The 112,338-nt window shown below is 72.9% G+C and carries 109 protein-coding genes, 1 rRNA gene, 1 pseudogene and 1 riboswitch (1 of these 112 only partly in view); of the genes and pseudogenes, 28 read left to right on the forward strand and 83 right to left on the reverse strand.

The window, feature by feature from the left end:
• Together CLV70_RS20990 and tyrS are read right to left on the reverse strand one after the other, a co-directional pair.
• Window positions 1–91 (reverse strand): 16S ribosomal RNA (locus CLV70_RS20990); the annotation flags it as partial.
• Window positions 92–650: 559 nt separating this feature from the next.
• On the reverse strand, window positions 651–1,925 hold the full coding sequence (tyrS, locus tag CLV70_RS20995; protein ID WP_106128255.1) for a tyrosine--tRNA ligase: 1,275 nt from the start codon (window positions 1,923–1,925) through the stop codon (window positions 651–653).
• Between the two features lie 54 nt (window positions 1,926–1,979).
• Between tyrS and CLV70_RS21000 the strand changes: the two genes are divergently transcribed.
• Window positions 1,980–2,741 carry a polyphosphate kinase 2 family protein gene (locus CLV70_RS21000; RefSeq protein ID WP_106128256.1) on the forward strand — a complete coding sequence of 254 codons (762 nt, stop codon included), beginning with the start codon at window positions 1,980–1,982 and terminating at the stop codon, window positions 2,739–2,741.
• 15 nt (window positions 2,742–2,756) lie between these two features.
• On the opposite strand, the gene CLV70_RS21005 is transcribed toward CLV70_RS21000, so the two are convergent.
• The 6 genes from CLV70_RS21005 to CLV70_RS21030 all read right to left on the reverse strand — a co-directional run bounded on the left by CLV70_RS21005 (window position 2,757) and on the right by CLV70_RS21030 (window position 6,810).
• The gene (locus CLV70_RS21005) at window positions 2,757–3,425 is read right to left on the reverse strand and encodes an adenylate kinase family protein (protein ID WP_106128257.1); all 669 of its coding nucleotides are present in this window, start codon (window positions 3,423–3,425) and stop codon (window positions 2,757–2,759) included.
• A gap of 14 nt (window positions 3,426–3,439) precedes the next feature.
• Window positions 3,440–4,021: a hypothetical protein gene (locus CLV70_RS21010; RefSeq protein WP_245908368.1), complete on the reverse strand. Its 582-nt coding sequence runs from the start codon at window positions 4,019–4,021 to the stop codon at window positions 3,440–3,442.
• A gap of 38 nt (window positions 4,022–4,059) precedes the next feature.
• Entirely contained in the window at window positions 4,060–4,509 is a 450-nt protein-coding gene (locus CLV70_RS21015; RefSeq protein ID WP_245908394.1) for a type II toxin-antitoxin system PemK/MazF family toxin, read from the reverse strand.
• An 80-nt stretch (window positions 4,510–4,589) separates the two neighbouring features.
• Window positions 4,590–5,789, reverse strand: coding sequence for a hypothetical protein (locus CLV70_RS21020; protein WP_106128259.1), 1,200 nt, complete (start codon window positions 5,787–5,789; stop codon window positions 4,590–4,592).
• Between the two features lie 9 nt (window positions 5,790–5,798).
• Window positions 5,799–5,990 (reverse strand): DUF397 domain-containing protein, encoded by a 192-nt coding sequence (locus CLV70_RS21025; protein WP_106128260.1) that lies wholly within the window; start codon window positions 5,988–5,990, stop codon window positions 5,799–5,801.
• Entirely contained in the window at window positions 5,983–6,810 is an 828-nt protein-coding gene (locus CLV70_RS21030; RefSeq protein WP_106128261.1) for a helix-turn-helix domain-containing protein, read from the reverse strand. Before CLV70_RS21030 ends, CLV70_RS21025 begins: the two co-directional genes overlap by 8 nt.
• A gap of 243 nt (window positions 6,811–7,053) precedes the next feature.
• On the opposite strand from CLV70_RS21030, the gene CLV70_RS39750 reads away from it, so the two are divergent.
• From CLV70_RS39750 to CLV70_RS21050, 5 genes are all read left to right on the forward strand, one after another.
• Window positions 7,054–7,230 carry a hypothetical protein gene (locus tag CLV70_RS39750; RefSeq protein ID WP_158277793.1) on the forward strand — a complete coding sequence of 59 codons (177 nt, stop codon included), beginning with the start codon at window positions 7,054–7,056 and terminating at the stop codon, window positions 7,228–7,230.
• Window positions 7,231–7,414: 184 nt separating this feature from the next.
• On the forward strand, window positions 7,415–8,224 hold the full coding sequence (locus CLV70_RS21035; protein ID WP_245908369.1) for a CAP domain-containing protein: 810 nt from the start codon (window positions 7,415–7,417) through the stop codon (window positions 8,222–8,224).
• Window positions 8,225–8,399: 175 nt separating this feature from the next.
• A complete protein-coding gene (locus tag CLV70_RS21040) occupies window positions 8,400–9,032 on the forward strand; it encodes a DNA-3-methyladenine glycosylase (protein WP_106128262.1) in 633 nt (210 codons plus the stop codon).
• 11 nt (window positions 9,033–9,043) lie between these two features.
• The gene (locus CLV70_RS39755; RefSeq protein ID WP_158277794.1) at window positions 9,044–9,526 is read left to right on the forward strand and encodes a hypothetical protein; all 483 of its coding nucleotides are present in this window, start codon (window positions 9,044–9,046) and stop codon (window positions 9,524–9,526) included.
• Window positions 9,527–9,608: 82 nt separating this feature from the next.
• On the forward strand, window positions 9,609–12,701 hold the full coding sequence (locus CLV70_RS21050; protein WP_106128263.1) for a GH92 family glycosyl hydrolase: 3,093 nt from the start codon (window positions 9,609–9,611) through the stop codon (window positions 12,699–12,701).
• Window positions 12,702–12,765: 64 nt separating this feature from the next.
• Here the strand turns inward: CLV70_RS21050 and CLV70_RS21055 are convergent, their stop codons facing one another.
• On the reverse strand, window positions 12,766–13,635 hold the full coding sequence (locus CLV70_RS21055) for an NAD(P)H-hydrate dehydratase (RefSeq protein WP_106128264.1): 870 nt from the start codon (window positions 13,633–13,635) through the stop codon (window positions 12,766–12,768).
• The gene (locus tag CLV70_RS21060) at window positions 13,619–14,347 is read right to left on the reverse strand and encodes a histidine phosphatase family protein (RefSeq protein WP_106128265.1); all 729 of its coding nucleotides are present in this window, start codon (window positions 14,345–14,347) and stop codon (window positions 13,619–13,621) included. Before CLV70_RS21060 ends, CLV70_RS21055 begins: the two co-directional genes overlap by 17 nt.
• A 51-nt stretch (window positions 14,348–14,398) precedes the next feature.
• Between CLV70_RS21060 and arfA the strand changes: the two genes are divergently transcribed.
• Window positions 14,399–15,877, forward strand: coding sequence for an arabinosylfuranosidase ArfA (gene arfA, locus CLV70_RS21065; RefSeq protein WP_106128266.1), 1,479 nt, complete (start codon window positions 14,399–14,401; stop codon window positions 15,875–15,877).
• 71 nt (window positions 15,878–15,948) lie between these two features.
• Window positions 15,949–16,863 (forward strand): sulfite exporter TauE/SafE family protein, encoded by a 915-nt coding sequence (locus tag CLV70_RS21070; protein WP_106128267.1) that lies wholly within the window; start codon window positions 15,949–15,951, stop codon window positions 16,861–16,863.
• A gap of 45 nt (window positions 16,864–16,908) precedes the next feature.
• Here the strand turns inward: CLV70_RS21070 and argH are convergent, their stop codons facing one another.
• A complete protein-coding gene (gene argH / locus CLV70_RS21075; RefSeq protein ID WP_106128268.1) occupies window positions 16,909–18,339 on the reverse strand; it encodes an argininosuccinate lyase in 1,431 nt (476 codons plus the stop codon).
• A 50-nt stretch (window positions 18,340–18,389) separates the two neighbouring features.
• Here argH and dapE point away from each other — a divergent pair, with 50 nt between their 5' ends.
• A complete protein-coding gene (gene dapE / locus CLV70_RS21080) occupies window positions 18,390–19,457 on the forward strand; it encodes a succinyl-diaminopimelate desuccinylase (RefSeq protein ID WP_106128269.1) in 1,068 nt (355 codons plus the stop codon).
• A 431-nt stretch (window positions 19,458–19,888) separates the two neighbouring features.
• Here the strand turns inward: dapE and argG are convergent, their stop codons facing one another.
• From argG to argC, 8 genes are read right to left on the reverse strand one after another with little or no spacing between them, the layout of a single operon-like run.
• A complete protein-coding gene (argG, locus tag CLV70_RS21085) occupies window positions 19,889–21,121 on the reverse strand; it encodes an argininosuccinate synthase (protein ID WP_106128270.1) in 1,233 nt (410 codons plus the stop codon).
• A complete protein-coding gene (locus CLV70_RS21090) occupies window positions 21,121–22,023 on the reverse strand; it encodes a hypothetical protein (protein WP_245908370.1) in 903 nt (300 codons plus the stop codon). The genes argG and CLV70_RS21090 overlap by 1 nt, the downstream gene beginning before the upstream one ends.
• Entirely contained in the window at window positions 22,020–22,523 is a 504-nt protein-coding gene (locus CLV70_RS21095) for an arginine repressor (RefSeq protein WP_106128271.1), read from the reverse strand. The genes CLV70_RS21090 and CLV70_RS21095 overlap by 4 nt, the downstream gene beginning before the upstream one ends.
• Entirely contained in the window at window positions 22,520–23,449 is a 930-nt protein-coding gene (gene argF, locus CLV70_RS21100; RefSeq protein ID WP_106128272.1) for an ornithine carbamoyltransferase, read from the reverse strand. The genes CLV70_RS21095 and argF overlap by 4 nt, the downstream gene beginning before the upstream one ends.
• On the reverse strand, window positions 23,446–24,600 hold the full coding sequence (locus CLV70_RS21105) for an acetylornithine transaminase (protein ID WP_106128273.1): 1,155 nt from the start codon (window positions 24,598–24,600) through the stop codon (window positions 23,446–23,448). The genes argF and CLV70_RS21105 overlap by 4 nt, the downstream gene beginning before the upstream one ends.
• Window positions 24,597–25,463 (reverse strand): acetylglutamate kinase, encoded by an 867-nt coding sequence (gene argB, locus CLV70_RS21110; RefSeq protein WP_106128274.1) that lies wholly within the window; start codon window positions 25,461–25,463, stop codon window positions 24,597–24,599. Before argB ends, CLV70_RS21105 begins: the two co-directional genes overlap by 4 nt.
• Window positions 25,460–26,632 carry a bifunctional glutamate N-acetyltransferase/amino-acid acetyltransferase ArgJ gene (gene argJ, locus CLV70_RS21115; protein ID WP_106128275.1) on the reverse strand — a complete coding sequence of 391 codons (1,173 nt, stop codon included), beginning with the start codon at window positions 26,630–26,632 and terminating at the stop codon, window positions 25,460–25,462. Before argJ ends, argB begins: the two co-directional genes overlap by 4 nt.
• Window positions 26,629–27,630: an N-acetyl-gamma-glutamyl-phosphate reductase gene (argC, locus tag CLV70_RS21120; RefSeq protein WP_106128276.1), complete on the reverse strand. Its 1,002-nt coding sequence runs from the start codon at window positions 27,628–27,630 to the stop codon at window positions 26,629–26,631. The genes argJ and argC overlap by 4 nt, the downstream gene beginning before the upstream one ends.
• Window positions 27,631–27,827: 197 nt before the next feature.
• On the opposite strand from argC, the gene CLV70_RS21125 reads away from it, so the two are divergent.
• The 6 genes from CLV70_RS21125 (at window position 27,828) to CLV70_RS21145 (ending at window position 33,606) form a co-directional block, all read left to right on the forward strand.
• Window positions 27,828–28,310: a hypothetical protein gene (locus CLV70_RS21125; protein WP_106128277.1), complete on the forward strand. Its 483-nt coding sequence runs from the start codon at window positions 27,828–27,830 to the stop codon at window positions 28,308–28,310.
• Between the two features lie 158 nt (window positions 28,311–28,468).
• On the forward strand, window positions 28,469–30,712 hold the full coding sequence (locus tag CLV70_RS21130; RefSeq protein WP_106128278.1) for an exo-beta-d-1,3/1,6-glucosidase: 2,244 nt from the start codon (window positions 28,469–28,471) through the stop codon (window positions 30,710–30,712).
• A gap of 12 nt (window positions 30,713–30,724) precedes the next feature.
• Window positions 30,725–31,621 carry a phosphotransferase gene (locus CLV70_RS21135; RefSeq protein ID WP_106128279.1) on the forward strand — a complete coding sequence of 299 codons (897 nt, stop codon included), beginning with the start codon at window positions 30,725–30,727 and terminating at the stop codon, window positions 31,619–31,621.
• Window positions 31,618–32,481 carry an NAD-dependent epimerase/dehydratase family protein gene (locus CLV70_RS21140; RefSeq protein ID WP_106128280.1) on the forward strand — a complete coding sequence of 288 codons (864 nt, stop codon included), beginning with the start codon at window positions 31,618–31,620 and terminating at the stop codon, window positions 32,479–32,481. The genes CLV70_RS21135 and CLV70_RS21140 overlap by 4 nt, the downstream gene beginning before the upstream one ends.
• A 64-nt stretch (window positions 32,482–32,545) precedes the next feature.
• A complete protein-coding gene (locus CLV70_RS39760; RefSeq protein WP_158277795.1) occupies window positions 32,546–32,716 on the forward strand; it encodes a hypothetical protein in 171 nt (56 codons plus the stop codon).
• Window positions 32,713–33,606: a serine hydrolase gene (locus tag CLV70_RS21145; protein WP_106128281.1), complete on the forward strand. Its 894-nt coding sequence runs from the start codon at window positions 32,713–32,715 to the stop codon at window positions 33,604–33,606. The genes CLV70_RS39760 and CLV70_RS21145 overlap by 4 nt, the downstream gene beginning before the upstream one ends.
• Window positions 33,607–33,745: 139 nt before the next feature.
• Here the strand turns inward: CLV70_RS21145 and CLV70_RS21155 are convergent, their stop codons facing one another.
• On the reverse strand, window positions 33,746–34,573 hold the full coding sequence (locus CLV70_RS21155; RefSeq protein WP_106128283.1) for an SDR family NAD(P)-dependent oxidoreductase: 828 nt from the start codon (window positions 34,571–34,573) through the stop codon (window positions 33,746–33,748).
• A 111-nt stretch (window positions 34,574–34,684) separates the two neighbouring features.
• Here CLV70_RS21155 and CLV70_RS21160 point away from each other — a divergent pair, with 111 nt between their 5' ends.
• On the forward strand, window positions 34,685–35,365 hold the full coding sequence (locus CLV70_RS21160) for a TetR family transcriptional regulator (RefSeq protein ID WP_106128284.1): 681 nt from the start codon (window positions 34,685–34,687) through the stop codon (window positions 35,363–35,365).
• A gap of 126 nt (window positions 35,366–35,491) precedes the next feature.
• Here the strand turns inward: CLV70_RS21160 and CLV70_RS21165 are convergent, their stop codons facing one another.
• On the reverse strand, window positions 35,492–36,571 hold the full coding sequence (locus tag CLV70_RS21165) for a malectin domain-containing carbohydrate-binding protein (protein ID WP_106128285.1): 1,080 nt from the start codon (window positions 36,569–36,571) through the stop codon (window positions 35,492–35,494).
• A 185-nt stretch (window positions 36,572–36,756) separates the two neighbouring features.
• Between CLV70_RS21165 and CLV70_RS21170 the strand changes: the two genes are divergently transcribed.
• The 3 genes from CLV70_RS21170 (at window position 36,757) to CLV70_RS21180 (ending at window position 39,643) form a co-directional block, all read left to right on the forward strand.
• On the forward strand, window positions 36,757–38,151 hold the full coding sequence (locus CLV70_RS21170) for a M20/M25/M40 family metallo-hydrolase (protein ID WP_106128286.1): 1,395 nt from the start codon (window positions 36,757–36,759) through the stop codon (window positions 38,149–38,151).
• Window positions 38,152–38,535: 384 nt separating this feature from the next.
• A complete protein-coding gene (locus tag CLV70_RS21175; RefSeq protein ID WP_106128287.1) occupies window positions 38,536–38,838 on the forward strand; it encodes a putative quinol monooxygenase in 303 nt (100 codons plus the stop codon).
• A 58-nt stretch (window positions 38,839–38,896) separates the two neighbouring features.
• Window positions 38,897–39,643, forward strand: a complete 747-nt coding sequence (locus tag CLV70_RS21180; protein ID WP_106128288.1) for an SDR family oxidoreductase — start codon at window positions 38,897–38,899, stop codon at window positions 39,641–39,643.
• Between the two features lie 348 nt (window positions 39,644–39,991).
• Here CLV70_RS21180 and pheT read toward each other — a convergent pair whose 3' ends face one another.
• The 9 genes from pheT to CLV70_RS21225 all read right to left on the reverse strand — a co-directional run bounded on the left by pheT (window position 39,992) and on the right by CLV70_RS21225 (window position 47,816).
• Window positions 39,992–42,466, reverse strand: coding sequence for a phenylalanine--tRNA ligase subunit beta (gene pheT / locus CLV70_RS21185; protein ID WP_106128289.1), 2,475 nt, complete (start codon window positions 42,464–42,466; stop codon window positions 39,992–39,994).
• Window positions 42,467–42,468: 2 nt separating this feature from the next.
• Window positions 42,469–43,530 (reverse strand): phenylalanine--tRNA ligase subunit alpha, encoded by a 1,062-nt coding sequence (gene pheS, locus CLV70_RS21190; RefSeq protein ID WP_106128290.1) that lies wholly within the window; start codon window positions 43,528–43,530, stop codon window positions 42,469–42,471.
• Window positions 43,531–43,671: 141 nt separating this feature from the next.
• The gene (locus tag CLV70_RS21195; RefSeq protein WP_106128291.1) at window positions 43,672–44,466 is read right to left on the reverse strand and encodes a TrmH family RNA methyltransferase; all 795 of its coding nucleotides are present in this window, start codon (window positions 44,464–44,466) and stop codon (window positions 43,672–43,674) included.
• 71 nt (window positions 44,467–44,537) lie between these two features.
• Window positions 44,538–44,930: a 50S ribosomal protein L20 gene (gene rplT, locus CLV70_RS21200; protein WP_015623965.1), complete on the reverse strand. Its 393-nt coding sequence runs from the start codon at window positions 44,928–44,930 to the stop codon at window positions 44,538–44,540.
• A 39-nt stretch (window positions 44,931–44,969) separates the two neighbouring features.
• Complete coding sequence (gene rpmI / locus CLV70_RS21205) at window positions 44,970–45,164, reverse strand: 50S ribosomal protein L35 (protein WP_071807036.1); 195 nt, start codon at window positions 45,162–45,164, stop codon at window positions 44,970–44,972.
• Window positions 45,165–45,206: 42 nt separating this feature from the next.
• On the reverse strand, window positions 45,207–45,833 hold the full coding sequence (gene infC / locus CLV70_RS21210; RefSeq protein ID WP_106128292.1) for a translation initiation factor IF-3: 627 nt from the start codon (window positions 45,831–45,833) through the stop codon (window positions 45,207–45,209).
• A gap of 360 nt (window positions 45,834–46,193) precedes the next feature.
• A complete protein-coding gene (locus CLV70_RS21215; protein WP_425440194.1) occupies window positions 46,194–46,655 on the reverse strand; it encodes a PH domain-containing protein in 462 nt (153 codons plus the stop codon).
• 8 nt (window positions 46,656–46,663) lie between these two features.
• Window positions 46,664–47,509, reverse strand: a complete 846-nt coding sequence (gene hisG, locus CLV70_RS21220; RefSeq protein ID WP_106128545.1) for an ATP phosphoribosyltransferase — start codon at window positions 47,507–47,509, stop codon at window positions 46,664–46,666.
• Window positions 47,510–47,552: 43 nt separating this feature from the next.
• On the reverse strand, window positions 47,553–47,816 hold the full coding sequence (locus CLV70_RS21225) for a phosphoribosyl-ATP diphosphatase (RefSeq protein ID WP_106128293.1): 264 nt from the start codon (window positions 47,814–47,816) through the stop codon (window positions 47,553–47,555).
• Between the two features lie 78 nt (window positions 47,817–47,894).
• Between CLV70_RS21225 and CLV70_RS21230 the strand changes: the two genes are divergently transcribed.
• From CLV70_RS21230 to CLV70_RS21240, 3 genes are read left to right on the forward strand one after another with little or no spacing between them, the layout of a single operon-like run.
• A complete protein-coding gene (locus CLV70_RS21230) occupies window positions 47,895–48,773 on the forward strand; it encodes an ABC transporter substrate-binding protein (RefSeq protein WP_106128294.1) in 879 nt (292 codons plus the stop codon).
• On the forward strand, window positions 48,770–49,618 hold the full coding sequence (locus tag CLV70_RS21235) for an amino acid ABC transporter permease (protein WP_106128295.1): 849 nt from the start codon (window positions 48,770–48,772) through the stop codon (window positions 49,616–49,618). Before CLV70_RS21230 ends, CLV70_RS21235 begins: the two co-directional genes overlap by 4 nt.
• A gap of 1 nt (window position 49,619) precedes the next feature.
• Entirely contained in the window at window positions 49,620–50,360 is a 741-nt protein-coding gene (locus CLV70_RS21240) for an amino acid ABC transporter ATP-binding protein (RefSeq protein WP_106128296.1), read from the forward strand.
• 1 nt (window position 50,361) lies between these two features.
• Here CLV70_RS21240 and ribH read toward each other — a convergent pair whose 3' ends face one another.
• From ribH to rpe, 6 genes are all read right to left on the reverse strand, one after another.
• Window positions 50,362–50,838, reverse strand: coding sequence for a 6,7-dimethyl-8-ribityllumazine synthase (gene ribH, locus CLV70_RS21245; RefSeq protein WP_106128297.1), 477 nt, complete (start codon window positions 50,836–50,838; stop codon window positions 50,362–50,364).
• A 48-nt stretch (window positions 50,839–50,886) separates the two neighbouring features.
• Complete coding sequence (locus tag CLV70_RS21250) at window positions 50,887–52,092, reverse strand: bifunctional 3,4-dihydroxy-2-butanone-4-phosphate synthase/GTP cyclohydrolase II (protein ID WP_106128298.1); 1,206 nt, start codon at window positions 52,090–52,092, stop codon at window positions 50,887–50,889.
• Window positions 52,082–52,684: a riboflavin synthase gene (locus CLV70_RS21255; protein WP_106128299.1), complete on the reverse strand. Its 603-nt coding sequence runs from the start codon at window positions 52,682–52,684 to the stop codon at window positions 52,082–52,084. The genes CLV70_RS21250 and CLV70_RS21255 overlap by 11 nt, the downstream gene beginning before the upstream one ends.
• A 10-nt stretch (window positions 52,685–52,694) precedes the next feature.
• On the reverse strand, window positions 52,695–53,780 hold the full coding sequence (gene ribD, locus CLV70_RS21260) for a bifunctional diaminohydroxyphosphoribosylaminopyrimidine deaminase/5-amino-6-(5-phosphoribosylamino)uracil reductase RibD (RefSeq protein ID WP_106128300.1): 1,086 nt from the start codon (window positions 53,778–53,780) through the stop codon (window positions 52,695–52,697).
• A gap of 135 nt (window positions 53,781–53,915) precedes the next feature.
• Window positions 53,916–54,096, reverse strand: a riboswitch (FMN riboswitch).
• Between the two features lie 61 nt (window positions 54,097–54,157).
• Window positions 54,158–55,159, reverse strand: a complete 1,002-nt coding sequence (locus tag CLV70_RS21265; protein WP_106128546.1) for a GGDEF domain-containing response regulator — start codon at window positions 55,157–55,159, stop codon at window positions 54,158–54,160.
• Window positions 55,160–55,188: 29 nt separating this feature from the next.
• Window positions 55,189–55,866 carry a ribulose-phosphate 3-epimerase gene (gene rpe / locus CLV70_RS21270; RefSeq protein ID WP_106128301.1) on the reverse strand — a complete coding sequence of 226 codons (678 nt, stop codon included), beginning with the start codon at window positions 55,864–55,866 and terminating at the stop codon, window positions 55,189–55,191.
• Window positions 55,867–55,932: 66 nt separating this feature from the next.
• Here rpe and CLV70_RS21275 point away from each other — a divergent pair, with 66 nt between their 5' ends.
• Complete coding sequence (locus CLV70_RS21275) at window positions 55,933–56,793, forward strand: septum formation family protein (RefSeq protein ID WP_106128302.1); 861 nt, start codon at window positions 55,933–55,935, stop codon at window positions 56,791–56,793.
• 3 nt (window positions 56,794–56,796) lie between these two features.
• On the opposite strand, the gene CLV70_RS21280 is transcribed toward CLV70_RS21275, so the two are convergent.
• Window positions 56,797–57,447 (reverse strand): SAM-dependent methyltransferase, encoded by a 651-nt coding sequence (locus tag CLV70_RS21280; protein WP_245908372.1) that lies wholly within the window; start codon window positions 57,445–57,447, stop codon window positions 56,797–56,799.
• Between the two features lie 34 nt (window positions 57,448–57,481).
• Here CLV70_RS21280 and CLV70_RS21285 point away from each other — a divergent pair.
• A pseudogene (locus tag CLV70_RS21285) lies at window positions 57,482–57,823 on the forward strand (aminoglycoside phosphotransferase); the annotation flags it as partial.
• On the opposite strand, the gene CLV70_RS21290 reads toward CLV70_RS21285, so the two are convergent.
• From CLV70_RS21290 to pyrR, 19 genes are all read right to left on the reverse strand, one after another.
• Window positions 57,802–58,362: a snapalysin family zinc-dependent metalloprotease gene (locus CLV70_RS21290; RefSeq protein WP_211303831.1), complete on the reverse strand. Its 561-nt coding sequence runs from the start codon at window positions 58,360–58,362 to the stop codon at window positions 57,802–57,804. The pseudogene CLV70_RS21285 and the gene CLV70_RS21290 overlap by 22 nt on opposite strands.
• Before the next feature lie 69 nt (window positions 58,363–58,431).
• Window positions 58,432–59,919: an RsmB/NOP family class I SAM-dependent RNA methyltransferase gene (locus tag CLV70_RS21295; RefSeq protein ID WP_106128305.1), complete on the reverse strand. Its 1,488-nt coding sequence runs from the start codon at window positions 59,917–59,919 to the stop codon at window positions 58,432–58,434.
• Window positions 59,916–60,842 (reverse strand): methionyl-tRNA formyltransferase, encoded by a 927-nt coding sequence (gene fmt, locus CLV70_RS21300; RefSeq protein WP_106128306.1) that lies wholly within the window; start codon window positions 60,840–60,842, stop codon window positions 59,916–59,918. The genes CLV70_RS21295 and fmt overlap by 4 nt, the downstream gene beginning before the upstream one ends.
• 2 nt (window positions 60,843–60,844) lie before the next feature.
• Complete coding sequence (gene def, locus CLV70_RS21305) at window positions 60,845–61,402, reverse strand: peptide deformylase (RefSeq protein ID WP_106128547.1); 558 nt, start codon at window positions 61,400–61,402, stop codon at window positions 60,845–60,847.
• 100 nt (window positions 61,403–61,502) lie between these two features.
• Window positions 61,503–62,720 carry a cytochrome P450 gene (locus CLV70_RS21310; protein WP_106128548.1) on the reverse strand — a complete coding sequence of 406 codons (1,218 nt, stop codon included), beginning with the start codon at window positions 62,718–62,720 and terminating at the stop codon, window positions 61,503–61,505.
• A 10-nt stretch (window positions 62,721–62,730) separates the two neighbouring features.
• Entirely contained in the window at window positions 62,731–65,160 is a 2,430-nt protein-coding gene (locus CLV70_RS21315) for a primosomal protein N' (RefSeq protein WP_245908373.1), read from the reverse strand.
• 406 nt (window positions 65,161–65,566) lie between these two features.
• A complete protein-coding gene (gene metK / locus CLV70_RS21320) occupies window positions 65,567–66,757 on the reverse strand; it encodes a methionine adenosyltransferase (protein ID WP_106128307.1) in 1,191 nt (396 codons plus the stop codon).
• Window positions 66,758–66,833: 76 nt separating this feature from the next.
• Window positions 66,834–68,057: a bifunctional phosphopantothenoylcysteine decarboxylase/phosphopantothenate--cysteine ligase CoaBC gene (gene coaBC, locus CLV70_RS21325; protein ID WP_106128308.1), complete on the reverse strand. Its 1,224-nt coding sequence runs from the start codon at window positions 68,055–68,057 to the stop codon at window positions 66,834–66,836.
• A gap of 67 nt (window positions 68,058–68,124) precedes the next feature.
• Window positions 68,125–68,388 carry a DNA-directed RNA polymerase subunit omega gene (rpoZ, locus tag CLV70_RS21330; protein ID WP_071807772.1) on the reverse strand — a complete coding sequence of 88 codons (264 nt, stop codon included), beginning with the start codon at window positions 68,386–68,388 and terminating at the stop codon, window positions 68,125–68,127.
• A gap of 46 nt (window positions 68,389–68,434) precedes the next feature.
• Window positions 68,435–69,034, reverse strand: coding sequence for a guanylate kinase (gene gmk, locus CLV70_RS21335; protein ID WP_106128309.1), 600 nt, complete (start codon window positions 69,032–69,034; stop codon window positions 68,435–68,437).
• Between the two features lie 33 nt (window positions 69,035–69,067).
• On the reverse strand, window positions 69,068–69,385 hold the full coding sequence (mihF, locus tag CLV70_RS21340; protein WP_023560715.1) for an integration host factor, actinobacterial type: 318 nt from the start codon (window positions 69,383–69,385) through the stop codon (window positions 69,068–69,070).
• Between the two features lie 184 nt (window positions 69,386–69,569).
• Window positions 69,570–70,400 carry an orotidine-5'-phosphate decarboxylase gene (pyrF, locus tag CLV70_RS21345; RefSeq protein WP_106128310.1) on the reverse strand — a complete coding sequence of 277 codons (831 nt, stop codon included), beginning with the start codon at window positions 70,398–70,400 and terminating at the stop codon, window positions 69,570–69,572.
• Between the two features lie 20 nt (window positions 70,401–70,420).
• The gene (locus tag CLV70_RS21350) at window positions 70,421–71,680 is read right to left on the reverse strand and encodes an adenosylmethionine--8-amino-7-oxononanoate transaminase (protein ID WP_106128311.1); all 1,260 of its coding nucleotides are present in this window, start codon (window positions 71,678–71,680) and stop codon (window positions 70,421–70,423) included.
• Window positions 71,677–72,681, reverse strand: coding sequence for a quinone-dependent dihydroorotate dehydrogenase (locus tag CLV70_RS21355; protein ID WP_106128312.1), 1,005 nt, complete (start codon window positions 72,679–72,681; stop codon window positions 71,677–71,679). The genes CLV70_RS21350 and CLV70_RS21355 overlap by 4 nt, the downstream gene beginning before the upstream one ends.
• The gene (carB, locus tag CLV70_RS21360; RefSeq protein WP_106128313.1) at window positions 72,678–75,986 is read right to left on the reverse strand and encodes a carbamoyl-phosphate synthase large subunit; all 3,309 of its coding nucleotides are present in this window, start codon (window positions 75,984–75,986) and stop codon (window positions 72,678–72,680) included. The genes CLV70_RS21355 and carB overlap by 4 nt, the downstream gene beginning before the upstream one ends.
• Window positions 75,986–77,098 carry a glutamine-hydrolyzing carbamoyl-phosphate synthase small subunit gene (carA, locus tag CLV70_RS21365; RefSeq protein WP_106128314.1) on the reverse strand — a complete coding sequence of 371 codons (1,113 nt, stop codon included), beginning with the start codon at window positions 77,096–77,098 and terminating at the stop codon, window positions 75,986–75,988. Before carA ends, carB begins: the two co-directional genes overlap by 1 nt.
• Window positions 77,095–78,363 (reverse strand): dihydroorotase, encoded by a 1,269-nt coding sequence (locus CLV70_RS21370; protein ID WP_106128315.1) that lies wholly within the window; start codon window positions 78,361–78,363, stop codon window positions 77,095–77,097. Before CLV70_RS21370 ends, carA begins: the two co-directional genes overlap by 4 nt.
• Window positions 78,360–79,322 (reverse strand): aspartate carbamoyltransferase catalytic subunit, encoded by a 963-nt coding sequence (locus tag CLV70_RS21375; RefSeq protein WP_106128316.1) that lies wholly within the window; start codon window positions 79,320–79,322, stop codon window positions 78,360–78,362. Before CLV70_RS21375 ends, CLV70_RS21370 begins: the two co-directional genes overlap by 4 nt.
• Window positions 79,319–79,885, reverse strand: coding sequence for a bifunctional pyr operon transcriptional regulator/uracil phosphoribosyltransferase PyrR (pyrR, locus tag CLV70_RS21380; RefSeq protein ID WP_106128317.1), 567 nt, complete (start codon window positions 79,883–79,885; stop codon window positions 79,319–79,321). The genes CLV70_RS21375 and pyrR overlap by 4 nt, the downstream gene beginning before the upstream one ends.
• Window positions 79,886–80,184: 299 nt before the next feature.
• On the opposite strand from pyrR, the gene bldD reads away from it, so the two are divergent.
• Complete coding sequence (gene bldD, locus CLV70_RS21385; RefSeq protein WP_071807762.1) at window positions 80,185–80,673, forward strand: transcriptional regulator BldD; 489 nt, start codon at window positions 80,185–80,187, stop codon at window positions 80,671–80,673.
• A 309-nt stretch (window positions 80,674–80,982) separates the two neighbouring features.
• Here bldD and nusB read toward each other — a convergent pair whose 3' ends face one another.
• The 4 genes from nusB to aroB form a co-directional block, all read right to left on the reverse strand.
• On the reverse strand, window positions 80,983–81,393 hold the full coding sequence (gene nusB / locus CLV70_RS21390; RefSeq protein WP_211303838.1) for a transcription antitermination factor NusB: 411 nt from the start codon (window positions 81,391–81,393) through the stop codon (window positions 80,983–80,985).
• Between the two features lie 23 nt (window positions 81,394–81,416).
• On the reverse strand, window positions 81,417–81,974 hold the full coding sequence (efp, locus tag CLV70_RS21395) for an elongation factor P (protein ID WP_106128319.1): 558 nt from the start codon (window positions 81,972–81,974) through the stop codon (window positions 81,417–81,419).
• A gap of 74 nt (window positions 81,975–82,048) precedes the next feature.
• Window positions 82,049–82,480 (reverse strand): type II 3-dehydroquinate dehydratase, encoded by a 432-nt coding sequence (gene aroQ, locus CLV70_RS21400; RefSeq protein WP_106128320.1) that lies wholly within the window; start codon window positions 82,478–82,480, stop codon window positions 82,049–82,051.
• Window positions 82,477–83,553: a 3-dehydroquinate synthase gene (aroB, locus tag CLV70_RS21405; RefSeq protein ID WP_106128321.1), complete on the reverse strand. Its 1,077-nt coding sequence runs from the start codon at window positions 83,551–83,553 to the stop codon at window positions 82,477–82,479. Before aroB ends, aroQ begins: the two co-directional genes overlap by 4 nt.
• A 69-nt stretch (window positions 83,554–83,622) precedes the next feature.
• Between aroB and CLV70_RS21410 the strand changes: the two genes are divergently transcribed.
• Window positions 83,623–84,324 carry a Clp protease N-terminal domain-containing protein gene (locus CLV70_RS21410; RefSeq protein ID WP_106128322.1) on the forward strand — a complete coding sequence of 234 codons (702 nt, stop codon included), beginning with the start codon at window positions 83,623–83,625 and terminating at the stop codon, window positions 84,322–84,324.
• Here the strand turns inward: CLV70_RS21410 and CLV70_RS21415 are convergent.
• The 13 genes from CLV70_RS21415 to CLV70_RS21475 all read right to left on the reverse strand — a co-directional run bounded on the left by CLV70_RS21415 (window position 84,311) and on the right by CLV70_RS21475 (window position 100,567).
• Window positions 84,311–84,817 carry a shikimate kinase gene (locus tag CLV70_RS21415; RefSeq protein ID WP_106128323.1) on the reverse strand — a complete coding sequence of 169 codons (507 nt, stop codon included), beginning with the start codon at window positions 84,815–84,817 and terminating at the stop codon, window positions 84,311–84,313. The genes CLV70_RS21410 and CLV70_RS21415 overlap by 14 nt on opposite strands.
• Window positions 84,817–85,995 (reverse strand): chorismate synthase, encoded by a 1,179-nt coding sequence (gene aroC / locus CLV70_RS21420; RefSeq protein ID WP_106128324.1) that lies wholly within the window; start codon window positions 85,993–85,995, stop codon window positions 84,817–84,819. The genes CLV70_RS21415 and aroC overlap by 1 nt, the downstream gene beginning before the upstream one ends.
• Window positions 85,996–86,072: 77 nt before the next feature.
• Window positions 86,073–86,909: a shikimate dehydrogenase gene (locus tag CLV70_RS21425; protein WP_106128325.1), complete on the reverse strand. Its 837-nt coding sequence runs from the start codon at window positions 86,907–86,909 to the stop codon at window positions 86,073–86,075.
• A gap of 10 nt (window positions 86,910–86,919) precedes the next feature.
• Window positions 86,920–88,107 carry an endolytic transglycosylase MltG gene (mltG, locus tag CLV70_RS21430; RefSeq protein ID WP_106128326.1) on the reverse strand — a complete coding sequence of 396 codons (1,188 nt, stop codon included), beginning with the start codon at window positions 88,105–88,107 and terminating at the stop codon, window positions 86,920–86,922.
• The gene (gene ruvX / locus CLV70_RS21435; RefSeq protein WP_106128327.1) at window positions 88,104–88,565 is read right to left on the reverse strand and encodes a Holliday junction resolvase RuvX; all 462 of its coding nucleotides are present in this window, start codon (window positions 88,563–88,565) and stop codon (window positions 88,104–88,106) included. Before ruvX ends, mltG begins: the two co-directional genes overlap by 4 nt.
• 16 nt (window positions 88,566–88,581) lie before the next feature.
• Window positions 88,582–91,266 (reverse strand): alanine--tRNA ligase, encoded by a 2,685-nt coding sequence (alaS, locus tag CLV70_RS21440; RefSeq protein ID WP_106128328.1) that lies wholly within the window; start codon window positions 91,264–91,266, stop codon window positions 88,582–88,584.
• Window positions 91,266–91,565 (reverse strand): hypothetical protein, encoded by a 300-nt coding sequence (locus CLV70_RS21445; RefSeq protein WP_106128329.1) that lies wholly within the window; start codon window positions 91,563–91,565, stop codon window positions 91,266–91,268. Before CLV70_RS21445 ends, alaS begins: the two co-directional genes overlap by 1 nt.
• Before the next feature lie 235 nt (window positions 91,566–91,800).
• Window positions 91,801–92,259, reverse strand: coding sequence for a DUF948 domain-containing protein (locus tag CLV70_RS21450; protein WP_106128330.1), 459 nt, complete (start codon window positions 92,257–92,259; stop codon window positions 91,801–91,803).
• A gap of 76 nt (window positions 92,260–92,335) precedes the next feature.
• Window positions 92,336–93,007, reverse strand: coding sequence for a hypothetical protein (locus CLV70_RS21455; RefSeq protein WP_106128331.1), 672 nt, complete (start codon window positions 93,005–93,007; stop codon window positions 92,336–92,338).
• 3,905 nt (window positions 93,008–96,912) lie between these two features.
• Window positions 96,913–98,346 carry a replication-associated recombination protein A gene (locus tag CLV70_RS21460; protein WP_106128332.1) on the reverse strand — a complete coding sequence of 478 codons (1,434 nt, stop codon included), beginning with the start codon at window positions 98,344–98,346 and terminating at the stop codon, window positions 96,913–96,915.
• A gap of 104 nt (window positions 98,347–98,450) precedes the next feature.
• Window positions 98,451–98,660, reverse strand: coding sequence for a hypothetical protein (locus CLV70_RS21465; RefSeq protein WP_106128333.1), 210 nt, complete (start codon window positions 98,658–98,660; stop codon window positions 98,451–98,453).
• A gap of 72 nt (window positions 98,661–98,732) precedes the next feature.
• On the reverse strand, window positions 98,733–100,007 hold the full coding sequence (locus CLV70_RS21470; protein ID WP_106128334.1) for an MFS transporter: 1,275 nt from the start codon (window positions 100,005–100,007) through the stop codon (window positions 98,733–98,735).
• The gene (locus CLV70_RS21475) at window positions 100,004–100,567 is read right to left on the reverse strand and encodes a helix-turn-helix domain-containing protein (RefSeq protein ID WP_106128335.1); all 564 of its coding nucleotides are present in this window, start codon (window positions 100,565–100,567) and stop codon (window positions 100,004–100,006) included. The genes CLV70_RS21470 and CLV70_RS21475 overlap by 4 nt, the downstream gene beginning before the upstream one ends.
• Before the next feature lie 71 nt (window positions 100,568–100,638).
• On the opposite strand from CLV70_RS21475, the gene CLV70_RS21480 reads away from it, so the two are divergent.
• Window positions 100,639–101,118: a GNAT family N-acetyltransferase gene (locus CLV70_RS21480; RefSeq protein WP_106128336.1), complete on the forward strand. Its 480-nt coding sequence runs from the start codon at window positions 100,639–100,641 to the stop codon at window positions 101,116–101,118.
• On the opposite strand, the gene CLV70_RS21485 is transcribed toward CLV70_RS21480, so the two are convergent.
• The 4 genes from CLV70_RS21485 to aspS form a co-directional block, all read right to left on the reverse strand.
• On the reverse strand, window positions 101,102–101,770 hold the full coding sequence (locus CLV70_RS21485; RefSeq protein ID WP_106128337.1) for a DUF1345 domain-containing protein: 669 nt from the start codon (window positions 101,768–101,770) through the stop codon (window positions 101,102–101,104). The two genes, CLV70_RS21480 and CLV70_RS21485, sit on opposite strands and share 17 nt — an antisense overlap.
• A gap of 44 nt (window positions 101,771–101,814) precedes the next feature.
• On the reverse strand, window positions 101,815–102,306 hold the full coding sequence (locus CLV70_RS21490) for a GyrI-like domain-containing protein (protein WP_106128550.1): 492 nt from the start codon (window positions 102,304–102,306) through the stop codon (window positions 101,815–101,817).
• Window positions 102,307–102,501: 195 nt separating this feature from the next.
• Window positions 102,502–103,332 carry an SDR family oxidoreductase gene (locus CLV70_RS21495; protein WP_106128338.1) on the reverse strand — a complete coding sequence of 277 codons (831 nt, stop codon included), beginning with the start codon at window positions 103,330–103,332 and terminating at the stop codon, window positions 102,502–102,504.
• The gene (gene aspS / locus CLV70_RS21500) at window positions 103,332–105,131 is read right to left on the reverse strand and encodes an aspartate--tRNA ligase (RefSeq protein ID WP_106128339.1); all 1,800 of its coding nucleotides are present in this window, start codon (window positions 105,129–105,131) and stop codon (window positions 103,332–103,334) included. The genes CLV70_RS21495 and aspS overlap by 1 nt, the downstream gene beginning before the upstream one ends.
• A gap of 110 nt (window positions 105,132–105,241) precedes the next feature.
• On the opposite strand from aspS, the gene CLV70_RS41170 reads away from it, so the two are divergent.
• On the forward strand, window positions 105,242–106,441 hold the full coding sequence (locus CLV70_RS41170) for an Lrp/AsnC family transcriptional regulator (RefSeq protein ID WP_106128340.1): 1,200 nt from the start codon (window positions 105,242–105,244) through the stop codon (window positions 106,439–106,441).
• A gap of 25 nt (window positions 106,442–106,466) precedes the next feature.
• Here CLV70_RS41170 and CLV70_RS21510 read toward each other — a convergent pair whose 3' ends face one another.
• The 6 genes from CLV70_RS21510 to CLV70_RS21530 all read right to left on the reverse strand — a co-directional run.
• Window positions 106,467–108,248, reverse strand: a complete 1,782-nt coding sequence (locus CLV70_RS21510; RefSeq protein WP_106128341.1) for a DHA2 family efflux MFS transporter permease subunit — start codon at window positions 108,246–108,248, stop codon at window positions 106,467–106,469.
• Window positions 108,249–108,345: 97 nt separating this feature from the next.
• Entirely contained in the window at window positions 108,346–109,089 is a 744-nt protein-coding gene (locus CLV70_RS21515) for a 2-phosphosulfolactate phosphatase (protein ID WP_106128342.1), read from the reverse strand.
• A gap of 29 nt (window positions 109,090–109,118) precedes the next feature.
• Complete coding sequence (locus CLV70_RS21520) at window positions 109,119–109,745, reverse strand: hemerythrin domain-containing protein (protein WP_106128343.1); 627 nt, start codon at window positions 109,743–109,745, stop codon at window positions 109,119–109,121.
• Entirely contained in the window at window positions 109,738–109,899 is a 162-nt protein-coding gene (locus CLV70_RS39765; RefSeq protein ID WP_158277797.1) for a hypothetical protein, read from the reverse strand. The genes CLV70_RS21520 and CLV70_RS39765 overlap by 8 nt, the downstream gene beginning before the upstream one ends.
• Before the next feature lie 117 nt (window positions 109,900–110,016).
• Window positions 110,017–111,513 carry a beta-N-acetylhexosaminidase gene (locus tag CLV70_RS21525; protein ID WP_106128344.1) on the reverse strand — a complete coding sequence of 499 codons (1,497 nt, stop codon included), beginning with the start codon at window positions 111,511–111,513 and terminating at the stop codon, window positions 110,017–110,019.
• Window positions 111,510–112,338, reverse strand: partial view of a carbohydrate ABC transporter permease gene (locus tag CLV70_RS21530; RefSeq protein ID WP_106128345.1) — the 3' portion only. 11 nt of this gene lie beyond the right edge of the window; the window shows 829 of its 840 coding nt (coding positions 12–840); its start codon lies off the right edge, out of view — the gene reads right to left on this strand; it ends in the stop codon at window positions 111,510–111,512. The genes CLV70_RS21525 and CLV70_RS21530 overlap by 4 nt, the downstream gene beginning before the upstream one ends.

Raw genomic sequence — 112,338 nt, forward strand, 5'->3', positions numbered from 1 at the left:
GAGTACCCCCGAAAGGGCCTTTCCGCTCGACTTGCATGTGTTAAGCACGCCGCCAGCGTTCGTCCTGAGCCAGGATCAAACTCTCCAACAAAAACCTGTTGAACAATCCATCCCGGCAACATCAAATGCTGCCAAAGGAATCCAACCAGACCTCAGCCTGGCCAGGATAAATCATCAATTTGGCACTGGCTTATCAAGCACCCTGTTGAGTTCTCAAAGAACAACCACACACCGTTGAAAGAACCGCATTTCCGCGGCCCGTTCTCCGGGGCACTCGTTCAACCTTACTCCCGCTGTTTTCCCTCGTCAAATCCGGGGTTTTCCCGGTTCCGCCGAAAGGTGCGGACCCCATTCAGCACATCAGAAAAGCCGCGCACGGCTGTATCCGATGCTCTTTCTTGGGGTTTGGCAGGACGGCCGCTTGCGTCGTCCGTTTCCCTGCCGGCTCGAAGAACTTTACCCGGTCGGCTCCGCGGCTCCAAATCGGCCCCCCGAAGGGGTCCGGTCCGCACCACCCGGTCCAGTTGCGTACGGCATAGGTCACCGTGCGTACTGGGTTCTTCCGCCCGGGGAGAGGAACTCCCCCGCGGGCAGAGAGAAAGTTACGTCGAAGGTCTACGGAGCGTCAAATCGGGACGGGTTGACGTGGGTCACACCCGCTCGACCCCCGCGAACGTCCGCTTGCCCTTGCGCAGGACGAGGAACCGCCCGTGCAGCAGCGCCGACTCGGGAACGGTGGCCTCGGCGTCGGTGATCCGCTCGTTGTTCAGGTACGCCCCGCCCTCGGCGATCGTCCGCCGGGCCTCTCCCCCGCTCTTGACCAGCCCCGCCTGCTGCAGCAGCGCGGTGACGCCCGGAAGCTCCCCGCTGACCTCGGTCAGGCCGGCCTCGGACAGGGCGGCCCGCAGGGTGTCCGGGGACAGCTCCGCCAGGGAGCCCCGGCCGAACAGGGCCTGGCTGGCCGCCACGGCCTGCCGTGCCTCCTCCTCGCCGTGCACGAGGGCGGTGATCTCGAACGCCAGCTCGCGCTGGGCGAGGCGGGCCTGGGGACGCTCGGCGGTGGCCTTCTCCAGCTCCTCGATCTCCTCGCGGGACTTGAAGCTGAAGTAGCGCAGGTACTGCGAGACGTCGCGGTCGTCGGCGTTGACCCAGAACTGGTAGAACGCGTACGGCGAGGTCATGGCCGGGTCGAGCCAGACCGCACCGCCCTCGCTCTTGCCGAACTTGGTGCCGTCGGCCTTGAGCACCAGGGGGGTGGTGAACGCCTGGACCGGGCCGGCGCCGCGCCGGCGTACGAAATCGACCCCGGCGGTGATGTTGCCCCACTGGTCCGAGCCGCCGAACTGCAGCAGGCAGCCGTGCCGGGCGTGCAGCTCGTAGAAGTCGTTGGCCTGGAGCAGCTGGTAGCTGAACTCGGTGTAACTGATGCCGCTCTCGAGCCGGTTGCGCACCACGTCGCGGGCCAGCATCTTGTTGATCGGGAAGTGCTTGCCGACGTCCCGGAGGAAGTCGATCACCGACAGCGGGCCGGTCCAGTCGAGGTTGTTCACGATCGCGGCGGCGTTGTCGCCCTCGTACGCGACGAACGGCGCGAGCTGCGCGCGGACCCGCTCCACCCAGCCGGCGGTCACGTCGCTGGAGGTGAGGACCCGCTCGGAGGCCTTGCCGCTCGGGTCGCCGATCTGCCCCGTCGCGCCGCCGACCAGCAGCAGCGGCCGGTGCCCGGCGCGCTGGAGCCGGCGCGCGGTGACCACCTGCATGAGGTTGCCGACGTGCAGCGACGGCGCCGTGGGGTCGAAGCCCACGTAGAACGTGATCGAGCCGCCGTCGAGGTGCTTACGCAGCTCGTCGGGGTCGGTCGAGTCCTGGATCAGTCCGCGCCACTGCATGTCGTCAACGAGAGTCACCCCGCGATTGTCCTGCATCGCGCGGGTCCCCTGACAGCGGGTTTCCTTTCCCGGGCGTGCGAGGCTGGCCTGATGAGTCGTCTCGGTTCCGCCGCACCCCCCGTCGAGATGTCCCGGAAGAAGGCCGCCGACCAGCTGGAGGCGGCCCAGCAGCGGCTGCTCCGGCTCCGCCTGCTGCTGGGCGGCCAGCTGACCGGCCACAAGATAGGGCCGCCGCTGTGCGTGCTCTTCGAGGGCTGGGACGCCTCCGGCAAGGGCGGCGCCATCAAGCGGCTGGTCTCACCGCTCGACCCCCGGCACGTCCGCGTCTCGCAGTTCGCCGCGCCGACGTACGACGAGAAGCGGCACCACTTCCTGCAGCGGTTCTGGGCCGTGCTGCCGGGCTGGGGCGGCATGACCGTGCTCGACCGCTCCTGGTACGGCCGGGTCCTGGTGGAACGCGTCGAGGGCTTCGCGACCCGGGCGCAGTGGTCCCGGGCGTACGACGAGATCGTGGAGTTCGAACGCACCCTGACCGCCGAGGGCATGATCCTCATCAAGTTCTGGATGCACGTCTCCGAGGAGGAGCAGCTGCGCCGCTTCGAGAGCCGGGCGGCCGACCCGTTACGCGCGTGGAAGCTCACCGACGAGGACTGGCGTAACCGGGAGCGCCGCGGCGACTACGAGGCGGCCGTCGAGGAGATGATCGAGAAGACCGACCGGCCCAGCGCCGGGTGGCGGATCGTGCCCGGCGACAGCAAGCACTACGCGCGGGTCGCGGTGGCCGAGCACGTGTGCCACGTCGTGGAGCGCGAGCTGACCGCCCGCGGCTACGACCTCCACGACGCCGACTGAGCGACGGAGGGAGGGTCAGGCCCCGGCGGAGGAGGCCGAGGGCTCGTACGCCGGCAGGCTCAGCACCCGCCGGATCTCCTGCTGGACCTCCTCGGGCGACGGCCGCGCGTCCACGTCGTGCACGACCTCCTTGCGCCGGAACAGCTCGAGCACCGGCCGGGTCTTCTCGTGGTAGTCGCGCAGCCGGGCGGCAAGCGCCTCGGGGGTGTCGTCCTCGCGCTTGACCAGCTGGGTGCCGCAGATGTCGCAGCGGCCCTCGACCTCCGGCCGGTCGGCGATCAGGTTGTAGTCCATGCCGCAGCCGGGGCAGAGCCGGCGGCTGAGCACGCGGCGGCGGACCTCGTCGTCCGGCAGTTCGAGGTGGATGACGCCGTCGATGTCGTAGCTCTCCATGAAGAACTCGGCCTGGCGCCCGTTGCGGGGGAACCCGTCGATGACGAAGCCGAAGTTCCAGTCGTGCTGGTCCAGCCGGTCGCGCACCACGGACTCGACGAGGTCGTCGCCGACCAGCTCGCCGGCGTTCATCGCGCGGCGTACCTGGGCGCCGAGCTTGGTGTGGTTCTGCACGTGCCAGCGGAAGATGTCGCCGACGCTGATGTGCACCAGGTCCAGGCCGGTCTCGAGCAGCTCGCTCTGGGTGCCCTTGCCGCTGCCCTGCACTCCCATGATCACGTACTTGCGCATGGTGTCGTCCCTTCTCAGGCGGTGGCGCCCACGCGCAGCGGGCCCGGTGCCGTGCGTCCGTCGAGTTCGGTGGGATCGATGCTCCACCCTCCGGCGACACGCAGCACGTCGCGCTCCGAGACGAGCACGCCGGAGTCCTCCGGGAATTCGGCGGGCAGGCCTGCGGCGAGTTCGACCGGGCCGGGGTCGCCGTACCAGGAGGTGACGTCGCCGGTCTGTCCCACGTACCCGAAGGCCCGCAGCAGGGAACCGTCGTCGGCGCGCTGCCAGCGGTGGGTCTCGGTGACCCGGTGGGTGGCGAAGAACTGGACCTCGGTGTGCAGCTGTTCGGACAGTGTGGGCAGGTCGAGGACGGTGTCGGGGCGCAGCAGGTGCCGGCCGGCGGCAAGGACCCAGGTGCGGCCGCCGGCGCCGGGCAGCGGCGGGGTGACCGCGACCCGGTCGTCGGTCAGGTGTGCCAGGTCGATGCCGTCGCGCCAGCGCACCTCGCCGAGGTCGCGCAGGCCGAGGACGGCCAGCACCCCGGCCGGGTCGCCGTCGCGGACGGCCAGCCACGCCTGTTTGCCACCGAAACCGACCATGATGTCCTTGTTCACCGAATCCACGGTAGTGCTCAACCGCCCCTCAGCGCCGGTTATGCCCAGCCGTGGTCGCTACGCAGGGCCGCGGCCACCCGGTCGAAGCGCGCGCGGTCGAGGACCGCGCCCTCGCGCCGGATGCCGTCCTCGTCGACCTCCAGCACCCGGTCGAGCCGCACCCAGCTGGGCCGCGACTCGCGGTCCCACGATCCCGGGCCGAGGGCGAGCCAGTGGCGCTGGCCGTCCCGCTCGCTCTGGCTGGAAAGCATCAGGCCGAGCAGGGTACGGCCGTCGCGCCCGACCACCAGCACGGGCCGGTCCTTGCCCTGGCTCGGATCGTCCTCGTACTTCACCCAGGTCCAGACGATCTCGCCCGGGTCGGCGTCGCCGTCGAGGTTCGGCGCGTACTCCAGGCGGCGTCCCCGGCTCGCGGTGGGAACCTGCTGCGGGACCGGCCGCGCCGGCCGGGTGGTGCCCTGCGGGGCGGCGGCACGGCGGCCCACCACCCGGCGCAGCGTGCCGGCGATGCCGTTCAGAAGTCTGCTCACGCCCGGCACTGTAGCGAGCGGCGGGCCGCGCCTCGACGTCACGCCGGGCGGTAGGCCACCTCCGGGTCCAGCAGCGGCGCCCAGGACGGCCGCCAGCGCGCTTCGCGGGAGCCGATCTCGGTGCGCAGGTTGCCGAGCCACGGCCCGGACGGCCCGTTGTCCGCCCACCAGTCCGGCCACCCGTCGTAGCGGCGGTCCACCGTCACCGTGCCGGCCGTCGTCTCGATCCGCAGGAACAGCCAGCGGCCGTGGCTCTCGTCCGCCTCGGCGTCGCGCAGCCGGCGGACGAGGTCGCTCAGCTCCGCGAAGGACGCGGCCCAGCCGTCGCCGGGGCGTTCCTCCGGCGGGTGCTCGCCCTCCTGGGCCGCGGTCGAGGCGCTGTCGGCGTACATCAGAAGGGAGCAGCGGCCGTCGCCGGCCGGCGCGTGGCCGCGCAGCCAGGCCACGAGGTCGTCCAGGGCGGGCACCGGTGCCGGGACCGGCCGGGGGCGCTCCGGCTCGCGGCGCATCGCGTCCCAGACCAGCCGCTCGTGTCCGGACTCGCTGAGCGAGCGGACCCGGCGCCGGGCGGGTGGCGTGCCGGGCGGGACGCGGGGGACGACGGTCCCGGGCAGCAGGCCCGCCGTCGCGGCGACGGCGACTCCGGCGGGCAGATCCACGGGTACGCCGGTCAGCCGGCCGAGCAGGTCTCCGAGCGCCTCGGCGGTGAAGCCGCCGAGGAGGCGGGTGGCGGCCGAGCGGACGGCGTCGCGTTCCTCAGGGGTGTCGACGGTGTGCCGGCCCCACTGGAAGACGAATTCCTCGAGCTCCTGGCGGACGGCACCCTCGCCGAGGACCGGCCCGGCCGTCTGGCGCAGGCCGTCGTCCAGATCGTCCGGGTACGCGACGCGCTGCCAGGGACCGTCGCCCTCGTACCAGAGCACGTAGCCGAGCTGGTCGTCGGCCGCGAGCCGGGCCAGGTCGTCCCAGGGCAGCCAGTCCGGGGCGCCGGCGAGCAGGTCCAGGGCGGGTTCGGCGTACGTGGTGTCGCTGTACTCGTGGTCGTAGCCGTACAGGACAGCCCGGCCGTCCTCGACGAGGGCGAGGTGCGACCAGTTGCCGCCGCCGTCGTCGTGGTGGGCGCCGGTGGCTCCCACGCTCCAGACGTCCTCGTGGCCGAGCGGGGTCAGCGCGGCGGCCAGGGTGGCCCACCGCTGCCAGAGCAGGACGGGTGCGGGCAGGTCTGCGGTGCTGGTCACCGCCGCAGACTACTGAGCCTTCAGCGAGGCGATGAACGCGCGCCACGCCGCCCGGGGGAAGATCAGGGCCGGGCCGCCGGGATCCTTGCTGTCGCGTACGGCGACGATGTCCGGCAGGTTGTCGGCCACCTCGACGCAGTCGCCACCGTTGCTGCCGCTGCGGCTGCTCTTGTGCCATCGGGCACCGGTCAGGTCAGCCATCGCTCTCCTTGATGATCGCGCCGATGAGCTCCTCGGAGGCACGCTGATCGAGGGCCACCTGTTCCAGCTCCCGCCAGATGCCGCAATAAGTCTCCACTTCACGGGGCTTGTCGAGGTAGAGGGCGCCGGTCAGATTCTCGCTGTAGATGGTCGTGGGCTCGGGCGCCGCGGCCCCCACGGTGGGAAAGTCGAGAATGGTGAACGAACCGGCGCTGGACGCGATGTGCGGACCGGCCGAGAACGGCACCACGCGCACGCTGACCCCCGGGCGCTGGCAGATGTTCACCAGGTGGGCGAGCTGTTTCTGCATGCCGAGCGTGTCGGCGATGGTCCGGCGCAGCACCCCCTCGTCGACGATGACCTCGAGGGCCGGCGGGCGGGGGCTGTGCCGGCGCAGCAGCTCCTGGCGCTCGAGGCGTACGGCCACCGCGTTGCGCACGCCGGCCTCGTCGAGGTCGCTGCGTTTGCGGAACACCCATTCGGCGTACTCGCGGTTCTGCAGGAGGCCGGGGATCACGCTGGGCGCGTAGTGGCGCAACCGCTCGGCGGCCGTCTCCATGCCGACGTACAGCTCGAACCAGGCCGGCACGACATCGCCGTACGCGTGCCACCAGCCCTTGGCCTTGGATTCGCGCGCCAGGCCGACGAGCACCTCGGTGATCTGCTCGTTGGCGCCGTAGAACGCGCACATCGCGAGCACGTCGTGCTTGCGCAGGGACACCTCGCCGTTCTCGATGCGGTACATGCGGGCGCGGGAGAACTCGAGCTCCTCGGCCGCGGCCATCAGCGAGATGCCGGCCCGCTCGCGCAGCTGCTTCATCAGCCGGCCGGCCTGGCGTCTCGGGACGGTGGAACCTGTCTCGGCGGTCAAGGCCGGCCTCCTCTGTCGGGAAGTTTGCAGTTGTGCCGAACGAGACGACCGGATCGCCTGCAGCGAGACAGTGAGAATCCGGTTCCGGGAATCTCGCCCTCATCCATTGATGCCTGACACTAGGTCAAGCACGCTCCTCTGTGTAGTCCCCGCGTTGCTATCGGTCACTGCGGGGCGCGACGGGAGGATGCGATGGGGCTGGACACCGGCGGCGAGCGGCGAACGCCGATGACCCCGGCGCACGTACGGGTCCGGCGGGCGTTCCGGCGTACCCGCTGCACCTGCGGGCTGAGCTGGCCCTGCCCGGACCGCGAGCGGGACGAACGCCCCATCCCCGACGGCGAGGCCGCCCGGCCGCCCGGCCCCTGATCAGCGCCCGCGGTGAGCGGGCGGGATCTTATGTCTTCGTGTGTCGATCCTTAAGGGCTCCTGAGGTACGGCCCGGGGCCGCGGCCCGGCGGCGATAGTCGGTGGGCGCCGCCTCCGCGGCCGCCGGGTCGTGCCGTGGCACGGCCCGTCCCGACGAGTGCCCGAGGTGACCGAGTCCGTGGCCATGTCCGCTGCCCGACAGTTCCGGTACACGCTGGCGGCGGGTGCTACCGCCATCGTGATCGGGGTGGGGTTCACGGTGGTCGGGCTCAACCGGCATGCCGCCGAGCCGGCCGCCGAGCGGGCCGGTACGAACGCGCCGCTGGTCACCGAGGCGCCGATCGACCTGAACGGCGCGGGTGCCGGGCCCGACCTGCTGTCGGACGACTCCGCCGGGTCGTTGCCGCCCTCGGCACCGCCGGCGCCGGCGCCGGCCACGAGCAGCGCCGCGCCCGAGCCGACCACGGCGCCGCCGACGAGGAAGGCGACCAGCAAGCCGAAGCCGAAGGTGACCAGGCGGCCGACCACCGCGCCGCCCGCGCCGTCGGCCGGCGGCAGCGCGCCGGCGACCAGCGGCTCGATCCTCGAGCGGGTGCTCGGGCACATCAACGCGGCGCGGCGGGCGGAGGGGCTGCCGGCGTACACGCTGGACGATTCGCTGTCGAAGGCCGCCGCGCTGCACAACCGGCTGATGATCGGCGGTTGCGGGCTGTCGCACCAGTGTCCCGGCGAGGGCGGGATCGGCGACCGGTTCAGCGCGCAGGGCGTGCGGTGGAGCTCGGCCGGCGAGAACATCGGCTACGGCTCGGCGGGCGGCAGCGACGCGCAGATCGTCGCGGCGGCCGACGGGCTCACCGACAGCATGCTCGCCGAGGTCCCGCCCGAGGACGGCCACCGCAAGAACCTGTTGAGCAGCGGCTTCGAGCGGATCGGCCTGAGCGTGGTGCGCGACGGGGACGGTCTCGTCTGGATGACCCAGGACTTCGTGGGATGAGCGGGAGGAGCGGCGCGAGCGGGCCCGCCCGGCGGCGCCGGCGCCGGCGTCCCGAGTTCGGGCCGACCCGGCCGTTCGGCCCGAGCCGCCCCGAGGGCTGCTGCGGCCCGGTGCAGCGGCGCCGGCCGAAAGGCCCGACGCGGCCGACCAGCTGACGCTGTGCTTCGCTGGTGACGTGACGTATCCCTGGCTCGAGCTCCCCGCGGACAAGGTCGACGAGGCGGCGCGGCAGCTGCTCGGCTGGCGGCTCACCGCCGGCGGCGTGACCGTACGGCTGACCGAGGTGGAGGCGTACAGCGGGCTGGGCCGGGACCCCGCCAGCCACGCGCACCGCGGGATGACCGGCCGCAACGAGGTGATGTTCGGCCCCGCCGGAGCGCTGTACGTCTACCAGATCTACGGCATGCACTTCTGCGCCAACGTGGTGTGCGGCGAGCCGGGGGTGGCCTCGGCGGTCCTGCTGCGCGCCGGTGAGGTCGTCGGCGGGCTCGAGGCGGCGCGTGCCCGGCGCCCCGCCGCGAAGCGGGACCGGGATCTCGGGGCCGGCCCCGCCAAGCTCATGCAGGTGCTGGCGCTCGACCGCCGGGCGAACGGCACGTCGGTGGTGGACGGCACCGGGCCCGCGACGTTGCACGAGCCGGACCGCCCGGTGGGCGCGATCGAGGCGGGGCCGCGGGTCGGGGTGACCGCCGCGCACGACGTGCCGTGGCGGTTCTGGATCGCCGGGGACCCGACGGTGAGCGCGTACCGGCGGCATGTTCCGCGCAAAAAGCCGGAACTGCCCGTACGGGAGCGCACCGGGCGCTAACGTCCGGTGCGGTGAGATCCCGACTGGTGTTGCTGCTGCTGGACGTGCTGTGCCTGGCCGGCGTGCTGTGGTGCGCCTGGCTGATCGCCGGGCTGCTGCGCGGGGAGGCACCGCTGGCGACCGGGGTCGCGGTCCCGGTGGCCGCCGCGCTGGTGCTGCCCGGTTTCATCGCCGGGATCGTGACCAACCGGCGGGCGCTGCGCGGGCGCCGGCCGCAGAGCTGGTTCATCCGCGAGGTGTGGGCGCCGCCGGTCGAGCTGCCCCGCTGGGCGCTGGCCGCGGCCGGGGTGGCCGTGCTGGCCTTCTGGGTCGCGGGGATCAGCGCCTTCGCCGGGATCAGCGAGAACCCCCGGCCGGGCGACCAGGCGCAGGACCGGCAGGTCCGCCACGAGCAGCGCTTCGCCCTGGGGGTGCTGGGCGGCGTCGGCGTGGGTGGCACGGCGACGGCCGCGGCGACGCTGATCCGGGACCGGCGCAGCCGTTCACCTTATTGACAGGTGCCGATATTGGCGTGCTTCTATTACTTCCAGTTTGACAACGTTGTCACGTTGTTCTCCTGGAAGGGACGGCACTCCCATGCTCCGTACCCTCGCCGCGGCGGTCCTCCTCACCGCCGCAGCACTCTCCGTTCCGCAGGCGGCAGCCGCCGCCGAGCTGAACCTCACCCAGTACGTCAACCCGCTGGTCGGCACCGACGACAGCAACTCGCCCAACCCGGTCGGCGGCGGCGCCGGCGGGAGCACCTTCCCCGGCGCCACCGTGCCGTTCGGGATGGTGCAGTTCAGCCCCGACACCCCCAGCGCCTCCCCGTCGGGCTACCGCGACCGCGACCGCACCATCGAGTCGTTCAGCCTCACCCACTTCAACGGCGCCGGCTGCCCGAACAACGAGGACCTGCCGATCCTGCCGGTCACCGGCAACCTCGGCTCCTCGCCCGGCTCGGCCTGGACCAGCTACGCCTCGGCGTACACGAAGTCCAACGAGGTCGCGTCGCCCGGCTACTACAAGAACCGGCTCGACAAGTACGGCGTGGACGCGGAACTGAGCGCCACCACGCGTACGGGCGCCCTGCGGCTCGTCTATCCGGCGAGCACCACCGCGCGGGTGCTGATCAACGCCAGCCGCTCGGCCACCGGCGACCGCGACGGCACCGTCACCATCAGCGGCAACCGCGTCTCGGGCGAGCACACCGCCGGCGGCTTCTGCGGCGGCCGGACGTTCAAGATGTACTACTCGATCCTGTTCGACCGCGCGCCCACCGGCGTCGGGACGTTCAAGGGCTCGTCGATCAGCGCCGGCTCCACCAGCACGAGCGGGACGCAGACGGGCGCGTACGTCACCTTCGACACCACGTCGAACGCGGTGGTCAACGCGACGATCGGCATCTCCTTCGTGAGCGTGGCCAACGCGCAGAACAACGCCACGGCCGAGGCGGCGAGCTTCGCGACCGTACGCGGCAACGCCTCCTCCGCCTGGAACACCGCGCTGAACCGCATCCAGGTCACCGGCGGCGCCACCGCCGACCTGCAGAAGTTCTACACGGCGCTTTACCACGTGCTGCAGAACCCGAACATCTCGAGCGACACCAACGGCGAGTACCGGGGCTTCGACAACGCCGTGCACACCGCCTCGCACCCCGTCTACCAGAACTACTCGGGCTGGGACATCTACCGCTCCTGGGCGTCGCTGGTGGCCCTGATCGCCCCGGACGTGATGAGCGACATCGTCAAGTCCATGGTCCTCGACGGCCAGCAGGGCGGCCTGCTGCCGAAGTGGTCGCACCAGACGATCGAGGACTTCGTGATGCCCGGCGACCCCGGGCCGATCATCGTGGCCAGCGCGTACGCGTTCGGCGCCCGCGGCTTCGACCAGGCCGCGGCGCTGGCGCTGATGAAGAAGAGCGCGTCCGGCGGCAGCACCCAGGGCTACGTGCTGCGCGGCAACCAGAGCGTCTACCAGAACAGCGGCTACATCCCCGGAAACCCGTCGGAGACCCTCGAGTACGCGGCCTCCGACTTCGCCGTGGCCCAGTTCGCCAAGGCGCAGGGCGACACCGCGGCGTACAACACGTACAGCACGCGCTCGCAGAGCTGGCGCAACCTGTTCAACGGTGAGTCGTCGTACATCCACACCCGCGAGGGCGGCGGGGGCTGGTCCCAGCCGCTGAACCCGGCGCAGGAGAGCCCGTACGTCGAGGGCAACGCCGCCCAGTACTCGTGGATGGTCCCGCACAACCTCGGCGGCCTGATCACGCTGATGGGCGGCCCGGCCACCGCGGTGCAGCGCCTCGACCACCACTTCACCGAGCTCAACGGCGGGCTCGTGCGGCCGTACTTCTACATCGGCAACGAGCCCGAGCACAACGTGCCGTGGACGTACAACGCGGCGCGCAAGCCGGCCGGTACCAGCGACGCGGTCCGCCGGGTCATGACCGAGTCCTTCACCACCGGCGCGGGCGGCCTGCCCGGCAACGACGACCTCGGCGCCACCTCCGCCTGGTACGTCTGGTCCGCCCTGGGCTTCTACCCGGTCACCCCGGGCGCGGACACCCTGGCGGTGCACGGGGCGCTGTTCCCGAGCGTGCTCATCCAGCGCGGCCCCGGCGACATCACCGTCACCGGCGGCAGCGCCGCCAACCGCTACGTGCAGACCCTGTCCGTCGACGGCTCGGCGACCAGCCACAGCTACTTCCGGTACGGCGACATCGCGGACGGCGGCACCGTCGCGTTCACCCAGGGCTCCAGCCCGTCCGCGTGGGGCACCGGCGCGGGCGACGTACCCCCGAGCTTCGGCGACGGCCGCAACCAGCCGATCGCCGAGCCGGACCTGGGGGCGAACCTGGCCGCGGGCCGCACCGCGACCGGCACGGCGTCCTGCAACAGCGCCGAGTCCCCGGCCAAGGCGGTCGACGGCGCGATCGCCGGCAACAGCAAGTTCTGTTCCGCCTCGGCGCCGCAGTTGCAGGTGGACCTCGGCTCGGCGCGTACGGTGAGCTCGTTCGTGGTCAAGCACGCCGGGCTCGGCGGCGAGCCGACGAACTGGAACACCGGCGCGTACACGATCTCCACGAGCACGGACGGCTCCTCCTGGAGCGCCGCCGTCACCGTCACCGGGGCGCGGGCGAGCCGCAGCTACCTGCCGTTCCCGGCGCGCACCGCCCGCTACGTGCGGCTGGACGCGAGCCAGCCGGCCAACGACGGGAGCGGCACCGCCCGCCTCTACGAGCTCGAGGTGTACGGCAGCAGCAGCGCCCCCACCGACCTGGCCCTGCGCAGCCCGTCCACGTCGGACTCGTCGTGCGGGGCGGCCGAGGGCCCGGACAAGGCGTTCAACGGCAGCTGGCTGGGCGGCTGGGCCGACAAGTGGTGCTCGACGGGCGCCACGAAGTGGGTGCAGGCCGACCTCGGCAGCCGCCGGCGGGTGTCCACCGTGGTGATCCGACACGCCGGTGCCGGCGGCGAATATCCGGCCTGGAACACCCGCGACTTCGACGTCCAGACCTCGGACGACGGGTCCTCGTGGACCACCCGGGCACAGGTCCGCGGCAACACCGCGGACAGCACCTCGACAGCGGTCGATGTCGATGCCCGGTATCTTCGTATATCCGTGGTGACGCCCGCCTCCGACGGAAACGCCGCCGCGCGCCTCTACGAAGTGCTCGTGAACTGAGATACCCCCGGGGTGGGGGTCGGGTCCCGCGACTCCCACCCCGGGCCTCAGCCCGTCCGGCGGTTCAGACCGTGGCGATCGTGTAGGCCACCTCGTCGACCAGCTCGCGGGCCAGGAACCCGGTACGCCCGAACCGTGGCGCCAGCCGCTGGCCGCTCACCGAATGCGCGAACGCCGCCCAGCACGCCGCCTGCGCCGGCTCGGCACCGCGGCCCAGCAGCCCGGCCACGATCCCGGCGCGCACGTCGCCGCTGCCCGACGTGCCCAGCCCGGCGTCGCCGCTCTCCTCGCGCCAGGCCCGCCCGTCCGGGGCGGCGATGTGCCCGTAGAGCGAGACCGTGCAGTCGTAGCGGTGCGCCAGCTCCCTCGCCTCGGCGGCCAGGTCCTCGCGCGGCTTGCGGCCCAGCAGGTGCTCGGCCTCGGTCACGTTCGGGGTGAGGACCACCGGCTGCGGGCGGCCGGCGAGCAGGTCCGGCTCCTTGCTGAGGGCGCCCAGGGCGTACGCGTCCAGCACCACCGCGGCCTCCTTGCCGGCGGCGTCCAGCACCCGGTGCAGCAGCCGCCCGGTCTCGCCCACGTCGTCGAGGCCGGACCCGATGGCCAGCACGTCCGCGCCGGCGGCGAGTTCCAGCAGCTGGTCCGGTACGTCCCCGGCGACCGAGCCGCCGTCGGTCTCGGGCAGGCCCACGACCTTGGCCTCGGGCACCGCGATGCTCAGCGCCGCCGCGGTCGACCCGGTCACCGCGAGTTGCAGCCGCCCGGCGCCGGCCCGCAGCGCCGCCACCCCGGCGAGCAGCACCGCCCCGGGCGTGAACCGGGACCCGCCGACGACCAGCACGGTCCCCCGCGACTCCTTGCCGCCCTGCGGGTCCGGCAGCGGCCACGCGCGCAGCACCCGAGGGGTGATGACCTGCTCCTCAGACGGGCTCGGCATCGACGTCCTCCTGCCTCGTGGCGGGTGCGCCCTCCCGGTGCAGGTGGACGACCTCGTTGAACAGCTCCGCCCGCAGCGCGCCGCCGTGCCGCCGCCAGCTGCTGATCGAGCAGTTGGCCACCGTGGTGGCGTGCGCGACCTCCATCAGCTCGGCCTCGCTGAGCCGCTCCGCGAGGTAGCGTACGAGCAGCACGGTCGCCTCGTGGCCGAACAGCAGGACCCGCCCGTCCAGGTGATCCGCGCGCAGCTCCCGCAGCAGGGCGCGCAGCCGCAGCAGCACGTCGGCCCAGGACTCGCCGCCGGGCGGCCGGTAGTAGAACTTGCCGAGCCGGGCCCGCCGCGCGAACTCCTCCGGCAGCCGCGCCCGCACCCCGCGCGCGGTCAGCAGGTCGAGCACGCCCAGCTCGCGGTCCCGCAGCCGCTCGTCGACCACCATGTCGATGCCGCTGCCGGCCAGCGCCAGCTCGGCGGTCTGCCGGGTCCGCAGGTACGGCGACACGACCGCCACCCCGGGCCGCTCGTCCCCGGGCAGCCCGGCGAGCCATGCGCCCACCGCCTCAGCCTGCTCACGCCCGGTGCCGGACAACGGCACGTCGGCGTCCCGCTCCGGAATCTCGATCGCCTCGAGCCCGCCGGTCTCGGCTTCCTCGGCGATCACATTGCCCGTACTCTGGCCGTGCCGGACGACCCCGAGCCACTGCAGTTGCTCCATGACCCGCTCTTTACCCGTCCGGCGGCACGCTACGCCGCAGAAGGAGTGGCCATGCACGTCGCGTCCCTCATCGTCGACCCCGCCTACCGGATCGGGGAGGTGGATCCCCGGCTGTACGGCTCGTTCGTCGAGCATCTGGGCCGCTGCGTCTACACGGGCATCTACGAGCCCGGACACCCGAGCGCCGACCCGGACGGCTTCCGGACGGACGTCACGGAGCTGGTCCGGGAGCTGGGTGTGCCGATCGTGCGCTACCCCGGCGGGAACTTCGTCTCCGGCTACCGCTGGGAGGACGGGATCGGTCCGGTGTCCGAGCGGCCGGCCCGCCTGGATCTGGCCTGGCGCTCGCTGGAGACGAACCGGGTCGGGGTCGGCGAGTTCGTCGCCTGGGCGCGTACGGCCGGGGTCGAACCGATGATGGCGGTCAACCTCGGCACCCGGGGCCTCGACGCCGCCCGGTCGCTGGTGGAGTACTGCAACCTGCCCGGCGGCACCTACTGGTCCGATCTGCGGGGCGGTTCGCCGTACGGAATCCGGACCTGGTGTCTGGGCAACGAGATGGACGGGCCCTGGCAGATCGGGCACAAGACCGCCCACGAGTACGGCCGCCTCGCGCTGGAGACGGCCAAGGCGATGCGCCAGGTCGACCCGTCGATCGAGCTCGTCGCGTGCGGCAGCTCCAGCCGGCAGATGCCCACCTTCGGGGCGTGGGAGGCGACCGTGCTGGGTGAGACGTACGACGCGGTCGACTACGTGTCGATGCACGCGTACTACCAGCAGCACGGCGACGACCGGGACAGCTTCCTGGCGGCGGCCACGGACATGGACGGCTTCATCGACGACCTGGTGGCCACGGCCGACCACGTCCGCGCCGTGGGCCGGCACCGCAAGCGGCTGCACCTCAGCTTCGACGAGTGGAACGTCTGGTACCAGAGCCGCTTCGCCGGAGAGACCCACCTGGAGATCGCGGAGACCCCGCGGCTGATCGAGGACGTCTACTCGGTCACCGACGCGGTGGTGGTCGGCAACCTGCTGATCAGCCTGCTGCGGCACGCCGACCGGGTGCGCATCGGCTGCCTCGCCCAGCTGGTCAACGTGATCGCCCCGATCATGACCGAGCCGGGCGGGGAGGTGTGGCGGCAGGCGTCGTTCCACCCGTTCGCCCTCACGTCGCGGTACGGCCGCGGCACGGTCCTGCGCCCCGCGATCGACTCTCCCGTGCACGAGACGCAGCGGTACGGCGAGGTGCCGCTGCTCGACGCGGTCGCGGTGCAGTCCGCGGACGAGGTGGTGATCTTCGCCGTGAACCGGTCGCAGACCACGCCGATGGCGCTCGGGGTGGACGTACGGTCGCTGTCGCCGGCCCGGGCCACCCACACGGCCCTCTTCGACGACGACCCGGACGCGGTGAACACCCGCGAGCAGCCCGATCGGGTGACACCGCGCGCCCTGGACGACCCGGAGCTGGACGGCGGCCGGCTGGAGGCGGTGCTGCCACCGCTGTCCTGGAACATGATCCGGCTCGGCTGACCGCTTGTTAAATCTCCATAAAGTCGACCCAGTTAGTAGACAAGGCAGGGATTCTCGCCGAGACTCAGGCGATGGATCTCACCCTGGCGCTCGCCGGACTCGGCGTCGGCATCGTGGTCGGCCTCACCGGCATGGGCGGCGGCGCCCTCATGACCCCCATCCTGGTGCTCGTCTTCGGCGTGCCGCCGGTCGCCGCGGTCTCCAGCGACCTCGCCGCCAGCGCCGTGATGAAGCCCTTCGGCGGCTGGGTGCACGCCCGCCGCGGCACGGTGAACTGGCGGCTCGTCGGCTGGCTCTGCCTCGGCAGCGTGCCCAGCGCCTTCCTCGGGGTCCTCGTGCTGCGCCTGCTCGGCGACGACGCCTCGGTCCAGCACACGATCAAGGTCGCGCTCGGCGTGGCCCTCCTGCTCGCCGCCGGCGGCCTGCTCCTCAAGGCCTGGGTGAGCCGCCGCCAGCGCGGCGACGCCCCGCCCCAGCCGATCACCGTACGCCCGCTGCCGACGATCCTGCTCGGCGTCGGCGGCGGCCTGATCGTGGGCCTGACCAGCGTCGGCTCCGGCTCCCTGATCATCGTGGCGCTGCTCGCCCTCTACCCGAAGCTGCGCGCCAACGACCTCGTCGGCACCGACCTCGTCCAGGCCGTCCCGCTGGTCCTGTCCGCCGCCCTCGGCCACGCCTTCTTCGGCGACCTCCAGCTCGACCTCACCGCCGCCGTCCTGCTCGGCTCGATCCCCGGCGTCCTGATCGGCGCCCGCATCTCGTCCCGCGCCCCGGGCGGCATCGTCCGGACGGCGCTGGTGATCGTGCTGCTGGCCAGCGCCCTCAAACTGCTCGACGTCCCGACCCTCACGGTCGGCCTCGCCACCGGCACGGCGGTCCTGATCGCGGCCGGCCTGGCGATCGCCCGCCGGGCCCGCACGCCGCGCGAGGCAGCCGAGCTCGCGGCCCCGGCCGGCCGGACCGACGAGGACAAGGTCCCCGTCTGAGCGACGGGGGCGCCGACCGGACGGACGGCACCCCCGAAGTCGTCGTCAGCGCGGGACGACCGGTTCGATCGCCCACTCGCGCCAGCCGTCCAGCTTGTCCGACGCCGTCTGCAGCTGGTCGGCGACCGGGCCCGGGCCGGTCGAGCCGGGCGTGGTCCGTCCGGCCAGGGCGCTGCGGACGGACAGGACCTGGCGTACGGCCGGGTCGAGGTGCTCGCTGACCGTCTTCAGGTCCTCGTCGCTGACGTCCTCGAGCTCGCACTCGCGGGCCGCGCACAGGGCGACGAGGCGGCCGGTGATCTCGTGCGCGTCGCGGAACGGGACGTTGCGGCGCACCAGCCAGTCCGCGACCTCCGTGGCCAGGGAGAACCCGACCGGCGCGGCGGCGGCGAGCTTGTCCACCCGTACGGTCATCGTCGAGATCATGCCCGCCAGGGCCGGCAGCAGCAGCTGGAGCGTGTCGATCGCGTCGAAGACGGGTTCCTTGTCCTCCTGCATGTCGCGGTCGTAGGTGAGCGGCAGGCCCTTGAGCATGGTCAGCACCGCGACCAGGCCGCCGATCAGCCGGCCCGCCTTGCCGCGGGCCAGCTCGGCGATGTCGGCGTTCTTCTTCTGCGGCATGATCGACGAGCCGGTGGCGAACGCGTCGTCGAGGATCACCCAGCCGAACTCGGTGGAGGTCCAGAGCACCACCTCCTCGCCGAGGCGGGACAGGTGCACGCCGATCAGGCTGGTGATGAAGAGGAACTCGGCCACGAAGTCGCGGTCCGCCACGCCGTCCATCGAATTCTGCACCGGCGCCTTGAAGCCCAGCTCCTTGGCGACCGCGGCCGGGTCCAGCGGCAGCGACGAACCGGCCAGCGCGCCCGAGCCCAGCGGCGAGATGGCCGTCCGCTCGTCCCAGTCCCGCAGCCGCTCCAGGTCGCGCAGCAGCGGCTGGACGTGGGCGAGCAGCCAGTGCCCGAAGCTGACCGGCTGGGCGTGCTGCACGTGGGTCAGGCCGGGGGCCGGGGTGTCGATGTGCCGGCCGGCCTGCTCCATCAGCGCGTCGGCCAGCTCGACCACGGCGGCGGCCACCCCGCGGGCGTGGTCGCGCAGGTACAGCCGCAGGTCGGTGGCGACCTGGTCGTTGCGGGAACGGCCGGCGCGCAGCTTGCCGCCGAGCGCGCCCAGCCGCTCCAGCAGGCCGCGTTCGAGCGCGGTGTGCACGTCCTCGTCCTCGACGGTCGGGCGGAACTCCCCCGCCGCGCACGCCGACTCGAGGTCGTCCAGGGCCGCCAGCATCCTGCCGAGCTCGTCGGCGTCCAGCAGGCCGGCGCCGGCCAGCACCCGCGCGTGCGCCCGCGAGGCGGCGATGTCGTACGGCGCCAGCCGCCAGTCGAAGTGCACGCTCACGCTCAGCCGCGCCAGCGCATCGGCCGGTCCACCGGCGAACCGGCCACCCCACAGCCTGGTCGGACCTTCGGTCTCCGGCACTGCTCACTCCTCAGCTATAGGTCGGATATGGCAACGATAGGGTCGACTCCATGACGCTCGACCTGCACGATGATGTTGTCTCATTGACCCGCGCGCTCTGCGACATCCCCTCGGTCAGCGGCGCGGAGGCCGCGCTCGCCGACGCCGTGGAGGCCGCGCTGCGCAAGCTCGGGCACCTCGAGGTGCTGCGCGACGGCGACGCCGTGGTGGCGCGGACGAACCTCGGGCGGGACCGCCGCATCGTGCTCGCCGGCCACCTCGACACCGTGCCGATCAAGGACAACCTGCCCACCTGGACCACCGGCGAGGGCGACGCCGAGCTCCTGTACGGCCGCGGCACCTGCGACATGAAGGCGGGCCTGGCCACCCAGCTGCGCATCGCCGCCACGGTCACCGAGCCCCGGCACGATCTCACCCTCGTCTGCTACGACAACGAGGAGGTCGCGTCGGTGAAGAACGGGCTCGGCCGCCTGGTCCGCAACCACCCCGAGTGGCTGGCCGGCGACTTCGCCATCCTCGGCGAGCCGTCGAACGCCGGCGTCGAGGGCGGCTGCCAGGGCACCATGCGGGTGCGGATCACCCTGGCCGGCAAGGCCTCGCACGCGGCACGCGCGTGGGCGGGCCGCAACGCGATCCACCTCGCGGCGCCGGTGCTGGCGATCCTGGCGGCGTACGAGCCGCGGCGCGTGACGGTCGACGGCCTCGAATACCGCGAGGGCCTCAACGCGGTCAACATCCAGGGCGGCATCGCCGGCAACGTGATCCCGGACGCGTGCGTCGTCGACATCAACCACCGCTTCGCCCCGGACCGCAGCGTCGACGACGCGTACGCCCACCTGTGCGAGGTCTTCGCCGGCTACGACCTGGAGATCCGCGACCAGGCCCCGGGCGCCCGCCCCGGCCTGGACCTGCCGGCCGCCGCGGAGTTCGTGGCCGTGGTGGGCCGCGAGCCGGCGCCGAAGTTCGGCTGGACGGACGTGGCCCGCTTCGCCGAACTCGGCATCCCGGCCGTCAACTACGCCCCGGGCGACCCGCTGCTCGCCCACACCGACGACGAACACGTCCCCACCGCCCAGATCCGCGAATGCGAACGGGTCCTCCGCGACTGGTTGAGCTGATATATGGCCTCGCTTCGCTCGGCGGGCACTGCGCCCCGGGGAGGTCGTTGTCGGGGGCGCCGTTTTCTGGAACGGAAAGGGCGCCCTTCCAGAAAACGACACCCCCGACAACGACGGGCGCAGTGCGACTCTGGTTGCGGTTCGCGGGTTGGGCTGGGGCGGAAAGGGCGCCCTTCCGGGAAATGGCACACCCGACAACGACGGGCGCAGTGCGACTCTGGTTGCGGTTCGCGGGTTGGGCTGGGGCGGAAAGGGCGCCCTTCCGGGAAATGGCACACCCGACAACGACGGGCGCAGTGCGACTCTGGTTGCGGTTCGCGGGTTGGGCTGGGGCGGAAAGGGCGCCCTTCCGGGAAATGGCACACCCGACAACGACGGGCGCAGTGCGACTCTGGTTGCGGTTGGCGGTTTGCGCTGGATCGGGCCGGTACTCATTCCACATTTTTGGCGATGGCGCCGGGGATGGCGTACATGTGGGCGAAGGCTCGGGCCTGGTCGCCGGTCCAGAGGGATGAGCCGTAGCCGTAGACGACGCCCTGGCGGGTGGCCGCGTCCAGCAGGCTGTAGGGGCTGCGGCTGCCGAGCGGGATCACGTTGCCCTTGATCAGTTTGATCCGGACGTCGCCGGTGACGCGGCGCTGGCTGCTGTCGAGGAAGGCGCGGTAGTCGTCGAGGATCGGATCATAGTAGACGGCCTCGTGCAGCAGGTCGCCGTACGCGGTGCCGAGCTGCGCCTTGGTGGCCTGCTGCCGGTTGCTGAGCACCAGCCGCTCCAGCTCGCGGTGCGCGGCGATCAGGGTGAGCATGCCCGGCGCCTCGAAGCCGACCCGGGCGAGGTTGCCGACCATCGTCGAGCCCATGTGGATGCCCCGGCCGACGCCGTGCTCGGCGGCGAGCACGTTGAGGGCGCGCAGGATCGCGTAGTTGGGCGCGTCCGCTCCGGTGCCCTCGATCGGCTGGCCGTCCACGGTGGACGCCGAGACGACCTCGCCCTTGTCGAAGCCGAGGATCAGCTCGACGCCGTCGTCGGGCGCGTCGGCGATCGACCTCGTGTACGTCCACGCGTCCTCGGGCAGGTAGTCCCAGGAGCCGTACGTCTCCTTGCCGCCGATGGTGGTGCCGATCAGGCCCTCGTTGATCGAGTACGTGGTGATCTTGTCGGGGGTCTGGAAGCCGCGCTCGAGCAGGTAGTCCCGCTCGTACTCGCGGGTGAGCCGCTCGTCGCGGATCGGCGTGATGATCTCCAGCTGCGGCGCGAGGGCGCGGATGACCGAGTCGTAGCGCACATGGTCGGCGCCGGCGCCGGTGGAGCCGTGCGCGACCGCGTCGGCGCCGTTGTCGAGGGCCGCCTGGACGACCTTCTCGGCCTGCACCAGCCGCTCGGCGCCCACGCACGACGGGTAGCCGCCGTTGCGCAGGTAGTTGGCCTTGATCGCGTACGTGATGACGCGGGAGTACAGCTCCTCGCGGGCGTCGATGACGAAGTGCCGCGCCGAGCCCAGCTCCTCCGCGCGCTTGCGGACCGCGTCGGCCTCGCCGCTGTGCAGGCCCCCGGTGTCGATGTTCGCGGTGAGCACCTCCCAGCCCTGCTCCCGCAGGGAGACCAGGGCGTACGAGGTGTCGAGGCCGCCGGAGAACGCGAGGACGATCTTGCGCTTGGACATCAGTTTCCTTCGGACGGGTACGGGAGTTCGAGGATCGGCACGTACGACGTCCCGTCCTTGACGAGGTGACCGGGCCTGAGCACGTAGTACGTGTGCTCGCGGGCCTCGATCGCCTTCTGCATGGCACGCTGCCGCTCGTAGTCGAACGGGTCGAGCAGGAACGTGGGTTCGGGCTCGCTGCCGGCCACCGGGACGGTGAAGTCGTTCTCGTAGACGAACGATCCGGGCGAGGTGTGGAAAGGCACGGTGGCGACCATGATGCGCAACCGGCCGAAACGGGTATGCACGCGCAGGGCGGTGTTGTCGTACTGGGTCACGCCGTCGAGCTTCTGCGCCTGGTAGACGGAGAGGGCCAGGGCCTTCAGCGCCCGGCCCAGCCCGACGTTGGTCATCACCGACCACAGCGACCAGCCGACCCAGGTGCCGGGCGCCGCGCTGGGCGCCGCGCAGTAGCCGCCGATCGGGATCGGGCCGTTGTAGTCGCTCTGCTTGACCTTGTCGAAGACCGCGCGCAGGTGCCGCTTCGCGTCCTCGTCGAAGGCGCTGGTCTCCAGTGTCTCGGTGAACTGCGCCTGGGGCAGCGCGGCGATCACCGCGGCCGACGGCATCAGGATCAGGTCGACCATCACCCACTGCGGCATCGGGATGCCCCGGTCGCCGAACGCGATGCCGTTGATCACGTTGAACAGGTTGAGGAACTCGCCGGTGTCCCAGCCCTTGTCCGCGCTGGTGTCGGTGAAGTCCAGCCAGGCGAGCTTGTGGCCGTACGGCGCCTCGTTCAGGTACGGGCGAAGCGTGTCGTTCGAGGCCAGGTAGAACTCGAGCCCGTGCCCCTGAAGCTTCTGCATGTTGTCCGCGAAGCCGGGGAAGAAGGCCTCGACGGCGGGCTGCTGCGCGATCACGGCAGGGTCCCTTCGTTGTCCGTACGGCTCCACGCCGTGAGCTTGTCGGCGAGCCGGGCGCCGGACCCGGTGTCCGGCGCCGGTTCGCGCGCGACCACGAGAATGGTGTCGTCGCCGGCGATGGTGCCGACGACGTCCGGCAGCCCGGACCGGTCCAGGGCGCTGGCGAGGAACTGGGCGGCGCCCGGCGGCACCCGCAGCACGACGAGGTTGCCGCTGACGTCGACCGAGTTCAGCAACTCGCGCAGCAGCCGGATGAGCCGGGCCGGAGCCTGCTCGACCGGGCGCAGCGGGGGCCGCCCGTCCTCGGGGATGACGTACACGCCGCCGGCCTTGACGGCCCGCAGCTCCTCGAGGTCGCGCGACAGCGTCGCCTGGGTGACCTGGACGCCGTCGAGGGCGAGCAGCTCGGCGAGCTCCGTCTGCGACCGCACGGCCTTGTCCCGGATCAGGTCGACGATCCGCGCGTGCCGCGCCGCGCGGGTGCCCGGCCCGGTCATGAGGACGAGGTCTCCAGCAGCCAGGTCAGCAGCGCCTTCTGCGCGTGCAGACGGTTCTCGGCCTGGTCGAGGACGGCGCTCCGCGGGCCGTCCATCACCTCGTCGGTGATCTCCTCACCCCGGTGGGCCGGCAGGCAGTGCAGCACGATCGAGCCCGGCGCGGTCACGGCGAGCAGGTCCTGGTTGACCTGGTACGGCCGGAACGGCGTGAGCCGGTCGATCCCGTCGTCCTCCATGCCCATCGAGGTCCACGCGTCGGTGGCGAGCACGTCGGCGCCCTTGGCGGCCTCATACGGGTCCCGCAGCACGCCGATCGACCCGCCCGTGCCGGCGGCGATCTCGCTCGCCTCCGCCACCACCGCGGGATCGGGGTCGAACCCGGCCGGGCCGGCGACCCGCACGTGCATGCCCGCGGTGGCGCCGGCCAGCAGGTACGAGTGCGCCATGTTGTTCGCGGCGTCCCCGACGTACGTGAGGGTCCGCCCGGCCGTGCCGCCCAGCCGTTCCCGGATCGTCTGCAGGTCGGCGAGCAGCTGGCACGGGTGGAACCCGTCGGTCAACGCGTTGACGACCGGCACGTGCACGTCCGAGGCCAGCTCGGCGAGCCGCTCGTCGCCGGACGTACGGAACACGATCGCGGACACGTAGCGCGAGACGACCCGGCCGGCGTCGACCAGGGTCTCGCCGCGGCCGAAGTGGGTGGCCTGGGTGTCCACCACGATCGCGTGGCCGCCCAGCTCGGCGATCCCGGCCTCGAACGACAGCCGGGTGCGCAGGCTGACCTTGTCGAAGAAGACCGCGACCGACTTCGGGCCCTCCAGCGGCCGGTAGCGGAACCGGTCCGCCTTCATCGCCGCGGCCAGGTCGAGCACGGTGCCCTGCTCGGCCGGGCTCAGGTCGTCGTCACGCAGAAAGTTGCGGGTCACGGCAGTACCTCCCGGAAGGCGGCGACGAACGACTCGGCCTGCTCGACGGTCAGGATCAGCGGCGGCGCGAGGCGGATGGCGTCCGGCTGGACGGCGTTGACGAGGAAGCCCTTGTCGCGCAGCCGGCCGGTGAGCTCGGCGGAGACCGGTTCGGTGAGCACGATGCCGAGCAGCAGGCCGGCGCCGCGGACGCCGGAGACCAGCGGGTGACCGAGCCCTTCGACGCCGCGGCGGATCACCTCGCCGACCCGCTTGACGTGGTCGAGCAGGCCCTCCCCCGCGATCGTCCGGATGACCGCCAGCCCGGCGGCGCAGCTCACCGGGTTGCCGCCGAACGTGGTGCCGTGCAGGCCCGGCGTGAACAGGTCGGCGGCCGGGCCGAACGCGAGGCAGGCGCCGATCGGCAGGCCGCCGCCGAGGCCCTTGGCCAGGGTGACGACGTCCGGCTCGATGCCCTCGCTCTGGTGGTGGAACCAGTGCCCGGTACGCCCGATGCCGGTCTGCACCTCGTCCAGGACCAGCAGCGCCCCGGTCGCCGTGCAGATCTCCCGGGCGGCCGCGAGGTAGCCGGGCGGCGGCACGACCACGCCCATCTCGCCCTGGATCGGCTCGAGGATGACCATGGCGGTCTCCCCGGTCACCGCGGCCCGCAGCGCGTCGCTGTCGCCGTACGGGACATGGGTGACGTCTCCGGGCAGCGGCCGGAACGGGTCCGCCTTGGCCGGCTGACCGGTGAGGGCGAGCGCTCCCATCGTGCGGCCGTGGAAGCCGCCGTCGGTGGCGACCACGTGGCTGCGGCCGGTGAGCCGGGAGAGCTTGAACGCCGCCTCGACGGCCTCCGCCCCGGAGTTGCCGAACATGACCCGACCGGGCCGGCCGGCGAGGGCGAGCAGCAGTTCGGCGAGGGCGACCGGCGGCTCGGCGACGTAGAAGTTCGAGACGTGCCCGAGCGTGCCGATCTGCTGGGTGACGGCCTGCACGATCGCCGGGTGGGCGTGGCCGAGGGCGTTGACCGCGATGCCGCCGAGCAGGTCGACGTACTCGTTGCCGTCCTCGTCGGTCAGGACCGCGCCGGAACCGCTCACCAGGCCCAGCGACGGGGTGCCGTAGTTGTTCATGAGGCTCTGCTGCCAGCGTTCGACGAGGCTCATGCGGGGACCACCATCGTTCCGAATCCTTCCGAGGTGAAGACTTCGAGCAGCGTCGAGTGCGGGACCCGGCCGTCGACGACGTGCGCGGCGGGCACGCCGCCCCGGACGGCGCGCAGGCAGGCCTCCATCTTGGGCACCATGCCCGACTCCAGCCGGGGCAGCAGCTTCGCCAGCGCGTCCGTGTCGATCTGCGAGGTCAGCGACGAGGTGTCCGGCCAGTCGGTGTAGAGGCCCGGCACGTCGGTCAGCACGACCAGCTTGCGGGCGCCGAGCGCGATCGCGAGGGCGGCGGCGGCCGTGTCGGCGTTGACGTTGTGCACCACGCCGTCCGCGTCGGGCGCGACCGTCGCGACGACCGGGATGCGCCCCGCGGCGATGAGGTCGTCCACGGCCGAGGTGTCCACCGCGGCCACGTCGCCGACCTGGCCGATGTCGACCGGCTCGCCGTCGACCACGGCGTGCCGGCGCACGGCGGTGAACAGCCGGGCGTCCTCGCCGGACAGGCCCACGGCGAACGGTCCGTGCTCGTTGATCAGCCCGACGAGCTCGCGCCCGACCTGGCCGACGAGCACCATCCGGACCACGTCCATCGCCTCCGGCGTGGTGACCCGCAGGCCGCCCCGGAACTCGCTGGCGATGCCCAGTTTGCCGAGCATCGACGAGATCTGCGGGCCGCCGCCGTGCACCACCACCGGCCGGATGCCGGCGTACCGGAGGAACACCATGTCGGCCGCGAAGGCCCGCTGGAGCCCGGGGTCGATCATCGCGTTGCCGCCGTACTTGATGACCACGGTCGAGCCGTGGAACCGCTCCAGCCACGGCAGCGACTCGATGAGGACGGCGGCCTTCTCCTGCGGGGTCACGTGCTGTACGCCGAGTTCTCGTGCACGTACGCGTGCGACAGGTCCGTGGTCCAGATCGTCGCGTCCATCTCCCCCTCGTGCAGGTGCACCTGGATGGTGACGTCGCGCCCGGCAAGGTCCACCTTGGACCGGTCCTCCGCGGCGGCGCCGCCCCGGCACACCCACACGCCGTTGACGCCGACGTCGACCCGGTCGGGCGCGAACGCCGCCTTCGTCGTGCCGACGGCGGCGAGGATCCGGCCCCAGTTCGGGTCGTTGCCGAACAGCGCGGTCTTGACCAGGTTGTTGCGGGCGACCGTACGCCCGACCTCCACCGCGTCCGCCTCGCTCGCCGCGCCCAGCACCTCGATGGTGATGTGCTTGGTGGCGCCCTCGGCGTCGGCGATGAGCTGCTGGGCGAGCGCGTGGCAGGCCTCGGTCACCGCGGCGGTCAGCTCGTCCTGCTCGGGCTGCACGTCGGAGGCGCCGCTGGCCAGCAGCAGCACGGTGTCGTTCGTGGACATGCACCCGTCGGCGTCGATCCGGTCGAAGGTCAGCCGGGTGGCCTCGCGCAGCGCGGTGTCCAGCGCCTCCGAGCCGGCCACCGCGTCGGTGGTGAGCACCACCAGCATCGTGGCCAGCGCGGGCGCCAGCATCCCGGCACCCTTGGCGATGCCGCCGACGGACCAGCCGTCCCGCCGCACGTGCACGTTCTTGGCGACCGTGTCGGTGGTCATGATGGCCGCGGCGGCCTTCTCCCCGCCGTCGGGGGTGAGCGCCTTGACGGCGGCGGTCACCCCGGGCAGCAGCTTGTCCATCGGCAGCAGCTCGCCGATCAGGCCGGTGGAGCAGACGGCGACGTCGCCCGGGCCGATCAGCAGCGGCTTAGGCCCGCCGCGCAGCACCGCGGCGGCGTGCTCGGCGGTGGCGTGGGTGTCCCGGAAGCCCTGGCTGCCGGTGCACGCGTTGGCGCCCCCGGAGTTCAGCACGACGGCCCGCACGACGCCGCCCTTGAGCACCTGCTGGCTCCACAGCACCGGCGCGGCCTTGACCCGGTTGCCGGTGAAGACGCCGGCCACGGTGGCGTCGGGCCCGTCGTTGACCACGACGGCGACGTCCGCACCGCCGCTGGCCTTCAACCCGGCGGCGACCCCGGAGGCCCGGAAACCCTTGGGCGAGGTGACGGTCACGGCGCCACCCCGAAGACGGAGAGCCCGGCGGTCTCGGGCAGCCCGAGCATGAGATTCGCACACTGTACGGCCTGAGCGGCGGCCCCCTTGCCCAGGTTGTCGAGCGCGCTCAGCACGACGATCCGTCCCGAGTCGGCGTCCAGCGTGGCCTGCAGGTGGCACGAGTTCGACCCGAGCGTCGCGGCGGTGTGCGGCCACGCCCCCTCGGGCAGCACGTGCACGAACGGCTCGTCCGCGTACGCCGCCGCCAGCACGTCACGCGGAGGCGTGCGCCCGATCGGCCGCGCGGTGACCGTGGCGAGAATCCCCCGCGGCATCGGCGCGAGCACCGGCGTCATCGACAGCGAGTCCGCGCCGGTGGCCTGCTTGATCTCCGGCACGTGCTGGTGCGCCCCGACCTTGTACGGGCTCAGGTCCCCCATCACCTCGCTGCCGAGCAGATGCGCCTTCGCGGACCTTCCGGCACCGGACGTCCCGGAGGCGGCGACGACCACGACGTCGGCGGGATCGGCGACCCCGGCGGCGATGAGCGGCGCGAGCGCCAGCGTGATCGCGGCCGCGTAGCACCCGGTGTTGGCGACCCGCCCGGAAGCGGCGATCGCGGCCCGCTGCCCGGGCAGCTCGGGCAGCCCGTACGTCCAGGTGCCGGCGTGCGCCCCGCCGTAGTACCGCTCCCACGCCGCGGCGTCCCGCAGCCGGAAGTCGGCGCCCAGGTCCACGACCTTCACCCCGCCGGGCAACTGCGCGGCCAGCGCCGCCGACTGCCCGTGCGGCAGGGCGAGAAAGACCAGATCAGCGTCGCCCAGGGTGGCGGCCTCGGTCACCCCGAGCGTCAGCTCCAACCCGGCGAGCTGCGGATGTACGGCAGCAACGGGCGTGCCCGCCTGCGTGTGCGCGGTGGCGGCGACGAGGTCGAGCTCGGGATGCCCGGCAACCAGGCGCAGCAACTCACCCCCGGCATACCCACTCGCCCCGGCGACAGCAACCCGGATTCCCATACCTACCTCCGCATGACTATGCAGAGAACCGTATAACGCCGCCCGTCCGATCGGCAAGCACGTATGCGTCGGGTCACCCCGTAGAGTCGCCTGATGCTCCGATGCGATCGACGAAGCTACCGCGAACCGCCGGCCCCCGCCGTCCGGCGCACCGACGACGGAGCCGGCCGGTCCGCCGCCGAGCTGCTCGCCGGGGCATGAACGCGGCCCCCGCCGGACCGGGTGCGAGGGTCGTCGGCCGGCCCCGCGCCGCCTCGGTGCTCCTGTGGTGCGCCCTGCTGGCCCTGGGCGTCGCGGCGATCGTCCGGACGAGCGGCGTGAGCCTCGTCCTGGGTGTGCTGTTCGCCCTGTTCGGCACCGTCGGCCTGGCGTACCTGGCCCGGAGCCGGGTCTGGCTCGACGGCCCGGTGCTGCGTTACCGGCCGCTGGTCGGCGCTCGCCCGGCGCTGCGGCTCGACCGGCTGACCCGCGCCGAGCTGACGAATCTCGACTCCACGAACGGACGCCAGCTGCGGCTCGCCGACGCCGACGGCAACGCCGTGCAGCTCGACGCGACCAACCTCGACCTGCGGCGGCTGTACGAGGCGCTCGCCGGCCACCTCCGCGACGGCGACCCGGTGGCGAACGATCGCCTCCAGCGCCGGATGCGCGGATACCGGTCCGGCTACCCGGGCATCTGAGGTACAACCGAACGCAAAGCACCGGTTCCGGTACCGATTAACCGAAAAGCCGATCCCCGCGGAGGCCGGTACCGGTTCCGGGCTGTGCGACACTTCGGACGCTTGCCGATGTGTTGCCGTTCCGGGACCGTGCCCCCACGGTCGGACCGAGGAGAGTCGTGGCCGCTGCCGATCCGTACCGTGATCCCGCGCTGAGTGTCGAGCAGCGGGTCGAGGACCTGCTGGGCCGCATGACGCTGGCCGAGAAGGTCGGGCAGATGCTGCAGCTCGACGCCCGCCGCGACCTGAAGGACGCGGTCTCCGCGCGGCTGGCCGGGTCGATCCTGCACACCTCGCCGAAGAAGCTGCTCGAGGCCATCGACATGGCCGCCGACACCCGGCTCGGGATTCCGCTGATCACCGCCGAGGACTGCATCCACGGGCACGGGTTCTGGTCCGGCGCCACGGTCTTCCCGACCCAGCTGGCGATGGCCGCCACCTGGGACCCGGCCCTGGTCGAGCGGGTCGCCCGGGTCACCGCCGTCGAGGCGTCCGCGACCGGCATCCACTGGACGTTCTCGCCGGTGCTGTGCATCACCCGGGACCTGCGGTGGGGCCGGGTCGACGAGACGTTCGGCGAGGACCCGTTCCTGATCGGCGAGCTCGGCTCGGCGATGGTCCGCGGCTACCAGGGCGACGGCCTGGACGACCCGACCGCGATCCTCGCCTCCGCCAAGCACTTCGCCGGCTACTCCGAGACCCAGGGCGGCCGGGACGCGAGCGAGGCCGACCTGAGCCCGCGCAAGCTGCGCGCCTGGTTCCTGCCGCCGTTCGAGCGGGTCGCGCGCGAGGGCTGCCGCACCTTCATGATGGGCTACCAGTCCATCGACGGGGTGCCGATCACGGCCAACAAGTGGCTGCTCAACGACGTACTGAAGGGTGAATGGGGTTTCACCGGCACCCTGGTCACCGACTGGGACAACGTCGGGCGCATGGTCTGGGAGCAGAAGGTCTGCGCCGACGACGTGGAGGCGGCGGCCGTCGCCGTCCGCGCCGGCAACGACCTGATCATGACCACCCCCGCGTTCTTCGAGGGTGCCCAGGCCGCGGTGGAGCGCGGCCTGCTGGCCGAGGAGGAGATCGATGCCGCCGTACGCCGGATCCTGCGGCTGAAGTTCGAGCTCGGCCTGTTCGAGAACCCGCGCGCCCCCGACCCCGAGCGGCAGGCGGCGGTCATCGGGCACCCGGACCACGCCGCGCTGAACCTGGAGGTGGCCCGCCGGTCGCTGGTGCTGCTGCGCAACGACGGCACGCTGCCGCTGCCGGCCGGCGCCGCCCGTACGGTCGCGGTCATCGGTCCGAACGCCGACGACCCGCAGTCGCAGCTCGGCGACTGGGCCGGCGCGTCGGGCCAGGTCGACTGGATGCCGGACGGCCAGCCGCGCGAGCTGATCGAGACCGTGCTGGACGGCCTCCGGTCGGTGGCCCCGGCGGACTGGACGATCACCACCGCCCGCGGCGCCGACATCGAGCGGCTGGTGCCGGACCCGGTCGGCGAGTTCTACCACGACGGCCAGCCGCGCCCGCCGATCTCCCGGCCGGCCGAGGCGGATCCCGCGCTGATCGCCGAGGCGGTCGAGTGCGCGCGGGCGGCCGACTACGCCGTGGTCGTCGTCGGGGACACCGTCGCGCTGACCGGCGAGAGCAAGTCGACCGCCACTCTCGAGCTGCAGGGCGGTCAGATCGCGCTCCTCGACGCCCTCGCCGCCACGGGTACGCCGACCGTCGTCGTCCTGCTGAACTCCAAGCCCGCGGTCCTGCCGCCGTCCGCGCTGGGCGCCAACGCGATCGTGCAGGCGTTCAACCCGGGCATGCGGGGCGGCCGGGCGCTGGCCGAACTCCTGCTCGGCCTGATCGAGCCCAGCGGGCGGATGCCGCTCTCCGCCGCCCGGCACGTCGGCCAGCAGCCGATCTACTACAACCAGATCCGCGGCCAGCACGGCGACCGCTACGCCGACCTGAGCCAGGACCCGCTGTTCGCCTTCGGTGAGGGCCTCAGCTACACCACGATCGAGTACGCGGACCTGCGCGTCGACGAGGAGGACGTGGCCCCGGACGGCGCGGTGCGCGCGAGCGTACGGCTGACCAACACCGGCTCCCGGCCGGCGCTGGAGACCGTGCAGGCGTACGTGAGCGACCTCGTCACCAGCGTCACCTGGGCGGCCCGGGAGCTGAAGGCGTACCGGCAGGTGCGGGTGGAGCCGGGCGAGACCGTCACGGTGGCGATCGAGGTGCCGGCCCGCGACTGTTCCCTGGTCACCGCGGACGGGCGGCGCGTCGTCGAGCCCGGCGACTTCGACCTGCTGGTGGGCCCCGACTCGCGGGTGAGGAACCTGCTGCGCGCGCGGTTCCGCATCGGCTGACACCATCGGGGGGTGCTGACGCCGCCCGACGACCTGCCCGAGAGCGCGCTGCGGGCGGCGTTCGCCCTCGACGGGCCGCTGGAGTACCGGCCGGTCGGGTGGGGCAGCCACCACTGGGCGGCCGGCGACCGCTGGTTCGTCACGGTGGACGACCTGCTGGTCAAGCGCCGGCACGACGCCGAGGACCCGGACGCGGCGTACGAGCGGCTGCGCCGGGCCCTCGACGCGGCCGCGGCGCTGCGCCTGCCGTTCGTGGTGGCCCCGGTGCGGCCGGTGGTGCGGATCTCCGAGCGGTACGCGGCGGCGCTCTACCCGTACGTGAAGGGTGAGAGCTTTCGGTGGGGTGACTTCCCCACCGCGACCCACCGGGACGCCGTGCGGGACATGCTCGTACGGGTGCATGCCGTGCCGTCGGCGGCGCACCGCGAGGATTTCGTGGTCCCGCACCGCGACGTCCTCGCCGGGACGCCCTTTCCCGGCGCGGGCCCCTTCTCCCGGCGCGCGGACCGCCTGCTCGCGGACCACGCCGAGCCGATCGGCCGGTTGCTGGAACGTTACGACGTCCTCGCCGCTTCCGCCGACCGGTCACGGTTCGTGCTGACCCACGGCGAACCGCACCCCGGCAACACGATGCGCACCGCCGGCGGATGGAAGCTGATCGACTGGGAGACGGCGCTGCTGGCGCCGCCCGAACGCGACCTGTGGCTGCTCGGCGGCGACCCTGCGGCCTACACCGCGGCGACCGGCGTCGCGGTGGTGCCGGAGATGCTGGAGCTCTACCGGCACCGCTGGCTGATCAACGACATCTGCGTCGACGCGGACCGGTTCCGCCGCTCGCACAGCGGGAACGCCGACGACGAGGAATCCTGGGAACTGTTGCGGGCCAACGTGGAAAGAGGGCTGACATGACGCGCGTCGCGGTCACCGGCGGTAGTGGCAAACTCGGCCGGGCGGTCGTCGCCGACCTCGCCGGGCACGGGTACGACGTGGTGAACCTGGACGTCGCCGCGCCCCGGCCGGCGTTGAAGATCGACCTGACCGACTTCGGGCAGACCGTCGAGGCGCTCACCGCGATCGACGACCGGTACGGCTCGGTCGACGCGGTCGTGCACCTGGCCGCCATCCCGGCACCCGGGCTGCTGCCGAACGCCGCGACGTTCCACCACAACATCACGGCCACGTACCACGTCTTCCAGGCGGCGAAGCTGGCCGGCATCACGAACGTGGTGTGGGCGTCCAGCGAGATGGTGCTGGGGCTGCCGTTCACGACGCCGCCGCCGTACCTGCCGGTCGACGAGGAATACCCGGCCCGGCCCGAGTCGACGTACTCGCTGGTCAAGCACCTCGAGGAGCAGATGGCCGCGCAGTTCTGCCGGTGGAACCCCGCGCTCAAGATGATCGGCCTGCGCTTCTCCAACGTCATGGAGCCCGCCGACTACGCGGAATTCCCGTCCTTCGACGCCGATCCCCGCGCCCGCAGCTGGAACCTGTGGGGCTACATCGACGCCCGCGACGGCGCCCAGGCCGTCCGCAGGTCCCTCGAGCACGACGGTACGGGCTGCGAGGTGTTCGTCATCGCCAACGCCGACACGGTGATGAGCCGGTCCAGTGCGTCGCTGGCGGCGGAGGTGTTCCCGGGCGTACGCGTGACCCGGGAGCTCGGGGAGCACGAGACCCTGCTCTCGATCGACAAGGCCCGCCGGGTGCTGGGCTACGAGCCGGAGCACTCCTGGCGGAACCCGGCCGCGGCGATCCGGCGCAGCGAGTAGCCCGGCTTCCGCGCTGCCGCGGGTCACCGGACCGCTCGCCGGCGTCATCTGCGAGGCTCTGGTGGTGACCGGTACGGCGATCGCGGTGGCCGCCGTGGTGGCGGCGGCGACCCCGCTCCCACTGCTGCCCACCGCGCTGGGCCCGCACCGGCCGTGGTTGCCGGCGTCCTGGCTGGCCACCGCCCGCACGGACCACCGCCGCGTCCTGACCGTCCTCCGGTTCCCCCGCTCATGACCGGGCCGGTTCCTCCGCTCCTGACCGGGCCGGTTCCTCCGCTCCTGACCGGGCCCGCCGCCGACGCGGTCCGGGAGGTCTACGAGCGGGAGACGACGAGGGCCGGCGGCGCCTGGCACTCGCTCATCACCGCCGCCGGCACCGCGGGCGTCCGGCCAATCGTGGCGGACGACGCCGACCGGGTCATCGAGGGCTACAGCATGCAGAAGCTCGCCGTGGCCGTGGCCGTGCTCGACAAGGTGGACCGCGGGGAACTCGCCCTGGGCCACAAGCTCGACCTGACGGCGGAGCTCATCCTCGGCGGCTCCGGCATCTACGCCCTGCACACCGTCTGGGGCGACGCGCTCACCATCGCCAACGTCCTGACCGCGATGATCGTCATGTCCGACAACACCGCCGTACGGATGTGCGGGCGGGTCGCCCCGGCCGCCGAGATCAACGAGATCCTGGCCGCGAAGGGGTTCACGCACACCCGGGTCGAACCGGTCGCGGACCCGCACCGTTTCTACCTCGGCACGACGACGCCGCGCGAGACCCACGACCTGCTGTGGCGCCTGGCCACCGGCGCCCTGCTCGGCCCGGAGTCGTCCGCCTTCCTGCTGAGCCTCGCGCGCTGGATCGACGGCTACCACGACGGCGTACGCCGCACGATGTCCTCGGCGGAACGCAGCCGCGTGGCCACCAAGTACGGCGCCGACTTCAACACCCGCGGCGCCGCCCGGCACGAGGCGGGCATCATGTTCGGCCCGGACGGCAAGCCGGCCCTGACCTACGCGATGTTCGCCGACGCCCTCGGCGACCTCGACAACTACGGCTCGACCCACCCGGCGGTCCAGGCCCACGCCATCATCGGCCGCACCCTCCTCGACCACCTCCCGCACCTGCCGTAGCCGCTCCCCACAGCAGGCCGGCCCGCCGAGCCGCTGCCGCCGAACCACCTGCCGTCCGACCCGCCGCCGCGGCCGACGCCGGGCCGGCGCCCCACCCGGCCGGCGCCCCCACCCGGCCGGCGCTCCACCGGGCCGGCGCTCAAGCGGTCAGCTGCTCCGAGCGCTCCCAGAGCCGGCGGGCCAGGTCCGCATCGTCCGCGAGCCGGTTCAGGTTCTTGCCGGGCCGGCGCTTGACGTAGTAGCCGCCCGGCTCCCAGTCGACGCCCGGCCGGCTCGCCGCGAGCCAGACCAGCTGGTCGGCGCCCTTCTCCGGGGTGGTGAGCAGGGCGGCGCGGGAGAGGCGGTTGGTGGCGAGGAACCGCATCAGCCGGCTCGTGGTCTCGGAGCCGAAGTTGGTCGCCACATTGCCGGGGTAGAACGCGGCGGCCGAGATGCCCGCGGCGTGCCAGCGGCGGTGGAGTTCCCTGGTGAACAGGACGTTCTCCAGCTTGGCCGTGTTGTAGGCGCGCACCGGATCGTACCTGCGGTCGAGGTTCAGGTCGTCGAGGTCGAGCCCGCGGACCATGCCGCCGTGCAGGGTCGTCGTCTGGATCACCGTGGCGCGGGAGGCGATCAGCTTCTCCAGCAGCAGGGTGGTGAGCAGGAACGGCGCCAGATGGTTGATCTGGAAGGTTTTCTCGAAACCGTCGGCCGTCCGGGCCCGGTCACCGAAGACGCCGCCGGCGTTGTTCGCCAGCACGTCGATCTTTCCGTACGCGCTGTCGAGCGACGCCGCGAGCTTGCGCACCTCGCCGAGGTTCGTGAAGTCGGCGACGAAGAAGTCGGCGCCGATCCCCCGGGCGACCGCCTCGGTCTTCCCCGGGGAACGGCCGACGACGACCACGCGGTGGCCGTCCCGCTGCAGGCGGCGGGCGGCCGCGGCACCGATGCCGTCGCTCGCGCCGGTGATGACGATGGTCTTGGACATGACTTCAGAGTACGCCGAACCTGTCATTGACTGTCAAGTGAGACGTGAAGTGAAGCACTTTGTCGCGTCGTACACCGGAAACGCCGCCGGCAGCGATAGTGTCGGCGGACCATGACACCGAGCCAGGACACCCTCAGGGCGCGGACCCGCCGCGCGGTACAGCGGGAGATCGGCGACGCGGCGCTGGCGCTGTTCATCGAGCGCGGGTTCGACGCCACCCCGATCGACGCCGTCGCGGCGGCCGTCGGCATGTCCACCCGCAGCGTCTTCCGCTACTTCGCCACGAAGGAAGACATCGTCATCGGCAAGCTCGACCTGGCCGCCGACCGCATGCTGGAGACCCTGGCCGCCCGCCCGCCCGGCGAACCGGTCTGGGTGTCACTGCGGCACCTGTTCGACGTCGACGACCCTCGCCCGCAGGGGAGCACCGCGGCGATCCACCGGGTCGTCCTCGAGACGCCCGCGCTGCTCGCGGCGTACCTTCAGAAGCTTCAGGAAATCCAGGAGGCGGTGGCACTGGGCCTGCGGGAACGCGCCGCCGCGGCGGGCCGCCCCTACCCGGCGGACGACCCCACGCCGCGCGCCCTCACCGCCGCGGCCTTCGGCTGCTTCGTCGCCGCGCAGCACTCCTGGCTGGCGTCCGGAGCGTCCACGCCCCTCGCCGACGCCGTCGACCGCGCCATGGCGACCCTCGCCCCGGCAACCGAGGCCCAAGCCCCGGCCCAGACCCAGACCCAGACCCAAGCCCAAGCCCAAGCTCCGGCTCCGGCTCCGGCTCCGGCTCCGAGCTGACCCGGCAAACCCGGCACATCCGAGCCCCAGCCGACCGGCTCGGTCCCGCCCGGAACCGGCGGGACCGAGCCGGAGCAGCAGGACCGGGCCCGCCCAGGACCGGCCCGGCCCGCGTCGGCCGCCGCGTCAGGCGAGCGGCACCAGGGCGATCGCGTTGACCTGGGGCTGGTCGGCGCTGTGCCGGCTGAACGCGATGCTCACCGCACCGTCGGCGCCGACGGTGACCGGGAAGGCCTTCTCGACGCCGAACGAGTTCCGGCCGTCCGCGCCCGCCGTGATGGCCGCGCCGATGATGTCGAAGTCGTTCAGCACCGTCGTGCCGTTGATCGCCACGTCGAAGGAGCGCTGGCCGGGACGCGTGAAGTACCAGTCCAGGAAGTACAGCCGCGCCTCGTACGTCGCACCCGGCGTCAGCCCCGGGACGACGTACTGGAACTCGCCGTAGCGCGAGGTGTGCCAGATGTCGGCGGGGATGGGGTGCGCCACCGTACGGCTGAAGTTCGGCAGGCTGGGCGTACCCGCGGGCTTGGTGTCGATGCTGCCGCCGGTGCCGTAGACGTCCGCGACGAAGCCGCTGCCGCCGGCGCCGCCCAGGTCGATCGAGATTCCGGCGGGGTTCACCGGCGCCAGCGCGATGGCGTTGATCTGCGGCTGGTTGGCGGCGCCGCGGATGAAGTCGAACGTGGCGGTGCCGTCGGCGCCGACGGTGACCGGGAAGTCCTTCTCGACGCCGAACGAGTTCCGGCCGTCCGCGCCCGCCGTGATCGCCGCGCCGATGATGTCGAAGCCGGCCAGCACGGTCGACCCGTTGATCGCCACGTCGAAGGTCCGCTGGCCGGGACGCGTGAAGTACCAGTCCAGGAAGTACAGCCGCGCCTCGTACGTCGCACCCGGCGTGAGACCCGGCACGACGTACCGGGAGTCGCCGACGCGGGCGGTGTGCCAGATGTCGGCGGGGATCGGGTGGGCCACCGTACGGCTGAAGTTCGGCAGGCTGGGGGCCTCGGCCGGCTTGGTGTCCTCCCGCCCGCCGGTGCCGTACGTGTCGGCGGCGAAGCCCGTGCCGCCGGCGCCGCCCACGTCGATCGAGACGGCGCCGGTGAGGTCCGCCTGGGCGGCCGCGGGCGCGATCAGTCCGGCGCCCAGCGCGCCCAGCAGGACGGCGATCGCGGCAGCCGCGCGCCGGCGGGTCAAACGCATGCTCATTCTCTCTCCAGGGGTCGTGAGGGGGCGTTTGGAGAGCGCTCTCCAAGACCTCTTCAGCGTACGGAGGCCACACGGGGGGTCAAGGGCCGCTCACCAGGGCTGCACGATCGCACCCGGCGTACGGGTAAAGATCTGACATTGATGAGCATGGACACGTCGTCCGTAATGGACAAGCATGGTCAGGTATGACGGATCAGCGCGAGAAGCCCTCGTCCTCGCGACGCGCGTTCCTGTCCGCCTCCGCGGCCGTTGCCGCGACCCCCGTGCTCGGCCACGCCGCGCACGCCACCGGCCTGCGGAAACAGGTGCCCGACCCGGAGCTGAAGGCGCTGCTCCGGGAGATCGACCCGCACCGGATCGGCTCGATCGTCACCCGCCTGGCCGCCTTCGGCACCCGGCACACCCTCTCCAGCCAGGACGATCCCGAGCGCGGCATCGGCGCGGCGCGCGACTGGATCCACGAGCAGTTCCAACGGTACGCGGCACAGTCCGGCGGCCGGATGACCGTGGAGCTCCAGTCGTTCATCCAGCCACCCGGCCCGCGCGTGCCGGTGCCCACCCGGATCACCAACATCGTCGCCACCCTGCGCGGCGACCGCGACCCGGATCGGGTGTACGTGGTGACCGGCCACTACGACTCCCGGGCGACCGACGTGATGGACGCGACCAGCGACGCGCCGGGGGCCGACGACGACGCGTCCGGGGTGGCCGCCGTCATGGAGGTCGCCCGCGTCATGGCGACCCGGCGCACCGAGGCCACGGTCGTGTTCGCCGCCGTCGCGGGCGAGGAGCAGGGCCTCTACGGCTCCGACCACCTCGCCCAGCGGTACAAGGACGCGGGCGCGGACGTGCAGGCCATGTTCAGCAACGACATCGTCGGCACCGGGGACGCCCACGACGGCACCGCCGCTGATCCCCGTACGGTGAGATTGTTCGTCGAGGGGGTCCCCACGGCCGAGACGCCCGCGCAGACCTCGACCCGGCAGTCGGTCGGCGGCGAGAACGACGGCCCGTCGCGGCAGCTCGGCCGCTTCGTCCGCGACGTCGCGGAGAACCCCCAGACCGGCATGAAGGTCCGCGTGGTCTGGCGGCGCGACCGCTACCTGCGCGGCAGCGACCACATCTCGTTCCTGCTCCGCGGCTACCCCGCCGCCCGCCTCACCGAGCCCCGCGAGAACTTCGCCCACGAGCACCAGAACGTCCGCGTCGAGAACGGCATCCAGTACGGCGACCTCGTCGAGTTCTGCGACTTCCGGTACATCGCCCGGGTGGCCCGCGTGAACGCCGCCGCGCTCTGGTCCCTGGCCCAGGCCCCGGGCACCCCCAAGGGCGTGATCATCGACACCACCCAGCTCACCAACCAGACCACCCTGCGCTGGCAACCATCCCCCGCCACCGACCTCGCAGGCTACGAGATCGTCTGGCGCGAGACGACGGCCGCCGACTGGCAGCACACCCTCCCGGTGGGCACCGCCACCACGACAACGATCGACATCTCCAAGGACAACGTCTTCTTCGGCGTACGCGCAGTGGACCGCGAAGGCCACCGCAGCCCGGTCGCCGCTCCCACCCCCGGCTGAGATCGCCCACAGGCGAGCACCGACCAGCCGTTACCACTCGCCGGCGTCGTCCGGCCGTCACCCCTCTCGGCTGAAGGCGTTTACAGGCCGGCGTCGTCCGGCCGTCACCCCTCTCGGCTGAAGGCGTTTACAGGCCGGCGTCGTCCGGCCGTCACCCCCTTCTCCGGCTGAGAGCGTCCGCGGGCCAGGGCGGTCGCCGCTCCTCTCCTGGCAGCCATTGTGCACCGGCCGGTCCGGGCGGGCGGCGTTGTCCACAAGCCGGACCCGACCGGCTGACGTTGTCCACAGGCCCGGCCCGGGCGGCTCCGCGGCGGGTCCGTCCGGCGTAATGTCCCCAGGGCCCGGCCCGCCGGCCGGTGATCGCACAAACCCTGGGAGGCACGGGTGGCCTACGGCTACATCGGCACGATGCGCACCGTCCAGGACCACCGCGACGAGGTGGTCCGGATCCTGCTCTCGGGCACGCAGGGCCTCCGCGCAGCCGGTTGCCTTCTGTACGTCGTGAGCGTCTCCGACAGCGACAGCGAGCTGATCCACGTCACGGAGGTGTGGCAGAGCCGGGAGCACCACGACGCGTCCCTGCGGCTGCCGGAGACCCAGGCTGCCATAGCCCAGGCGATGCCCCTGCTCACCGGCGAGTTCACCCGCGAGGAGCTGACGGTCGTCGGCGGACTGGGCCTCGCATGACGGCGCCCTTCCCGCCGGTGATCGGCGAGACGCCTGCCGCAGACCGGGCCGGCACGACATGACGATCCTGGGCAGCGCCCTGGTCACCGGGGCCTCGCGGGGGCTGGGGGCGCGGATCGCGCAGCGCCTCGCGGGCGACGGCTGGCCGGTGGCCGTGAACTACCACTCCGACAGGGCGGGCGCGGAGCGGGTGGTGGACGCCATCGTCGCCGCCGGTGGGCGTGCGGCGGCGTTCCGGGCCGACGTGACCTCCGAGGACGAGGTTCCCGGGCTGGTGGCGGCGGCGGAGGCGGAGCTCGGCCCGGTGCAGGTGCTCGTCGCCAACGCTACCGGGCCGCAGCCGCTGGTGCCGGCCGCCGACGTGTCGTGGCAGGACCACCTGGACCAGCTCGTGTTCTTCGTGAAGAGCCCGGCGCTGCTGATGCGGGCCACGCTGCCGGGCATGCGCGCGCTCGGCACCGGCCGCATCGTGCACATCGGCTCGGACTCGTTCGAGCGGGCGCTGCCGGGGGCGTCGGCCTACAACGCCGCCAAGGGCGCGCAGATCGGCCTGGCCCGGACGTGGGCGCGGGAGCTGGGGGCGTACGGAATCACGGTCAACGTCGTCGCCCCGGGCTGGATCCCGGTCGAGCGCCACGGCGTCGTGACCACCGAGGACAGCGCCGGCTACGTCCGCGACGTGCCCCTCGGCCGGCTCGGCACCCCGGACGACGTCGCGGACGTGGTCGCCTTCGTGGCGAGCGACGCCGCCCGCTTCATGACCGGCGAACGCCTGACCGTCAACGGCGGCCACACCATCGACTGACCGGCGCCGCTTCCACCCAGCGGAGCTGCTCCCGGCCAGCGGGGCCGCTCCCACCCAGCCGAGTTGCGCTCCCACCCAGCCGGGACGCTCCCGGGCCAGCGGCGGCGCCACACCTGGCCAGCCGAGCTGCTCCCCGGCGCTCGGGGTCTCGGACAGCGGGGCCGCACCCGGCCAGCGGGCTACGCCTGGCCAGCGGCGCCAGCGCCTGGCCCTGGCCGCGATCGCCGTCGAGCCGGCCGCGGCGAGGCGGCCGGGCGGCGGCGGGCTCCCCGCCACCGGTGAGAGCCGGCCGGGCCCCCGCGCGGGGCGAGGGGCCCGGCCTTGGCGGTGTCTCGCGCGAAGCCTGGCTCAGGCGCCGCGCAGGGTCGCTCCCGTGCGCTCCGCGGCCGAGGCCACCGCTGCGTCGCGGGCCGCTACGGCCTCCTCGACCGTCAGGGTGCGGTCCGGGGCGCGGAACGTCAGCTTGTACGCGAGGCTCTTCAGCCCCTCGCCGAGCTGTGCCGACGCGTACACGTCGAAGAGCCGTACCGATTCGAGCAGGTTGCCCGCGCCCGCGACCAGGGCTGCCTCGACCGTGGCGGATGGCACCGATGACGGGACCACCAGGGCCACGTCGATCAGGGCCGGCGGGAAGGTGGAGATCCGGGTCGCCTGGGTGACCGGGCGGGGCGGGATCGCGTCGAGGTCGAGTTCCATCGCGCAGGTGCGCTTGGGGAGCTCGAGCGCCGACAGGACCGCGGGGTGGAGCTCGCCCGCGTGGCCGACCACGGCGCCGTCGACCGAGATCGCGGCGCAGCGGCCCGGGTGCCACGGCGCGTGGGTGGCCGCCTCGACGGTGACGCGGTCCGGGGTCATGCCGGCCGCGGACAGTGCGATGCGGGCCGCCTCCACCGCGTCCGACCAGGTGGCCGGGCGGCCCTCGCCCCACCAGCCGGCCGGGACGACGTCGCCGGTGAGCGCCGCGGCGAGGTGCCACGGCTGGGCCGGCACGATCGCGTTGGCCGCCGTCCAGTCCTCGTCGGACGGGCCGTGGTCGACGCCGAGCGGCGGCGGGGCCGTGGCGGTCAGGTGCGGCAGGAACACCGTACCCAGCTCGTAGAGGGCCAGGTCACGCTCGCCGCGGCCGAGGTTGCGCTTCAGCGTGGCCAGCAGCGGCGGCAGCAGCGACGTCCGCAGCAGCGGCTCCTGCTCGGACAGCGGGTTGGTCAGCCGGACCGCGCTGCGGCGCGGGTCGTCCGCCGGCAGGCCGAGCTGGTCCGCCGCCGCGGGGGCGACGAACGGGTACGACAGCACCTCGACGTAGCCGTTCTCGGCCAGCGCCCGGCCGACCGTGCGCCGCCGCGCCTGCTCGGCGGTGATGCCGCGACCGCTGTGGGCCGGCGGCAGCAGGCTCGGGATGGCGTCGTAGCCGCCGAGCCGGGCCACCTCCTCGATCAGGTCGATGCCGGCCACCAGGTCGGGACGCCACGTCGGCGGCGTGACCTCGAGCGGCTCCACCCCGGTGACCGCGCAACCGACCTGGCCGAGCAGCTCGGTGACCCGCTCGGCCGGGTACGCGACGCCGATCCGCCGCGTCGCCAGGTCGGTGGGCAGCAGCACCGGCGCCGGCGGCACCACGTGGTCGATGTCGAGCACGCGCTCGTCCACCGTGCCGCCCGCGTGCGCGGTGAGCAGCTCCACCGCGCGCTGCAGCGCCACCAGCGGCAGCTGCGGGTCGACGCCGCGCTCCCAGCGTTTCGCCGCCTCGCTGAACAGCTTGTGCCGGCGGGCCGTGCGCCCGACCATGACCGGGTCCCAGTGGGCCGCCTCGAGCAGCACGTCCACCGTGTCCGGCTGCACCTCGCTGGTCTCGCCGCCCATGACCGCGGCGAGCGAGATCGGCCCGGAGTCGTCGCAGATCACCATGTCCTCGGCGTCGAGCACGCGCGCGACGCCGTCCAGGGTGGTCAGCTTCTCCCCCGGCCGGGCGCGGCGCACGACCAGGCCGCCGCGCAGCAGGTTGAGGTCGAACACGTGCATGGGCTGGCCGAGTTCGAGCATCACGTAGTTGGTGATGTCGACCGCGAGCGAGATCGTGCGGATCCCGGAGGCGATCAGCCGGCGCTGCATCCACGCCGGCGACGGGGCGGACGGGTCGATGCCCCGGACCACCCGCGCGGCGAAGCGGTCGCAGCCGACCGTGTCCTCGATGCGGATCCCGTACGGGGCCTCGTCCGTGGCAGCCGCGGCCGCCGCCCGGCCCGGATCGGTGTACGCGACCGAGTACGCGTACGCCAGCTCGCGCGCGAGCCCCCGCACGCTCATCTGGTAGCCGCGGTCCGGGGTGATCTCCACGTCGAGGATCACGTCGTCGAGCCCCACGACCGGGCGCGCGTCGGCGCCGGGCGTCGCGGACTCCGGCGGCAGCACGATGATGCCGTCGTGGTCGCCGCTGAGGCCCAGCTCGGCCGCGGAGCAGATCATGCCGTGGGAGTTGCGCCCGTACGTCTTGCGGGCCCCGATCGTGAAGCCGCCGGGCAGCTCGCCGCCGGGTAGGATCACGACCACCAGGTCGCCCTCGGCGAAGTTGCGCGCACCGCAGACGATCTCCTGCGCGGCGGGGTTGCCGACGTCGACCCGGCAGAAGCGGATCGGCTTCTTGAACCCGGTCAGCTCCTCGATCTCCAGCACCCGCCCGACGACCAGGTCGCCCTTGATCGTGGCGGCCTGGTCGACGATGGACTCGACCTCGATGCCGAGGTCGACCAGCTTGCGCTCGAGCGCGGCCGCGTCGACGGCCGGCAGCTCGACGTACTCGCGCAGCCAGGACAGGGACAGCTTCATGATCAGACCGCCATACCGAAGTTGCGGGTGAACCGGACGTCACCCTCCACCATGTCGTGCATGTCGCTCACGCCGTTGCGGAACATCAGGGTGCGCTCGACGCCCATGCCGAACGCGAACCCGGAGTAGCGCTCCGGGTCGATGCCGCACGCGACCAGGACCCGCGGGTTGACCATGCCGCAGCCGCCCCACTCGACCCAGCGCGGGCCGTCGCGGTGCTGGGCGAACCAGACGTCGAACTCCGCGGACGGCTCGGTGAACGGGAAGTAGTGCGGCCGCCAGCGGGTACGCGCGTCGGCGCCGAACATCGCCCGGGCGAAGTGGTCGAGGGTGCCCTTGAGGTGGGCCATGGTGATGCCCTCGTCGACGACCAGCCCCTCGATCTGGTGGAACACCGGGCTGTGCGTCGCGTCGAGGTCGTCGGTGCGGTACGCCCGCCCGGGGCTGACCACGTAGATCGGCGGCTGCCGCTTGAGCATGGTGCGCACCTGGCCGGGCGACGTGTGGGTGCGCATGACCAGGCCGGGCAGGTCCACGTAGAACGTGTCCATGAGCCCGCGCGCGGGGTGGTCGGGCCCGATGTTGAGCGCGTCGAAGTTGGCCCATTCCAGCTCGAGCTCGGGCCCGTCGACGACGTCGTAGCCCATGCCGACGAACAGGTCGGACATGTGCTCCATGAGCGTGGTCAGCGGGTGCCGGGCGCCGCGCGGGCGCCGGTCCCACGGGAGGGTGACGTCGACGCGCTCCTCGACCAGCACCCGGGCGGCCCGCTCGAGCTCCAGCTCGGCGAGGCGGGCGTCGAACGCGCCCTGGATGGACTGCCGGGCCACGTTGACCCGCTTGCCGGCGTCGGACTTCGCGGCGGGCGGCAGGGAGCCGATCTCGCGGCGGGCCAGCGACACCGGCGAACGGTCGCCGAGGTGGGCGGGCTTCAGGGCGCCGAGCGCGTCGAGGTCGCCGGCCGCGGCGAAGGCCTTCCCGGCCTCGGCGACGGCGGCCTCGAGGGCCTCGGGGGCGAGCAGGGCGGCCTGCTTCGGATCGTACGGATCGTTGCGGTAGGACATGGTCGGGCGAACTCCCTCACACCGGATGAGCCATCGGGCAGTGTACGGAGGCGCGGCTGGGCCGCAGCCCGCCGGTCAGGGAGTTTGAGCGAAAGAGTCAGCCCGCGCGCCCGCGACCAGCGGGCTGGGTAAACATCCGACTCATGACGGTCTCCTCGGGGAGCGTTGCGCTCTCGCCGAAGCATACAAGCAGACGGCCGCGGCGGCACCCAGGTTAAGGCTCTCGGCGCCGCCGTAGATCGGCACGCGTACCCGCTTGTCGGCGGCTTTCAGCACGTCGTCGGGGAGCCCGTGGGCCTCGGAGCCGAACAGCCAGGCGGTCGGCGAGGCCAGCGAGCCGTCGTCGAGCAGCTCGTCGAGGTCGGCGTCGCCGTAGCCGGTGGTGGCGAGGACGAGCAGCCCGGCGGCGCGCAGGTCGGCGGCGACCGTCAGCGGCGCCCGCACCACGTCCACGTTGAACAGACTCCCGGCCGAGGACCGCACACACTTGCCGTTGTACGGGTCCACGGCGTCGCCGGCGAACACCACCGCAGCCGCCCCGGCGGCGTCGGCCGTGCGCAGCACCGTACCCGCGTTGCCCGGATCGCGGATCTCCGCGACGATCGCCACCAGCCGGGGTTGCTTGGCCAGGGCCTCGGCCAGCGGCACGTCGACCTGCTCGCACACCGCCACCAGCCCCTGCGGCTGGACGGTCTCGGCGAGCGCGGCCAGCCCCTCGTCGGTCACCGGGGACACCACGGGCGCCTGCAGGGCCAGGTCGCCGTGGCGGGTGAGCGCCGCGTCCGTACCGAAGAGTTCGAGGACGACGCCCGCGGCCAGGGCGGACCGCACCGCCTGGGGTCCCTCGGCGAGGAAGCGACCGGTCCGGTCGCGGTCGCGGCGGCGCTGCAGGCGCCGGGCGGCGACCACCCTGGGGGTACGCGGGGTGAAGGTCACGCTCTTCCTCCGGGGCGAGGAGCATCGGGGCGCCTCCCGGACGAACCGGAAGACGCCCCGAAAGGACTTGCTCAGGCGGCCTGGGCGGCGGCGCCGCCCGTGCCCTCGGCCGCGACGGCGGCGCGGGCGATCTCGACGATCGCCGCGAACGACGCGGCGTCGTTGACGGCCAGGTCGGCCAGGATCTTGCGGTCCACCTCGACGCCGGCCAGCTTCAGGCCCTGGATGAGGCGGTTGTAGGTCAGGCCGTTGGCCCGGGCGCCCGCGTTGATGCGCGTGATCCACAGCTGGCGGAAGTCGCCCTTGCGGTCACGGCGGTCGCGGTACGAGTACTGCATCGAGTGCAGCACCTGCTCCTTGGCCTTGCGGTACAGCCGCGAGCGCTGACCGCGGTATCCGCTGGCGGTCTCCAGCAACGTGCGACGCTTCTTCTGGGCGTTCACTGCCCGCTTGACGCGTGCCATTTCAGTACTCCTAACAGGGGAACGGTTGTGGCGCGCGCGTCAGCGGCCCAGCAGCTTCTTGACTCGCTTGGTGTCGGCCTTGGCCACGACGACCGTACCGGTCATCCGGCGGGTGACGTGGGAGGACTTGCCCTCCAGCAGGTGGCGCTTGCCGGCCTGCTCGCGGACGATCTTGCCCTTGCCGGTGACCTTCACCCGCTTACCCATGCCGGTGTGGCTCTTCATCTTCGGCACTTGAACGCCTACTCTCTCGGCCCCGCGATCCGGGGGGATTACCTACTCTGCGGTGGTGTCGGCTGCTACGGCCGGCGGTGCCTCGGCACCATCGCCCTCACGCGGCTCCCGCGGCGGGCGGGCGTTGGCCGCGACAGTCGCCGCGGCGGCGGCCTTGGTCGCCCGGTGGGGGGCCAGCACCATGATCATGTTGCGGCCGTCCTGCTTGGGACTGGCCTCGACGAAACCCAGCTCCGAGATCTCTTCGCTGAGCCTGCGCAGGAGCCGGAAACCCAGCTCGGGGCGGCTCTGCTCACGACCGCGGAACATGATCGTCACCTTGACCTTGTCGCCCGCCTTGAGGAACCGCACCACGTGACCCTTCTTGGTCTCGTAGTCGTGCGGGTCGATCTTCGGGCGGAGCTTCATTTCCTTGATGACGGTCTGTTGCTGGTTGCGCCGTGCCTCGCGCGCCTTGAGTGCACTCTCGTACTTGAACTTTCCGAAGTCCATGAGCTTGCACACCGGCGGACGGGCCATGGGCGCGACCTCGACCAGGTCCAGGTCCACGTCCGCGGCCAGCTGCAGGGCGCGCTCGAGCGGGACGATGCCCACCTGCTCACCCTCGGGGCCGACCAGTCGGACCTCTCGTGCCCGGATCTGTTCGTTAACGCGTGGTTCGACGCTGATGGGGCCTCCTCAGAACGAATGTCATGTCCTGGGCTCTCCCCGGTTTCCGGCCGCGGAAAGCCCTGCCAATGTCGGTCGGCCTCACGCCACCCCCGACGAGCCACGGGGCGACGGGAAAGCAGAAGGCCCCGGCGCATGCCAGGGCCCGCTCGACCGGTCATCGGCGTCCAGGAGGACGCACACCCACCGCGGGATATTCCCGTGATCGGTTGACCGGACCCGGACGCCACCACGCCCGATCAAGGGCGAGAGCGACACGGGTGGGAACCAGCGGGCTCCTCTTTCGCGCCCGGTACCCGTCGGAGCGGAGCTCGTCAGGAGAGAACGCAGGCGTGGTCGACTGTGAGCCACTCTACCAGCTCAGTCGGACGAGGCCGAATGAAGGGCCCGCAGCGCCCGGACCCCCTCCACGGCGTACTCCTTGTCGGCGGCCTGCAGCGCGTGTACCGGCACCGTCTCGTCGTCGTGCAGCTCCAGCGCCGCCCAGGCGGAGTTGCGGTCGAAGCGCACCGCCCGCACCGCCGACCAGGGCAGGTCGAAGTTCCCGATGACGTTGCGGATCTGCACGTGATCGGCGTCCGCCCGGACCCGCGGCCGGGTGAAGGCCAGGATGCCCAGCGCGGCGAGCACGCCCAGGCCGATCATCGCGGTCTGGTCGCCGCGCTCGAACTGTCCGAGGCCGTCGCCGGTGGACCCGTGCAGGCCGAAGCTGAGCGCGGTGAACAGGATCACCACGGCGGCCGCGGAGAGGCCGGCAACCCAGCGGATGCGCCGCGGCCGGAACACGACCACCTCGTGCGTCGGAGTCTTCACGCCCACCACTCTCTCACTCACAACCGGCAGTTGGAGATGTCGGTCACCAGGATGGCGCGGGCGCCGAGCTCGTACAGCTCGTCCATGATCCGGTGGACCTCGGCGCGGCGGACCATGGCCTGCACGGCGACCCAGCCCTCGCGGTGCAGCGGGGAGACGGTCGGCGACTCGATGCCCGGGGTCAGCGCGGTGGCGTTCTCCAGCAGGTCCGCCCGTACGTCGTACGCGAGCATCACGTAGCTGCGCGCCACCAGCACGCCCTGCAGGCGCCGGACGAGCTGCGCCGCCTTCGCCTCCGTGCCCTCGTCGTCGCGGCCGATCAGGATCGCGGACGAGCGCAGCAGCGGCTCCCCGAACGTGACCAGCCCCGCCTGGCGCAGTGTGGTGCCGGTCTCGACCACGTCGGCGATGAGGTCGGCGACGCCCAGGCGTACGGCGTTCTCCACGGCGCCGTCGAGGCGGACCACCTCGGCCTTGAGGTCGCGCTCGGCCAGGTAGCGCTCGACCACGCCGGGGTAGGCGGTGGCGATGCGCGAACCGCCGATCCCGGACTCGGACGAGGAGGCTCCGGCCGGTGCGGCCCAGCGGAACGTCGCCCCGCCGAAGCCGAGGTCGAGCAGTTCCCGGGCCGGGACGCCGGAATCGACCAGCAGGTCGCGGCCGGTGATGCCGAGATCCAGATCACCCGAGCCCACGTACGTGGCGATGTCGCGGGGACGAAGGTAGAAGAACTCGACATTGTTGTCCTCGTCACGGCAGACGAGGTCCTTGGCGTCGGTGCGCTGGCGGTATCCGGCGTCGCGCAGCATCTGGGCGGCCGGTGCGGACAGGGTTCCCTTGTTGGGTACGGCGATACGCAGCACGGACGTGCTCCTTCGATCGATCTCGATGGCGGCGGAGGGCACGTCAGAGATGTCGGTACACGTCCTCGAGCTCGAGCCCGGTGGCGATCATGAGCACTTGTGCCTGGTAGAGCAGCTGCGACAGCTCCTCGGCGGCCCGCTCGGGCCCCTCGTGCTCGGCGGCCATCCAGGACTCGGCGGCTTCCTCGACGACCTTCTTGCCGATGAAGTGCACACCCTTGTCCAGTGCCGCGACGGTGCCCGAACCCTCGGGCCGCTCCGCCGCCTTCGTCTGGAGCTCGGCGAACAACTCTTCGAACGTCTTCACGGGAGCCGATTGTTGCAGCTCATTACGGAGTGACGACGGACGGCCCCATCCCTTGGGACGTGGGTTAGCCTGCCCCTCATGGTCAGCAGAAACACCTTCGCGGCGCTGGGCGGCGCCGTTGTGCTCCTCGCCACGCTGGGCGCGTGCGCCCCGGCCGACGAGACGGGCTCCCCCGCCGCGGGCGGCCCGGCCTCGGCGTCGAACGCCGCGTGCGCGAAGGGCGCGCTCGCCACCCGGACCGCGGGCAAGCTCACGATCGGCACCGACAACCCGGCGTACGAGCCGTGGTTCAGCGACAACAAGCCGGCCAACGGCAAGGGCTTCGAGTCGGCGGTGGCGTACAAGGTCGCCGAGCGGCTCGGCTACCCGGCGGCGAACGTCGTCTGGACCCAGGTCACCTTCAACAACGCGATCGCGCCCGGGCCGAAGACGTTCGATTTCGACATCAACCAGTTCTCGATCACGCCGGAGCGCCGGAAGGCGGTCGACTTCTCGTCGCCGTACTACCTGGTCCGGCAGACCGTCATCACCACCAAGGGCTCGAAGATCGCCGCCGCGGCGTCGATCGCCGAGCTCCGGGACGCGAAGCTGGGCGCCCAGGTCGGCACGACCAGCTACCAGGCGATCGACGAGCTGATCAAGCCGTCCGCCAAGCCCCAGGTGTTCAACAACAACGACGACGCCAAGAAGGCCCTCGAGAACAAGCAGGTCGACGGCATCGTGGTGGACCTGCCGACGGCGTTCTACATGACCGCGGCGGAGCTCGACGACGGCCTGATCGTCGGCCAGCTGCCGCAGGTGGGCGTACCGGAGCAGTTCGGCCTGGTCCTTGATCTGGGGTCGAAGCTGACCCCGTGCGTCAGCGAGGCCGTCGAGCAGCTGCGCCAGGACGGCACCCTGACGGAGCTCGAGAAGACCTGGCTCGCCAGCACCGGCGGGGCACGCGAGCTTTCGTGACCACGGAGCTCTACCGGCCCAGCGAGATCCAGCGCGGGCGGGTCGCCTACCGCAGGCGGCAGACGATCCGCTCGGTGCTGCTCGCCGCGCTGTCCACCGCGGTGGCCGGCGCCGCCCTGGCCTTCGCGGTGACCGGCGCGCCCGGCTGGGACAGGGTGAAGTCCTCGTTCTTCGACCCGGACGTCGCGGTGAGGTACCTGCCCGACATCCTCGACGGGCTCTGGCTCAACATCCGGCTGCTGGTCGTCTGCGCCGCCGCCGCGCTGGCGCTCGGCCTGCTGGTCGCGGTGCTGCGCACGCTGCGGGGCCCGGTCTTCTTCCCGGTACGCGCGCTGGCGACCGGCTACACGTACGCGTTCCGCGGCCTGCCCCTGATCATCGTGCTGTACGTGTGCACCCTCGGCGTGCCCGGTCTGCGCCTGCAGGGCATGCCCAGCGTGCTGGTCCTCGGCGGCGCGGCGCTGGTGATCACGTACGGGGCGTACCTGGCCGAGGTGTTCCGGGCCGGCATCGAGTCGGTGCACCCGAGCCAGCTCGCCGCCGCCCGGTCGCTGGGCCTCACCTACCGGCAGACGATGCGCCACGTGGTGCTGCCCCAGGCGGTACGCCGGGTCGCCCCGCCGCTGCTCAACGACACCGTCGCTCTTCAGAAGGACGTGGGACTCGTGTCGCTCGCCGGCCCGATCGACGCCGTGCGCGCCGCCCAGATCGCCACGGCGCAGGACGCCAACTTCACGCCGTACATCGTGGCCGGGGTGTTGTTCGTGCTTCTCGCCCTGCCGCTGATCGGCGTGACCGACTGGGTGACGCTGCGCGCCGCCCGCCGCCAGTCCGCGGGGGCCTGACGTGCTGCTCTCCTGCGAGAACGTGCGCAAGACGTTCGGGCCCACGGTGGTGCTCGACGACCTGTCGCTGGAGGTGGACGAGCACCGGGTGGTGGCCCTGATCGGCGCCTCCGGCTCGGGCAAGTCGACCCTGCTGCGCTGCGTCAACCTGCTCACCGGCATCGACGACGGCACGATCCGGCTCGACGGCGAGGACATCACCGACCCGCGGGTCAACCCCGACCTGGTCCGCCGCAGGATCGGCATGGTGTTCCAGTCCTACAACCTGTTCCCGCACATGACCGTGCTGCGCAACATCACGCTCGCGCCGGAGAAGGTGCACGGCCGCCCGGCCGCCGAGATCCGCGACCAGGCGATGGAGTGGCTGGGCCGGGTCGGGCTCGCGGACAAGGCGAACAGCTATCCCGACCGGCTCTCCGGCGGCCAGCAGCAGCGGGTGGCGATCGTCCGGGCCCTGGTCAACAGCCCCCGGCTGCTGCTGCTCGACGAGGTGACCTCCGCGCTCGACCCGGAGCTCGTCGGCGAGGTCCTCACCATGATCCGTGGCCTCAAGGAGGAGGGCATGACCATGGTGCTCGCCACCCACGAGATGGGCTTCGCCCGCCAGGTCGCCGACCGGGTGGTCTTCCTCGACGGCGGCCGGGTGCTCGAGGCCGGGCCGCCGGAGCAGGTGCTCGGCGACCCGGTCGAGGCGCGGACCCGGCAGTTCCTGGCCCGCATCATCGAGGCCGGCCGGCTCTAGCTCAGCCCTTCTCGACGGCGCGGATCGTGAGCGCGGCGTCGAGCACGGCCACCGTGCTCTGCCAGCCCTTGTCCTCGATCGAGTCCTCGAGGCCGGCGCGGTCCTTGGCCTGGCCCAGGCTCTCGACGGTCAGCACGCCGTGCGCCACCGGGGTGCGCTCGTCGAGCGCGACGCGGGTCAGGCCCGCGGTCACCGCGTCGCAGACGTAGTCGAAGTGGGCGGTCTCGCCCCGGATGACCACGCCCAGCGCGACCACGGCGTCGCACTTCTTCGCCAGGGCCTGCGCGACGATCGGCAGCTCCACCGAGCCGGCGACCCGGGCCACGATCACGTCGTCCACGCCGCACGACTTCGCCGCCGCCTCGGCCCGCTCGACCATGTGGTCGACCAGGTCGGCGTGCCAGCGCGAGCCGACGATGCCGAGCTTGAGCCCGGCGGCGTCGACGGTCTGCAGGTGCGGATCCCCGAAACCGGCCATGGTGCCCCCTTTTTTCGTGTCAAATGCTGCCACAGCCGAGCCGGACGCTCAGCCCAACGCCTCGAACAGGTGCCCCATGCGATCCCGCTTGGTTCGCAGGTAGCGGACGTTCTCCGGATGGAGGCGCACGGGCATCGCCTCCCGCCCGGTGATGGTCAGCCCGTAGCCCTCCAGGCCGGCCCGCTTCGCCGGGTTGTTGGTGAGCAGCCGCATCGAGCGCACGCCCAGGTCGTAGAGGATCTGCGCGCCGGTGCCGTAGTCCCGCGCGTCGGCCGGCAGGCCCAGCTCGAGGTTGGCGTCGACGGTGTCCAGCCCGCGGTCCTGCAACTGGTACGCCTGCAACTTGTGCAGCAGCCCGATCCCCCGCCCCTCGTGCCCGCGCATGTACAGCACCACGCCCCGCCCGGCCAGCGCCACGCGCTCCAGGGCCGCGTCGAGCTGCGGGCCGCAGTCGCACCGCACCGAGGCGAAGACGTCGCCGGTGAGGCACTCGGAGTGGACGCGTACCAGCACGTCCTCGCCGTCGCCGAGGTCGCCGTACACCAGCGCGACGTGCTCGGCGCCGTCGACGGCCGCCCGGTAGCCGACCGCGGTGAAGTCGCCGTGCTCGGTCGGCAGCCGGGTCTCCACGACCCGCTCCACCTGCTGCTCGTGCCGCCGCCGGTACGCGATCAGGTCGGCGATGCTGATCAGCGCCAGGTCGTGCTCGGCCGCGAACTTCTCCAGGTCGGGCAGGCGCATCATGGTGCCGTCGTCGTTGACCAGCTCGCAGATCACGCCGGCCGGCCGCAGCCCGGCGAGCGTCGCCAGGTCGACCGAGGCCTCGGTGTGCCCGGGCCGGCGCAGCACGCCGCCCGGCCTGGCCCGCAGCGGCACCACGTGGCCGGGGCGGGAGAGGTCCGTGGGCCGGGTCTCGGCGCTCGCCAGCAGCCGGATCGTGTGCGCCCGGTCGGCGGCCGAGATGCCGGTGCTGATGCCCTCCCGCGCGTCGACCGTGACCGCGTACGCGGTGCCCCGCCGGTCCTGGTTCGTGTGGAACATCGGCGGCAGGTCGAGGCGGTCGGCCTCGTCCTCGGTGAGCGGCACGCACACGTACCCGGAGGTGTATCGCACCATGAACGCGAGCAGCTCGGGCGTGGCGTGCTCGGCGGCGAAGATCAGGTCGCCCTCGTTCTCCCGGTCCTCGTCGTCCACGACGATGACCGCCTTGCCCGCGGCGATGTCCTTGACGGCCCGTGCGACGTCATCCAACATGGCGGTCCCCCAGCATCTTCTCGACGTACTTCGCGATGACGTCGACCTCGAGGTTGACCGGGTCGCCGACGCCCTTGGATCCCAGGACGGTGAGCTTGAGCGTGGTGGGGATCAGCCCCACCTCGAACGTGTCGGCGGAGACCGCCATGACGGTGAGCGAGACCCCGTCGACCGTGATCGAGCCCTTCTCCACCACGTAGCGGCCGAGCCCGGACGGCAGCGAGAAGCGCAGCACCTCCCAGTCGTCGGCGGGCTCGCGCGCCACGATCGTCGCGACCCCGTCGACGTGCCCCTGGACGAGGTGCCCGCCGAGGCGGCTGCCGACCGTCGCGGCCCGTTCCAGGTTGACCGGGCTGCCCGGCCGCAGCGCGCCCAGCGACGAGCGCCGCAGCGTCTCGCCCATGACGTCGGCGGTGAAGACCCCGCCGTCGTTGTCGATGACGGTGAGGCAGACCCCGTTGACCGAGATGGAGTCGCCGTGCCGCGCGTCCGACGTCACCAGGGGCCCGCGTACGGCGAGCAGCGCCGAATCGCCGGCGCCTTCCGTGAGGCGCACGACCTCGCCCAGTTCTTCCACGATTCCGGTGAACATACAAGGTCCTCTATTCCGAATATGGGTGGCGGGCGGGGTGGTCGGATGGCTTCGGACGGACGATCGCCGTCAAGCGCAGGTCGGGACCGATCCGTTCCAGGTCGGTGAGGTCGAGGTCGAGGGCCTCGGCGATGGTGGTGACGCCCGCGCCGGCCAGCGCCGCCCGCCCGTCGCCGAGCAGCTTCGGCGCGACGTAGCCGACGACCCGGTCGACCAGCCCGGCGGCCAGGAACGCGCCGGCCAGGGTCGGGCCGCCCTCCAGCAGCGCGGCCCGGACGCCGCGGGCGTAGAGGGCGGTGAGCAGGGCGGAGAGGTCGACGCGGCCGTCCGGTCCGGCGCCGACCGCGGCCGCCGTCGCGATCCAGGTCCCGGCGGCGGCGTCGCGCACCCGCGCCTTCTGCGGGGTACGCCCGAGCGAGTCGACCACCACCCGCAGCGGCTGCTTGATCGCGAGGCTGCCGTCGCGCAGGTCGCGGACGGTCAGCTGGGGATCGTCGGCCAGCACCGTGCCGACCCCGGCGAGGATGGCGTCGACCGTGCTCCGCAGCCGGTGCACGTCGGCCCGGGCCGGCTCCGAGGTGATCCACATGCTGGTGCCGTCGGCCGCCGCCGAGCGCCCGTCGAGCGTGGCGGCGTACTTCCAGGTCACGTACGGGCGGCCGCGGCGCACGGCGGTCAGCCAGGCGACGTTGCCGGCTTCGGCCTCGGCCCGGCGTACCCCGGTCACCACCTCCACCCCGGCCCCGCGCAGCGTGGCCGCGCCGCCCGCCGCGACCGGCGTCGGGTCGTCGACGGCGATGACCACGCGCGTGATGCCGGCGGCGATGAGCGCCTGCGCGCACGGCCCGGTCCGCCCGGTGTGGTTGCACGGCTCCAGGGTCACCACCGCGGTGCCGCCGCGGGCGCGCTTCCCGGCCTGGGCCAGCGCCACGATCTCGGCGTGCGGGCCGCCCGCGTACGCGTGGAAGCCCTCCCCCACGACGTCGCCGTCCGGGCCGAGCAGCAGGCAGCCGACGACCGGATTGGGGCTGGTGGTGCCGAGCCCACGGGCGGCCAGCGCGACCGCGCGGCCCATCGCCTCGTGCTCGGTGACCATCTCCCTGCCTTTCCCTGACGCGGTGCGGTCACGCGCGGGAGGGAAAGGGATGCAGGGCCGGGAACCGGACATCGGGGGACGCGTCGCGCCGCCCCGGGGCGAGGGCACGCCGCGACGAGCCCTCGGTCCTGTTCCGCGCGCTGTCTCCCATCCGGACTGTCTGACCGATCGGCGTGTGCCGGTCGATCAACCGTCGGCCCCGGAATCTCACCAGGTCCACCGGCCGTCGTGGTACGACGTCCGGGTCGCGGGCTTACCCCCCGGTCAAGGGAGGATCACCGCCGGTTCGGAATTTCACCGAGTCCCGCCAGCGCGTGGTGGGTCACCGATCAGTCTTGCACGCGATCGCCGACTTGCCACCTGACGGGCGACCCAGGTCACAGCGGATCGTCGTTGTTCTCCGAGTCGAGGCGGCGCCGGTCGATCGCGACGTACGAGCCGGGCTGGCTCTTCGCGACCTTCTTCATCTCGGAGGCCACCGCCACCACCGCCCGGTGGTCCATGTAGTTGCGGCCCCCGGCGGTGGACTGCGCGACGCCGATCGAGAGCGTCACCAGGGCGGCCCGCTGCTTGCCGCCGCGCCGGTCCGGCACCTCGATGTAGCCGCGCTCGGCGTCCTCCGGGTCGTACAGCCGGTCGGCGGACGCCTCGAAGTCGGTGACCATGTGCTTGGTCAGCGGCAGCACCTGGTCGGGGTGGCAGATGAAGACGAAGTCGTCGCCGCCGATGTGCCCGAGGAACACCGACGGCCGGCCCGCGGCGGCCGCGGCCCGGTGCAGGCTGCGGGCCAGCACGGTGATGAACTCGTCGCCGCGGTCGAAGCCGTACACGTCGTTGACCGGCTTGAAGCGGTCGATGTCGACGTAGCCGACGGAGAATTCCCCGCCCGCCTTCATCCGGTCGACGATCTCCCGGGTCACCCGGGCGTTGCCCGGCAGCCCGGTCAGCGGCGACACCTCGCGGAACTCCTTGTTGCGCCGCAGCGTCGAGGAGACCCGGGCCATCAGCTCCGCGGTGTCGAACGGCTTGACCAGGTAGTCGTCGACGCCGGCGGTCAGCCCGACGACCTTGTCCACGGTCATGCCCTTGGCGGTCAGCATGATCACCGGCAGCGCCGAGGTCAGCGGCTCGGCGCGTAGCCGGCGGGTCAGCTCCACGCCGTCCATCCGGGGCATCATCCAGTCGACCACCGCGAGGTCCGGGCGGCGCGCCTCGATGAGCTCGAGCGCCTCCTGGCCGTCCCGGGCCCGGACGACGTCGAAGCCGTGCACCTTCAGGTTGAAGGCCACGAAGCCCGCGATGTCGTCGTCGTCGTCGACGACCATGATCAGGTCGGGCCGGTCCTCGGACTCGGTGCCGGCGGCGGCACCCGCGCTCATCGCCGCCCCGCCCGCGGCTGCCCGGCCGCTCACGCCCGGACGGTGGTGCGCTCGGCGAGCGCCCGCAGCCCGCGGATCGCCTCGGCGGGGTCCTGGGCGCCGTAGACGGCGGTGCCCGCGACGAACGCGTCCGCACCGGCCTCCGCGGCCTGCTCGATCGTGTCGGCCGCGATGCCGCCGTCCACCTCCAGGCGCACCTCGAGGTTCTTGGCGGTGATCCGCCGGCGCACGTCACGCACCTTGTCCAGCATCTCGGGCAGGAACTTCTGGCCGCCGAAGCCGGCCTTGATGGTCATGATGAGCAGCGTGTCCACGTACGGCAGGAGCTCGAGGTAGGGCTCCACGGGGGTGTCGCGGTCGATGGCCAGCCCGGCCTTGGCCCCCGCGGCGCGCAGCGTCTTGGCGAGTGCCACCGGGTTGTCGCAGGCCTCCGCGTGGAACGTGACGTTGTACGCGCCGGCCTCCGCGTACCCGGGTGCCCAGCGCTCCGGGTCGTCGATCATCAGATGCACGTCGAACGGGATGCTGGTCGCCTTGCGCAGGCTCTGCACCACCGGCAGGCCGATGGTCAGGTTCGGCACGAAATGGTTGTCCATGACATCCACGTGCACCCAGTCCGCCGCGCCCTCGATGTCGTGCACCGCGTCGGCGAGGTGCGCGAAGTCCGCGGCCAGGATGCTGGGTGCGATGATCGGCGATGACTCCACCGGAGAAGTGTATGGCCTCCGCGCGCCCGCCCGGGATACTCATCGGATTATGACGGAGAGGCTGGCATGCGACTTGCCGTGGCACTGACGGCGGTGATGGTCACCGCCGGGTGCACGACCGCGCCCGGCGGCGCCGACGGCGACCTCACCGACGACTGGCCGCCGCCGCCCGCCCCCTCCCCGTTCCGGCCGGCCGCGCACGCCTGCCACGTCCGGCTCCCCGAGACGGCGTCGGCGGCGGACCGCCCGGTGAGCTGCGACCAGGTCCACGTCAGCGAGACCTTCCACCTCGGCACCGCCGCCGACGCCGACGTGCCGCCCGCGCCCGGGACCCCCGGCGCCCGCGCGGCGTACCGCGAATGCTCGGACGCGGCGGTCACCTTCACCGGCGGCCAGTGGCGCACGGCCCGCCTCGCCGTCCACGTGGTGTGGCCGGCCCGGGAGGCCTGGTCCCGCGGGGCGCGCTGGTTCCGCTGCGACCTCACCCAGACCGATCTTGACGGGTACGGCCGGAGCGGACGTTCCGGCAGCCTCGAGGGCGAGCTGACCCGCCCGTCCCCGCTGCGCCTGACCTGCTTCGCCCCCACGGTGGACGGCGGGACGGTCACCGCGATGCGCCCGGTGGCCTGCGCCGCAAAACACCGGGCCGAGTTCGCCGGCCTCTGGCACGCGCCCGACGTCGCGTACGCGAACCTCCAGGCCGGCACCGCCCGCGCCGCGACGGCCTGCCGCAGCGTGATCGCCCGCTTCGCCGCCCTGCCCGACGACGCCGACATGCAGTACCGCAGCGGCTGGATCTCCTACAACCCGACCCGCACCGAGTGGCTGGCCGGCGAGCGCCGGGTCCGCTGCTTCCTGTACTTCGCGGAGCGGACCTGGACCCGGTCGTTACGCGGCGCGGGCCCGTCCGTGCTCCCCGCCGGCTGACGCCTATCGCCCGGAACGGTTCCGGCCCCGCTCGTTACGCGGTCCCGGAATGTTCCCGCGGGGCGCCAGCTCGTTCGGTGCCACCGCGCTCGCGCTCCGGTCGAACCGGTGCCGGCCCCAGGAGGAACTCCGGCGCCAGGGGGCGATCCCGGCCGTACGCGCGACGACGCCGTACGCGACCGACTCCTCGACCGTCGCCACGGGACGGGGCTCGCGCTCCGGACGCCACTGCACCACCGGCCCCAGCCGCGGCCATTCCAGCTCGAAGCCGTCGAGCAGATCCATGATCTCGGCGTGCCTACGCGCCCGGAACGGCCCGTGGCCCGCGCCCGGCGCGGAGAGTTCCCGGAGCCGGTCGGCGTGGGCGGGCCGGAGCGGATCGAACGTCACGTGCGACACCGCGAGGTACGACCCCATGGGCAGGGCCGTGCCGAGCCGCTCGACGACCCTGCGGGCGCGCCCCCGGCCGGGCAGGAAATGCAGGACGGCCAGCAGCAGCACCGCGACGGGCCGGCTGAGGTCCAGCGTGTCCCGGACGACGGGGTCGGCGAGCACGGCGTCGATGTCCTCGAGGTCGCCCGGCACGAACACGACGGCGCCGCCCGGTTCGCTGGTGAGCAGCGCGCGGGCATGCGCGCCGACGAGGAGGTCCACGTCGACGTACAAGACCCGGCAGCGCGGGTCGACCTTCGACGCCACCTGCGCCGGCCCGCGCCAGGTGGACCTCGTGGCCGTACCGGTCGGCGAGATCCGCTTCGGCCGCGCCGGGGCGCATCGCCGGCTGGCCGCCGCCTACGGCTACGACGTGACCCGCGACCCGCACTGGCCGCTGCTGCGCGAGGCGCGCGAGCTGAAGATGACGATCGCGGCGGTGCCGCTGCTCGCGAGCGGCGCGGGCGTCCGGGAGGAGTTCCTCCGGCGGATCGATTCCGTACGCCGGGCCGACACGACGGCTCGCTGGATCCCGTACGGGAAACTCAGCGCAGCCGCCGCGTCAGCCCCGTCCCGTCAGCGCGGCGAGCCGGCCTGAGCGGCGAATCCCCACCCGGGCACCGGGTCGCCGACGTCGTGGGTGGCGAAGAAGTCGGTGACCTCGGCGATCTCCTCGGCGTCGGGCTGGTCGTTCACGCACTCCGAGCCCGCCCACGCCCCGGACATCACCTTCTCGCAGGGGCTGCCGGGGCCCAGGTCGGGCAGCGACAGGATGTGGCCGAGCTCGTGCACGGCGATCCGGGACGGCTTGTAGAGCTGGGCGTCGCCGACCTCCAGATACACCCAGCCCTGGCCCAGGCCGTTGAGGAAGACGTGGGACTGGGTGCCGTTGGCCGTCTTGTACTCCTTCACCCGCAGCGCCGCCGGGGTGTTTTGCTCGACGATCCGGATCGACGGCACGGACCTGTTCCAGATCGTGATCGCCTCGCGCACCGCGTCGGTGTACGAGCCGGCGAGCAGCAGGTCGATCGGTACGACCTCCGGCCCCGGATCCGCGGCGCGGGCGGGACCGCCCACCGCCACCGAGGTGGCACACGCCAGCACCATTGTGGACAACAGCTTCAGAGCTCGGGTCACGGAGACGCCTCCATACACATCGATTGACGTCAGTGCAGAGTGACAAATCCGCGCAACCGGCGCGACGGCTCAGCTCGTGCGGCGCAGCACCGCCAGGAACATCGCGTCCGTGCCGTGCCGATGCGGCCACAGCTGCACCGTCGGGCCCGGGCCGAGCTTCGGCATCCCCGGCGGCAGCAGCGGCCGCGCGTCCACGAAGTCCGCCTCGACCCCGCTGCGCCGCGACCCCTCGGTCACCGTCACCTGCGTCTCCACCATGTGCGGCGAACACGTCACGTACGCCACCACGCCGCCCGGCCGCACCGCCCGCAGCGCCGCGACGAGCAGCTCCCGCTGGAGCCGGGTGAGCGGCGGCAGGTCGGCCGGCTTGCGGCGCCAGCGCGACTCCGGCCGGCGGCGCAGCGAGCCCAGCCCGGTGCACGGCGCGTCGACCAGGACCCGGTCGAAGGCCTCCTCGGGCAGGTCGGGGTCGCGGCCGACCGTACGCCCGTCGGTCGGCAGAACGGTGACCGGCAGCCCGGCGGTGGCCTGCTCGACCAGCCGGGCCCGGTGGTCGGCGACCTCGACCGCGGTGACCTCGGCGCCGCGCTGGGCGGCGATCGAGCCGAGCAGCCCGGCCTTGCCGCCCGGGCCGGCGCACAGGTCCAGCCAGCGGGTGTCGCGGCCCTCGATCGGCGCGGCCAGCAACGCCGCCGCGACCAGCTGGGAACCCTCGTCCTGGACGTGCGCGCGGCCGTCGCGGATCGCGGCGAGCTCGCCGGGCGCGCCACCGTTGAGATAGACCGCGTACGGCGAGAACGCCCCCGGCACCCCGTCGACCTCGTCAGCGAGCTCCACGGCGTCGGCCCGGCCGGGGCGGGCGCACAGGTGCACGACCGCCGGCTGGTTGTCCTCGATCAGCAGCCGGGCGGTGTCGTCCAGGTCGCCGCCGAGCGCCTCGGCGAACGAGCGGATGATCCACTCCGGATGGTTGTGCAGCACCGCGAGGTTGCCGACCGGGTCCTCGGCGTAGTCCGGCGCCAGCTTCGTCAGCCAGTCGTCCAGGCTCGTCTCGGAGATGCCGCGCATCACGGCGTTGGCGAACCCGGACGCGCCGGGCGCGACCGCCCGGACCAGGTCGACGGTCTGGTTCACCGCGGCGTGCGCCGGCACCCGGGTGAAGAGCAGCTGGTACGCCCCCAGCCGCAGCGCGTCCCGGGCGGGCGGGTCGATCCGCGCCACGTCACGACCGGCCGCCGAGGCGATGATCAGATCCAGCGTGCCGAGCGCGCGCAGGGTGCCGTACGTCAGCTCGGTGGCGAACGCGGCGTCGCGCCCGTGCAGCCCCATCCCCCGCAGGATGTCGGCGAGCACCAGGTTCGCGTACGCGTCGTCGCGGTGCACGGCGGCGATCGCCTCGTACGCCGCCTGCCGGGCCGGGTCCGACGGCGGGCGACCGGCCCGCGGTCCGCGTCCGGTGCGGGCGTCGCGTCCCTCGGTACGGCCGTAGCCGGGTCCGCCGGGGCGCCGCGGCCGCCCGGAGTTGTGCGGGCGGTCGGCGCGGTGCTCGGAACTCACTGAAGCTGCTCTCCCGGGTTGATCCGCAGGCCGCGCGCCCAGTCGCTCGCGGACATGGGCTTCTTGCCGGCGGCCCGGACCTCGCCGAGGACCACCGGGGTGGTGGCGGTGCCGGCGAGCACCTGGGTGCGCTCGACCAGCAGTTCGCCGGGTTTGAGGGTGACCGCGTTGGCCACCGGGCGCACCGGGCCGAGCTTGAGCCGCTCGTCCCGCAGCGTCGTCCACGCGCCGGGCGCGGGCGTGCACGCGCGGATCCGCCGGTCCACGGCGAAGGCCGGATCGTCCCAGCGCACCCGGGCGTCCTCGACGCTGATCTTCGGGGCCATGCTGACCCCGTCGGCCGGCTGCGGATGCGCGCGGGCGGTGCCGGCCTCGATCGCGTCGAGCACGGCGACGAGCAGCCCGGCGCCCTCGGTGGCGAGCCGGGCCAGCAGGTCGCCGGAGGTGTCGGTGGGGCGGATCTGCTCGGTGAGCGTGCCGTACACCGGACCGGTGTCCATGCCGGCCTCCAGCTCGAACACGCTGGCGCCGGTGACCTCGTCGCCGTGCAGGACGGCGTGCTGGACCGGCGCGGCGCCGCGCCACGCGGGCAGCAGCGAGAAGTGCAGGTTCACCCAGCCGTGCCGGGGAATCTCCAGCGCCGCGGGCGGGACCAGCGCACCGTACGCGACGACCGGCACGCAGTCGGGCGCGATCTCCCGCAGCCGCTCCTGGAATTCGGGCTCCCGGGGACGCTGCGGGGTGAGCACCTCGATGCCGCGCTCGTCGGCCCACGCGCCGGCGGGCGAGCGGACCAGCCGGCGCCCCCGGCCGGCGGGCGCGTCGGGGCGGGTCACGACGGCGACCAGTTCGTGCGAGGACGCGGCGATGGCGTCGAGGGACGGGAGGGTGACCTCCGGCGTACCGGCGAAGACGAGGCGCATGCTCATCGCCCCAGACCGAAGATGCCGCGGCCGTGCGGGCTCGCCTTGATCACCGGCGGCTTGCCGGCGTCGTACCAGTCGGCGGCACGGATCTGCTTCATCGCGTCCTTCCGGGCGGCGGCGTCGAGGCGGTCCAGGAACAGCACCCCGTCGAGGTGGTCGGTCTCGTGCTGCACGCAGCGGGCCATCAGCCCGGTGCCGACCAGCCGGATCGGGTCGCCGTGCTGGTTGAAGCCCTCCGCGACGACGTTCTGCCGGCGTTTGGTGTCGACGTACACGCCGGGGATGGACAGGCAGCCCTCGGGGCCGTCCTGTTCCTCCTCGTCGGGGAAACTCAGCACCGGGTTGACGATGTGCCCGACCACGTCGTCGACGTCGAACGCGAACACCCGCAGACCCACCCCGAGCTGCGGCGCGGCGAGACCGGCACCGCCCTCATCGCGCATGGTGTCGGTGAGGTCCTTGACGAGGGTACGCAGCTCCCTGTCGAAGTCGGTGACCGCGTCGGCCTGCGTACGCAGCACCGGGTCGCCGAACAGACGGATGTTCTGGACGGTCACGCGGTGCCACTCCTGCCTGGGGTACACATCTCGGTCGCCATCGGGTCTGTCGCCATCGGGTCGGTCGCCGTCCGGCGGTCGCCGCCTGGTCTGTCGTCGCCTAGTCTACGGAGCCCGGTGCGACCGGCAGCGCCGCCCATCCGCGCAGGGTGAGCCGGTCGCGGCGGACCGGTTCGCCGGCCAGCGCCATCCGCGGGAACCGGCGCAGCACGGCCGGCAACGCGACCTCCGCCTCCAGCCGGGCCAGCGGCGCGCCGAGGCAGTAGTGGATCCCGGCACCGAACGACAGCGGCGCGTTGCCGGACCGTCCGGGGTCGAACCGGTCGGGGTCGGCGAACCGCGCCGGGTCCCGGTTCGCGGCGCCCAGGAAGAGCATGATCTCACTGCCTTCCGGTACGGGCAGACCCGCGACCTCGGCATCCGCGCCGGCGAACCGCCCGGTCAGCTGCACCGGCGGGTCGAAACGCAGGATCTCCTCGACGTACGCGCCCACCGCCGCGGGATCCTCCCGCAACCGGGTCACGTGGGCCGGCCGGTCGAGCAGCAGCCGCAGCCCGTTGCCGAGCAGGTTGGTGGTCGTCTCGAACCCGGCGACCAGCAGCAGCGCCAGGTTGCCCATCAGCTCGCCCGCGGTCAGCTGGTCGCCGCCGGCGTCGTGGGCCGCGGCCAGGGCGGTGACCAGGTCGTCCCGGGGGTCCCGCCGCCGCACCTCGATGAGCGACGCGAAGTACTCCTCGAGCTCCCCGGCGGCCTCGTGCGCGGCGGCGGCCTGCGCCTCGGTCAGCTGCACCTCCAGCACGGCGGTCAACGCCTCGGCCAGCCGCCGGAACCGGCCCCGGTCGGCGGCGGGAACGCCGAGCAGCGCGCAGATGACCCCGATCGGCAACGGGTACGCGAGGTAGGTCATGAAGTCGACCACCCCGCCGTCGGCCCCCGCGGCCAGTTCGGCGACCGTCTCGTCCACCTGGGCGACGATGACGTCCCGCAGCCGAGCGACCCGCCGGGGCGTGAACACGCCGGAGGCGAGCCGCCGCATCCGCGTGTGGTTCGGCGGATTGTGCTTCAGCATCGAGTCCGCGAACAGCGCGACACCCTTGTTCCGCCGCCAGTCCGGCCAGTGCTGATCGAGCAGCCCGGAGTCGAAAACGATCATCCTCGGGTCGCGCAGCACGGCGTCGGCGGCGGCCCACCCGGTGACGAAGAACGCACCGTCGTGCCCGACGATCGGCCCGGCGGACCGCAGGGCGGCGTACGCCGGATAGGGGTCGAACCCGGCACCGGGCGAGAGCAGGGACCTGACGGCCGCGGCGGCATCCATCATCCGATTCTCACAGCAGCTGCGCCGGATCGATCTGCACCCGCACCGGCAGGGCGGCTTTCTTCGCGCTGCGCACCGCCGCACCCTCGTGCAGCGCCCGGGCCAGCGCGGCGGCCCGGCCCCGCGAGACCCGCACCAGCATCCGTTCCTGCTCCACCTCATCCCCGGGCTCACCGGCGGCGCGGACCGAGCCCGCGGGCACCGGCCCGAGCAGTTCGGCGCCCTCGGGCAGCCGGGACGCGGCGAGCAGCTCGGCGACCGCCTCAGCCCGCCCGGTCAGGCTCGCGAACCGGGCCGCGGGCGGGAAGCCCAGCTCACGCCGCTCGGCGAGCTCCCGGGCCGCGAACCAGCCCGGGTCCCAGCGCACCAGCGCCTGCACCGGCGCCAGCGAACCGTCGGCCACCACCACGACCCGTCCCCCCGCGGACGCCGGGCGGGCCAGCGCGGCGGCGGACAGCCACCGCCGCATCGTCTCCTCGGCCGCGCGCAGGTCGGCCCGGGTCAGCAGCGCCCACGTGTCGAGCAGCAGCACCGCGCCGTACCCACCCTCGGCGATCGGCTCGGCACCCGGCGTGGCCACCACCACCGCGGCGTCGCCGGGCACGACGTCCAGCACCTCGTCGCGGCCGGACGTGCGCACCGGCACGCCGGGAAAGGCCCGTCCCAGCTCCTCGGCCGTACGCCGCGCCCCGGTCACCGACGCCCGCAGCCGCTGCCCCCCGCAGGCGGGACAGGCGTAGGCCGCGGCGGCCCGCCCGCACCAGTGGCAGGCCGGCACGGACCGCGCCCCGGCCAGCCCGAGCGGCCCCGAACAGTGCGGGCACCGGGCCGGCGTGCGGCACTCGGCGCAGGCCACGGACGGCAGGTAGCCGCGCCGGGGCACCTGCACCAGCACCGGCGCCCCGCCCTGCAACGCCTGCCGCGCGGTCTGCCACGCCAGGCTCGGCAACCGCGCCGTGACCGCCCCGGGATCCCGCGCGAGCTGCCAGTCGTCCCCCGCCGGAGCGATCGCCGGACACCGCGCCCGCAACGTGTCCCGCCCCGCGATGATCTCCTTCGCCCACCCGGTCTCCAGAAGCAACTGCGCTTCCCCCGTACGAGCGAAGCCCCCCACAAGCGCAGCACACCCGGCCAGCTGTGCCCGGGTCAGCAGCACCTCCCGGGCGTGCGGATAGGGCGCCCGCGGCTCGGCGTGCAGATCGTCCCCGTCGTCCCAGATCACCACGAGCCCGACATCGGCGACGGGAGCGAACATCGCCGCCCGGGTCCCGGCGACCACCGAGACCCGATGCCGGCTCGCCGCCAGAAACCGCCGATACCGCTCGGAAGGCCCGGCGGCGGCATGCAGAGCAACATGCCGCCCCACCCCCAGCACCTTCCCCAGAGCCCGATCAACCCGCTCAAGATCCCGGGCGTCGGCCACCACCACCACGACACCCCGCCCACCCCGCACGGTCGCCGCCGCAGCCTCGGCGATCCGGGCAGGCCAGTCCTCCCCCGGCAGAGCCGACCACACGGCCCGGGCATCCCGCCCCCGCGCCAGCGCCCGCAGAAACGACACCCCGGCCGGATAAGCCCCCCACCCGTCGCCGTCCCCACCAGCCGGCGCCGTGTCTTCCAACCCCCCATCGCCGACCGCCCCGCCGATGATGACGCCGGGCCGAGCGGCGGACGGCCCGGGTCCGGCCGCGGGTCCGGCACCCCCGCCGTCGCCCGGACGTGCGAGGTGGCCGGACCCGGCAACAACACCGGCCGCGACCGCCACCGCGGACTCCAGCGTCGCGCCGCCCGCATCCGGCTCACCCGCCACGGCCGGCACGCCTGACGGAACCGGCCCACCCGACGCGGCCGACGGAACCGGCCCAGCCGACGCGGCCGACGGAACCGGCCCACCCGACGCGGCCGGCCCAGCCGATGCGGCCGACGCGGCGAGCTCACCTGGCACGGCCGACAGGACCGGCGTGGCCGAGGCGGCCGACGCGGCGAGCTCACCTGGCACGGCCGACAGGACCGGCGTGGCCGAGGCGGGTGAGGTGGCCGGCATGGCGGGCGTCGGGGGTGCCGCTTGGGCCTCGACGCGGGCGTGGCGGGGCGGGATCGCGAGGCGGAGCACGTCGGACAGGTTTCCGGCGTAACGGTCGGCGACCGCGCGGGCGAGGCGGGCGATCTCGGGATCCAGCACCCGCTCGGCGGAGACGACCTTCTCCAGGTAGGCGAGCTTGGCGTGGGCGCTGGTCTCCACGCGTTCGAGCAGGAAGCCGCCGACCAGCTGGCCGGCGAAGCGCACCTTGACCCGCACGCCGGGCTGGGCGGCCGCGTCGTCGGTGGCGGGCACGAGGTAGTCGAACGGCCGGTCGAGGTGCGGCAGCGCCACGTCGACGCAGACCCGTGCGACCGGCAGCGTCGCCGCCGGCTCCCTGTCCCTGCTCTTCCCCGTCACCCGCCCATTCTCCCGCCCGGGTACGACATCCCCCGCGAACCCTCACCACCGCCGAAACCCCACCGCCGCCGAACGGACTCCCGGCCACGGAACCAGCGCCAGAACCGGCAGACGAAGAACCGGCGCACAGACCGGCAAACGGAGAACCGGCGGACGAGCGGGCGGACGAACCAGCGCACGAACCGGCGGACGAGCCGGCGCACCAACCGGCCGACGAAGAACCGCCGGCGAAGAATCGGTTACGGAGCCGGCGGACGAGGAACCGGGCGGCGGACCGGGAGCCGAGGAACCGGGGGCAGCCGGATCGGTGGAGAGAGCGGCCGTCGACAGGCCCGGAGGCGGTGGAAACAGAGCGGGTGCCCCGGCCGTGGCCGGGGCACCCTTCTCGTGCGTCACAACGGCGGCGTCAGGCGGCCGCGTTCTTCAGGTCCTGGGCGCGGTCCGTGCTCTCCCAGAGGAGCTCCGGCACCTCGCGGCCGAAGTGGCCGTACGCCGCCGTCTGCTGGTAGATCGGGCGGAGCAGGTCGAGGTCGCGGATGATCGCGGCCGGGCGGAGGTCGAAGACCTCGTTGATGGCCTTCTCGATGCGCTCGACCGGGACGTTCTCGGTGCCGAACGTCTCGACGAACAGGGAGACCGGGTGGGCCTTGCCGATCGCGTACGCGACCTGGGTCTCGCAGCGCTCGGCCAGGCCGGCGGCGACCACGTTCTTGGCGACCCAGCGCATCGCGTACGCCGCCGAGCGGTCCACCTTGGACGGGTCCTTGCCGGAGAAGGCGCCGCCGCCGTGGCGGGCGTAGCCGCCGTACGTGTCGACGATGATCTTGCGGCCGGTCAGGCCGGCGTCGCCCATGGGGCCGCCGATCTCGAAGCGGCCGGTCGGGTTGACGAGCAGGCGGTAGCCGTCGGTCTCGAGGCCGAGGCCCTCGAGCTCGGGGGCGATGACGTGCTCGCGGACGTCGGGGGTCAGCAGCGACTCGAGCGAGATGTCCGCGGCGTGCTGGGAGGACACGACGACCGTGTCGAGGCGGACCGGGCGCAGGCCGTCGTACTCGATGGTGACCTGGGTCTTGCCGTCCGGGCGCAGGTAGGGGATGGTGCCGTCCTTGCGCGCGGCCGACAGGCGGCGGGCGAGGCGGTGCGCGAGCGCGATCGGCAGCGGCATCAGCTCGGGGGTCTCGGAGCAGGCGAAGCCGAACATCATGCCCTGGTCGCCGGCGCCCTGCGAGTCGAGGACGTGCTCCGAGTCACCGGACCGCAGCTCGATCGCGCTGTCGACGCCCTGGGCGATGTCGGGCGACTGCGAGCCGATCGAGACGCTGACGCCGCAGGACGCGCCGTCGAAGCCCTTCTTCGACGAGTCGTAGCCGATGCCGAGGATGGTCTCGCGCACGATGCTCGGGATGTCCGCGTACGCCTGGGTCGTCACCTCGCCGGCGACGTGCACCTGACCGGTTGTGATCAGCGTCTCCACCGCGACGCGGCTGCGCGGGTCCTGCGTCAGCAGGGCGTCGAGAATACCGTCGCTGATCTGGTCAGCGATCTTGTCCGGGTGGCCTTCCGTGACCGACTCGGAAGTGAACAGGCGGCGTGCCACGGTGCTCCTCAGATAGCGTCGAAGGTTCGTTCCGCGGCAGTGTAGTCACCGCCGCGGAGGGGGCGCAGGTGCGGCCTCACGCCGTCCCATCCTGCCTGGCCTGCGGCGCCAGGCGCGAGGTGACCTGGTCCCATATCGCATCCGCCACATCGTCTTTGGGGAGTTCCCCGAGCTCGGCGGTCGTGCCGTCGGCGCCCAGGATCGTCACCGTGTTGTGGTCGGCGCCGAAGACCAGGTCGGTGCCCACCTCGTTAACGACGATGAGGTCCGCGCGTTTCCGGGTGAGTTTGCCCCGGGCGTTCTCCAGCGCGTCGCGCGTCTCGGCGGCGAAGGCCACGAGCAGCTGACCTGGGCGTTTGGCGGCGCCGATCTCCGCGGCGATGTCCGGGTTGGTGACCAGCGCGAGCGTGGGCGCCGTACCGTCGCCGGATTTTTTGATCTTGTGGTCGGCGACGTCGGCGGGACGGAAGTCGGCGGGGGCGGCGGCCATCACGACGACGTCGGCGCCGGCGGCGGCCGCGACGGTGGCCTTGCGCAGCTCCTCGGTGGTGCCGACCGGCACCACGTCGGCCCCCGCGGGCGTGGGCAAAGTGACGTTCGCCGCAATCAGCGTGACCCGGGCACCGCGGGCCACCGCGGCACGGGCGAGGGCGTACCCCTGCTTGCCGGACGACCGGTTGCCCAGGAAGCGGACCGGGTCGAGCGGCTCGCGGGTGCCGCCGGCGGTGACGACGACGTGCCGGCCGGCGAGGTCGGTCTCCGCCGCGACACCCCGGCGCAGCACCCGCAGCGCGGTCGCGAAGATCGCGGCGGGGTCGGGCAGCCGCCCCTTGCCGGTGTCGGCGCCGGTCAGCCGGCCGACCGCGGGCTCGATGACGAGGTGGCCGCGCCCGCGCAGGGTGGCCACGTTGGCGCGGGTGGCGGCGTTCTCCCACATCTCGGTGTGCATCGCGGGCGCGAAGACTACCGGGCAGGTGGCCGTCAGCAGCGTGTTGGTCAGCAGGTCGTCGGCGAGGCCGTGGGCCGCCCTGGCGAGCAGGTCGGCGGTGGCCGGCGCGACCACGACCAGGTCGGCGTGCCGGCCGATGCGCACGTGCGGCACCTCGTGCACGTCGTCCCAGACCTCGGTGACGACGGGCCGGCCGGACAGCGCGGCCCAGGTGGGCTCGCCGACGAACTTCAGCGCCGAGGCGGTCGGCACGACCCGCACCCCGTGCCCGGACTCGGTGAACAACCGCAGCAGCTCGCAGGCCTTGTAGGCGGCGATCCCGCCGCAGACGCCCAGCACGACCTCGGTCATGAGCCACTCCCGTCGACGAAAAACCCGCGCCCGCAGAGCGGACGCGGGCGGTGGGACACCGGAGGCGTCAGGGCTGGTCGGTGGCCTCGGCCGTGAGCAGCCCGGCGTTGATCTCGCGCATCGCGATCGAGAGCGGCTTCTCCTGCGGCGTCGTCTCCACCAGGGGGCCGACGTACTCGAGCAGGCCCTCACCGAGCTGGCTGTAGTAGGCGTTGACCTGGCGGGCGCGCTTGGCCGCGAAGATCACCAGGGAGTACTTCGACGAGGTCTTGTCGAGCAGCTCGTCGATCGGCGGGTTGGTGATGCCTTCGGGGTTGGCGATGGTTCCCACGGAAAGAAATCCTCACGATTGGGGAGCTGAGCCTAGGGTTCGCCCGCTACGGCTCCGGCACCTGTGCCGGGGTCAGAAACGACGAACCGAGCAATCCTACCAGCTCATCGGCGGCCCGCTCGACGAAGTCGTTGACCACCGTACGGTCGAACTCCTTCTCGGCCGCGAGTTCGAGATCCGCGTGCTCGAGCCGGCGCCGGATCGTCTCCTCGTCGTCGGTGCCGCGCCCGATCAGCCGGCGCCGGAGCTCGTCGACGCTGGGCGGGGCGAGGAACACCAGTTGCGCGTCCGGCATCGAGGCGCGGACCTGGCGGGCGCCCTGGAGGTCGATCTTCAGCAGCACCGGCCGGCCCTGCGAGAGCCAGCCCTCGACCTGCGCCCGGGGCGTGCCGTAGAGGTTGCCGGCGAACTCGGCCCACTCGAGGAGCTGGTCGCCGTCGACGAGCCGCTGGAACTCCGAGCGGGTGACGAAGTGGTAATGCTCACCGTCGGTCTCGTAGTCGCGCTTCTTGCGGGTGGTCACCGACACCGACAGCTTGATCCATGGCGAGCGCGCCCGGATCAGCTCGATCACGCTGTCCTTGCCCACCCCCGAAGGGCCGGAGAGGACGGTGAGTCGGGCTGCCGGGCGCGCGTCGTCATCCATGCTCACATGGCTCATTCAACACGAGCCGGTGAGTCAGTTCGCAGCGAACTCCCCCAGGAGGGCCTTACGCTGCTGCTCGCCGAGGCCACGAAGGCGACGGCTGTCGGCGATCTTGAGCTTCTCCATGATCTGGGTAGCCCGGATCTTGCCGATGCCCGGCAGCGCCTGGAGCACGGCCGAGACCTTCAGCTTGCCGACGACGTCGTCGCCCTCGGCACGGTCGAGCACGGCGGCGAGGGTGGTCTTGCCCTGCTTGAGCTGATCCTTCAGCTCGGCCCGGGCCTTACGAATCTCCGCAGCCTTCTCCAGCGCGGCTGCACGCTGCTCGGGGCTCAGTGACGGGAGCGGCACCAGTTCTCCTCAGGTCCCTATCGCGCTGGTAGTTCAATACCGGCGCATCTGTGAAACGTGGTGTGCCAGGGAACCAAAGGGGCATGTGGTTCCCGGCGCCGGGAAAACTAGCGGTCAATGGCGCTTTCGGCAACGTGGGGGTACCCCTCACCCACGTGCGGCCGGGCCTGGTAAGCAGGCCGTTTCACCCGATCACGGCCCGGCAGGCGTCCGCCGCGCGGTCCGCCGCGGCCTGCAGAGAGACCCGATCCGGGCCGGCCGCGAGGACCTCGCGTGAGTACGACGGCAGCACGTTCCGCAGGCTCTCGCCGAAGATCGCTTTGAGTCCGGCGGGGTCTCCGCCCTGCGCCCCGAGGCCCGGAGCGAGCAGCGGCCCGTTGACCTCCGAGAGGTCGTGACCGGTCTCCCCGATGGTCGCTCCGACCACCAGACCGAAACTTCCGAGACCCTCCGCACCCCTGTTGAGCTGGGAAATCTCGTCGATCACGGTCTGCGCGACGGTCCTTCCGCCGGCCGTGCGGGCGTGCTGGATCCCCGGTCCTTCCGGATTGGACGTCAGCGCGAGGACGAACACACCGCCGCCGTGAGCGGTCGCCGCGTCGAATGCCGGGCGCAACGAGCCGACCCCGAGATAGGGACTGACAGTAATCGCGTCGGCACACAGAGAACTGTCCGGATCCAGGTAAGCGCCCGCGTAAGCGGCCATCGTGGAGCCGATGTCACCCCGCTTCACGTCGAGAAGCACCAGCACACCGGCCTCGCGTGACTGTCGGATAATTGACTCGAGGATGGCGACGCCACGTGACCCAAATCTCTCGAAGAAGGCCGACTGCGGCTTCAGTACGGCGACCCGATCGGCCAGTGCTTCGACGACCGTAAAGCTGAAGCGTTCCAGGCCGGCGACGTCGTCGGTCAGCCCCCACTTCGCCAGCAGGGCGGCGTGCGGATCGATGCCCACGCACAGCGGCCCCCTCGCGTCCGTGGCGGCCCGTAACCGCTGTCCGAAGGTCTCCATGGGGCGTTTCCCCTTTCGTGTCAGGCTGCGGACACCGCTGCGGCGATCCCGCTGGTAATGAGGGCGACGTCGGCGTCGCTCGCGACGTACGGCGGCATCGTGTAGATCAGGTTCCGGAACGGGCGCAGCCACACCCCGGCACCCACGGCGGCGGCGGTCGCGCCCGGCAGGTCGGCGTCGTGGTCGAGCTGCACCACGCCGATGGCACCCAGGACCCGGACGTCGGCGACCCCGGGAGCGCCCCTCAGCGGCTCCAGGCCGTCCCGGAGACCGCGTTCGATGCCCCGCACCCTCCCCCGCCAGTCCTGGGCCGTCAGGAGGCCGATGGAGGCGTTGGCGACGGCACAGGCGAGCGGGTTGCCCATGAACGTCGGCCCGTGCGCCAGGCCGCCCGCGCTGCCCGCGCTCACCGCGTCCGCCACCGCCGGCGTGCACAGGGTCGCGGCGAGCGTCAGATAGCCGCCGGTCAGCGCCTTGCCCAGGCACATGATGTCGGGCGTCACCCCGGCGTGCCCGGCGGCGAACAGCTCACCCGTACGCCCGAAGCCGGTCGCGATCTCGTCGAAGATCAGCAGCACGCCGTGCGCCCTCGTCACCTCCCGCAGCACGCGCAGGTACGCGGGATGGTGGAACCGCATCCCGCCCGCGCCCTGCACGACCGGCTCGACGATGACGGCCGCCAGCTCGTGCGCGTGCCGCGCGACGAGATCGGCCAGCCCGGCGGCGTACGCGTCGTCGTAGTCCACCGGCGGCACCCCGGCGAACAGCTGCTCGGGCAGCACCCCGGTCCAGAGCGAGTGCATCCCGCCGACCGGGTCGCACACGCTCATCGGGTGGAACGTGTCGCCGTGATAGCCGCCGCGCCACGTGGCGAGCCGGCGCCGGCCCGGAAACCCGCGGGCGAGCTGGGCCTGCATCGCCATCTTGATGGCCACCTCGACGCCGACCGAGCCGGAGTCGGCGAGGAACACGTGCTCGAGCCCGTCCGGGGTGAGTTCCACCAGGGTGCGGCAGAGCTCGACCGCCGGGGCGTGGGTGAGGCCGCCGAACATCACGTGGCTCATCCGGCCGGCCTGCTCGGCGAGCGCCGCGTCGAGCACCGGGTGCCGGTAGCCGTGGATCGCCGCCCACCACGAGGACATGCCGTCGACCAGCTCGCGGCCGTCGGCCAGGCGCAGGCGTACGCCCCGGGCGCTCTCGACCACCAGCGGCTCGGCCCGGCCGGGCATGGGCCCGTACGGATGCCAGACGTGTGCCCGGTCGAGGGCGAGCAGGTTCATCGGCGCGCCCTGGCCGCCGCCCTGACCAGTGCCGGGCCCCGGTAGATGAACCCGGTGTAGAGCTGGATCAGCGACGCGCCGGCGTCGAACATCCGGGCGGCGTCGTCGGCGTCCATGATCCCGCCCACGCCGATGATCGGCAGCCGGCCGCCGGTCTCCTGGTGGACGAAGTGGACGATCTTGCGGGCCCGCTCGGCCAGCGGCCGGCCGGACAGCCCGCCCGCCTCGCCGGCGCGCGGCCGGTCGGCCGCCGCCAGCCCGTCGCGGCCCAGCGTGGTGTTCGTGGCGATCACCCCGGCGGCGCCGTACGCGAGGCAGACCTCGAGCAGCTCGGCGATCGCGGGCTCGGCCAGGTCGGGGGCGATCTTGACCAGCACCGGCGTCTTGCCCACCAGCGCGCCGAGCAGCGCCGCGACGGCCGACTTGTCCTGCAACGTCCGCAGGCCCGGCGTGTTCGGCGAGGAGACGTTGACGGCGATGTAGTCCGCGTACGGGTGCAGCAGCTCGTACGAGGTCAGGTAGTCCTGGACGGCCTCCTCGAGCGGCGTCACCTTGGACTTGCCGAGCGAGATCCCGAGCGGGATCCCCAGCGGGCCCAGCGCCGCCAGGCGGGCGGCCAGCGCCGCCGCGCCCTCGTTGTTGAAGCCCATCCGGTTGATCACGGCCTCGCTGTCGCGCAGCCGGAACAGCCGGGGCCGGTCGTTGCCGGGCTGCGGCACGGCGGTGACCGTGCCGGCCTCGACGAAGCCGAAGCCGAGCGCGGGCCAGGCGGGCAGCGCGACGCCGTTCTTGTCCATCCCGGCGGCGAGCCCGACCGGGTTGGGGAAGCGCACGCCGAAGACCTCCACCGGGGCGTTCACCGCGTACCGGCGGCGCAGCAGGGAGCGGGTGCCGGCGCCGAGGCCGGCGAGGCGGTCCAGGGTGAACTCGTGCGCCTTCTCGGCGTCGCCGCCGCCCACCCGGAACAGCACCGGGCGGACGGCGGTCTCGAAGATGGTCACTCGCTCTCCCGCAGCGCCGCGTGCAGCTCCTGGAGCGGGCGTACGGACATGTCGCCGCGCATGAGCGCCTCGATGCCCATCACGGCCGCCGCGGCACCCGGCACCGTCGTGATGCTCGGGATGTCGTAGGTGACCGCCGCGCTGCGGATCTCGTAGCCGTCCGAGCGGGCACTGGCGCCCGAGCCCTGCGGGGTGTTGATGATCAGCGCGACCTCGCCGGCCCCGATCAGCGCCACCGCGTTGCGCCCCGGGCTCTCGAAGTGCTTGGGCACGATCTCGCACTCGATGCCGTGCCGGCGCAGCACCTCGCCGGTGCCCGCGGTGGTGACGATGGTGAAGCCCAGGTCGGCGAGGCGCTTGATCGGGAAGATCATCGAGCGCTTGTCCCGGTTGGCCACCGAAACGAAGACCTTGCCGCTGGTCGGCAGCGAACCGTACGCTGCCGCCTGCGACTTGGCGAACGCCGGGCCGAAGCCGGGGTCGATGCCCATGACCTCGCCGGTCGACTTCATCTCGGGCCCGAGCAGGCTGTCCACGCCCTTGCCGGCGGGAGTGCGGAACCGCTTGAACGGCAGCACCGCCTCCTTGACCGCGATCGGCGCGTGCGCCGGGGTCTCGCCGCCGTCGCGGCTGCGCAGCAGCACACCCTCCGCGCGCAGGTCCTCGATCGTGGCACCGAGCATGATCCGGGCCGCCGCCTTCGCCAGCGGCACCGCGGTCGCCTTGGAGACGAACGGCACCGTACGCGACGCGCGCGGGTTGGCCTCGAGCACGTAGAGGGTGTCGTCCTTGAGCGCGTACTGGACGTTGAGCAGGCCCCGCACCCCGACGCCGCGGGCGATCGCCTCGGTGTAGCGGCGCACCTCGGCCAGGTGCGAGCCGGCCAGGGTGACCGGCGGCAGCGTGCACGACGAGTCGCCGGAGTGGATGCCGGCCTCCTCGATGTGCTCCATGACGCCGCCGAGGTAGACCTCGCCGGTGGCGTCGCAGAGCGCGTCCACGTCGATCTCGATCGCGTCGTCGAGGAAGCTGTCGACGAGCACCGGGTGGTCCGGCGAGATCTCGGTGGCGCGGGCGATGTAGTCGGCGAGCGTGGGCTCGTCGTACACGATCTCCATGCCGCGCCCGCCGAGCACGTACGACGGCCGGACCAGGACCGGGTAGCCGATCTCGTCGGCGATGGCCTTGGCCTCCTCGAAGGAGGTGGCCGTGCCGTGCTCCGGCGAGCGCAGGCCGGCCCGGCCCAGCACCGCGCCGAAGGCACCGCGGTCCTCGGCCAGGTCGATGGACTCCGGCGAGGTGCCGACGATGGGCACCCCGGCCGCCTTGAGCCGCCGGGCCAGGCCGAGCGGGGTCTGCCCGCCGAGCTGCACGATCACGCCGACCACGCCGGGACCGCCGGCGGCCCGGCCGGAGGAGTCCTCGGAGTGGAAGACCTCCAGCACGTCCTCGAAGGTCAGCGGCTCGAAGTAGAGCCGGTCGGCGGTGTCGTAGTCGGTGGAGACGGTCTCCGGGTTGCAGTTGACCATGACGGTCTCGTACTCGCCCTTGAGCGCCATGACCGCGTGCACGCACGAGTAGTCGAACTCGATGCCCTGGCCGATCCGGTTCGGGCCGGAGCCCAGGATCAGCACCTTGGGCCGGTCCGACGGCGCGACCTCGGTCTCCTCGTCGTACGTCGAGTAGTGGTACGGCGTCTGCGCCTCGAACTCGGCCGCGCAGGTGTCCACGGTCTTGTAGACCGGCCGGATGCCGAGCCGGTGGCGCAGCGTTCGGACCCCGTCCTCGCCGGCCAGCTCGGGCCGCAGCGCGGCGAGCTGGCGGTCGGACAGCCCGCTGCGCTTCGCGCGGCGCAGCAGCGCCTCGTCGAGCACCGGCGCGGCCAGGATCTCGTCGCGCAGGTCCACGAGGGCCTTGATCTCGTCCAGGAACCACGGGTCGATCCGGCCGCTGGCCTCGTGCACCTGCTCGACGCTCGCGCCGAGGCGCAGCGCGGCCTCCACGGTGTAGAGGCGCCCGTCGTGCGGCACCCGCAGCGCCGCCAGGGCCTCGTCGCGGTCGGTGAAGGTGGGCGCCGTCCAGAAGCCGGCGGCCTTCGTCTCCATCGAGCGCATCGCCTTGTTGAGCGCCTCGGCGAAGTTGCGGCCCAGGCTCATCGCCTCGCCGACCGACTTCATCGTGGTGGTCAGCTCGGGGTCGGCGCCGGGGAACTTCTCGAAGGCGAACCGCGGGATCTTCACGACCACGTAGTCCAGCGCCGGCTCGAACGCGGCCGGCGTCTTCAGCGTGATGTCGTTCGGGATCTCGTCGAGCGTGTAGCCGATGGCCAGCTTCGCGGCGATCTTCGCGATCGGGAAGCCGGTGGCCTTCGACGCGAGCGCCGACGAGCGGGACACCCGGGGGTTCATCTCGATGACGACCAGGCGGCCGTTGTCCGGGTTGATCGCGAACTGGATGTTGCAGCCGCCGGTGTCGACGCCGACCTCCCGCAGCACCGCGATGCCCAGGTCGCGCAGGCGCTGGTACTCGCGGTCGGTGAGGGTCATCGCCGGCGCCACGGTGACGCTGTCGCCGGTGTGCACGCCCATCGGGTCGACGTTCTCGATCGAACAGACCACCACGACGTTGTCGTTCCTGTCGCGCATCAGCTCGAGCTCGTACTCCTTCCAGCCGAGCACGCTCTCCTCGATGAGCACCTCGTGCACCGGGGAGGCGGCCAGGCCGGCGCCCGCGATCCGCTCGAGGTCCGCGTCGCTGTGCGCCATGCCGGAGCCGAGGCCGCCCATGGTGAACGACGGCCGGATGACCACCGGCAGACCCAGCTCGGCGACGGTGGCCCGCACCTCGTCCATCGAGTGGCAGACGCGGCTGCGCGGGGTCTCGCCGCCGGCCTTCGCGACGATGTCCTTGAACAGCTGCCGGTCCTCGCCGCGGCGGATCGCGTCGATGTTGGCGCCGATCAGCTCGACGCCGTACTTGTCCAGCACGCCGTTCTCGTGCAGGGCGACCGCCGTGTTCAGCGCGGTCTGCCCGCCCAGCGTCGGCAGGATCGCGTCGGGGCGCTCGCGGGCGATGACCAGCTCGACGAACTCCGGGGTGATCGGCTCGACGTACGTGGCGTCGGCGAACTCCGGGTCCGTCATGATCGTCGCGGGGTTGGAGTTGACCAGGGAGACGCGCAGCCCCTCGGCGCGCAGGACCCGGCAGGCCTGGGTGCCCGAGTAGTCGAACTCGCAGGCCTGGCCGATGACGATCGGGCCGGAGCCGATCACCATCACGTGCTGCAGATCGGTGCGCTTCGGCATCAGGCCTCCACCTTCTCGACGAGCTCCACGAACCGGTCGAACAGGTAGTCCGCATCGTGCGGGCCCGCGGCCGCCTCGGGGTGGTACTGGACGGTGAACGCGGGCACCTCGAGCGCCCGCAAGCCCTCGACCACGTTGTCGTTCAGGCAGACATGGGAGACCTCGACGCCGCCGAAGTCCGTGTCGATCACGGTGTTGAGCGGCGCGTCGACCGCGAACCCGTGGTTGTGGCTGGTCACCTCGACCTTGCCGGTGGTCCGGTCGAGCACCGGCTGGTTGATGCCGCGGTGGCCGTACCCCAGCTTGTAGGTGCCGAAGCCGAGCGCCCGGCCCAGGATCTGGCTGCCGAAGCAGATGCCGAACAGCGGCACCCGGCGGCTCAGCACCGCGCGGGCCAGCGCGACCGGCCCGTCCGCCGTGGCCGGGTCGCCCGGACCCGGGGAGAGGAACACCGCGTCCGGGCTCACCGCCAGCAGGTCCTCGAGGGAGGACGTGGCCGGGAAGACGTGCGTGGTGACGCCGCGCTCGGCCAGCCGGCGCGACACGTTGCGCTTGATGCCCAGGTCGAGGGCGGCGACCGTGTACCGGTGCTCGCCGACGGCCTCGACGGTGTAGCGCCCGGCCGTGGTGACCTCGGCGGACAGGTCCGCGCCGGCCATCTCCGGCGCCGCCCTGACCCGGGTCAGCAGCGACGCCGGGTCGAGGTCGACGGTCGAGACGCCGACCCGCATGGCGCCGCGCGAGCGCAGGTGCCGGGTCAGGGCGCGGGTGTCGACGCCGCTGATGCCGACCACGCCCTCGGCGGCCAGGCGCTCGCCCAGGTCGCCGGTGGCGCGCCAGTTCGAGGGGCGCCGGGCCGGGTCGCGGACCACGTAGCCGGCGACCCAGATCCGGCCGGACTCGTCGTCCTCGTCGTTGACGCCGGTGTTGCCGATCTGCGGCGCCGTCTGCACGACGACCTGCCGGTGGTACGACGGATCGGTCAGCGTCTCCTGGTAACCGGTCATGCCGGTGGTGAACACGGCCTCGCCGAAGGTCTCCCCCTCGGCGCCGTAGGAACTCCCGTGGAACGTGCGCCCGTCCTCGAGCACAAGAATCGCTGGTCTGGTCATTTGACGGCCTTCCCGTCCAGGACTGTCGGCTCTCCCCGGAGGAAGGTCGCGACGATGCGACCCGGCAGGGTGGTGCCCGCGTACGGTGTGTTGCGGCTGCGGCTCGCCAGCCCGGCCGGGTCGACGACCCGGCGGGCGGACGGGTCCACCAGCGTGAGGTTGGCCGGCGTGCCGGCGCTGAGGTCGGTGCCGTGCCCGGCGAGGCCGGCGATCCGGGCGGGCGCCCGGGACATCCGCTCGGCGATCAGCTCCCACTGCTCACCGAGCACGCTCAGGACGACCGGCAGGGCCGTTTCCAGGCCCACCATGCCGGGACGCGCGTACGCCCACTCGCACTCCTTGTCCTCCACGGCGTGCGGTGCGTGGTCGGTGGCGACGATGTCGATCACGCCCTCGACCAGGGCCTCGCGCAGCGCGGTGACGTCGGACGCCGTCCGCAGCGGCGGGTTGACCTTGAACACCGGGTCGTAGGAGGCGGCCAGCTCGTCGGTGAGCAGCAGGTGGTGCGGGGTGACCTCGGCGGTGACGCGTACGCCCCGGGCCTTGGCGTGGCGCAGCACCTCGACCGACCCGGCCGTCGACACGTGGCAGACGTGCAGGCGGCTGCCGACGTGCTCGGCGAGCAGCACGTCGCGGGCGATGATCGCCTCCTCGGCGACCGCGGGCCAGCCGGTCAGGCCCAGCCGGGTGGAGACCTCGCCCTCGTGCATCTGGGCGCCCTCGGTGAGCCGCGGCTCCTCGGCGTGCTGGGCGATGATGCCGTCGAACGCCTTCACGTACTCCAGCGCGCGGCGCATCAGGCGCGGGTCGGCGACGCAGTGACCGTCGTCGGAGAAGATCCGTACGCCGGCCGCCGAGGTGGCCATCGCGCCCAGCTCGGCCAGCTGCCTGCCGGCCAGGCCGACGGTGACCGCCCCGATCGGCAGCACGTCGACCAGGCCCGCCTCGCGGCCGAGCCGCCACACCTGCTCGACGACGCCGGCGGTGTCCGCGACCGGGGAGGTGTTGGCCATCGCGAAGACGGCGGTGTAGCCGCCGAGCGCCGCGGCCCGCGAGCCGGTCTCGACCGTCTCGGCGTCCTCGCGGCCCGGCTCGCGCAGGTGGGTGTGCAGGTCGACCAGGCCGGGCAGGGCGACCAGGCCGTCCGCGTCGATCGTCTCGTCCGCCGTGCCGCCGCCGTCGGCGACCACCCCGTCGCGGATCAGCAGATCGGTGCGGTCACCGCCCAGGACCGAGACACCCTTGATCAGGTACGAGCTGGTCACGCTTTTCCTCCGAGCAGCAGGTAGAGAACGGCCATCCGGGCGCTGACGCCGTTGGCGACCTGTTCGACGATCGTGGAGCGCGACGAGTCGGCCACCTCGGGTGCGATCTCCATGCCCCGGTTCATCGGCCCCGGGTGCATGACGATGGCGTGCTCCGGCAGCTTGCGCATGCGCGGCACGTCGAGCCCGTAGCGGCGGCTGTACTCGCGCGCCGAGGGGAAGTACGAGTCCTGCATCCGCTCGGTCTGCACCCGCAACATCATGACCACGTCAGTGCCCGCGAGGACGCTGTCCAGGTCGTAGGACACCCCCGTCCGATTTTCTTTCGGTTTTCCGCCGCGGGAAGGCTCAGTTCCGGGCGAGAGCGCGGCGGCGATGTCGACCGGGATCAGGGTCGGCGGGCCGACCAGGGTCACCTTCGCCCCGAGGGTGGTGAGCAGCAGGACGTTGGAACGGGCGACGCGGCTGTGCAGGACGTCACCCACGATCGCCACGTTCAGGCCGTCGATCCTCCCGAGCCTCGACCGCATCGTGTACGCGTCCAGCAGCGCCTGCGTCGGGTGCTCGTGGGTGCCGTCGCCGGCGTTGACCACCGAACCGTCCACCCACGACGCGAGCCGGTGCGGGGCGCCGGAGGCCGGGTGCCGGATCACGACCGCGTCGGCGCCCATCGCCTGCAGGGTCAGCGCCGTGTCCTTGAGGCTCTCGCCCTTCGAGACGCTGGAGCCCTTCGCCGAGAAGTTGATGACGTCGGCGGAGAGCCGCTTGGCCGCGGCCTCGAACGAGATCCGGGTACGCGTGGAGTCCTCGTAGAAGAGGTTGACCACCGTACGGCCGCGCAGGGTCGGCAGCTTCTTCACCTCGCGGCCGGCCAGGGCGGCCATCTCGGCGGCGGTGTCCAGGATCAGCGTGGCGGTGCCGGCGTCCAGGTCCGCCGCCGAACGCAGGTGCTTGATCATGCGGCTCCTCCGTACAGCTTGACCTCGTCGGCGCCGTCGTCGGTCTCGGCGAGCGACACGCGCACCTTCTCGGCGAGCGCGGTGGGGATGTTCTTGCCGACGTAGTCGGCGCGGATCGGCAGCTCGCGGTGCCCGCGGTCGACCAGGACGGCGAGCTGCACCGAGCTGGGCCGGCCGACGTCGCTGAGGGCGTCCAGCGCCGCCCGGACGGTGCGCCCGGAGAACAGCACGTCGTCGACGAGGATCACCCGCCGCCCGTCGAGGCCACCGCCGGGGATGTCGGTCTTGCCGAGCGCCCGGGTGGCGTGCAGCCGCAGGTCGTCGCGGTAGAGCGTGATGTCGAGCGCGCCCACCGGGATGTCGATGCCCTCGAAGGCGTGGATCCGGGCGGCGAGGCGGCGGGCGAGCGGTACGCCGCGCGTCGGGATGCCGAGCAGGACGGTGTCCCGGGCGCCGGACGTCTTCTCGAGGATCTGGTGGGCGATCCGGTCGACGACCCGCTGAAGGTCGGACCCCGAAAGAATGATCTTGGTGGAACCGGTGTCGGCGCGTGGATATGCCACGGCGGACCTCCTTCCCCGCCTCACGGGACGGGTCGTTAAAGGACGTCTGGTGTACGGCCGGCGGGCACCCTGGCCAGGGCGGCTCGACGGCTGACGCTACGTTACCAGCGGCCGCGGCGATGACCATGGTGACCTGGCTGACCCACGGACCAGACGGGCGAATGCGGGCAAGTCTCCCCCGCGCCCGGCGACTCATCGGTAACCGACACTTGACCCGGGCTGGCAAACTCCGTACCGTCACGCAGCGTAGCGATCCGGAGGAAGAACCCTCCGGGCCAGCACAGTACTGGAGTGTCCGAATGCCGTCTGAGTACGCCAAGTCGCTGGGCGCCCGCCTGCGGTCCATCCGCCAGCAGCAGGGGCTGTCCCTGCAGGGCGTGGAAGAGAAGTCGAACGGCCGGTGGAAGGCCGTGGTGGTGGGTTCGTACGAGCGTGGCGACCGTGCCGTCACCGTCTCGCGACTGGCCGAACTGGCCGACTTCTACCGCGTGCCCGTCTCGGAGCTGCTGCCCGACGGCAGCGGCGTCCGGCTCGAGGCCACCAACAAGATCGTGCTGGACCTGGAGAAGCTGTACGACGCGGCCGGCGAGGACCTGGCCTACGTCGCCCGCTACGCCCGGGCCATCCAGCAGCAGCGCGGTGACTACAACGGGCGCGTGCTGTCGATCCGCGCGGACGACCTGCGCGCGCTCGCGATCGTGTACGACATCTCGCCGTCGGGCCTCATCGAGCGCCTGACCGAGGCCGGCGTCCTGGTCGCGGACCCCCGCGCCTTCTTCGCCAGCTGAACCCGCTCCACGGCGAGGGACCCACACCCGTGGGTCCCTCTTTGCCTTTTCCGGGCCGCCGCTGCCTTTGCTGGGCCCGCCGTCGCCTTTTCCGGGCCGGCCGCCGAGGCATCCGGTCGCTCACCGCAGTCAGATCAACAGTGACCGCAGGTGACCGGGCTGCCCGTGCACCGGGGTTCCGGGTGACCACTCACGCAGAATGAAGGGCCAGGGCCGGCGTCAGCTGGGCCCCGGCCCGGCCTCGACGGGAGTTGCGGTCCGCACCACCCACGAAGCTACGACATCAAGCTCTTGACCTTGATCTCGTTCCTACCGCGTGGCGAACTCCGCGATCCGGCCGAGGATGCCGTTGAGGAAGCGGGGGCTGTCGTCCGTGGACATCTGCTTCGCCAGCTCGACGGCCTCGGTGATCGCGACCGGGTCGTCGATCTCGGGCAGGTAGAGCAGCTCGTAGACGGCGATGCGGGCGAGGTTGCGGTCGACGACCGGCATGCGCTCCAGGGTCCAGCCCTCGGCGTAGCTGGAGATCAGCTCGTCGATCCGGTCGAGGTGCTTGGCCACGCCCTCGACCAGGCCGACCGTGTAGTCCAGGTGGTCCGGGTGGGGCTTGGCGATCCGCTCCAGGTAGGTGGCGAGCACCTGGTTCGGCGGCAGATCGCGCAGGTCGGCCTCGTAGAGGACGTCGAGCGCACGCTTGCGCGCCTTGCGGCGCGCCGGCATCTGCGTCTTGGGGCCCTCGGCCATCAGCTGCGGCCGAGGTAACGGCCGTCGCGGGTGTCGACCTTGATCTTCTCGCCGGTGGTGATGAAGAGCGGCACCTGCACGGTGGCGCCGGTCTCGACGGTGGCCGGCTTGGTGCCGCCGGTCGAGCGGTCGCCCTGCAGGCCCGGCTCGGTGTAGGTGACCTCGAGGAAGACGCTGGTGGGCAGCTCGATGTAGAGCGGGACGCCCTCGTGGGTGGCGACCGTCGCCTCGGCCTCGGGCAGCAGGTAGTTGGCGGCCTCGCCGACCGTGCCGCCGGGCACCGAGATCTGGTCGAAGGTGTCCAGGTCCATGAAGACGTAGTCCTCACCGTCCAGGTACAGGTACTGCATGGTGCGCTTGTCGACCGTCGCGGTGTCGACCTTGGTGCCGGCGTTGAAGGTCTTGTCCACCACCTTGCCGGAGAGGACGTTCTTGAGCGTGGTGCGCACGAACGCCCCACCCTTGCCCGGCTTGACGTGCTGGAACTCGACCACGGCCCACAGTTCGCCGTCGAGGTTGAGCACGAGGCCGTTCTTCAGGTCGTTGGTGGAAGCCATGTCCTGCCTTGTTCTTGATACGTGGAGGTGACCGGTGGAGTTTACCGGCGTATGGGGTCAGCGGGCGAACCGGGTCAATGCCGTCCCGCCACGTGGTGCAGGGCTAGCCGGTAGCCGTCGACGCCCAGGCCGGCGATCACCCCGGTGGCGACCGCCGAGACCACCGAGTGGTGCCGGAACTCCTCGCGGGCGTGGATGTTGGAGATGTGCACCTCGACCAGGGGCGCGCGCAGCATCGCGCAGGCGTCGCGGACCGCGTACGAGTAATGCGACCACGCGCCCGGGTTGAGCACCACCGGCGCCTGCTCGTCGGCGGCCGCGTGCAGCCAGCCGAGCATCTCGTGCTCGGCGTCGGTCTGCCGCACCACCACGTCCAGGCCCAGCTCCTTGCCGGTCCGCTCGCACAGGGTCACGAGGCCGGCGTACGAGGTGACGCCGTAGACGTCGACCTGGCGGGTGCCGAGCCGGCCCAGGTTCGGCCCGTTGAGCACGTAGACCCGGCTCACGACGCGACCGCCGCATACGCCCGGGCCAGCACCGACTCGTCGGAGACGGTGAGGATGCCGGGCCGGGCGAGGCCGTCCAGCACCACGAAGCGCAGGGTGTCCGCGCGGGCCTTCTTGTCGACGCGCATCGCCGCCAGCAGGTCGTCCCAGGCGTCGGCCCGGTACGCCACCGGCAGCCCCAGCAGCGACAGCACGGCGCGGTGCCGCCCGGCGGTGGCGTCGTCGAGCCGGCCGGTGAGACGGCCCAGCTCGGCGGCGTAGATCAGGCCGACCGCGACCGCGTGACCGTGCCTCCACGCGTACCGCTCGTTCTTCTCGATGGCGTGACCCAGCGTGTGGCCGTAGTTGAGGATCTCGCGCAGCCCCGACTCGCGCAGGTCGGTGCCGACGACGTGCGCCTTGACCCGGACCGCCCGCTCGACCAGCTCGCGCAGCACGGCGCCGCGCGGGTCGGCCGCCGCCGCCGGGTCGCCCTCGACCAGGTCCAGGATCGCGGGGTCGGCGATGAAGCCGCACTTGACCACCTCGGCGAGCCCGGCGACCAGGTCGTCGTGCGGCAGCGTGGCGAGCAGGCCGAGGTCGCAGAGCACGCCGGCCGGCGGGTGGAAGGCGCCGACCAGGTTCTTGCCCGCGGCGGTGTTGATGCCGGTCTTGCCGCCGACCGCCGCGTCGACCATGCCGAGCAGCGAGGACGACACCGGCACCCAGCGCACCCCGCGCAGCCAGCCGGCCGCGACGAAACCGGCGAGGTCGGTGACCGCTCCCCCGCCGACACCCACCACGGCATCCGTACGGGTGAAGCCGGCCGCGCCCAGCTCGTCCCAGCAGCGGGCGGCCACCTCGACGGTCTTGCCGGCCTCGGCGTCGGGCACCTCGATCGGCAGCGGGCGCACGCCGGCCGCCTCGAGCGCGTCGGCGACCGCCTCGGCGCGTTGCTTCAGCGGCGGGGCGTGCAGGACGGCGACGCGCACGGCGCCGTCGAGCAGGCCGGGCAGCGCGTCGAGCAGACCGGCGCCGACCAGCACGTCGTACGGCCGCTCGCCGGGCACGGGGATTCGGGTCACGTCGTCCATCGGCTCCGATGCTAGTGCCGCCGACATGGGGTTATAGACAGCTAACCCCATCCGGGGTTACATGTGGCCATGCCGAAAATCAACGTGTACCTGCCCGACGACCTCGCCGAGGCCGTCCGCGACGCCGGCGTGCCGGTCTCGGCCATCTGCCAGCGGGCCCTGGAGGCGGCCGTACGCCGGGTCACGGCGATCCGCCGGACGGTCCTCGGCGACCTGGACCAGGAGCAGCTCGCCGCCCGCCTCCCGCACTTCACCGCGCGTGCCGTGACGGCGTTGTCGCTGGCCACCGACCGGGCCCGGGAGACCGGCGCACCGAACGTGACCAGCGCGCACCTGCTGCACGGGATGCTCGCCGAGGGCGGCAACCTGGCCCTGCAGATCCTCGGCGCGATGGACATCGACCCGGCCACGATCACCGTCCCGGCCGGCACCGAGCCCGCCGGGGCCGCCGGCGAGGGGCTGCGGTTCAGCACCCCCGCGGCCAACGTCGTGGAGCTCGCCGTCACCGAGGCGACGAGTCTGGGCCACAACTACGTGGGCTGCGAGCACCTGCTCATCGCCCTGGCCGCCGAACCGGACGGGCTCGCCGGGCGCGCCCTCGCCGACCGGGGCGCCGACAGCCGGGCCACCCGCCGCGCGGTCGCCGCCGCCACCGCCGGGTACGCCCACCTGCGGGCGAGCACCCCGGCCCCCGAGGTGCTCACCGCCGTACGCGCGGAACTGGCCCCGCTGATCAGGCGGATCGAGGCGCTGGAGGTCAGCCGGGCTTGAGCAGGCCGGCGAGCTCGGCGGCGAGGTCGCCGGGGTCGCGCCCGTCGGTCTTCACGGTGTGCGTGGCGACCGCCGCGTAGAGCGGGCGGCGCTGCTCCATGAGGTACTTCAGCGTCGCCCGCGGGTTGACGCTCAGCAGCGGCCGCCCGGCGCCGAGACCGACCCGCTTGACCGCGTCGGACAGCTCCACCGACAGGAACACCACCGTGTGCGCGCCCAGCGCGTCGCGGGTGCCGTCGTCGAGGATGGCCCCGCCGCCCAGCGCGAGCACGCCGTCGAACGACCCGAGCGAGGCGGCGATCGTCTCGCGTTCCAGGCGGCGGAACTCGTCCTCGCCGTCGTCGAAGAAGATCTCCGGGATCGGCTTGCCCGCCCGCTCCTCGACCAGGTGGTCGGTGTCGGCGAACCGGACGCCGAGCAGCGCCGCGAGGGCCTGCCCGACGGTCGTCTTGCCGGCGCCGGGCGGGCCCACGACCACGGCCACGGGCGCCATCAGCGGATCGGCAGACTGTCGAGGTAACCGGCGAGGTTGCGGCGGATCTCGGCCACCGAGTCGCCGCCGAACTTCTCGGTCGCGGCCTCGGCGAGCACCAGCGCCACCATCGCCTCGGCGACGACCGCGCCGGCCGGCACCGCGCACACGTCCGACCGCTGGTTGATCGCGGTGGCCGGCTCGCCGGTGACCACGTCGACCGTCTGGAGCGCCCGGTTCAGCGACGAGATCGGCTTCAGCGCCGCGCGTACCCGCAGGTTCTCGCCGTTGGTGATGCCGCCCTCCAGGCCGCCCGCCCGGTCGGTGACCCGCCGGACGCCGTTGGGCGTCGGGATGATCTCGTCGTGCGCGACCGACCCGCGGGACCGGGCCTGGGTGAAGCCGTCGCCGATCTCGACACCCTTCACCGACTGGATCGACATCAGGGCGGTGGCCAGCCGGGCGTCGAGCTTGCGGTCCCACTGCACATGAGACCCCAGACCCGGGGGTACGCCGTAAGCGAGCACCTCCACGATGCCGCCGAGCGTGTCCGCCTCCCTCTTCGTCGCATCGACCTCGGCCACCATCCGCGCGCTCGCCTCCGGATCCAGGCAGCGCAGCGGGTCGGCGTCGATCCGCTCGGCATCCTCGGGCACCGGGATCAGGCCCGCCTTCGCGGCGACGGGCCCCAGCTCGATGACGTGCGAGACGATGTCGATGCCCAGTGCCTGCTTGATCAGGGCCTTCGCCACCACGCCCACGGCGACGCGCGCGGCGGTCTCCCGGGCGCTGGCCCGCTCCAGGATGGGCCGGGCGTCGGTGTGGCCGTACTTCTGCATGCCGGCCAGGTCGGCGTGCCCGGGCCGGGGCCGGGTCAGCGGCGCGTTGCGCGCCTGCGCGGCCAGCTCGTCCGGGTCGACCGGGTCGGCGGCCATGACCGTCTCCCACTTCGGCCACTCCGAGTTGCCGACGCGGATCGCCACCGGGCTGCCCAGCGTGAGCCCGTGCCGGATGCCGCCGACGATCTCGATCTCGTCCTGCTCGAACTTCATCCGCGCACCCCGGCCGTAGCCGAGGCGCCGGCGCGCGAGATCACGACCGATGTCCTCGCTCGTCACCCGCACCCCGGCGGGCACGCCCTCCATCAGGGCGACGAGCGCCGGACCATGGGATTCACCTGCGGTAAGCCAGCGCAACACGAGTCACAGTCTGGCATGCGGCGGTGGCACACCGCCGCCAGCCCACCACCGTCCCGCCAGCCGGACCGGCCCGGCCCTCAGCGGACGCCGGCGGCGGCGAGGAGGGCCTCACGCATGGCCCGCTCCGGCGCCGGGCGCACCCCGGTGAACTGCTCGAACTGCCCCAGCGCCTGGGCCAGCAGCAGGTCGAGCCCCGACACGACCCGCACCCCGTGCGACGCCGCCGCGGAGGCGAGCGGGGTCGGCCACGGGTCGTAGATCGCGTCGAAGAGCACCGTGCCCGGACGCCAGGTGACCTGCGGGGCCAGGCCGTCGGCCGCGCCCTTGGGGACGGTCGAGATCACCGCGTCGGCGTCGAACGCGGCCGGCGCCCCGGCCCAGTCGACGCCGGTCAGCGTCAGGCCCAGCGCCTCGGCGGCCGGCGCCAGCTCGGCGCGGGCCTCGGGACGGCGGGTCACCACGGTCACCCCGGTGGCACCGAGGGCGGACGCCGCGGCGAGCGCCGCCCGGGCCGTGCCGCCCCCGCCCAGCACCGAGACGGACGGCGAGCCGGTCAGGCCCGCGTCGGAGAGGACGCGGACCATGCCGGGCACGTCGGTGTTGTCCGCGAACCAGGTGCCGTCGTCACGGCGTACCAGAGTGTTGGCGGCGCCGGTCGCGAGCGCGACCGGCGACGCCTGCGCGGCCAGCGTCAGGGCCGTTTCCTTCAGGGGCATCGTCAGCGACAGCCCGGCCCATTCCGGGCCGAGACCGGCCACCAGCTGCGGCAGCTCGGCCTCGGCACACTCGATGGCCGTATACGACCAGTCGAACAGTCCCGCCGCGGCGAACCCCGCGGCGTGGATCACGGGCGACAGGGAGTGCCCGATCGGTTTGCCGCAGACGGCGGCCCGGCGGCCGGTGGGAGTTCGCACCCCACCGACCCTAGAGGACGCCGTTCTGCTTGGCCTTGTTGATGTTCCTCAGGTGCTGGTTGTAGTCACCGGTGAAGGCCGAGTGACCCTTCTTGTCGATCGCCACGAAGTACAGCCAGTCACCCTTCGGCGGGTCGAGCGCGCCCTTCATCGCGACCTTGCCGGGGTTGTTGATCGGCGTCGGCGTCAGGCCGTCCTTGCCGTGCAGCCGGTACGGGTTCTTGGTGTCGAACAGCTCGTCGTCGGTCATCTTGCCGGACGGCTTCGTCGGCCGGCCGGTGAGCTGGTAGTAGTAGTTGATGCCGACGTCGAACTCGAGGCACTGGCAGTGGAAGTCGTCGCCGTAGAGCCGGTTGTAGGCGACCCGCGCCACCTTCCCGAAGTCCTCCGAGTTGCCGCCCTCGGCCTGCGACAGCGACGCCACCGTCAGCACCTCGTACGGGCTGATGTTGCGCACCGTCTCGGCCTTCTGCACGAAGTCGAGCTCGTCCGCCACCTTCATGAAGTGCTGGACCATCAGCTGCAGGTAGTCGGCCGCCGTGCCCTTGGGCGGGAACTCGTACGTGTCCGGGAAGAGGAAGCCCTCGACGGACTTGGTGACCTTCTGCCCGTCCGTACGGTTGAACCAGAAGTCCGGGATGCCCAGCGCCTCGGGGTTCTTGCCGGCGTTCTTGAACTCCGCCACCGGGATGCCGGTCGCCTTCGACAGGATCGTGTAGACCTGGTTGGCCGTCTTCCCCTCGGGGATCGTGACACCCTTACTGACCCGCGCCTTCGGGTCGAGCAGCAGCGTCACCGCCTCCTTGGCGGCCATCTGCTTGCGCAGGTTGTACGTGCCCGACTGGATGTTCTTGCCCTTGGGGTTGGCGTCCGCGGCGTCGATGAAGGCCGCGGTGCTCTTCACCACGTCGGCGTCCACCAGGGTGTTGCCGATGTCGGTGAGGCTCGAGTTCTTGGCGATCTCGACCTGCACCGCGTCGGTGCCGGGGCCGTCGTAGTCGGCGGCGGTGAAGAAGCCCTTGATCTTCTCGTAGCCGAGGTATCCGCCGACGCCGAGGACGCCGAGCAGGATGAAGATCATGAGGAAGGCGACGGCGGACTTGCCCTTGCCGCCCTTGGCGCCGCGAACGCCCCGCCGATGGCGAGGTTTGCCGCGTTCGATCTGCTCATCGAACGCCAGGTCCAGCTCGTCGATCATCTCATCTGCCTCCGCTGTGCGTCCAGCCAGCTCTGCAGGATCTCCACCGCGGCCGCCTGGTCGACGACCGCCCGTTGCCGCTTGCCGCGGACTCCACGCTCGGCGAGCCTACGGGTTGCGACCACCGTCGACATCCTCTCGTCCGTGAGGACTACCGGAACCTGCCCGGCCGCATGTTCCAGCCGCTCAGCGTACGCACGAATGTCGATGGCGGCATCCCCTTCGGCACCGTTGAGGCGCACCGGGAGACCCACCACGATCTGCACCGCCTCGTGCTCCCCCACCAGGCGGACGAGCTCGGCAATGTCGCCGGGGACGGCGCCGGGCGCCGCCGCCATGTCACGGGGCACCGTGACCAGGGGGGTGGCCAGGATCCCGTCGGGGTCACTGAGTGCGACCCCGACGCGCACCTTACCGACATCAACACCCAGCCGCCTACCCCGCGGCAGCGCGTTCATCGGTCCGACCTCTCTCTCAGGCAGCGTCGCCGACCGCCTTCTCCACCGCCGCCAGCAGCGCCGGCACCTGGTCAGCGGGGATGCCGCCGCCCTGCGCGAGGTCGGCGTTGCCGCCGCCGCGCCCCGAGAGCGCACCCTTGACCAGATCCGCCGCGGACAGGCCACGGTTCTTCGCGACCGCATTGATCGCTACGATCAGTGACGCCTTGCCGTTCGACCGGGCCGCGACCGCGACCACCGCGGGACGACCGTTGTCGATCTTGCCCCGAATCTCCTGCGCAAGGGTACGCACATCGTTGGTCGCCGCGCCCTCGGGTGCCTCGGTGCCGACGAACGCCACGCCCCTCAGGTCCCTGGCCTGCGCGGCAAGCGCACCCGCCCCACCGAGCACCATCTGAGCCCGCATCTTCTCGAGCTCCTTCTCCGCGTCGCGCAGCGCCGTCACGGTCTGCTCGACCCGGTCGGCGACCTGATCGCCGGGGACCCGGAACAGCTCCGCGAGGCGGGTGACGAGGAGGTGCTCCTTGGCCAGGAAGCCGAACGCGTCGATGCCCACGAGCGCCTCGACCCGGCGTACGCCGGAGCCGATGGACGACTCGGTCAGGATCTTCACGAGGCCGAGCTGACCCGAGCGGGCGACGTGCGTGCCGCCGCAGAGTTCACGCGCGTAGTCGCCGACTTCAACCACACGGACCTCGTCGCCGTACTTCTCCCCGAACAGGGCCATCGCGCCGAGCCGGCGCGCCTCCTCCTGCGAGGTGATGAACGCATGGACTTCGAGGTCCCGCAGCAGCACCTCGTTGACCTGCTGCTCGACGTCGTGCAGCACGCCCGGCGACACCGCGCCGGGGGTGTTGAAGTCGAACCGCAGCCGGCCCGGCGCGTTCAGCGAACCCGCCTGGGTCGCCGACTCGCCGAGGAACGCCCGCATCGTCTGGTGGATCAGGTGCGTCGCGGTGTGCGACCGCGAGATCGCCTTGCGCCGGGTCACGTCGATCTCCGCGAAGCCCGCCTCGCCCGCGCGCACCTCGCCGCGCAGGACCCGCGCCTTGTGCACGATCAGGCCCGGGATCGGCTGCTGCACGTCGACGATCTCGACCTGGCCGGCGCCGACGTTGATCAGGCCGGTGTCCGCCTGCTGACCGCCGCCCTCGGCGTAGAACGGCGTGCTGTCGAGCACCAGCTCGACGTAGTCGCCCTCACCGGCCGCCTCGACGCGCGTGCCGCCGCTGCCGAGCAGCGCGCGCACCCGCGACTCGCGGGAGACCTCCGCGTAGCCGGTGAACTCGACCGGGCCGCCCGCATCGAGCACCGAACGGTACGCGGACAGGTCCGCGTGACCCGTCTTGCGCGCGGCCGCGTCCGCCTTGGCACGGTGCCGCTGGTCCGCCATCAGCCGGCGGAAGCCCTCCTGGTCGACACTGAGGCCCTGCTCCGCGGCGATCTCCAGGGTGAGGTCGATCGGGAAACCGTACGTGTCGTGCAGCTGGAACGCCTTGTCGCCGGGGAGCGCGCTGCCGCCCTTCGACTTGGTGTCGGTGATCGCCGTGTCGAGGATCGTGGTGCCCGCGCGCAGCGTGGACAGGAACGCCTCCTCCTCCGCGTACGCGTACGTGGAGATCCGGCCGAACTCCTCCGCGAGTTCCGGATACGACGGCGCCATGCAGTCCCGCGCCACCGGCAGCAGCTCGGGGAAGGTCGCACCCTGCCAGCCGAGGAGGCGCATCGCCCGGATCGCCCGGCGCATGATCCGGCGCAGCACGTAGCCGCGGCCCTCGTTGGAGGGGGTGACCCCGTCACCGATCAGCATCAGCGCCGTACGCACATGGTCGGCGATCACGCGGAGCCGCACGTCGTCCGGGTGGGACAGTCCGGCCTCGTGGCCGGAGTGCGCGCCGTACACCTTGCCGGCCAGCTCCGCCGCCCGCGCCAGGATCGGCTTGACCTCGTCGATCTCGTACAGGTTGTCGACGCCCTGCAGGATCGACGCGACCCGCTCCAGGCCCATGCCGGTGTCGATGTTCTTCTTCGGCAGATCACTGACGATCGTGAAGTTCTCCTTGCTCTTCACGTCGGTGATCTCGTACTGCATGAAGACGAGGTTCCAGTACTCCATGTACCGGTCCTCGTCGACCTCCGGGCCGCCCTCCTTGCCGTACGAGGGGCCGCGGTCGTAGAAAAGCTCGGAACAGGTGCCCCCGGGGCCGGGGATGCCCATGTGCCACCAGTTGTCCTTCTTGCCCCGGCGCACGATCCGCTCGGCCGGCACACCGGTGGTGCGCCACATCTCGGCCGCCTCGTCGTCGTCGAGGTAGACGGTGGCCCAGATCCGCTCCGGATCCAGCCCGAAGCCGCCCTTCTCCACGGGGTTCGTCGACAGCTCCCAGGCGAGCCGGATCGCCTCCGCCTTGAAGTAGTCGCCGAACGAGAAGTTGCCGTTCATCTGGAAGAACGTGCCGTGCCGGCTGGTCTTGCCGACCTCGTCGATGTCCGGCGTACGGATGCACTTCTGCACGCTGACCGCACGCTGGTACGGCGGGGTCCGCTGGCCCAGGAAGAACGGGACGAACTGCACCATGCCGGCGTTGATGAACAGCAGATTAGGGTCGTCGATAGCGGGCAGCGGGGCACTCGGCACGACCGTGTGCCCGTTGGCCTCGAAATGCGCCAGATAGCGCCGCTTGATCTCCGCCGTCTTCATCAGTGACCCTCCTGGGCGTGCCGCCCGTGTGAACCGCCCTGCTCGTCGCGCAGGTCGGCGAACTTGTCCTCGTAGAGCTCCCCCGCCGCGAACGCCGCGTGGATCTCCTGCTCGCGCTCGGCCATTCCCTCGCGCACGTCCTCCACGAAGCTACGCAGGGACTCGACGAGACCGCCAGCCGATTCCGACAGCGACGTGGCGATGCCGGACGGGGTGAACTCGTTGGCCTTCCTCGTGACCTTGCGCACGACGATGGCGCCGACGGCCAGGCCCACGCCCAGCCAGAGCAACCGCTTCATGAGTCTTCTCTCCGGTTCTTCCGCTCCGGTGTCTTCCGGCCGCTGCCGGCGTCTTTCTCCCGGCCGCCCGTCTTCTCGGCCCCGGCCGCCGCCCCTCGGCTCCGGCTGCCGTCTTCCCGGCCCCGGCCGCTGTCCCTCGGCCCCGGCTGCCGTCTTCCCGGCTGCCGTCTTGTCGGCCGCTGGGGCCTGGCCGGCCGCTGTTCGTCTGCTGGGTGCCGCCTTGCGGCGGCGGTCGTCAGCGGTCGGCGCGGGCGGCCTTGCGGCGCTGCTTCAGGGAGGCGCGCACCTCACGCTCGTCCTCGGCGTGCCGGCGTGCGGCGGCCGCCTTGCGCAGCCCGTACCCGAACGAGGCCACCTTGACCAGCGGGTTCGCCGCCGCCGCCGACACCACGGTGGCCAGGTTCGCGACGTTGGCCGTGACGTTCTGGGCGTGCTCGGTCATCGTGTCGATCTTCGCGAGCTGCAGGTTCACACCGTCCAATGAGACCTGGACCTGCCCCAGCGCGGTGTTCACGTTCTCCACCGTCTCGGTGACCCCGCCGAGCAGCGGCCCGGTCCGGTCGTTCAGGTCGTTGATCGCCTGCGTGGCGGCGTCCACGGTGTGCCGCAGCTTCAGGATCGGCACGGCCAGCACCAGCACGAGCATCAGGAAGGCGCCCGCCGCGATCAGACCTGCGACTTCTCCGGCGTTCATTACACGCGTCTCCTCTACCGACGGACCGCTATGCGCGACAACGTGCAGACCCTACCGTCAGTCACCGCGGTCCGCGTCACGACGCCGAGGGTGTCGGCTCCAGCAAGGGATCATTCGTCAGCACGGGGTCGGGCGTCTCGCCGATCAGCGACGGGTCCACGGGCGGCGCGGGCTTGCCCCGTACGTCGGTGACGGCGTTCTGCACCTTGATGCTGACGGTCGACCCGACACACTTCGCCGGATCGGTGGTGGGCACGACCCCGTCCGGCCCCGTCGACGGCACGGTCGCCGGGTTCTGCGCCGCCACCGCGTCGACGGCGCACTCGGGCAGGCGTACCCACAGGTCCAGAGTGAACTCGTCCCGCGTCCAGCAGGTGTACTTGCCCTCGGTGGTCGGCTGATCGGTGCACTCGCCGCCGCGCACCTTCCACCCGGCGGACCGCAGCGCGGCCGAATACGCCTGGTTCGTCTCCTCGAACGGCCGCTCGGACTGCGCGGTCCGCTCCCGGAACCGGCAGTCGATGAAACACCACCGGCTGCCACTGCTCCGATCGTCGACGTCCTTGTCGGCCCACGCGGGCACACTGAGCGCGTCGAGCGAATTGAACACCGGATCCCGGGTCGTGGACCGGATCCCGAAGAACAGCGGCAGCAGCCCGAGCACCACAACGCTCAGCGTGACCAGAGTCATGACCCGCAACCGCCGCCTGGTCCGCAGCTGCTGCCGCAACTCGGACCGCGCACCCATCAGCGTCCCCAACGGCCCGCCGACGGCCTCACCCCGCCCGGAATCATCATCGCCGGAAGCATCCCGAGCAGACGCGGCGGCGCGGATCTGGCCGCTCGGCCGCCCATCGCCCCCCGGGCCGGAAATCTCAGCCTGCCCAGGCACTCCGGCTCGACCGGGCACCTCAGCCCGACCCGGCACCTCAGCCCGACCCGGCACCTCAGCCCGACCCGGCACCTCGGCACGGCCCGGCACCTCAGCACGACCGGGCACCTGGGCCCGGCCAGGCACCTCAGCCCGACCCGGCACCTCAGCCCGGCCCGGCACCTCGGCACGACCGGGCACCTCGGCACGGCCCGGCACCTCGGCACGACCGGGCACCTCGGCGCGGCCGGGCGCTTCGGCGGCGGCTCGGGCGGACGCTACCGCGGCTGCGCGGATCGGGCCGGACGGTCCGTCTCCGGCACCGCGGCCCGCGGGGTTCTCACCGGGCACCCGACCGGCCGGCACGTCGCCGTCACCGCGCGCGGGTGCGCCTGCGGCGGCCGCACGACCGGCCGACGCGGCAGCCGCCGCACGACCGGGCGGGGTCGCCGCCCCCGCACGACCGGGCGGGGTGCCACGGCCGGCCGGGGCGCCACCCGCTGCCCCACGATCGGGTGGCGCACTCTCTGCCCCACGACCAGGCGGCACCGCCGCTGCGCCACGTCCGGGCGAGGCCGCGGCACGGCCAGGCGCAGTCACGGCACGGCCGGGCGGAGTCGCGGCACGGCCAGGTGGAGTCGCGGCGCGGCCCGGCGGCGTTGCGGTGGCGGGTCCGGGCGGGGCTGCGGTGGCGGGTCCGGGCGGGGCTGCGGCGGCACCCCGGCTCTGCGGCCCGTTCGGTGGGATGTCGGGGGGCACGCCGCCGGGGGGCACGTCGGTGCCACCACGAACGGGAGCAGCCGCGGCAGCCGCCCGACCGGAAGCGGCCGCAGCAGCGGCACGCCCGGGCGTAGCAGCGGCACGCCCGGGTGCGCCGGCACGCCCGGGTGCGCCGGGACGGTCGGGCGCGCCGGGACGGTCGGGCACGCCGGCACGACCGGGCGCGGCACGACCGGGCGCGCCTGCGGGGTGGTCGGGCGCACCTACAGGACGGTCGGGCGCGGCGGGACGCCCGGGCTGCACGACGGCTGCGGCGCGCACCGGCGGGACGGCGGCGGCCCCGCGACCGGGCTGTGCCGGGTCGTCGCCGAAGGGCTGGGCCACGTCCGCGGCGCCTCGGCCGGCGGGCATGCCGGGTGCGTCGAGGCCGCGCGGAGGGCCCGAGACCGGACGGGGTGCGCCCGAGACCGGACGGGGCGCACCCGAGACCGGCCCGGGCGCACCCGACACGGGCCGCGGGCCACCCGAGACGGGACCCGCCGGAGCGGCACCCGCACCCCTGGGCCGGGCAATTCCTCCCGTATTGCGGTCGACAGCGCCGCGCGGAACGGCACCCGTCCCCCGCGGACCGGCACCCGGCGGAATCGGACCGCTCCCGGACGGCGGCGCACCGGCGCCACGCGGAATCGGACCAGTCCCGGACGGCGACACACCCGCACCACGCGGAATCGGACCAGTCCCGGACGGCGACACACCCGCACCACGCGGAATCGGGCCGGTGCCTTCCGGACCGGCCGGGGGCCGAACCGGCGCCGCGGCCGCTCCCGACGGGCCTGGCCGGCCACGGCGGGCGGCGCGCCCGGGCGGCTGCGGGCCGGGCGGCATCTCCCCGGGCTCGGACCGGCTCGGACCGCCAGGACCCGGGACGGCGGTGCCGGGAGCGGCACGGCCCGGAACAGCGCGTCCGGGAACGGCACGCCCGGGAGCGGCACGGCCCGGCGCGCCGGGACCGGGCACGGCCGAACCCGGTGCGGAAGGGCCCGGCACGGCGGACCCGGGCGCGCCAGGACCCGGGACGCCAGGACCCGGGACGCCAGGACCCGGAGAGCCCGGACCGGGGGCGCCGGGACCCGAAGAGCCCGGACCCGGGGCGCCAGGAGCGGCGCGGCCCGGTGCGCCGGGGCCGGGCGGCGGGGCGGTGCCGGGCTGGCCGGGGCGGGGCACGCGGCCGGTGCCTCGGGGCGGGGCGCCCGGGGTGCGGGCTCCGGCCTGGGCGATCTGGCCGGTGGTGCCGATCACGCCCGAGGCGCTGCCGGCCATCGCGCCGGCGCGGCCGGGTAGCGGGGGTGTGCGGGCGCCCTCGCGGCCCGGTACGACGGGTGGGACCACGGCCGCCGAGGCGCGCGCCGGGGGTACGGGGCCCGGGGCATCGGGGCGTCCGCCGTCCGGGCCACCGCGGCGGCGACGGCCGGTGGCGGTGGTGTCGCCGGGGGCCGCGCGGCCGGTCGGGATCGGTCCCGAGGTCTCGTTCGGGTCGGGGCGGCCGTGGCGGCCTCCCTGGTCAGTGGGGGGACCGCCGGGCCGGACGGGTGCGTTCCGGGAGCCGAAGGACTGGCCGTCCGCGCCGGGGATGGCCGAGACGGGCCGGGGGCCGCCGCTGCTGGGACGTGCGGCGCCGCCGCCCTCGTGCCGGCCGGCCGGTCCGCCTGCCGGGTATCCGGGCTCGGGACCGTCGCCGGGTGCGGCCCGCCTGCCGCGGCGCGCGAACCCGCCGGTCGGCTCGCCGCCGTCCGGGTCGGGGAGGGCGTGCCCACCGGTACGCCCCGGGCCGCCCTGCCCAGCCACATGGTCGGGCCGTGCATGGCCCCCGGTCCGCTCGCCGGCCGCGTGCCCACCCGTCCGCTCGACGGCGGCATGCCCACCGCTGCGCTCCCCAGCAGCGTGCCCACCGGAGCGATCGGCAGCGTGCCCACCGGCCCGATCAGCAGCGTGCCCACCGGCCCGATCAGCAGCGTGGCCGCCGGTGCGATCGGCGGCGGCATGACCCCCGGCGCGATCAACGGCGGCGTGGCCACCGGAGCGCTCGACGACAGCGTGGCTACCGGTCCGGTCGACGGCCGCGTGCCCGCCGGTGCGGTCGGGAGCGCCGTAGACACCGTCGGGTGCGGCGTGACTTCCGTGGCGCGAACCCCCGCCGGGCGGGCCGGCCGGCGGAACCGCCGCGCCGCCGTGGCGGGGCTGCGGCGGCATCGCGCGGCCGCCCCGCTCCGGGTAGCCGGGGCCGGACGGTTCGCCCTGATGCCGTCCCGGTGGCGACACGGGCCGCCCGGGAATCTCGGGGGCGTTGCCGGAGGCCGGCACCGCAGAAGCCGGCCGCACGGCGGAGAACTGACCCGACGGCGAGCCAGTGGTCGGATACCCACCCGACGGCGAGCCAGTGGCCGGATACCCACCGGACCGCGACCCGGTCGTGGGATACCCACCCGACGGCGAACCCGTCGAGCCCGTGGTCGGATACGAGCCGGAGGGACCGCGGTCGTAGGAGGCGGGGTCGTAGGAGCCGGGGTCGATGGTGCGCCGCCCGTGACCGGGATCCGGCGCGGGACCGCCGGGCGCAGGTGGAGCGGCCGGGGCGGGCCATGGCCCCGGGCCGGGCGGCCCGCCGGCGCCGGGACGAGCGGCAGCGCCCCGGGGGCCGGCGCCGGGGCGGGCGCCGGGCGCGCCGGAAACCGGAGAAGCGGGCCCGCCCGGAATGCCAGAAGTCCCGGAGGGTGCGCCGGATGTGGGCAGCGGCGGGTACAGGTCGTCGCGGCCCGGGTCGTCCGGGCCGGGGGCGCGGCGGCCGCTCTTGCTGGTGCGGGCCTCGCCGGGGGCCGCGCCGGGGCCGATCGCGCCGCCCTCCTGCTTGGCGGTGCGGAGGTCGTCGAGCCAGCCGGTCTCCTCGCCGGGCACCTCTTCGGGCTCGACCGGCTCCGGACGGCCGCGGCCGAACAGCCGGCGCCCACGGCCGGTCTGCTCGGTGCGTTCGTCGTAGTCGTCGGGCCTCTCGGCACCGCGCCTGCTCACGGCTGGTCCTCTCCGGCGGCTGGGCCGCTGTCGTCGTGCTGCGCGGGCGCGGCGGGTGGCCCGCCCCGGACGATGCGGCGCAGCCGGGGCAGACGCTCCGACACCGCACGCTCGGCGCCGTGGTCGGTCGGGGCGTAGTAGTCCGCGCCGATCAGATCATCCGGCACGTACTGCTGCCTCACAACTCCCCGGGGGTCGTCGTGTGGATAGCGGTAGCCCTTGCCGTGACCCAGGCCACGTGATCCGGAGTAGTGGGCGTCGCGCAGCGCCGCCGGGACCGCGCCGCCGCGGCCCGCGCGGACGTCGGCTATCGCCGCCGAGATGGCGGTGGTCACGCTGTTCGACTTGGGCGCGGTCGCGAGGTGGACCACCGCTTGCGCCAGGTTGAGCTGGGCCTCCGGAAGACCGACCGACTGTACGGCCTGAGCGGCGGCGGTGGCCACCAGCAGCGCCTGCGGGTCGGCCATGCCCACGTCCTCGCTGGCGAAGATGACGAGGCGGCGGGCGATGAAGCGGGGGTCCTCGCCGGCCACCAGCATCCGGGCGAGCCAGTGCAGCGCCGCGTCCGGGTCCGAGCCGCGCATGCTCTTGATGAACGCGCTGATGATGTCGTAGTGGGCGTCGCCGTCGCGGTCGTAGCGTACGGCGGCGACGTCGACCGCCTTCTCCGCGGTCGCGAGGTCGATCTCGGTCGCGCCCTGGGCCTCGGCGGAGCCGGCCGCGGCCTCCAGCGCCGTCAGTGCCTTGCGGACGTCGCCGCCTGCCAGGCGTACGAGATGCTCCTCGGCCTGTGCACTCAGGGTGACCGCGCCGCCCAGGCCGCGCTCGTCGGTGACCGCGCGGCGCACGAGCCGGCGCACGTCCTCCTCGTCGAGGGCCTGGAGGGTGAGCAGCACGCAGCGCGACAGCAGCGGGGAGATGACCGAGAAGTACGGATTCTCGGTGGTCGCCGCCAGCAGCGTGACCGTGCGGTCCTCGACGGCGGCCAGCAGCGAGTCCTGCTGGGTCTTGCTGAAGCGGTGCACCTCGTCGATGAACAGGACCGTGGGTGGCCCCCCGGCGCGGCGTTCGCGGCGGGCCGTGTCGATGACCGCCCGTACGTCCTTGACCCCGGCCGTCAGCGCGGACATGGCGACGAACTTGCGGTCGGTGGCGGCGGCGACGAGGTGCGCGATCGTGGTCTTGCCGGTGCCGGGCGGGCCCCACAGGATGACCGACATCGGGGTGGTGCCGGTGACGAGCTGGCGCAGGGGCGCGCCGGGGGCCAGCAGATGTTGCTGGCCGACGAGCTCGTCGAGGTTGGCCGGGCGCATGCGCACGGGCAGCGGTGAGTCGGCGGCGGGCCGGGTGAAGCCGGACTCCGCGCCGGACGGTGCCGCGGTGCCCACGCCACCCGGCCCGGTCAGGGGGAAGAGTCCGTCGAATTCCATCGGGAACGACAGTACCGGCCCGCCCCGGGGTGCCGGAAATGCACCATTCAGGACGGGCCGGTAACGCTACGAGGCGTCAGGGAGCGGCGACGCAGCGCCGCGCTTCAGCCCCGGCCGGGACGACGGCCGTAGAACCGGCGGCCGCTGCCGTTGCCGGCGCGCGGGCCGCTGCCGACGCCCGCCAGGTACAGGGAGAGCAGCAGCAGGCCGAGCGAGGCGAACGTGGGGAAGTTGAACAGGTCGGTCGTCTTCACGTCGAGCAGGTCGAGCAGCAGGTAGATACCGAAAACGACGGCCGCGGCGATCGCGAGCATGGGAGCCTCCATCGGGGGGTGAGAGCGCTTGCACGAGCTGTTACCCCGGGGGTGGTCGCGCGCAAACCCTGCTCAGGGCGCCGGCATGACCTCCGTCGCGGCCGCCGGCACGGTCTCCGGCGCGCTCCGCCGGGCGACCAGGTAGAGCGGAGCGGCCAGCGCCAGCACCGCGGCGGCCACCAGCAGCGAGACGACCAGGCTTGCCGAGGCCGCGATCGCGGTGAGCACGACCAGCCCGAGGGAGCCGGCCGGCTGGCCGACCATGGAGTTCAGCGACACGAGGCTGGCCCGGTACGGGCCCTCGACCTGCCGGTGCAGCAACCCGCTGTGCACCGGGTTCGCCGCGCCGTGGACGGCGTAACAGAGCAGGAACGCCGCGATCACCCCGACCGGGCCGGCGAACAGGGCCATCCCGGCGACGGTGACACCCTGCACGATCCGCAGGGTGAAGCCGGTCCACGGTGCACCGATGCGCCGGGCGAGCACCGGGATCACGGCCGCGCCCGCCGCCGAGGCGAGCCAGGCCACCGAGCCGACCGGGCCCATCAGCGCCGACGCCCGGTTGGCGTCGCCCAGCACGTCGGCGAGGCGTACGGGCGTCAGGCTCTCGAACGCCACCATGCCGAAGCCCCAGAACACCTCCACGGCGATGAGCGCGAGGACGACCCGGGACCGGCGCACCAGCCCGAACGCGCCCCCGATCGCGGCCGGCACTCCCCGCACCGAGGCGGCCAGCGCGCCGAAACCCCGGTGCGTACGCGCCTCGGTCATCAGCGTCGCCACCGCCACCAGCGAGACGGCCTGCAGGAACAGGGCCACGTACACCGGCGAGCTGAGCGCGGTGACCGGCCCGTACGGCCCCAGCGCCACCAGCCCGCCGGTGATCAGGGCGCCCGCCGCGATGGCGACGCCCACGACCACGCCGCTGCGGCTCAGCCCGGCCTCGATGTCGGCGTGCTCGTCGGCGGCGAGGGCATGGTCGACGTACCAGGCTTCGAGGGGTCCGCTGTCGAGCGCCCGGTAGACCCCCTGTAGCAGGTAGAAGGCGAGGAACAGCGGGACCGAGTCGGCGAAGGTCAGCAGGCACAGGGAGGCGATGTCGACGAAGCCGGCGAGCAGCAGCACGGGCCGGCGGCCCATCGCGTCGGACAGGCCCCCGGTCGGCAGCTCGAGCAGCAGGACGGCGAGGCCCTGAAGGGCGGCGGCGGAACCGTACTGCGCGAGGGTGAGGCCGCGCTCGAGCGGGAGCAGGACGATCACCGGGATCATCAGGCCGACGGGCAGCCAGCGCAGGGCGAGGAGGATCAGGAAGCGGCGCTGGGCGCGGGCCGCGGTCAGGGTGCTCATGGTTCGTCCACTCTCGGCATGCCGTACAGGTAGAAGACGATCTGCCGGGAACCCGGTGCCGGACCGGCGGCCCGGTAGCGCTCGACCACCTCGTTCAGCTCGGTGTTGAGGGCGTCGAGCTGCTCGGCGGAGAGGTCGAGCCAGTAGTCGGAGAAGTTCGAGGCGCGGCGCCACTCCTCCGGCTCGTCGCGCTGGATCCGCTGCCAGGTCTCGGCCTGGGAGACGAGGCTGCGCAGCCACGAACCCTCGAGCCAGTCGGCGGCGGCGGTGGCGTCGGGGTCGCCGGCGAAGGTGTCGCGCTGCCAGCTGGTGACGTCGTGCGCCGAGCGCCACCAGCGCTCGCGGCCCCGGCCGGGCCGCTCCTCCTCGAGCACCAGGCCGACGTCGGCGAGTTGCCGCAGGTGGTAGCTGGTCGCGCCGGTGTTGGTGCCGAGCGCCCGGGCCAGCCGGGTGGCGGTCGCCGGGCCGTCCAGCCGCAGCCGGCCCAGCAGCCGGAACCGCAGCGGGTGGGCCAGCACCCGGATCTGCCGCGCGTCGAGATGGACTTCCTTCTGCTCCATAACTTGCACAATACCTGTGCACAGAACTTGTGCAAGCTTCTTATGCATGAGAAGTGTGCGACCATACGGCCATGATCGAGGCGAGACAGGGTGGACCGGCCGACGCCCCGGAGCTCATGCGGCTGCGGAAGGTGATGATCGATTCGGCCGGCGGCGAACCGGCCCCCGCCGGCGAGTGGCAGGACGCGGGCATCGCGATCCTGGGCGAGCGGCTCGGCGACCCGGCGGGCCCGCTCGCCGCGTTCGTCGTCGACCGCCCGGACGGCCCGGGGCTCGCGGCCTGCGTGGTGGGCGCGATCGACCGGCGACTCCCGAGCCCGGACAACCCGGGCGGACTGCGCGGGTACGTCTACAACGTCGCGACCGACCCGGGGTACCGCCGCCGCGGCTACTCCCGCGCCTGCATGACCGCCCTGATCGCCTGGTACGCCCGCCGCGGCGTCGACGTGATCGGCCTGCGTGCCTCGCCCGACGGGGAGCCGCTCTACGCGTCGCTCGGCTTCCGGCGTACGAAAGACCCGGCCATGCGTCTTGTCATCCCAGGGCGTTGACCGCCTTGGCGACGACCAGGGCGGCCGTGACCAGCGAGATGGCCGACTGGAGCATCATGGTCAGCTTCGCCCAGCGCGAGAGCGGCAGCGTGTCCGTCGGGCTGAACGCCGTCGCGTTCGTGAACGCGAGATACAGGTAGTCGGCGAACTGCGGCTCCCAGTCCTTCGGCGCCAGCTCCGGGGTGGTCATCTGAGGGAAGAGAAAGTCCGGGTACGGGTCGGCGCCGATCGCCCGCGCGAGCGGCCCGCCCCGATCCAGCTCCCAGTACCAGACGGCGAACGTCAGCACGTTCACCAGCCAGATCCCCGCGCCGGTGCCCAGCAGCCGGGCCGCAGACCCGGTGTCCACCCCGGTCGAGATGTCCAGCACCAGCCGGCCGACCGAGAACGCCGTACCCAGGCTCGCGACCGCGATCAGCACCAGCCCCAGCCGCCGCAGCGCGGGCGTGCTCCGCTCCACCCGGCCCGGGTTCGCGGCCACCAGCACCCCGACGACCACCACCTCGATCGCCGGCAGCACCCACCGCCCGCCGGCCGCGTAACGCTCGGGCAGCACGACCTGAAGAGCGATGATCACCACGTACGCGAGAGCGAACGGCCACCGCTGCTCCCCCCGGGTGATCCGCCGCCACGCCGGCCCCTCCTGCGCCACCGCCCCGTCGCCCCGTCGCCCCGTCGCTCAGCCGGCTCGGTCGCTCAGCCGGCCAGCTTGAACAGGAGCACGGTCTCCCACTTGTGCATGTCGGGCTCCGCCGCAGGATCGGTCATGAGCAGCTCCAGCCGAGCCGCCCACACCTCCCCCTCGGGCGTCTGCGTCCGATCCCACTCGAGCCCCCGCCGCTGCGCCCAGTCGAGCAGGCTCGCGGTCACCCCCATCAACTCGTCGGGATGCCCGACATGGCTGACGGTGGCGTACCGCCCGGCGGGCAGCACGTCCACGAAGCTGGGCTCCGGAACCTCGACCGCCGCGCTCACCGGAATGCCGGCCTCGACCACCAGCTCCGCGCCCTCGATGACCCGATACCGGAAGAACGGCGGCCCCGCGGCGGCAACGCCCCGCTCCCGCAGCCACCCGAACATCACCGGCAGCTGATCAGCGATCCGGCCGAACTCGGTCATGGTGACCGACTCCCGCCGCCCGACATAAACCTGCCCGGACCGCTCGACGACGGTCGGCTCCACCAGCATGCGCTCCATCATGACGGTTTTCCGGCCCGCCGCAATCAGCTACGCCCTCACCGATCCCCGCGCCGGCACCCACCTGCTCTTCCCCCGCGAAGGTCGGCGGTCACCATCTGCGGGCCCACCGTCCCGGGATCTTCGGCCGTCCGGTCACCGAGGACGGGGCGGCATCGCCCGGCGGAGGCGGCCCGGCGCTGCCGATCAGTCCACTGAGGGGTGTCGATTGTGGGTGAGGGTCTCGGCGACCGGGCGGGGTGGGGATTTGAGGAGGGTTGTGGCGCGGGTGGAGTCGAGGAGGAGGTGGGAGGGGCGGGGGCCGAGGCCTGCTTCCGCGGTGGTGCAGGTGGGGACGGTCGCCGGGTCGAGGTGGTGGGCGGCGGCGATGAGGCGGCCGAGGTCGGCTCGGCTCAGGGGGTCGGGGCCGGCCACGTTGATCAGGCCGGTGTAGTCGGTGGCCGCCAGTTCGAGGATCGCGGTGGCCAGGTCTGTCGCGTCGATGGGGCAGCGGTGCTCGTCCGTGAAGAGGGCGCCGCGGCGGCGGCCGGTGGCCAGGTCGAGGCTCAGCCGGACCTGTTTGCTGCGGGTGTCGCCGACGATCAGGGAGGTGCGGACCACCACCGCGGACGGGGCGATGGCCCGGACCGCCGTCTCGCCCGCCGCCTTGGCCGCGCCGTACGTGTAGACCGGGGTCGGGGGTTCGTCGTCGCCGTATGGGGCCGGGCGGCCGGCGTGGACCGCGTCGGTGGAGACGTGGACGAGGCGGGCGCCCGACTCGGCCGCCGCCAGGGCCACGTGGGCGGCGCCGTCCGCGCAGGCCGGCCAGCTGTCCGCCCGGTACGCCGCGTTGACGATCAGCTGCGGGCGTACGGAAGCGGTCAGCGCGAGGACCGCCGCGCGGTCGGTGATGTCCAGGGGTGACCAGCCGCCCGCCCGGGTCGTGGCCGTGCCCCGCACCTCGGCGCCGGCCGCCGACGCGAGCCGGGCCACCTCACCACCGAGGTGCCCGCTCGCGCCGACGACCAGCGTGCGCATCAGTGGGAGCGTGCGACCGGCGCTGCCTGGCCGTCGGTGCCGGGCGTGCCGGCGGCCTTGGGCTTGGCGTCGATGCCGGCCTCCTTGCGCTGGTCACCGGTGATCGCCGTGGGGGCGCCGGTCAGCGGGTCGAAGCCGCCGCGGGTCTTCGGGAAGGCGATGACCTCGCGGATCGACTCGTTGCCGGAGAGCAGCATGCACGTGCGGTCCCAGCCGATGGCGATGCCGGCGTGCGGGGGCGGGCCGTACTTGAACGCCTCCAGCAGGAAGCCGAACTTGTCCTGGGCCTCCTCCGGCGTGATGCCGAGCAGCTCGAAGACGCGGCTCTGCACGTCGGCGCGGTGGATACGGACGCTGCCGCCGCCGATCTCGTTGCCGTTGCACACGATGTCGTACGCGTACGCCAGGGCCCGGTCGGGCGCCGACTCGAAGTTGTCCATCCACTCCGAGTTCGGGCTGGTGAACGGGTGGTGCACGGCCGTCCAGCCGCCCTCGTCGGTCTTCTCGAACATGGGCGCGTCGACGACCCAGCAGAACGCCCACGCCGACTCGTCGATCAGGCCGGACCGCTTGGCGATCTCGATGCGGGCCGCGCCGAGCAGCTCCTGGGCCTCCCGGCGCTCGGTCGCCGCGGCGAAGAAGACCGCGTCGCCCGGCTTGGCGCCGACCACGTCGGCCAGGCCGGAGAGGTGGTCGGCGGAGAGGTTCTTCGCCACCGGGCCGCGCGGCTCGCCCGTCTCGGCGTCGAGCACCACGTACGCCAGGCCGCGGGCGCCCCGGGCCTTGGCCCAGTCCTGCCAGCCGTCGAGCTCCTTGCGGGTCTGCGACGCGCCGCCCGGCATGACCACCGCGCCGACGTAGCCGCCCGCGTCGATGGCGCCGGCGAACACCCGGAACTCGGTGCCGCGCAGGTAGTCGGTCAGCTCGGTCAGCTCGACGCCGTAGCGCAGGTCGGGCTTGTCGGAGCCGTACCGGTTCATCGCGTCGTGCCAGGTGATGCGCGGGATCGGGGTGGGCACGGCGTAGCCGGCGAGCTCGCCCCACAGCTTGGTGACGAGTTCCTCGCCGAGCTCGATGATGTCGTCCTGGGTCACGAACGACATCTCGATGTCGAGCTGGGTGAACTCGGGCTGCCGGTCGGCGCGGAAGTCCTCGTCGCGGTAGCAGCGGGCGATCTGGTAATACCGTTCCAGGCCCGCGACCATCAGGAGCTGCTTGAACAGCTGCGGGGACTGGGGCAGGGCATACCAGGTGCCGGGCTGCAGGCGTACGGGAACCAGGAAGTCGCGGGCGCCCTCGGGGGTGGATCGCGTCAGCGTCGGGGTCTCGATCTCGTGGAAGTCGCGGGCGTGCAGCACCTCGCGGGCGATCTGGTTGGCCCGGCTGCGCAGCTTGAGCGCCTTGGCCGGGCCGGAGCGCCGCAGGTCCAGGTAGCGGTACTTGAGGCGCAGGTCGTCGCCGGCCTCGATGTTGTCGTCGACGGGCAGGGGCAGCGGCGCGGCCTCGGAGAGCACGACCAGCTCGCTCGCCACGACCTCGACCGCGCCGGTGGCCAGCTCGGGGTTCTCGTTGCCGGCCGGGCGGGCGGTCACCTCGCCGGTCACCTTCACGCAGAACTCGTTGCGCAGCGCGTGCGCGTCCTCCTCGCGGAAGACGACCTGGACGACCCCCGAGGCGTCGCGGAGATCGACGAAGATCACGCCGCCGTGGTCGCGCCGGCGGGCCACCCACCCGGCGAGCGTCACCGTCTGGCCGGCGTGGTCGGCCCGCAGGCTGCCGGCGTCATGGGTACGGATCACGGAAACGTCTCCTCACAGGGGTTCACAGGGCGCACCCGACATTGTGTCAGGAGTGGCGCGGCGGCGTTCCCACCGGCCCGGCTCCGCGCGTACGGGCTAGGATCCCACGCATGAGCGGGCCTGTCGTGGCGAATTCCGCCGTCGCCGACCATCTGGACCGGCAGATCCTCCACGCGTTGCAGCTCGCGCCGCGGGTGCCGTTCGCCCGGCTGGCCGCGGTGCTGGGTGTCTCGGAGCAGACGGCGGCCCGCCGCTACCAGCGGATGCGCGGCGAGGGCATCGTCCGCGTCTTCGGCGAGGCGGACGCCGAGCGGACCCCGGGCGTGACGTCATGGATCCTGCGCATCGCCGTACGGCCGGGCACCGCGGGCGCGCTCGCCGATGCCCTGGCCCGGCGCACGGACACCAGCTGGATCACCGTGGACGCGGGCGGGGCGCAGCTGACCTGCAACGTCCGGATCGCCGACGAGCAGCGGGACGCCGGGCTGCTGCACCACCTGCCCCGGGCGACGAACGTGCTGTCGCTGAGCGCCCACCAGGTGCTGCACCGCTTCGTGGGGCGCGGCGAGGCGGACTGGGTGGTGTCGGAGTCCCAGCTCGATCTCGACCAGCGCCGCGAACTCCTCCTGGGCAGCCCCGAGAGCATGCCGGCCGCCGACCCCGGCCCGGCCGACGCGGACGGCCCGGCCGGAGCAGGCAGCCCGGGCAGCGCAGGCAGCGCAGGCAGCGCGGGCGGCGCGGGCGGCGCGGGCGGCGCGGGCAGCGCGGGCGGCGCGGGCGGCGCAGGCAGCACAGGCAGCGCGGGCGGGCCGGGTGGGGCGGGCGACGCGGGTGGGGCGGTTGTCGAGGCCGGTGACCGGCCGCTTCTCGCCGCGCTCGCCGTCGACGGGCGGGCCAGTTACGCCGCGCTCGCCCAGGCGACCGGCTGGACCCAGCGCAGGGTCGCGCACCGCCTGTCCGCCCTCACCGCCTCCGGGGCGATCCGGTTCGACATCGACGCCTCCGTCACCCGGCTCGGCTTCCGCAACGTCGCCCACCTGTGGCTGACGGTGGCCCCGGCGGACCTCGCGGCGGTCGGTTCCCGGCTCGCCAACCACCGCCAGCTCGCTTGGGCGGCGGCGGTGACGGGCTCGGCCGCCCTCGTGGCGAACGCGCTGTGCCGCGACGCCGCCGAGCTGTACCGCTACCTGACCACCGAGGTCGCGGCGATCCCGGAGATCCGCACCTGTGACACGGTCCCGATGCTGACCCGGGTCAAGCAGGCGGTCTCCCTCGTGGACAACGGCGTGCTCCGCGGCCCGGTCACCTGACCGCGGAGCGACCCGGGAAGCGCCGTCAGCCGGGCGAGCCGGCTTCCGCCGGAACGTCCTCGCCCGTGGGGACCGCCGCCGGCGAGCCCGTGGGGACCGCCGCTGGCAAGCCCGTGGGAGCCGCCGCCGGCAAGCCCGTGGGAGCCGCCGCCGGCGAGGCCGTGGGAGCCGCCGCCGGCAAGCCCGTGGGAGCCGCCGCCGGTGAGGCCGTGGGAGCCGCCGCCGGCCGCCGGATCAGGGCCAGCGCGGCGATCCCCCCGGCCAGGCCGGCCGCCGCAGCCACCAGGAACCCGGCGTCCAGGCCGGCCGCCGCCGCCCCGCGCAGCGCCGCGTCCACCGCGGACCGGGCCGCCTCCGGCACGGCGTGGAGGATGCCCCCGGCCTGCCCCGCCGCCAGCCCGTGCGCCACCCCGCCGGGGTCCGCCGCCACCCCGCCGAGATCCGCCGCAGGCCCGCCGGGACCCGTCACAAGCCCACCGGGATCTGTCGCAAGCCCAGCGGGATCTGTCGCAAGGCCGCTGCCGGCCTCCGCGAGGTGCCGTTCGGCCTGGGAGGCGAAGACCGTGCCCAGGATCGCGATGCCGATCGCGAAGCCGAGCTGGCGGGCGGTGTTGACCGCGCCCGCGGCCATGCCGCCGCGCTGCGGGGGCACCGAGCCCATCGCCGCCTCCGCGAGGGCCGGCATGACCAGGCCGACGCCCGCGCCGGTCACGGCGTACCCGGCGATCAGGGCGGGCCAACTGGCGTGGGCGTCCACCATCAGGGCGAGCAGGACGCCGCCGGCGCCGATGAGGAGCATCCCGCCGCCGATGATCAGCCGCGGCGAGCGGCCGTGCAGGCGGGCCCCGGCGACGCCCGAGACGATCACCGACACGATCGACATCGGCAGGCCGGTCAGGCCGGCCCGCAGGGGCGACATGCCGAGGAGCGACTGCAACCAGATCGAGGTGTACGTGAAAGCGGCGAACGCCCCGAAGTTGACCAGCAGCGCCGCCACGAGGATGCCGGCGAAGGACCGGTTGCGCAGCAGGGAGAGGTCGAACATCGGCGCGGGGCTGCGCCGCTCGACCAGGCCGAAGGCGGCCAGGGCCAGCACGCTGAGGAGCAGCAGCCCCCACGTCCGGGCGGAGCCCCAGCCCTCGGCGCCGGCGCGGATGACGGCGACGGTCAGCGCCGTCGCGGCGACCGTGAACGTGACCGTGCCCGCGAGGTCGAAGCGGCCGTGGCGCGCCTCGTGGCCGGGCTTGAGCACGGTCGCGCACAACGCCAGGGCGGCGACGCTGACCGGCAGGTTGACCAGGAAGATCCAGCGCCAGTCGAACGCCTCGGTGAGCAGGCCGCCGAGGATCGGGCCGGCCGCCGCCGACGCCCCGGAGACGCCGCCCCAGACGCCGTACGCGACGCCCCGGGACCGGCCCCGGTAGGCGGTGTTGAGCAGGGCGAACGTCGTGGTGAACATGGCCGCGGCGCCAACGCCCTGCAGCACCCGGGCGGCGATGAGGGCGCCGGTGCCGGTGGCGAGCCCGCAGGCCAGCGACGCCAAGGCGAACAGCACGAGGCCGGCGGCGTACAGCCTGCGGTGGCCGTAACGGTCGCCGAGCGCTCCGGCGCCGAGCAGCAGCACGCCCAGCGACAGCGCGTAGCCGTCGATGACCCATTGCAGGGCGGTGAACGAGGTGTGCAGGCCGGTCGCCATCTGCGGCAGGGCGACGTTCACGATGGTGACGTCGACGAGGAGCATGAAGGTGCCGAGACAGACGGTGACCAGGGGCCACCACGATTCCCGGCCGGATGAGTGTCGTTGCATGCCCCTACGATCGATCCGCCCGGCGCGAATCTCCCAGCCGGAGGCCCGCACGTGTCGGATTCCTCCGCCTGTCGGACCGGAGCGGCACGAATCGGGTTCAGAGGGCCGCTGGCGAGTCCTGATCCGCCACGTACCATCCGTCGCGCAGGACCGGGACGGAGGTGCTCGCACCGAACTCCGCGGCGATCGCGACGTCGCCGCCGAACCCGTGATCGTGCAGCTCACGCCCGCTGACGCAGGCGTCGAGGGAGGCGGCCAGGCCGTCCGCGACACTCCGGTACGCCGCCAGCGCCGCGCCCGCCTCGGGGGACGGTTCGTCGGCTCCCCGGCGTACCAGATGGGTCAGGAAGGCCCCCGCGCCCCACAGGTCCTCGACCGCCGGGCGCAACGCACCGCCGGGCCAGCGTTCGCCAGCGGCGATCACCGCGACCGCGCCGCCGGGCAGCCGGCGGCGCACCCAGGCCGCGGCCGCGGGCGCGTTGCGCAGCGAGACGCCGACGACGGTCGCGCCGCCGCCCGCGAGGCGCGCGGAGATCGCGGAGCCGTTCGGCGAGGGCAGCACGAGCCGCTCGACGCCGGCGCTGTCCCGCACGGTACGCGGCGACAGGCTGACCTGCCCCGGCGCCGCCTTCCGCCGCCCGACGGCCAGGGTCGCGCGCTGCTCCCGGGCGAACTCCGCCGCACCCGGACCCCGCCACGGGTACGGCCGCACGGCAATCCCCCGGTCGGCCGCCACGGTCAGCGTCGTCGTGAACGACAGCACGTCGACGACCGCGACGACCGACGCCCAGCGGCTCGCGGCGTCCGCACCGTCCGGCCCCCAGTCACAGTGGATCTTCATGCCGCCGATTCTGCCAAACCGGCCGCCGGCTACGAGAAGTCCGCGACGTCCTCGAACCCGGTCAGGTTCACGGCAGGATCCAGCGCGTTGAGCACCCCGGCGAGCCGCTTCTCCTCACCGAGAAAGTGCGTCTCGAGCACCGCCGCCAGCCCGTCGAGCTCGGCCCGCACCCCAGCCGGCCAATCCGTCCGCTGCCCGCCCGCACCCGGCCCGCCGCCCGCACCCGGCCCACCCCCCGGCCCACCGCCCGGCCCGCCGCCCGGCCCGCCGCCCGCACCTCGCCCACCGCCCGCGCCCGGCCCGCCGCTCGCACCCGGGTCCGGCCCGCCGGTCCCGGTCCCGGTCCCGCTCCCGGGCGTTTCTCCGCGGGTCAGTTCGGTCAGCCGGGCCAGCATGCCGGCGATCACCTGATGGTCGCGGGCGAGGTCGTGCAGAAAGGACCGCAGCTCCGGGTGCCGGGCCGCGAGCTCGGGAAACACCGTGAGATCCTCGCCCGTGTGATGCCGGGTCACCGCCGAGCAGAAGGCCAGGCAGTGCGCGCCCAATTCCCCCGCGGGCACCACCCCGTCGCGGAGCTCGTCCAGCATGTCGCGCAGGCGGGCGTGCACCAGGACAAGCTGATGACCGTACGCGAGAAAGCGTGCGTATTCACCCAAGGTAGTTCCCGAGGGTCAGCAGGGCGGTCATGCTGACGGCCACCACCAGCAGGGTCACCGCGCGCAGCCTCAGCGTCCGCTCGTATCCGCCCCACCGGTGCGGGCCCCGCTCATTCTCGGCTCCCGGCCAGGAACCGTGCTCCGTGTCCTTCATCCCCGTCCGCGACACCCTTTCTGCGATCGACGGCACACGCCGTACAGATGCAAGCGTCGCAGTGGCCGATCCCGTTACACAGCAAGATCGGCAGTTCGATCCACGGCTCGATGGGCGTCAACGCCGCAGATCGGCCGTCATCGCGTGGAGCTCGGCGAGCCGTTCGTCGAGGCGGCGTGGGTTTCCCGGCGCGTCCGGACGGGCATCCCACGGGCGAGGGCCGGACGGCGGCCGGTAGTTGACGCCCAGCGCGTCGAGCCGGGCCAGGTGCGGGGTCAGCCGCCCCTCGAACTCGGCGAAGCTCCGCCGCGGCGGGCTCCACACCACCTCGGCGAGGGCGCACAGCCGGGGGTACGTCATGTAGTCGACCCGCCGCGCCGACTCCATGTGCTCCGTCCACACGTTCGCCTGTGCGCCGAGGACGCCCGGGGGTGGCTCGAAGGCGTACACGTCGCGCAGCGTCAGCAGGGTGCCCACCGGGGTCGGCTCGCCCGGATCACCGGACTGCCGATAGTCCAGGTAGACCGACGTGTCCGGGCAGGACACCACCTCGTGCCCGGCCGCCAGCGCGAGCTCCGCGGGTGCGGCCCCGCGCCACGCCGCGATGATCGCACCCGGGGGTGCGCCGCCGGCCAGGATCTCGTCCCAGCCGAGGATGCGGCGCCCGCGCCCGGCCAGGTGGGCGGCCATCGCCGCGGTGAAGCGGGATTGCAGGGCGTGCCGGTCGTCCCCCGTCCACTCGTCCACCGGGCATTCGTCGCCGCCGATGCTGACGACCGGGGACGGGAACAGGTCGCACACGTGGTCGAGGACCCGGCGGCAGAAGTCCAGCGTCGCCGGTTCCAGGTTGAGCACGTGCGGCGAGATCCCCCACGACGTGCGCACTCCCCCGGCAAAACCGTTACCGAGCTCCGGGTACGCCGCCACGGCCGCCTGCATGTGCCCCGGCATGTCGACCTCCGGCACCACCGTGACGTGCCGCTCGGCGGCGTACGCGACGATCTCGCGCAGATCCGCGTCCGTGTAGTGACCGCCGTGCGGGCGTTCGTCGTAGCGCCCGTGCTGCCGGGAGCCGAGCATCGTGCGCGGACGCCACGAGCCCACCGACGTCAGCCGCGGCCACCCCGGCACCTCGAAGCGCCAGCCCTGGTCGTCGGTGAGGTGCAGGTGCAGCACGTTGAGCTTGTGGAAGGCGGCCAGGTCGACGAAGCGCAGGACGTCGGCGACGGGCATGAAGTGGCGGGCGACGTCGAGCAGCACACCCCGCCACCGGAAGCGGGGCCGGTCCTCGATGTGCACCGCCGGCACCGTCCACGGCCCGCCGCCGGCGCCGGCACGCCGCAACGTCTCCGGCGGCAGGAGCTGGCGCAGCGTCTGCGCGCCGTAGAAGACACCGGCCGCCGAGCCGCCACGCAGCGAGACGCCGTCCGCGCCCACGTCGAGCACGTAGGCCTCGTCCGCCAGCTCCGGGTCGAGGCGCAGGCGCGCCGCCACGCCGAGGGTAGCCCGCAGCCAGGAGGCGACACCCTCGGTGCCGGGACCGGGGCCGGGATCGCCGGGGGTGAGGGTGACGGCACGGCCGTCGTCGCGTACGGATGCGGGCCGGGGTATCAATCCTTCACCGCCCCGCCGAGGCCGGCCACCAGGCGCCGGCGCACGAGCAGGAAGAAGATCAGGACCGGGACCGTCATCAGGCTGGACGCCGCCATGATCGCTCCCCAGTCGTTCTGGTCGGGCTTGAAGAACACGAGCAGGGCCATCGGCAGGGTCTGCCGGTCGGTCGCGCTGATGATGAACGTACGGGCGAACAGGAAGTCGTTCCAGGCCGTGATGAACGAGAACACGCTGGTGGCGGCGAGCCCGGGCGCGACCAGCGGGAAGAGGATCCGCCACAGGATCGTGAAGCGGCCGGCGCCGTCCAGCTGCGCCGCCTCGTCGAGCTCGTCCGGGATCGCCGCGACGAAGCCGCGCAGCATCCAGATCGCGAACGGCAGGGTGAACGCGGTGTGCACGAGCATCAGCGAGCCGAGGGTGTTCAGGCCGACGCCGGGCACGGTGGTGCCGAGGTCGCGCACCAGGAAGAAGAGCGGGATGGTCAGCGCCTCGATCGGGACCATCTGAGCGATCAGGAAGAGGACCAGCACCGTCGTGCGGAACCGGAAGCGGAACCGGGTCAGCGCGACCGCCGCCAGGAAGGCCAGCAACCCGGACGCGGCGACCACCACGAGCGCCACCGCGACGCTGTTGAGGAAGTAGCGGCCGAAGTCGTCGACGGAGATGACCCGGCGGAACGCGTCCAGCGACGGGGCGAGGGTCCAGGGCCGCTGGTCCAGCGACTGGATCTCGCCGGGCGGCTTCACCGCGGCCAGCACCATCCAGTAGATCGGGAAGACGGTCACGGCCGCGACCACGATCGCGACCGCGTCGAGCAGGCGCCGG

Source organism: Pseudosporangium ferrugineum (genome assembly GCF_003002065.1).
Classification (GTDB): domain Bacteria; phylum Actinomycetota; class Actinomycetes; order Mycobacteriales; family Micromonosporaceae; genus Actinoplanes; species Actinoplanes ferrugineus_A.

Bases quoted from the DNA above. Each gene is read 5' to 3' on its own strand.
- CLV70_RS21310 (WP_106128548.1), bottom strand. From the start codon at position 62,720: ATGGATGCCGCCGCGGCCGTCAGGTCCCTGCTCTCGCCCGGTGCCGGG.
- CLV70_RS21230 (WP_106128294.1), top strand. From the start codon at position 47,895: ATGGTCAGCAGAAACACCTTCGCGGCGCTGGGCGGCGCCGTTGTGCTC.
- tyrS (WP_106128255.1), bottom strand. From the start codon at position 1,925: ATGCAGGACAATCGCGGGGTGACTCTCGTTGACGACATGCAGTGGCGC.
- dapE (WP_106128269.1), top strand. From the start codon at position 18,390: ATGACGCTCGACCTGCACGATGATGTTGTCTCATTGACCCGCGCGCTC.
- CLV70_RS21160 (WP_106128284.1), top strand. From the start codon at position 34,685: ATGACACCGAGCCAGGACACCCTCAGGGCGCGGACCCGCCGCGCGGTA.
- carA (WP_106128314.1), bottom strand. From the start codon at position 77,098: ATGACCAGACCAGCGATTCTTGTGCTCGAGGACGGGCGCACGTTCCAC.
- CLV70_RS21105 (WP_106128273.1), bottom strand. From the start codon at position 24,600: ATGAGCCTCGTCGAACGCTGGCAGCAGAGCCTCATGAACAACTACGGC.
- CLV70_RS21095 (WP_106128271.1), bottom strand. From the start codon at position 22,523: ATGACCGGGCCGGGCACCCGCGCGGCGCGGCACGCGCGGATCGTCGAC.
- CLV70_RS21445 (WP_106128329.1), bottom strand. From the start codon at position 91,565: ATGAAGCGGTTGCTCTGGCTGGGCGTGGGCCTGGCCGTCGGCGCCATC.
- CLV70_RS21000 (WP_106128256.1), top strand. From the start codon at position 1,980: ATGAGTCGTCTCGGTTCCGCCGCACCCCCCGTCGAGATGTCCCGGAAG.
- CLV70_RS21495 (WP_106128338.1), bottom strand. From the start codon at position 103,332: ATGCGCACGCTGGTCGTCGGCGCGAGCGGGCACCTCGGTGGTGAGGTG.
- coaBC (WP_106128308.1), bottom strand. From the start codon at position 68,057: ATGACCGAGGTCGTGCTGGGCGTCTGCGGCGGGATCGCCGCCTACAAG.
- nusB (WP_211303838.1), bottom strand. From the start codon at position 81,393: ATGCCGGCGCGCCGCAAGGCGCGCAAGCGTGCGCTCGACGTCCTCTAC.
- CLV70_RS21070 (WP_106128267.1), top strand. From the start codon at position 15,949: ATGGATCTCACCCTGGCGCTCGCCGGACTCGGCGTCGGCATCGTGGTC.
- gmk (WP_106128309.1), bottom strand. From the start codon at position 69,034: ATGGATGACGACGCGCGCCCGGCAGCCCGACTCACCGTCCTCTCCGGC.
- argC (WP_106128276.1), bottom strand. From the start codon at position 27,630: ATGGGAATCCGGGTTGCTGTCGCCGGGGCGAGTGGGTATGCCGGGGGT.
- CLV70_RS21055 (WP_106128264.1), bottom strand. From the start codon at position 13,635: ATGCCGAGCCCGTCTGAGGAGCAGGTCATCACCCCTCGGGTGCTGCGC.
- CLV70_RS21180 (WP_106128288.1), top strand. From the start codon at position 38,897: ATGACGATCCTGGGCAGCGCCCTGGTCACCGGGGCCTCGCGGGGGCTG.
- argG (WP_106128270.1), bottom strand. From the start codon at position 21,121: ATGTCCAAGCGCAAGATCGTCCTCGCGTTCTCCGGCGGCCTCGACACC.
- CLV70_RS21515 (WP_106128342.1), bottom strand. From the start codon at position 109,089: ATGAAGATCCACTGTGACTGGGGGCCGGACGGTGCGGACGCCGCGAGC.
- CLV70_RS21255 (WP_106128299.1), bottom strand. From the start codon at position 52,684: ATGTTCACCGGAATCGTGGAAGAACTGGGCGAGGTCGTGCGCCTCACG.
- CLV70_RS41170 (WP_106128340.1), top strand. From the start codon at position 105,242: ATGAGCGGGCCTGTCGTGGCGAATTCCGCCGTCGCCGACCATCTGGAC.
- CLV70_RS21415 (WP_106128323.1), bottom strand. From the start codon at position 84,817: ATGGCGCCCGTGGCCGTGGTCGTGGGCCCGCCCGGCGCCGGCAAGACG.
- bldD (WP_071807762.1), top strand. From the start codon at position 80,185: ATGCCGTCTGAGTACGCCAAGTCGCTGGGCGCCCGCCTGCGGTCCATC.
- CLV70_RS39765 (WP_158277797.1), bottom strand. From the start codon at position 109,899: ATGAAGGACACGGAGCACGGTTCCTGGCCGGGAGCCGAGAATGAGCGG.
- arfA (WP_106128266.1), top strand. From the start codon at position 14,399: ATGCACGTCGCGTCCCTCATCGTCGACCCCGCCTACCGGATCGGGGAG.
- pyrF (WP_106128310.1), bottom strand. From the start codon at position 70,400: ATGGAGACCTTCGGACAGCGGTTACGGGCCGCCACGGACGCGAGGGGG.
- CLV70_RS21050 (WP_106128263.1), top strand. From the start codon at position 9,609: ATGCTCCGTACCCTCGCCGCGGCGGTCCTCCTCACCGCCGCAGCACTC.
- mltG (WP_106128326.1), bottom strand. From the start codon at position 88,107: ATGATCGACGAGCTGGACCTGGCGTTCGATGAGCAGATCGAACGCGGC.
- CLV70_RS21035 (WP_245908369.1), top strand. From the start codon at position 7,415: ATGTCCGCTGCCCGACAGTTCCGGTACACGCTGGCGGCGGGTGCTACC.
- CLV70_RS21265 (WP_106128546.1), bottom strand. From the start codon at position 55,159: ATGAGCGCGGGTGCCGCCGCCGGCACCGAGTCCGAGGACCGGCCCGAC.
- CLV70_RS21475 (WP_106128335.1), bottom strand. From the start codon at position 100,567: ATGGAGCAGAAGGAAGTCCATCTCGACGCGCGGCAGATCCGGGTGCTG.
- CLV70_RS21510 (WP_106128341.1), bottom strand. From the start codon at position 108,248: ATGCAACGACACTCATCCGGCCGGGAATCGTGGTGGCCCCTGGTCACC.
- rplT (WP_015623965.1), bottom strand. From the start codon at position 44,930: ATGGCACGCGTCAAGCGGGCAGTGAACGCCCAGAAGAAGCGTCGCACG.
- CLV70_RS39750 (WP_158277793.1), top strand. From the start codon at position 7,054: ATGGGGCTGGACACCGGCGGCGAGCGGCGAACGCCGATGACCCCGGCG.
- fmt (WP_106128306.1), bottom strand. From the start codon at position 60,842: ATGCGCCTCGTCTTCGCCGGTACGCCGGAGGTCACCCTCCCGTCCCTC.
- pheS (WP_106128290.1), bottom strand. From the start codon at position 43,530: ATGTCCTACCGCAACGATCCGTACGATCCGAAGCAGGCCGCCCTGCTC.
- CLV70_RS21470 (WP_106128334.1), bottom strand. From the start codon at position 100,007: ATGAGCACCCTGACCGCGGCCCGCGCCCAGCGCCGCTTCCTGATCCTC.
- efp (WP_106128319.1), bottom strand. From the start codon at position 81,974: ATGGCTTCCACCAACGACCTGAAGAACGGCCTCGTGCTCAACCTCGAC.
- CLV70_RS21145 (WP_106128281.1), top strand. From the start codon at position 32,713: ATGACCGGGCCGGTTCCTCCGCTCCTGACCGGGCCGGTTCCTCCGCTC.
- CLV70_RS21005 (WP_106128257.1), bottom strand. From the start codon at position 3,425: ATGCGCAAGTACGTGATCATGGGAGTGCAGGGCAGCGGCAAGGGCACC.
- CLV70_RS21410 (WP_106128322.1), top strand. From the start codon at position 83,623: ATGCCGAAAATCAACGTGTACCTGCCCGACGACCTCGCCGAGGCCGTC.
- CLV70_RS21455 (WP_106128331.1), bottom strand. From the start codon at position 93,007: ATGGGTGCGCGGTCCGAGTTGCGGCAGCAGCTGCGGACCAGGCGGCGG.
- carB (WP_106128313.1), bottom strand. From the start codon at position 75,986: ATGCCGAAGCGCACCGATCTGCAGCACGTGATGGTGATCGGCTCCGGC.
- CLV70_RS21125 (WP_106128277.1), top strand. From the start codon at position 27,828: ATGAACGCGGCCCCCGCCGGACCGGGTGCGAGGGTCGTCGGCCGGCCC.
- CLV70_RS21250 (WP_106128298.1), bottom strand. From the start codon at position 52,092: ATGTTGGATGACGTCGCACGGGCCGTCAAGGACATCGCCGCGGGCAAG.
- CLV70_RS21460 (WP_106128332.1), bottom strand. From the start codon at position 98,346: ATGGAATTCGACGGACTCTTCCCCCTGACCGGGCCGGGTGGCGTGGGC.
- CLV70_RS21350 (WP_106128311.1), bottom strand. From the start codon at position 71,680: ATGAACCTGCTCGCCCTCGACCGGGCACACGTCTGGCATCCGTACGGG.
- CLV70_RS21480 (WP_106128336.1), top strand. From the start codon at position 100,639: ATGATCGAGGCGAGACAGGGTGGACCGGCCGACGCCCCGGAGCTCATG.
- ribD (WP_106128300.1), bottom strand. From the start codon at position 53,780: ATGGTCACCGAGCACGAGGCGATGGGCCGCGCGGTCGCGCTGGCCGCC.
- CLV70_RS21490 (WP_106128550.1), bottom strand. From the start codon at position 102,306: ATGCTGGTGGAGCCGACCGTCGTCGAGCGGTCCGGGCAGGTTTATGTC.
- alaS (WP_106128328.1), bottom strand. From the start codon at position 91,266: ATGAAGACGGCGGAGATCAAGCGGCGCTATCTGGCGCATTTCGAGGCC.
- ruvX (WP_106128327.1), bottom strand. From the start codon at position 88,565: ATGAACGCGCTGCCGCGGGGTAGGCGGCTGGGTGTTGATGTCGGTAAG.
- CLV70_RS21155 (WP_106128283.1), bottom strand. From the start codon at position 34,573: ATGTCCAAGACCATCGTCATCACCGGCGCGAGCGACGGCATCGGTGCC.
- pheT (WP_106128289.1), bottom strand. From the start codon at position 42,466: ATGAAGCTGTCCCTGTCCTGGCTGCGCGAGTACGTCGAGCTGCCGGCC.
- CLV70_RS21465 (WP_106128333.1), bottom strand. From the start codon at position 98,660: ATGCTCGCGATCGCCGCGGCCGTCGTTTTCGGTATCTACCTGCTGCTC.
- CLV70_RS21140 (WP_106128280.1), top strand. From the start codon at position 31,618: ATGACGCGCGTCGCGGTCACCGGCGGTAGTGGCAAACTCGGCCGGGCG.
- CLV70_RS21375 (WP_106128316.1), bottom strand. From the start codon at position 79,322: ATGATCAAGCACCTGCGTTCGGCGGCGGACCTGGACGCCGGCACCGCC.
- CLV70_RS21275 (WP_106128302.1), top strand. From the start codon at position 55,933: ATGCGACTTGCCGTGGCACTGACGGCGGTGATGGTCACCGCCGGGTGC.
- CLV70_RS21165 (WP_106128285.1), bottom strand. From the start codon at position 36,571: ATGAGCATGCGTTTGACCCGCCGGCGCGCGGCTGCCGCGATCGCCGTC.
- ribH (WP_106128297.1), bottom strand. From the start codon at position 50,838: ATGGCCGGTTTCGGGGATCCGCACCTGCAGACCGTCGACGCCGCCGGG.
- CLV70_RS21450 (WP_106128330.1), bottom strand. From the start codon at position 92,259: ATGAACGCCGGAGAAGTCGCAGGTCTGATCGCGGCGGGCGCCTTCCTG.
- aroB (WP_106128321.1), bottom strand. From the start codon at position 83,553: ATGGACGACGTGACCCGAATCCCCGTGCCCGGCGAGCGGCCGTACGAC.
- CLV70_RS21030 (WP_106128261.1), bottom strand. From the start codon at position 6,810: ATGAAGCAGCTGCGCGAGCGGGCCGGCATCTCGCTGATGGCCGCGGCC.
- CLV70_RS21170 (WP_106128286.1), top strand. From the start codon at position 36,757: ATGACGGATCAGCGCGAGAAGCCCTCGTCCTCGCGACGCGCGTTCCTG.
- CLV70_RS21025 (WP_106128260.1), bottom strand. From the start codon at position 5,990: ATGGCTGACCTGACCGGTGCCCGATGGCACAAGAGCAGCCGCAGCGGC.
- CLV70_RS21060 (WP_106128265.1), bottom strand. From the start codon at position 14,347: ATGGAGCAACTGCAGTGGCTCGGGGTCGTCCGGCACGGCCAGAGTACG.